At 38.6% G+C, this 115,343-nt stretch carries 96 protein-coding genes (1 of these 96 cut by a window edge); 47 read left to right on the top strand and 49 right to left on the bottom strand.

Features of this window, described 5'->3' with window-relative positions; all coding sequences use genetic code 11:
- Together pgi and WAA15_RS02920 are read left to right on the top strand one after the other, a co-directional pair.
- Positions 1-52: the 3' portion of a glucose-6-phosphate isomerase gene (gene pgi, locus WAA15_RS02925; RefSeq protein WP_337040915.1), read on the top strand. Its footprint begins 1,595 nt before the window's first position; the window shows 52 of its 1,647 coding nt (coding positions 1,596-1,647); the start codon falls outside the window, past its left edge; it ends in the stop codon at positions 50-52.
- Positions 53-363: 311 nt separating this feature from the next.
- On the top strand, positions 364-2,241 hold the full coding sequence (locus WAA15_RS02920) for a LysM peptidoglycan-binding domain-containing protein (protein ID WP_337040914.1): 1,878 nt from the start codon (positions 364-366) through the stop codon (positions 2,239-2,241).
- A gap of 59 nt (positions 2,242-2,300) precedes the next feature.
- On the opposite strand, the gene WAA15_RS02915 is transcribed toward WAA15_RS02920, so the two are convergent.
- Both WAA15_RS02915 and WAA15_RS02910 read right to left on the bottom strand, forming a co-directional pair.
- Positions 2,301-3,242 (bottom strand): formylglycine-generating enzyme family protein, encoded by a 942-nt coding sequence (locus tag WAA15_RS02915; protein ID WP_337040913.1) that lies wholly within the window; start codon positions 3,240-3,242, stop codon positions 2,301-2,303.
- 20 nt (positions 3,243-3,262) lie between these two features.
- Positions 3,263-4,624, bottom strand: coding sequence for a hypothetical protein (locus WAA15_RS02910; RefSeq protein WP_337040912.1), 1,362 nt, complete (start codon positions 4,622-4,624; stop codon positions 3,263-3,265).
- Positions 4,625-4,748: 124 nt separating this feature from the next.
- Between WAA15_RS02910 and WAA15_RS02905 the strand changes: the two genes are divergently transcribed.
- Together WAA15_RS02905 and WAA15_RS02900 are read left to right on the top strand one after the other, a co-directional pair.
- Entirely contained in the window at positions 4,749-5,894 is a 1,146-nt protein-coding gene (locus WAA15_RS02905) for a glycosyltransferase family 4 protein (RefSeq protein ID WP_337040911.1), read from the top strand.
- Positions 5,884-6,936 (top strand): acyltransferase family protein, encoded by a 1,053-nt coding sequence (locus WAA15_RS02900; protein WP_337040910.1) that lies wholly within the window; start codon positions 5,884-5,886, stop codon positions 6,934-6,936. The genes WAA15_RS02905 and WAA15_RS02900 overlap by 11 nt, the downstream gene beginning before the upstream one ends.
- Positions 6,937-7,131: 195 nt before the next feature.
- Here WAA15_RS02900 and hslV read toward each other — a convergent pair whose 3' ends face one another.
- The 5 genes from hslV to rfaD all read right to left on the bottom strand — a co-directional run bounded on the left by hslV (position 7,132) and on the right by rfaD (position 13,031).
- A complete protein-coding gene (gene hslV / locus WAA15_RS02895; protein WP_337040909.1) occupies positions 7,132-7,668 on the bottom strand; it encodes an ATP-dependent protease subunit HslV in 537 nt (178 codons plus the stop codon).
- A gap of 5 nt (positions 7,669-7,673) precedes the next feature.
- A complete protein-coding gene (locus WAA15_RS02890) occupies positions 7,674-8,207 on the bottom strand; it encodes a hypothetical protein (RefSeq protein WP_337040908.1) in 534 nt (177 codons plus the stop codon).
- Between the two features lie 24 nt (positions 8,208-8,231).
- Positions 8,232-9,854, bottom strand: coding sequence for a pyruvate dehydrogenase complex dihydrolipoamide acetyltransferase (locus WAA15_RS02885; RefSeq protein ID WP_337040907.1), 1,623 nt, complete (start codon positions 9,852-9,854; stop codon positions 8,232-8,234).
- A gap of 261 nt (positions 9,855-10,115) precedes the next feature.
- Entirely contained in the window at positions 10,116-11,903 is a 1,788-nt protein-coding gene (gene lepA / locus WAA15_RS02880; RefSeq protein ID WP_337040905.1) for a translation elongation factor 4, read from the bottom strand.
- 162 nt (positions 11,904-12,065) lie between these two features.
- Positions 12,066-13,031: an ADP-glyceromanno-heptose 6-epimerase gene (rfaD, locus tag WAA15_RS02875; RefSeq protein ID WP_337040903.1), complete on the bottom strand. Its 966-nt coding sequence runs from the start codon at positions 13,029-13,031 to the stop codon at positions 12,066-12,068.
- Between the two features lie 215 nt (positions 13,032-13,246).
- Here rfaD and WAA15_RS02870 point away from each other — a divergent pair, with 215 nt between their 5' ends.
- The 4 genes from WAA15_RS02870 (at position 13,247) to sufB (ending at position 16,903) form a co-directional block, all read left to right on the top strand.
- The gene (locus WAA15_RS02870) at positions 13,247-13,657 is read left to right on the top strand and encodes a 6-pyruvoyl trahydropterin synthase family protein (protein ID WP_337040901.1); all 411 of its coding nucleotides are present in this window, start codon (positions 13,247-13,249) and stop codon (positions 13,655-13,657) included.
- Positions 13,658-13,702: 45 nt separating this feature from the next.
- Positions 13,703-14,827: a lipid-A-disaccharide synthase gene (lpxB, locus tag WAA15_RS02865; RefSeq protein WP_337040899.1), complete on the top strand. Its 1,125-nt coding sequence runs from the start codon at positions 13,703-13,705 to the stop codon at positions 14,825-14,827.
- Between the two features lie 20 nt (positions 14,828-14,847).
- Positions 14,848-15,333 carry a hypothetical protein gene (locus WAA15_RS02860; RefSeq protein WP_337040898.1) on the top strand — a complete coding sequence of 162 codons (486 nt, stop codon included), beginning with the start codon at positions 14,848-14,850 and terminating at the stop codon, positions 15,331-15,333.
- A gap of 124 nt (positions 15,334-15,457) precedes the next feature.
- The gene (gene sufB, locus WAA15_RS02855) at positions 15,458-16,903 is read left to right on the top strand and encodes a Fe-S cluster assembly protein SufB (protein ID WP_337040897.1); all 1,446 of its coding nucleotides are present in this window, start codon (positions 15,458-15,460) and stop codon (positions 16,901-16,903) included.
- A 116-nt stretch (positions 16,904-17,019) separates the two neighbouring features.
- Here sufB and WAA15_RS02850 read toward each other — a convergent pair whose 3' ends face one another.
- Together WAA15_RS02850 and WAA15_RS02845 are read right to left on the bottom strand one after the other, a co-directional pair.
- The gene (locus WAA15_RS02850) at positions 17,020-17,901 is read right to left on the bottom strand and encodes a bifunctional 5,10-methylenetetrahydrofolate dehydrogenase/5,10-methenyltetrahydrofolate cyclohydrolase (RefSeq protein ID WP_337040896.1); all 882 of its coding nucleotides are present in this window, start codon (positions 17,899-17,901) and stop codon (positions 17,020-17,022) included.
- Positions 17,902-18,045: 144 nt separating this feature from the next.
- Positions 18,046-18,582, bottom strand: a complete 537-nt coding sequence (locus WAA15_RS02845; protein ID WP_337040895.1) for a uridine kinase family protein — start codon at positions 18,580-18,582, stop codon at positions 18,046-18,048.
- Positions 18,583-18,684: 102 nt separating this feature from the next.
- Here WAA15_RS02845 and WAA15_RS02840 point away from each other — a divergent pair, with 102 nt between their 5' ends.
- Positions 18,685-18,852: a hypothetical protein gene (locus tag WAA15_RS02840; RefSeq protein ID WP_337040894.1), complete on the top strand. Its 168-nt coding sequence runs from the start codon at positions 18,685-18,687 to the stop codon at positions 18,850-18,852.
- A 53-nt stretch (positions 18,853-18,905) separates the two neighbouring features.
- On the top strand, positions 18,906-20,189 hold the full coding sequence (locus tag WAA15_RS02835) for an amidohydrolase family protein (protein WP_442892745.1): 1,284 nt from the start codon (positions 18,906-18,908) through the stop codon (positions 20,187-20,189).
- 35 nt (positions 20,190-20,224) lie between these two features.
- On the opposite strand, the gene WAA15_RS02830 is transcribed toward WAA15_RS02835, so the two are convergent.
- The gene (locus WAA15_RS02830; protein WP_337040892.1) at positions 20,225-21,058 is read right to left on the bottom strand and encodes an N-acetylmuramoyl-L-alanine amidase-like domain-containing protein; all 834 of its coding nucleotides are present in this window, start codon (positions 21,056-21,058) and stop codon (positions 20,225-20,227) included.
- Positions 21,059-21,108: 50 nt separating this feature from the next.
- Positions 21,109-22,398 carry an aminopeptidase P family protein gene (locus WAA15_RS02825; protein ID WP_337040890.1) on the bottom strand — a complete coding sequence of 430 codons (1,290 nt, stop codon included), beginning with the start codon at positions 22,396-22,398 and terminating at the stop codon, positions 21,109-21,111.
- 156 nt (positions 22,399-22,554) lie between these two features.
- Here WAA15_RS02825 and WAA15_RS02820 point away from each other — a divergent pair, with 156 nt between their 5' ends.
- Both WAA15_RS02820 and WAA15_RS02815 read left to right on the top strand, forming a co-directional pair.
- Entirely contained in the window at positions 22,555-24,138 is a 1,584-nt protein-coding gene (locus tag WAA15_RS02820; protein WP_337040889.1) for a S8 family serine peptidase, read from the top strand.
- Between the two features lie 143 nt (positions 24,139-24,281).
- Positions 24,282-25,133, top strand: a complete 852-nt coding sequence (locus tag WAA15_RS02815) for a sugar phosphate isomerase/epimerase family protein (RefSeq protein WP_337040887.1) — start codon at positions 24,282-24,284, stop codon at positions 25,131-25,133.
- Positions 25,134-25,185: 52 nt separating this feature from the next.
- Here the strand turns inward: WAA15_RS02815 and WAA15_RS02810 are convergent, their stop codons facing one another.
- The 3 genes from WAA15_RS02810 to WAA15_RS02800 form a co-directional block, all read right to left on the bottom strand.
- On the bottom strand, positions 25,186-25,971 hold the full coding sequence (locus WAA15_RS02810; RefSeq protein WP_337040886.1) for an alpha/beta hydrolase: 786 nt from the start codon (positions 25,969-25,971) through the stop codon (positions 25,186-25,188).
- A gap of 158 nt (positions 25,972-26,129) precedes the next feature.
- The gene (locus WAA15_RS02805) at positions 26,130-26,717 is read right to left on the bottom strand and encodes a Crp/Fnr family transcriptional regulator (protein WP_337040885.1); all 588 of its coding nucleotides are present in this window, start codon (positions 26,715-26,717) and stop codon (positions 26,130-26,132) included.
- Between the two features lie 199 nt (positions 26,718-26,916).
- Positions 26,917-27,102 carry a T9SS type A sorting domain-containing protein gene (locus WAA15_RS02800; RefSeq protein ID WP_337040884.1) on the bottom strand — a complete coding sequence of 62 codons (186 nt, stop codon included), beginning with the start codon at positions 27,100-27,102 and terminating at the stop codon, positions 26,917-26,919.
- A 235-nt stretch (positions 27,103-27,337) separates the two neighbouring features.
- Between WAA15_RS02800 and WAA15_RS02795 the strand changes: the two genes are divergently transcribed.
- The 5 genes from WAA15_RS02795 (at position 27,338) to WAA15_RS02775 (ending at position 31,209) form a co-directional block, all read left to right on the top strand.
- Positions 27,338-28,444: a sensor histidine kinase gene (locus WAA15_RS02795; protein ID WP_337040883.1), complete on the top strand. Its 1,107-nt coding sequence runs from the start codon at positions 27,338-27,340 to the stop codon at positions 28,442-28,444.
- A gap of 1 nt (position 28,445) precedes the next feature.
- Entirely contained in the window at positions 28,446-29,147 is a 702-nt protein-coding gene (locus tag WAA15_RS02790; RefSeq protein WP_337040882.1) for a LytR/AlgR family response regulator transcription factor, read from the top strand.
- Positions 29,148-29,246: 99 nt separating this feature from the next.
- The gene (locus tag WAA15_RS02785) at positions 29,247-29,969 is read left to right on the top strand and encodes a dioxygenase family protein (RefSeq protein WP_337040881.1); all 723 of its coding nucleotides are present in this window, start codon (positions 29,247-29,249) and stop codon (positions 29,967-29,969) included.
- Between the two features lie 33 nt (positions 29,970-30,002).
- The gene (locus tag WAA15_RS02780) at positions 30,003-30,518 is read left to right on the top strand and encodes a hypothetical protein (RefSeq protein WP_337040879.1); all 516 of its coding nucleotides are present in this window, start codon (positions 30,003-30,005) and stop codon (positions 30,516-30,518) included.
- A 4-nt stretch (positions 30,519-30,522) separates the two neighbouring features.
- Positions 30,523-31,209 carry a pirin family protein gene (locus tag WAA15_RS02775; RefSeq protein ID WP_337040878.1) on the top strand — a complete coding sequence of 229 codons (687 nt, stop codon included), beginning with the start codon at positions 30,523-30,525 and terminating at the stop codon, positions 31,207-31,209.
- Positions 31,210-31,213: 4 nt separating this feature from the next.
- On the opposite strand, the gene WAA15_RS02770 is transcribed toward WAA15_RS02775, so the two are convergent.
- From WAA15_RS02770 to WAA15_RS02760, 3 genes are all read right to left on the bottom strand, one after another.
- Positions 31,214-32,416, bottom strand: coding sequence for a hypothetical protein (locus WAA15_RS02770; protein ID WP_337040877.1), 1,203 nt, complete (start codon positions 32,414-32,416; stop codon positions 31,214-31,216).
- Positions 32,417-32,418: 2 nt separating this feature from the next.
- Positions 32,419-32,937, bottom strand: a complete 519-nt coding sequence (locus WAA15_RS02765) for an RNA polymerase sigma factor (protein WP_337040876.1) — start codon at positions 32,935-32,937, stop codon at positions 32,419-32,421.
- A gap of 239 nt (positions 32,938-33,176) precedes the next feature.
- Entirely contained in the window at positions 33,177-33,578 is a 402-nt protein-coding gene (locus tag WAA15_RS02760; RefSeq protein ID WP_337040875.1) for a hypothetical protein, read from the bottom strand.
- Positions 33,579-33,707: 129 nt separating this feature from the next.
- Between WAA15_RS02760 and WAA15_RS02755 the strand changes: the two genes are divergently transcribed.
- Both WAA15_RS02755 and WAA15_RS02750 read left to right on the top strand, forming a co-directional pair.
- The gene (locus WAA15_RS02755) at positions 33,708-34,658 is read left to right on the top strand and encodes a ribose-phosphate pyrophosphokinase (RefSeq protein WP_337040873.1); all 951 of its coding nucleotides are present in this window, start codon (positions 33,708-33,710) and stop codon (positions 34,656-34,658) included.
- A gap of 41 nt (positions 34,659-34,699) precedes the next feature.
- Complete coding sequence (locus tag WAA15_RS02750; RefSeq protein ID WP_337040872.1) at positions 34,700-35,260, top strand: 50S ribosomal protein L25/general stress protein Ctc; 561 nt, start codon at positions 34,700-34,702, stop codon at positions 35,258-35,260.
- Between the two features lie 58 nt (positions 35,261-35,318).
- Here the strand turns inward: WAA15_RS02750 and WAA15_RS02745 are convergent, their stop codons facing one another.
- The 4 genes from WAA15_RS02745 to WAA15_RS02730 all read right to left on the bottom strand — a co-directional run bounded on the left by WAA15_RS02745 (position 35,319) and on the right by WAA15_RS02730 (position 38,099).
- Positions 35,319-36,839 (bottom strand): 3-coathanger stack domain-containing protein, encoded by a 1,521-nt coding sequence (locus tag WAA15_RS02745; RefSeq protein ID WP_337040871.1) that lies wholly within the window; start codon positions 36,837-36,839, stop codon positions 35,319-35,321.
- A 227-nt stretch (positions 36,840-37,066) separates the two neighbouring features.
- Positions 37,067-37,393 carry a DUF6686 family protein gene (locus tag WAA15_RS02740; protein WP_337040870.1) on the bottom strand — a complete coding sequence of 109 codons (327 nt, stop codon included), beginning with the start codon at positions 37,391-37,393 and terminating at the stop codon, positions 37,067-37,069.
- A complete protein-coding gene (locus tag WAA15_RS02735) occupies positions 37,386-37,586 on the bottom strand; it encodes a hypothetical protein (RefSeq protein WP_337040869.1) in 201 nt (66 codons plus the stop codon). Before WAA15_RS02735 ends, WAA15_RS02740 begins: the two co-directional genes overlap by 8 nt.
- A 45-nt stretch (positions 37,587-37,631) precedes the next feature.
- Positions 37,632-38,099: a Fur family transcriptional regulator gene (locus WAA15_RS02730; protein WP_337040868.1), complete on the bottom strand. Its 468-nt coding sequence runs from the start codon at positions 38,097-38,099 to the stop codon at positions 37,632-37,634.
- Between the two features lie 211 nt (positions 38,100-38,310).
- Here WAA15_RS02730 and WAA15_RS02725 point away from each other — a divergent pair, with 211 nt between their 5' ends.
- The 5 genes from WAA15_RS02725 to WAA15_RS02705 all read left to right on the top strand — a co-directional run bounded on the left by WAA15_RS02725 (position 38,311) and on the right by WAA15_RS02705 (position 43,824).
- The gene (locus tag WAA15_RS02725) at positions 38,311-40,653 is read left to right on the top strand and encodes a TonB-dependent receptor (RefSeq protein ID WP_337040867.1); all 2,343 of its coding nucleotides are present in this window, start codon (positions 38,311-38,313) and stop codon (positions 40,651-40,653) included.
- Positions 40,654-40,659: 6 nt separating this feature from the next.
- Positions 40,660-41,826, top strand: coding sequence for a PepSY-associated TM helix domain-containing protein (locus WAA15_RS02720; protein WP_337040866.1), 1,167 nt, complete (start codon positions 40,660-40,662; stop codon positions 41,824-41,826).
- Positions 41,827-41,881: 55 nt separating this feature from the next.
- A complete protein-coding gene (locus tag WAA15_RS02715) occupies positions 41,882-42,586 on the top strand; it encodes a nickel transport complex, NikM subunit,transmembrane (protein ID WP_337040865.1) in 705 nt (234 codons plus the stop codon).
- Positions 42,587-42,609: 23 nt separating this feature from the next.
- A complete protein-coding gene (locus WAA15_RS02710; protein WP_337040864.1) occupies positions 42,610-42,825 on the top strand; it encodes a hypothetical protein in 216 nt (71 codons plus the stop codon).
- A gap of 87 nt (positions 42,826-42,912) precedes the next feature.
- Complete coding sequence (locus tag WAA15_RS02705; RefSeq protein ID WP_337040863.1) at positions 42,913-43,824, top strand: DUF6607 family protein; 912 nt, start codon at positions 42,913-42,915, stop codon at positions 43,822-43,824.
- Positions 43,825-43,902: 78 nt separating this feature from the next.
- Here the strand turns inward: WAA15_RS02705 and WAA15_RS02700 are convergent, their stop codons facing one another.
- From WAA15_RS02700 to WAA15_RS02690, 3 genes are all read right to left on the bottom strand, one after another.
- Positions 43,903-46,515: a sodium-translocating pyrophosphatase gene (locus tag WAA15_RS02700; protein WP_337040862.1), complete on the bottom strand. Its 2,613-nt coding sequence runs from the start codon at positions 46,513-46,515 to the stop codon at positions 43,903-43,905.
- A gap of 198 nt (positions 46,516-46,713) precedes the next feature.
- Positions 46,714-50,010 (bottom strand): S8 family serine peptidase, encoded by a 3,297-nt coding sequence (locus WAA15_RS02695; RefSeq protein ID WP_337040861.1) that lies wholly within the window; start codon positions 50,008-50,010, stop codon positions 46,714-46,716.
- A gap of 128 nt (positions 50,011-50,138) precedes the next feature.
- A complete protein-coding gene (locus tag WAA15_RS02690; RefSeq protein ID WP_337040860.1) occupies positions 50,139-52,985 on the bottom strand; it encodes a S8 family serine peptidase in 2,847 nt (948 codons plus the stop codon).
- A 48-nt stretch (positions 52,986-53,033) separates the two neighbouring features.
- Between WAA15_RS02690 and WAA15_RS02685 the strand changes: the two genes are divergently transcribed.
- Positions 53,034-55,505 (top strand): PIG-L family deacetylase, encoded by a 2,472-nt coding sequence (locus tag WAA15_RS02685; RefSeq protein ID WP_337040859.1) that lies wholly within the window; start codon positions 53,034-53,036, stop codon positions 55,503-55,505.
- A gap of 128 nt (positions 55,506-55,633) precedes the next feature.
- Here WAA15_RS02685 and leuS read toward each other — a convergent pair whose 3' ends face one another.
- Positions 55,634-58,432: a leucine--tRNA ligase gene (leuS, locus tag WAA15_RS02680; protein WP_337040858.1), complete on the bottom strand. Its 2,799-nt coding sequence runs from the start codon at positions 58,430-58,432 to the stop codon at positions 55,634-55,636.
- A 157-nt stretch (positions 58,433-58,589) separates the two neighbouring features.
- Between leuS and WAA15_RS02675 the strand changes: the two genes are divergently transcribed.
- Entirely contained in the window at positions 58,590-59,495 is a 906-nt protein-coding gene (locus tag WAA15_RS02675; protein ID WP_337040857.1) for an SAM hydrolase/SAM-dependent halogenase family protein, read from the top strand.
- Between the two features lie 149 nt (positions 59,496-59,644).
- Here WAA15_RS02675 and infC read toward each other — a convergent pair whose 3' ends face one another.
- The 9 genes from infC to WAA15_RS02630 form a co-directional block, all read right to left on the bottom strand.
- Positions 59,645-60,208 carry a translation initiation factor IF-3 gene (gene infC / locus WAA15_RS02670; protein WP_337040856.1) on the bottom strand — a complete coding sequence of 188 codons (564 nt, stop codon included), beginning with the start codon at positions 60,206-60,208 and terminating at the stop codon, positions 59,645-59,647.
- 135 nt (positions 60,209-60,343) lie between these two features.
- On the bottom strand, positions 60,344-62,293 hold the full coding sequence (thrS, locus tag WAA15_RS02665; RefSeq protein ID WP_337040855.1) for a threonine--tRNA ligase: 1,950 nt from the start codon (positions 62,291-62,293) through the stop codon (positions 60,344-60,346).
- 56 nt (positions 62,294-62,349) lie between these two features.
- The gene (locus tag WAA15_RS02660; protein ID WP_337040854.1) at positions 62,350-63,576 is read right to left on the bottom strand and encodes a tetratricopeptide repeat protein; all 1,227 of its coding nucleotides are present in this window, start codon (positions 63,574-63,576) and stop codon (positions 62,350-62,352) included.
- A 143-nt stretch (positions 63,577-63,719) separates the two neighbouring features.
- Positions 63,720-64,619: a class I SAM-dependent methyltransferase gene (locus tag WAA15_RS02655; RefSeq protein WP_337040853.1), complete on the bottom strand. Its 900-nt coding sequence runs from the start codon at positions 64,617-64,619 to the stop codon at positions 63,720-63,722.
- Between the two features lie 35 nt (positions 64,620-64,654).
- The gene (locus WAA15_RS02650; protein WP_337040852.1) at positions 64,655-66,193 is read right to left on the bottom strand and encodes a hypothetical protein; all 1,539 of its coding nucleotides are present in this window, start codon (positions 66,191-66,193) and stop codon (positions 64,655-64,657) included.
- Positions 66,194-66,255: 62 nt separating this feature from the next.
- Positions 66,256-67,896, bottom strand: a complete 1,641-nt coding sequence (locus tag WAA15_RS02645; RefSeq protein ID WP_337040851.1) for a hypothetical protein — start codon at positions 67,894-67,896, stop codon at positions 66,256-66,258.
- Positions 67,889-68,296 (bottom strand): EVE domain-containing protein, encoded by a 408-nt coding sequence (locus tag WAA15_RS02640; protein WP_337040850.1) that lies wholly within the window; start codon positions 68,294-68,296, stop codon positions 67,889-67,891. Before WAA15_RS02640 ends, WAA15_RS02645 begins: the two co-directional genes overlap by 8 nt.
- Positions 68,297-68,385: 89 nt before the next feature.
- Positions 68,386-69,198 carry a 1,4-dihydroxy-2-naphthoyl-CoA synthase gene (gene menB, locus WAA15_RS02635; protein ID WP_337040849.1) on the bottom strand — a complete coding sequence of 271 codons (813 nt, stop codon included), beginning with the start codon at positions 69,196-69,198 and terminating at the stop codon, positions 68,386-68,388.
- Positions 69,199-69,285: 87 nt separating this feature from the next.
- Positions 69,286-69,756: a DUF2452 domain-containing protein gene (locus WAA15_RS02630; RefSeq protein WP_337040847.1), complete on the bottom strand. Its 471-nt coding sequence runs from the start codon at positions 69,754-69,756 to the stop codon at positions 69,286-69,288.
- Between the two features lie 388 nt (positions 69,757-70,144).
- On the opposite strand from WAA15_RS02630, the gene WAA15_RS02625 reads away from it, so the two are divergent.
- The 3 genes from WAA15_RS02625 (at position 70,145) to WAA15_RS02615 (ending at position 72,477) form a co-directional block, all read left to right on the top strand.
- The gene (locus WAA15_RS02625) at positions 70,145-70,618 is read left to right on the top strand and encodes a QcrA and Rieske domain-containing protein (RefSeq protein ID WP_337040845.1); all 474 of its coding nucleotides are present in this window, start codon (positions 70,145-70,147) and stop codon (positions 70,616-70,618) included.
- Between the two features lie 67 nt (positions 70,619-70,685).
- On the top strand, positions 70,686-71,786 hold the full coding sequence (locus WAA15_RS02620; protein ID WP_337040844.1) for an AMP-binding protein: 1,101 nt from the start codon (positions 70,686-70,688) through the stop codon (positions 71,784-71,786).
- A complete protein-coding gene (locus WAA15_RS02615) occupies positions 71,752-72,477 on the top strand; it encodes a hypothetical protein (protein ID WP_337040843.1) in 726 nt (241 codons plus the stop codon). Before WAA15_RS02620 ends, WAA15_RS02615 begins: the two co-directional genes overlap by 35 nt.
- A 58-nt stretch (positions 72,478-72,535) precedes the next feature.
- Here WAA15_RS02615 and WAA15_RS02610 read toward each other — a convergent pair whose 3' ends face one another.
- Genes WAA15_RS02610 through WAA15_RS02600 form a run of 3 tightly spaced genes read right to left on the bottom strand, consistent with a single transcriptional unit; the run spans position 72,536 to position 77,735 of the window.
- Positions 72,536-73,009 carry a hypothetical protein gene (locus tag WAA15_RS02610; protein ID WP_337040842.1) on the bottom strand — a complete coding sequence of 158 codons (474 nt, stop codon included), beginning with the start codon at positions 73,007-73,009 and terminating at the stop codon, positions 72,536-72,538.
- Positions 73,010-73,050: 41 nt separating this feature from the next.
- A complete protein-coding gene (locus tag WAA15_RS02605) occupies positions 73,051-74,520 on the bottom strand; it encodes a SusD/RagB family nutrient-binding outer membrane lipoprotein (protein WP_337040841.1) in 1,470 nt (489 codons plus the stop codon).
- A 44-nt stretch (positions 74,521-74,564) separates the two neighbouring features.
- The gene (locus WAA15_RS02600) at positions 74,565-77,735 is read right to left on the bottom strand and encodes a SusC/RagA family TonB-linked outer membrane protein (RefSeq protein ID WP_337040840.1); all 3,171 of its coding nucleotides are present in this window, start codon (positions 77,733-77,735) and stop codon (positions 74,565-74,567) included.
- A gap of 940 nt (positions 77,736-78,675) precedes the next feature.
- Here WAA15_RS02600 and WAA15_RS02595 point away from each other — a divergent pair.
- Both WAA15_RS02595 and WAA15_RS02590 read left to right on the top strand, forming a co-directional pair.
- Complete coding sequence (locus tag WAA15_RS02595) at positions 78,676-79,869, top strand: pyridoxal phosphate-dependent aminotransferase (RefSeq protein ID WP_337040839.1); 1,194 nt, start codon at positions 78,676-78,678, stop codon at positions 79,867-79,869.
- 109 nt (positions 79,870-79,978) lie between these two features.
- Positions 79,979-81,079: a hypothetical protein gene (locus tag WAA15_RS02590; protein ID WP_337040838.1), complete on the top strand. Its 1,101-nt coding sequence runs from the start codon at positions 79,979-79,981 to the stop codon at positions 81,077-81,079.
- A gap of 50 nt (positions 81,080-81,129) precedes the next feature.
- Here the strand turns inward: WAA15_RS02590 and WAA15_RS02585 are convergent, their stop codons facing one another.
- Together WAA15_RS02585 and WAA15_RS02580 are read right to left on the bottom strand one after the other, a co-directional pair.
- Complete coding sequence (locus WAA15_RS02585; protein ID WP_337040837.1) at positions 81,130-82,275, bottom strand: methionine aminotransferase; 1,146 nt, start codon at positions 82,273-82,275, stop codon at positions 81,130-81,132.
- Positions 82,276-82,401: 126 nt separating this feature from the next.
- The gene (locus WAA15_RS02580; protein ID WP_337040836.1) at positions 82,402-83,388 is read right to left on the bottom strand and encodes a helix-turn-helix transcriptional regulator; all 987 of its coding nucleotides are present in this window, start codon (positions 83,386-83,388) and stop codon (positions 82,402-82,404) included.
- 174 nt (positions 83,389-83,562) lie between these two features.
- On the opposite strand from WAA15_RS02580, the gene WAA15_RS02575 reads away from it, so the two are divergent.
- Both WAA15_RS02575 and WAA15_RS02570 read left to right on the top strand, forming a co-directional pair.
- On the top strand, positions 83,563-84,978 hold the full coding sequence (locus WAA15_RS02575; RefSeq protein WP_337040835.1) for an aldehyde dehydrogenase family protein: 1,416 nt from the start codon (positions 83,563-83,565) through the stop codon (positions 84,976-84,978).
- Positions 84,979-85,065: 87 nt separating this feature from the next.
- Positions 85,066-86,097: an MBL fold metallo-hydrolase gene (locus WAA15_RS02570; protein ID WP_337040833.1), complete on the top strand. Its 1,032-nt coding sequence runs from the start codon at positions 85,066-85,068 to the stop codon at positions 86,095-86,097.
- Between the two features lie 92 nt (positions 86,098-86,189).
- Here WAA15_RS02570 and WAA15_RS02565 read toward each other — a convergent pair whose 3' ends face one another.
- The 4 genes from WAA15_RS02565 to WAA15_RS02550 form a co-directional block, all read right to left on the bottom strand.
- Positions 86,190-86,951: a ferritin-like domain-containing protein gene (locus WAA15_RS02565; RefSeq protein ID WP_337040832.1), complete on the bottom strand. Its 762-nt coding sequence runs from the start codon at positions 86,949-86,951 to the stop codon at positions 86,190-86,192.
- Positions 86,952-86,998: 47 nt separating this feature from the next.
- Entirely contained in the window at positions 86,999-87,715 is a 717-nt protein-coding gene (locus WAA15_RS02560; protein WP_337040831.1) for a ferritin-like domain-containing protein, read from the bottom strand.
- A gap of 337 nt (positions 87,716-88,052) precedes the next feature.
- The gene (locus WAA15_RS02555; RefSeq protein WP_337040829.1) at positions 88,053-90,926 is read right to left on the bottom strand and encodes a reprolysin-like metallopeptidase; all 2,874 of its coding nucleotides are present in this window, start codon (positions 90,924-90,926) and stop codon (positions 88,053-88,055) included.
- Positions 90,927-91,032: 106 nt separating this feature from the next.
- Positions 91,033-92,637 carry an acyl-CoA carboxylase subunit beta gene (locus WAA15_RS02550; protein WP_337040828.1) on the bottom strand — a complete coding sequence of 535 codons (1,605 nt, stop codon included), beginning with the start codon at positions 92,635-92,637 and terminating at the stop codon, positions 91,033-91,035.
- Between the two features lie 140 nt (positions 92,638-92,777).
- Here WAA15_RS02550 and WAA15_RS02545 point away from each other — a divergent pair, with 140 nt between their 5' ends.
- The 6 genes from WAA15_RS02545 to WAA15_RS02520 all read left to right on the top strand — a co-directional run bounded on the left by WAA15_RS02545 (position 92,778) and on the right by WAA15_RS02520 (position 97,617).
- Positions 92,778-93,929, top strand: a complete 1,152-nt coding sequence (locus tag WAA15_RS02545) for an acyl-CoA dehydrogenase family protein (RefSeq protein ID WP_337040827.1) — start codon at positions 92,778-92,780, stop codon at positions 93,927-93,929.
- Between the two features lie 21 nt (positions 93,930-93,950).
- Positions 93,951-94,781 carry a hydroxymethylglutaryl-CoA lyase gene (locus WAA15_RS02540; RefSeq protein WP_337040826.1) on the top strand — a complete coding sequence of 277 codons (831 nt, stop codon included), beginning with the start codon at positions 93,951-93,953 and terminating at the stop codon, positions 94,779-94,781.
- Positions 94,781-95,605 carry an enoyl-CoA hydratase/isomerase family protein gene (locus tag WAA15_RS02535; RefSeq protein WP_337040825.1) on the top strand — a complete coding sequence of 275 codons (825 nt, stop codon included), beginning with the start codon at positions 94,781-94,783 and terminating at the stop codon, positions 95,603-95,605. Before WAA15_RS02540 ends, WAA15_RS02535 begins: the two co-directional genes overlap by 1 nt.
- Before the next feature lie 131 nt (positions 95,606-95,736).
- The gene (locus WAA15_RS02530; RefSeq protein ID WP_337040823.1) at positions 95,737-96,201 is read left to right on the top strand and encodes a DinB family protein; all 465 of its coding nucleotides are present in this window, start codon (positions 95,737-95,739) and stop codon (positions 96,199-96,201) included.
- A gap of 42 nt (positions 96,202-96,243) precedes the next feature.
- Entirely contained in the window at positions 96,244-96,798 is a 555-nt protein-coding gene (locus WAA15_RS02525) for a DinB family protein (RefSeq protein WP_337040822.1), read from the top strand.
- A gap of 93 nt (positions 96,799-96,891) precedes the next feature.
- A complete protein-coding gene (locus tag WAA15_RS02520) occupies positions 96,892-97,617 on the top strand; it encodes a hypothetical protein (protein ID WP_337040820.1) in 726 nt (241 codons plus the stop codon).
- A gap of 32 nt (positions 97,618-97,649) precedes the next feature.
- Here the strand turns inward: WAA15_RS02520 and WAA15_RS02515 are convergent, their stop codons facing one another.
- The 4 genes from WAA15_RS02515 to WAA15_RS02500 form a co-directional block, all read right to left on the bottom strand.
- The gene (locus WAA15_RS02515) at positions 97,650-98,315 is read right to left on the bottom strand and encodes a hypothetical protein (RefSeq protein ID WP_337040819.1); all 666 of its coding nucleotides are present in this window, start codon (positions 98,313-98,315) and stop codon (positions 97,650-97,652) included.
- A 1-nt stretch (position 98,316) separates the two neighbouring features.
- Positions 98,317-100,638 carry a family 65 glycosyl hydrolase domain-containing protein gene (locus WAA15_RS02510; RefSeq protein WP_337040818.1) on the bottom strand — a complete coding sequence of 774 codons (2,322 nt, stop codon included), beginning with the start codon at positions 100,636-100,638 and terminating at the stop codon, positions 98,317-98,319.
- A 129-nt stretch (positions 100,639-100,767) separates the two neighbouring features.
- Positions 100,768-101,418 carry a beta-phosphoglucomutase gene (gene pgmB, locus WAA15_RS02505; protein WP_337040817.1) on the bottom strand — a complete coding sequence of 217 codons (651 nt, stop codon included), beginning with the start codon at positions 101,416-101,418 and terminating at the stop codon, positions 100,768-100,770.
- A 126-nt stretch (positions 101,419-101,544) separates the two neighbouring features.
- Positions 101,545-103,422 (bottom strand): glycoside hydrolase family 13 protein, encoded by a 1,878-nt coding sequence (locus tag WAA15_RS02500; protein WP_337040816.1) that lies wholly within the window; start codon positions 103,420-103,422, stop codon positions 101,545-101,547.
- Between the two features lie 170 nt (positions 103,423-103,592).
- On the opposite strand from WAA15_RS02500, the gene WAA15_RS02495 reads away from it, so the two are divergent.
- The 5 genes from WAA15_RS02495 to WAA15_RS02475 all read left to right on the top strand — a co-directional run bounded on the left by WAA15_RS02495 (position 103,593) and on the right by WAA15_RS02475 (position 110,598).
- Entirely contained in the window at positions 103,593-105,326 is a 1,734-nt protein-coding gene (locus WAA15_RS02495) for an alpha-amylase family protein (RefSeq protein ID WP_337041319.1), read from the top strand.
- A 32-nt stretch (positions 105,327-105,358) separates the two neighbouring features.
- Positions 105,359-106,903 (top strand): MFS transporter, encoded by a 1,545-nt coding sequence (locus WAA15_RS02490; RefSeq protein ID WP_337040815.1) that lies wholly within the window; start codon positions 105,359-105,361, stop codon positions 106,901-106,903.
- A gap of 259 nt (positions 106,904-107,162) precedes the next feature.
- Entirely contained in the window at positions 107,163-108,188 is a 1,026-nt protein-coding gene (locus WAA15_RS02485; protein ID WP_337040814.1) for a sensor histidine kinase, read from the top strand.
- Positions 108,189-108,281: 93 nt separating this feature from the next.
- Positions 108,282-109,004 carry a LytR/AlgR family response regulator transcription factor gene (locus WAA15_RS02480; protein WP_337040813.1) on the top strand — a complete coding sequence of 241 codons (723 nt, stop codon included), beginning with the start codon at positions 108,282-108,284 and terminating at the stop codon, positions 109,002-109,004.
- A 403-nt stretch (positions 109,005-109,407) separates the two neighbouring features.
- A complete protein-coding gene (locus WAA15_RS02475; RefSeq protein ID WP_337040812.1) occupies positions 109,408-110,598 on the top strand; it encodes an aspartate aminotransferase family protein in 1,191 nt (396 codons plus the stop codon).
- On the opposite strand, the gene WAA15_RS02470 is transcribed toward WAA15_RS02475, so the two are convergent.
- Positions 110,595-111,263 carry a DUF2461 domain-containing protein gene (locus WAA15_RS02470; RefSeq protein WP_337040811.1) on the bottom strand — a complete coding sequence of 223 codons (669 nt, stop codon included), beginning with the start codon at positions 111,261-111,263 and terminating at the stop codon, positions 110,595-110,597. The two genes, WAA15_RS02475 and WAA15_RS02470, sit on opposite strands and share 4 nt — an antisense overlap.
- A gap of 59 nt (positions 111,264-111,322) precedes the next feature.
- Between WAA15_RS02470 and trpS the strand changes: the two genes are divergently transcribed.
- Genes trpS through WAA15_RS02455 form a run of 3 tightly spaced genes read left to right on the top strand, consistent with a single transcriptional unit; the run spans position 111,323 to position 113,311 of the window.
- On the top strand, positions 111,323-112,297 hold the full coding sequence (gene trpS, locus WAA15_RS02465; protein ID WP_337040810.1) for a tryptophan--tRNA ligase: 975 nt from the start codon (positions 111,323-111,325) through the stop codon (positions 112,295-112,297).
- Position 112,298: 1 nt separating this feature from the next.
- Positions 112,299-112,883, top strand: coding sequence for a phosphatase PAP2 family protein (locus tag WAA15_RS02460; protein WP_337040809.1), 585 nt, complete (start codon positions 112,299-112,301; stop codon positions 112,881-112,883).
- A gap of 2 nt (positions 112,884-112,885) precedes the next feature.
- Positions 112,886-113,311 (top strand): DUF2147 domain-containing protein, encoded by a 426-nt coding sequence (locus WAA15_RS02455; protein ID WP_337040808.1) that lies wholly within the window; start codon positions 112,886-112,888, stop codon positions 113,309-113,311.
- An 80-nt stretch (positions 113,312-113,391) separates the two neighbouring features.
- On the opposite strand, the gene dnaK is transcribed toward WAA15_RS02455, so the two are convergent.
- Complete coding sequence (gene dnaK, locus WAA15_RS02450) at positions 113,392-115,287, bottom strand: molecular chaperone DnaK (RefSeq protein WP_337040807.1); 1,896 nt, start codon at positions 115,285-115,287, stop codon at positions 113,392-113,394.
- Between the last annotated feature and the right edge of the window lie 56 nt (positions 115,288-115,343).

Here is a 115,343-nt window from a genome sequence, read left to right as displayed (position 1 = left end):
TGACAGTTCAACCAATGGTTTAATAAACCAATATAAAAAGTGGAGAAAATAAAGTTTTTTTATTAACCTGTTGATAACCAACAGGTTAATTTTTTGTTATTAGTTTTCATTTTTTATTGAAAAAACAATTTTTATCGAAATTATAAAAAAAATTAGCGTTTACATTTGGAAATCTCAAACGTGTATTTTACTTTAGCATCAGAATTAAAAATAAGCTTTCCTAATTAATAAAAAATGGTTAACTCACACAAGAAGTAGGCCATAGCGAGAACGCAAGTTCAAACTCAAACCCAACGTAAAGTTATCAACTGTAATGGGAGATGCGCCGCGTCTCCCGTTTACAGTAGCAATAGAATCTAAATAATGGACTTACGTGCTTTTAGAAATATTGTTTGCTTGTGTTTACTACTGGGTTGTTGGATAAACAATTGTTCTTTTGCATTTACACCAGACAGCCCATTAGTACCTAGCGAAATTAAATTTGCAAACGTTGTTTTTCAACTCAATGATGTAACCCGTTACATTGTTCAGAATGAAATGAAAAACATTCAGTCTAATCGTCAGGTGCTTTTAAATCGATTAGAAAAAGTAGCCTTGTTCTTTCCCATAGTTGAACCCATCCTTAAAGAAAAGGGAGTTCCAGAAGATTTCAAATTTCTGGTTAATTATGACAAATATCAGACCTCTGTCGAGCGTATTGGACTTTCCGATGCCGGTGTTTTCTGGTGTCTTGACCGACAAAAAGCTGAAGAGGTAGACCTACAAATAAATACACTGGTTGATGAACGGAAACACCTCGTTGTGGCTACAAAAGGTGCTGCCCTTTGTTTAAAAAGAAATTACGTACTATACAATAACTGGGGTGCAACTTTGTACTCATTACTTGCCCATAAAAAAATTATCAACCAACTGGAAGTAAACCGGAAATGGGCAAATACAGTTAAAAATGAAAACGAGTATATTTTGCTTGATAGCCCTGCTTACACGGCTCTTTTGCAATTTTTAGCTTATAAATTAGCCATTGAGCAAGAGTTTCCGGCTTTTAAGCCACAAGTAGCAAAAACCGTATATGAATACCCGTATAGCAGAGGAAAAAGCCTGAACAGGATTTCGGCTGAACTAAAAGTTGAGCCATCTGTGCTATACGAATATAATGCATGGTTAATTGCTAAAAATGTACCAGAAACCAATTGCCAGGTTTTAGTGGTTATACCTGCCGAAAGACTTTACGAAATAAAAGTACTGGCTGAGTTGTCTCGTAAATCAGGTTTGCCAACCAAAGATTTAGGTTTTCCTTTATTGAAGAAAGACCCGATATTAGCAAAAAGCATTGGCAGAGGAGGGGTATTTTATAAAATAAACAATCTGTCGGGCATACAAGCCGAAATGTGTGATACCCCCGTTACATTAGCCTATAAGGCAGATATATCAGTTAAAAAATTTGTTGAGTACAACGATATTAAGGAAAACGACTTATTGCAGGTTGGGCAAATCTACTATCTTGAAAGCAAGGACTCAAAAGCAAGTGTTCCGTTTCATGTAGTAAGGGAAGCTGAAACACTTTGGAGTATTTCACAAATCTATGGTGTAAAGTTGGAAAATCTCTTAAAATACAATAGATTTGAGACAGTTCAGCGGCTTCAAAAGGGAAGAATAATATGGCTTCAAACGACCAGACCTAAAAACAAGCCTGTTGAATATATTAATATTCCTGACGAGCTTACAGTTATTGACGAAATAGTAAATGCAGAAGGAGAAAAAAATATCTTCTCAGATACCATTCCGAACGAGTCAATGTCAGTAGATACTATTGTGCTTGTTGATAACAATAAACCACAATTAAACGATAATATAACCAAGAAAGATACAGTAACAGCGGGTGTTTCAGGGCAGAAAGAAAAAAAAGTAAATTCAACACCTTTGGTACAAGAAATTAGGAAAGAAGAAACAAAGAACTTAAATTTGCCGAAAAGTGTTGATACTAAAGACCTTACTCCACCTCTGAAAAAAGAGGAACAAGAGCGTAAAAATACACCTCCCGCTGAGCCACAACACACAGAAACTTTAAAAGATAAAACCTCTGAGCAAGATAAATTTCTGTTCCATACAGTAAAAAAAGATGAAACTTTGTTCAGAATTTCGGTTAACTACCAAGTGTCGGTAGAGACCTTATGGAAATTGAATAACTTAACCAGCAATATAATTAAAGTAGGCACGGTGCTGAAAGTTAAAAGATTGTAAATAGTATAGATTCACTCAATAGCTCAGATTAGCCTCTGCCACTGGTGGGGGCTAATTTTTTATTGAATGTCTTTCACACACCTGAAACCCACGTGCATCAGGCTTGTTTCGGGTGTTGTAAAAGAACGTCCTGATACTCGGTAACCATGGCACCACGAGGGTTCACATAAAAATGAACCACCTCTTTGCACTTTCTCTTTTGGTTCTTCTGAGGAATCTCTTTTATTATCGAGAATATCCTGATAGTTGGTTTTCCAGTCTTCGCACCATTCCCATACATTGCCAGATAAATCATAAATACCAAGAGGAGACTTAGCAAAAGAACCCACAGGAGCCGCGAAATGAAAGCCATCAAGAGTTTTATCGAATGACGGAAATGTACCATTCCAAGTATTAGCCAGATACTGCCCATTAGCTACAATCTCATTTCCGAATGGATACAACAAATTTGAATTGATACCATTTCTGGCAGCGTGTTCCCATTCAATTTCATAGGGTAGGCGTTTGCCTGCCCATTTGGCATAGGCTTTGGCATCGTTCCATGAGACCTGTGTAACAGGGTAGTTATCAGGCGCTTTAGCCGCCTTTTTGCCATAAGGATATTCCCAGTTAGCCCCTTTTTCTAAAATCCATTGTTTGTTGGTTTCATCTAAAATGCCACCATCGCCAAACTTCTCTGCCTCGGTCTGGTAATGAGTGGCAGCAACAAATTGTCTGAATTCCCCAACAGTTACTTCGTGGGCATCCATCAAAAACGGTTTTACCTTTACCCAGAAAGTAGGCTTTTCCCACTCAACACCATCTTCTGCACCTATCCTGCTCACGCCGCCCGGCACATAAACCATTCCATCAGGTAGGTTCCGAGGCGAAGAATTAATTGCTTGTTTTTCATGAGGTTCGGCCTTGAAAATAGTAATTCCTTCGGTGAACTGATAAGAATCCACCTCTTTTTTACATGAAAATAAGATAAGGGTAAATAAAGTAATAACACAAAGCCTCATAGGCAGAAATCTTATTAAGGTCAGGAACTAGCAAGAACAGGCTCTGATTGTGGTGTTTTAGGTATTTTTTTATAATTCAACGCAAATCGGGCTACAAAAATCATTACTGTCCATCGCGGATAATCATAAGGCATACCCATTGTAAAATTCTGTATGACTGTTACCAGAAAAGTATAAGCTACAAAGAGCGTAAAGTTACAAGTAGGATTAAATGCTTCTTTCCATACCCATAGTAGCAGCACTATATGCAGAACTGTAAAAATCACAAAACCCATTATTCCTAAATCGTTAAGGGTCTGAAAAATAGGGGAGTCGATGTACTTATGATGATACCCATTCCCAAATATTACCGAGAACCACTCTCCATCTTCTATGCGTTCATTAATGTTTTTAAATAAATCTGTAATATTTGTAACCCGTGTAGAAGCCGATTCGTCGCCAGCTAGCCGTACAGTAGATGCCGTTTCAGTATCGAACAAAGAAGTAACAATTCTTTCCAGACGTTCTGTAATAATGGTTGAAACGTTAATGAAATACTCATCAAAACGGGTGTTTTCCCAAAGATAGTAAATCCCATAGCTAACCAAAAGGAACAAAAGAATGCCCTGCCACCCAAATATCCATTTAAGTGCTTTATAAATATTATGCGCTTTAAAGTTGGCAATGTTATAGATAAAAAAGAATATTCCGGTTACTAATATAATAGCCATAGCCTGACACAGAGCTACTACCAGAAGCATAATGGCTACACTTCCCAGATAAAATAAACGCCATAAGGGTCGCGTTTCGGTTTTCAGAAGAATCATGCCAGCTACTACCCCTGCATAAGCACTTTTAGCATAAATATGAGGGTTACCCATTGATGAAACGGCATCATCACCACTAAAGCTGATAGATGCCCTCATGCCAATTACATACAAAGGGTTACGGGCAATATAATAAATAAGGCTCAGGCCCCCAATCAGGCAAATGATGAGCGAAAACTGTAAGAAATTATCTTTAAGCGCATTAATTGAAGTGCCTGCAAATATAAACATCGAAAGCAGAATCACGATTTGATAAACCGCTTCAACGGTTGTATTGGTAAACCAACCACGGTTGGGCGCGTAAAAAGCCAGGTAAAAAATGGCCAGAATGGCGTATCCGATGCACAATAAATAGCCAAATGTATTAGTCTGATATAACTTCTTGAAGTTAAAAGGAAATGCAATTAACAAGCTACCAATGGTTAATGCAGCAGTAAAAGCAGTACTATTGGGTGCTAGTTTAAGACCATCTCTTAAAAAATAGATGATAGGTGCCCCAAAAAAGAAAAAACTAAGCCCCAGACTTTGACGATACTTAAATAATTTATTGAGTAATAAGTCTATGTAGATTATCATCTTTATTTTTTTTACAAATATACTTTACTATACCCAATTGTCATTTATTCTCATTGAAATTTCTACTTTGCGGTGGAAAATTTCTTAATTTTGGGCAGTTAATTTAAAGAAACCCCCAAGCCGAATGAGGATACTTGTGATTCATCAATACCTTTGGTCGCATTATAAAGGCAAAATTTATTCAGAACTTCAGAAAATAGTTGATAAGCATAAGCAAGATGAGTTATTAGTGCTTCAAACATCCATTAATGAACTTACCCGAGCTAAACTAGGACCAGCCGACAGAAGTATTCACCAATATAATTATCAGGTTCTGGTTGAGGATTATTATGAAAATATCCCTAACTGGAAAAGAGCCCAAAAAATGTTATATTGGGTTCGTAAGTTTAAACCAGATGTCGTAAATGTATCAGGCTATTACGAAGTAGCCATGAATCTAGTCGTTTTTTATTGCCGTCTAGTTGGTATTAAGGTGATTATCTCGGTCGATTCAACAGAAGATGATAACCCTAATATCTGGTGGAAAGAAGCCATCAAGCGATTTGTGGTAAATCGGGCGCATGGTTTCTTCAACTATGGTTCAAAGGCTACCGAGTATATGATAAAATTTGGTGCCAAGCCTGAGCAAATCCTTCTGGAAAATAACGCTGTTGATAATCAGAAAATTTTATCTATCTACAAAGAAGCCTTGCCTGACAGAGAAAAAAAGAAAGAAGAGCTTGGTTTACGGCCTTTCAATTTTATTTATGCCGGACGTTTGATGGCTATAAAAAATGTGGCTAACCTACTTATTTCGTTTAAAAGTCTGGGTAATAAAGATTGGGGACTTATTATTTTGGGCGATGGTGCCGAGGAGCAAAAATTAAAGCAATATGTTGCTGATAATCAGGTTGAAGGGGTGAAGTTTATTGAAGGTCAAGCATGGTATAATGTGCCTAAGTATACGGCTTTAGCCGATGTTTTCATTTTACCGAGCTATTCGGAGCCATGGGGGCTGGTTGTGAACGAAGCAATGGTTTGTAGTATGCCCGTTATTGTGTCAAACAAATGCGGCTCTGCCCACGATTTAGTAAAACAAGGAGAAAATGGTTATACTTTTAATCCTTACGATACGAATGAATTAACTGAAGTATTAAGAAAATTTGTTGAAAAACCCGAACAGATTAAAACCTTTGGGCAAGCATCAAAAGAAATAATAAAAAAATATTCTCCCGAGCAGGTAGCACAGGAAATGTATGACGGTTTTAAAAAAGTAACACATGAAAATTAGTAGAGAAAATAATTTTGACCTGATTCGTCTGATAGCTGCCTTTCAGGTATTAATCTGGCATGGTGCCGAGCATTTTGGTGTGTTTAATAAAATGTATGGTTTTTTGGCAGTACTTTTTCATTTTCCGGGTGTACCTGTTTTTTTTACAATCAGCGGCTTTCTGATTAGCCATTCACTTGAAAGAAACAATTTTGATTTAAAGAAATATTTCCGCAATCGTGCTTTACGCATTTATCCAGCTCTTTGGGTTTGTACCATTATTACAGCTTTATTATTACTATATTTCCTGAAAGAAATTGTTGTTAAAGAGTTTATGGTGTGGTTTTTAGCACAAATTTCCTTTTTGCAATTTTATGCTCCCGCTTCATTAAAAACATGGGGTGTTGGGCACCCTAATGGCAGTTTATGGAGCGTAGCAGTAGAATTACAGTTTTATTTAGTGTTGCCATTGCTATTATATTTTATTAACAAAACAAAAAAACTACTCTATACAAATTTGTTGCTTGGGGTACTTTTTGCTCTAGCCGTTGGAGTTAATTACTTTATTAACCATAATACTTTTTTGCCGCATGAGGGGCTTTTGTCGAAGTTCTTGGGAAATACCGTATTTTATTATCTGTATTTCTTTTTAACGGGTATTACAATTTATAAAAACTTTTCATGGATAGAATACTACCTTAGAAATAAAGTTTTTATCTGGCTACTTATTTATTTTGTATACGTAATGGTTTTTAAAGTATGGCTCGGATATTACATCAACCCTTATGATATTAACATAGCTGGTATTGTAGCAAATACTTTACTTTCGCTGTTGAGCCTGTCTTTTGCTTTTTCTTATGTACACCTGAGTAAGAAACTACTTCATGAAAACGACATATCTTACGGCATTTATATTTATCATATACCAGTTATTAATACAATGATAAGCCTCGGATTTACAGGCGAAATAAAATACCTGATTATAATGGCATTTATTGTATCGCTTATTGCATTTGCATCATGGAAACTAATCGAGCAAAGGGCTTTAAGAGCTAAGTTCTAGTAAAAGAATTTGCCTTTTTTTATAACTTGGGAAATATCATTTTCAGGCCTTGCACAGAAATCTGTCAGATTAATGATATTATACCCAAATGCAAACATTTAATCTGAAAAAACAAACACTCCGGCTAATAAAAGGCCGGAGTGTTTGTGTATATGATATTTCTGAACCAATCTTGTAGTGCTTGCTAAAATCCCCCTAAAGGGTTTCGATGATTATATTATGATTGGTATAGATACATATATCAGCCGCTATATTTAAGCCCTCTTGTACCATCTCATGGGCTGATAACTGTGAGGCGTGTCTCTTCAAGGCAATAGCTGCCGACTGTGCATACATACTGCCTGACCCTATGGCTGCTATCTGATTATCTGGCTCAAGTACATCACCAGTACCAGAAATAACTAGCATTTCGGTTTCATTGGCTACAATGAGCATAGCTTCAAGTTTGCGTAAGTATCTATCCATTCGCCAGTCTTTTGCTAGTTCAATAGCTGCCCGTTTCATATTTCCGCCGTAGCTGTTTAGTTTTTCTTCAAAACGTTCAATTAAAGTAAAAGCATCGGCGGTTGAGCCGGCGAAGCCGGCAAGAATTTTACCTCCAAATAATTTTCTTACTTTCCTGACATTGCTTTTGGCAACAGTATTGCCCATTGTGGCTTGACCGTCGGCACCCAAAGCTACTTTACCATTATGAATAATGCCAAGAACTGTTGTTGAGTGTATTTTTTCCATTGTGTTTATTGAGGTGATTCAATAGAAGAAATTTTCCAGATGTTTTCTTCTAAGTCAAAGTTGTAAATCAGGATTTGTTTATAAGGCTTTTTTATATTAACTGTAACCTTTGCTTTATTAGCTTCAATTTTACTGGTAGAACTTGTTTTTAGGGCATAGAGCAACTGCACCATTGTAGGAGGGTCTTGCGATAACAGATAGCGGTCCGCTTCCCGACTCTGGGCCATGCCTTCTTTCTTAAGGGTAGCTTTCATTGTAGTAAATTCTGCTTTCAGGTTTTTCATGTAGATACTCGAGAAAAATCCTGTTTTCTGAATGTTGGCCAAATACTTCTGTAAGCATTTGTCGTCAATTTTAGAGATGTCATAGCCATCCATTTCAAAGCAGTCATTTTCTTCGGGTACTTGCTCTGTTTTGCTCACCCATGTGAAAAACTGACCTAGCCTTTGTTGAGGCGTTTGCTGGGCATAGGCTTGTGTAGCCACCAGTATAAAGAAATAAATCCTCCATGTTTTCAATGAAGGATTTATTTTTATCATGAATTTATTTTGTTTCGAAATCACTTACACTAATAATTTATAAGGTTCTTCCAATAATTGTTTAAGCGTTACCAAGAATGCCGCCCCCGTAGCACCATCAACAACGCGGTGGTCACAAGTAAGGGTTAACTTCATGATATTGGTTGCAAAGAACTGTCCATCTTTTACACCTACGGTTTCTTTAATGGCACCAACTGCCAGAATACATGATTCTGGTGGGTTAATAATAGAGGTAAACTGGTCAATACCAAACATACCCAAGTTACTAACGGTAAAGGTATTGCCTTCCCAGTCTTTAGGCTGTAATTGTTTGTTTTTAGCTTTACCGCCTAAGTCTTTTGTTTCGGCTGCAATCTGAGAAAGGGTTTTCGTATTGGCAAAACGAATTACCGGTACTAATAAACCTTCTTCTACTGCCACGGCCATACCAATATGCACATGGTGGTTTTTGCGGATTTTGTCGCCCAACCATGAAGCATTTACCATTGGGTGTTTTGTTAATGCAACAGCAACGGCTTTAATTACAATATCATTAAATGAAATCTTAACCGGCGATACCTCGTTCATCATTTCTCTTGCCTTGATGGTTTTATCCATCGTGATTTCCATTGTTAGATAAAACTCAGGTGCCGAGAATTTAGATTCTGATAAACGACGGGCGATGGTTTTACGCATCTGCGATAATGGAATATCTTCGTAGCTTTCCTGACCAGCCGGAGCTGCGGCCACTGCCGGAGCCTGACTTGTAGCAGGAGCCGCTGGTTTAGCTTTCGGTGTAAAGTTATCAACGTCGTTTTTGATAATTCTACCACCTTCACCTGAACCGTTTACATCGGCAAGGTTAATACCTTTTTCTTCTGCAAGGCGTTTGGCAAGTGGCGAAGCCAGAATACGACCATTATTGGCAGCGGTGGTTTGTGCTGGTTCGGCTGGAGCCTGAGTGCTTGGGGCTGGGGCTGCCTGTTCAGATTTAGTTTCTGCCGGAGCCGCTGGCGCACTTGCACCTGTATTATTTAATAATGCCTGATAATCGGCACCTTCTTCGCCGATAACTGCAATTACCTCATTAACTTTGGCTGCTTTGCCTGCTTCTACACCAATGTATAATAAAGTGCCGTCTTCATAGGCTTCTAGTTCCATTGTAGCTTTATCTGTTTCGATTTCAGCCAGAATGTCACCTGATTTTACTTTATCACCTACTTTTTTAAGCCAAGTGTGAATGACCCCTTCAGTCATGGTATCACTCAAAAGAGGCATCTGAACGGTTTTAGCTTTAATATTTGAAGTATCTACCGCAGGGGCAGTTGGAGTAGCTTTTGTTTCAGGTTGTGCTGCTGGCGCACTTTCCTTAGGGGTTTCAGTTGCTGGGGCAGAGCTTCCTCCGCTTAATAGGCTTTGATAATCTTCTCCTGGCTTTCCAATTACTGCCATGATAGCATCAACAGGAACTGACTGCCCTTTTTCTACGCCAATATATAGCAAAGTACCATCATAATAAGACTCCATATCCATTGTAGCCTTATCTGTTTCTACTTCTGCTAAAATATCGCCTGATTTTACAGTGTCTCCAACTTTTTTATGCCATGCAGCTATTACACCTTCGGTCATGGTGTCGCTCATTTTGGGCATTCGGATTACTTCTGCCATTTTAAAAATTTGCTTGGTTTTGGATTAACGATTTACTGCGTGAAGGTTTAAATAACTTCTACTAGAACATCATAGCTTGATAAAAAGTTACTTTTACATTCAGCATTTTATTTATTTTACTTAGAATCATTATTCAGTTGCCCAAAATTATAATAAAGTCTGCTAATGTCATTAACATTCTACTAAAAACTTTGTATAATTCTGGAAATATATTGCAATAAAAAGCCCTTCCTGAAATTATAAACGGAAGGGCTTTGTATACTAGCTAATCTTTAATACAGCCATGAATGCTTCTTGTGGCACTTCTACTGTTCCGATTTGGCGCATCCGTTTTTTACCCTTTTTCTGTTTTTCGAGTAGTTTCCGTTTACGCGAAATATCTCCTCCATAACACTTGGCAATTACGTCTTTTCGGAGTGCCTTTACTGTTTCGCGGGCAATAATTTTGGCACCGATAGCCGCCTGTATAGCAATTTCGAACTGCTGGCGTGGCAAGAGTTCGCGTAGTTTTTCGCATAGTTTCTTGCCCCATTCGTAGGCTTTGTCGCGGTGTACGATGGCCGAAAGTGCATCAACGGGGTCTCCATTGAGCAGAATATCCAGTTTCACCAGATTTGATTCGCGGTAACCTATTAAGTGGTAATCAAGAGAGGCGTACCCTCTTGAAATTGTTTTTAGTTTGTCGAAGAAGTCAAAAACTACCTCTGACAGAGGCATATCGAATGTTAACTCTACGCGGGTAGAGGTTAAATAAACCTGATTTTTCAGAATACCTCGTTTTTCCATACATAGGCCCATGATTGCACCTACGTAATCGGCGGCTGTAATAATCTGCGCACTGATGAAAGGTTCTTCAATCCAGTTAATAGTATTTGGGTCAGGCATTTCGGAAGGAGCCGAAACCTCAATAATAGCTTCTCTTTTATCAACTACATGGAAACGAACCGAAGGCACGGTGGTAAGCACCGTCATGTCAAATTCACGTTCTAGGCGTTCCTGAACAATTTCCATGTGTAGCATACCTAAAAAGCCACATCTAAAACCAAAACCGAGGGCTGCCGACGTTTCAGGTTCCCATATAAGGGCTGCATCGTTGAGTTGCAGCTTTTCCATGGCTTCTCTCAGGTCTTCAAATTCCGACGTATCAACCGGATATATTCCGGCAAATACCATTGGCTTAACCTCTTCAAAACCTTTAATAGCTTCTTTGGCGGGTTTATCAGAGTGGGTAATGGTGTCGCCCACTTTTACTTCTTTAGCTACCTTTATACCCGAAATAATATAGCCCACATCGCCACAATCTACAAAATCACGGGGTTCTTTCTGTAATCTTAAAATACCTACTTCATCGGCAATGTATTCTTTGCCTGTGGCCATAAATTTTACTTTATCTCCTTTCGAGATACGGCCATTTTTAACTCGGAAAATTACTTCAATACCGCGGTAAGAGTTAAACTGCGAGTCGAAAATCAGGGCTTGTAAATCTGCTTGCGGATTCCCTTTTGGGGCATTTATGCGCTGTATAATTGCCGCCAGAATTTCGTTAATACCTATACCTTCTTTAGCACTTGCCGGAATAATACTATCTCTGTCGCAGCCAATCAAGTCAACAATCTGGTCTTTAACTTCTTCCGGCATTGCCCCGGGCAAGTCTATTTTATTTAATACCGGAATTATTTCAAGGTCGTGGTCTAAAGCCAGAAAAAGGTTACTGATTGTTTGGGCTTCAATTCCCTGTGAGGCATCTACAACTAGCAATGCGCCTTCACAAGCGGCAATCGAACGTGATACTTCATAACTGAAATCGACGTGGCCGGGGGTATCAATCAGGTTTAATATATATTCCTGCCCTTCAAATGTATAATTCATCTGAATGGCATGGCTTTTAATAGTAATGCCTCTTTCTCTCTCTAAATCCATGTCGTCAAGCACCTGCGCTTGCATTTCACGGTCCGAAATAGTATTGGTAAATTGTAAAAGGCGGTCGGCAAGTGTACTTTTGCCGTGGTCAATGTGTGCAATAATGCAGAAATTGCGAATATTTTTCATTTAATGTTTGATTCCGAGTATGCGTAACCGACAATTAAAAATGCTTATGCCGGCTTTTATTCGTAACAAAAGTATCTGGTTTTAACTTTACTCTAACAGAAAATTGTTGTGCAAAACAATTATTTGCAAAAATAGTAAGAAAAGGAGGATAAAATGAAGATTTTAAAGATAATTATCTCCAACTAAATAATTGCTTACGTAATCCTGAACCGAATCTTCTAATGAAGTAAATGGTTTTTTGTATCCTATCGAGCGCAGTTTACTCATATTGGCTTGGGTAAAGTACTGATATTTATCGCGGATATCGGCAGGAGTATCAACAAAATCAATTTGTGGCGTAAGATTCAGAGCCGCAAATGTCGAATTGGCTAAATCCAGAAAAGTACGTGCTTTGCCTGTGCCTAAGTTATAAATACCTGAGTTTCGGCGAGAGTGCATTAAATGAATACAAACTTCAATTAAATCTTTTACATACACAAAATCACGCATTTGTTCGCCGTCTTTGAAATCAGGGCGATGCGATTTGAAAAGTTTGATTCTGCCTGTTGATTTTATCTGATTATAGGCATGAAAAATAACCGAAGCCATTCTCCCTTTGTGGTATTCGTTCGGGCCAAAAACATTGAAAAATTTAAGACCTGCCCAGAAAAAAGGAGCATCTTTTTGCACTAAAGCCCATTTGTCGAATTCATTTTTTGATTCACCGTAGGGGTTTAACGGCTTAAGCTGCGGAATAAGTAACTCGTTGTCGTCATACCCGAATTCACCGTTACCATAAGTTGCCGCAGAAGAGGCATAAATGAGCGGAATCTGATAAAGATGGCACTTTTTCCAGATTTGTTTCGAATAATTAAGATTTAATCGGTTAAAAACCTCTTGGTCAAATTCAGTAGTATCGGTTCTTGCGCCAATATGGAAGCAAAACTCAACTTCAGCCTGATTTTTATCAAGCCAGTCAAAAAAAACGTCACGATTTACATATTCCTGAATTTTCTTATCCGCTAAATTCTTCATTTTCAGCGGGTTAGAAAAGTCATCAACCGCAATGATAAAATTAAAGCCATCTTGATTTAGGCGTTGTATCAAACAGCTTCCAATAAAACCAGCGGCACCCGTAACAATTATCATAAACCTTTAGTAGTGTTATAAGTTTGCAAATTTAGTACATTCCTGAACGTAAATCCATAGATTTAACTTTGATTAAATTGTACTTTTTAAAGAATATCTCCGTAAATTATATAAGTATTCGTAGGTTAATGCTTTTTTGATGGTAATTTTGTGAACTTTTTAAATATGTTTAGCTCATAAGAGGCTAATAAAAACGAAACTACAATTTTAATATTATGATTTATATTACAAGGCGGGAAAGATTCAATGCCGCCCATAGGTTATGGAATGCGAAGTGGTCTGAAGAAAAAAACAGAGAAGTGTTTGGCTTGTGTTCAAATATACATGGGCATAATTGGGAATTGATTGTAACAGTAAAAGGAGAAATTGACCCCGATACAGGTTTCGTGATGGATTTGAAACAACTGAGTAAACTCATGAAACAAGAAATAATTGATAAAGTTGACCATACTTTCCTGAATGAAGATGTGCCTTTTCTGAAAGGTAAATTTCCTAGTACAGAGGTCTTTGCTGTTGAAATCTGGAACATACTTGCTCCGGTTATTAAAAACCAGTATGGAGCTACGCTTCATTGCATTAAATTGATAGAAACGCCGAACCATTACGTCGAATACTTTGGCGAATAGCTGTTTTTTTCAGCACATTATGATTCACAACTCACTGTTAGACGTATGAAATATTTTATTATTGCCGGAGAGCGTTCTGGAGATTTGCATGGTTCAAACCTGATTAATGCTATAAAAAAGGAAGACAAAGAGGCTGTTATTGTTGCTTGGGGGGGCAATTATATGCAAGCCGCAGGTGCTACTATTTTAAAGCATTACAATGATTTGGCTTTTATGGGTTTCTTCGAGGTGATACGTAATCTGGGTAAAATTCTGGGTTTCTTTCGTGAGTGTAAAGCTCAAATTGCAGAGTTCAAGCCGGATGCTATCATCCTGATAGATTATGCAGGTTTTAATATGCGTTTGGCTAAATGGGCTAAACCACAAGGATATACCGTATTTTATTATATATCACCTAAAGTTTGGGCGTGGAATCAGAATAGGGCATGGCAACTGAAACGTAATATCGACAAACTGTTTGTAATTTTTCCATTCGAGGTCGACTTCTTTAAAAAATACGATTTTGAGGTCGAATTTGTGGGGAATCCATTATTTGACGCTATTGCAGCATTTCAGCCCAATCTGTCTTTTATTGAGCAAAATCAATTAGAAAACCGCAAGATTATTGCCCTTTTACCGGGTAGCCGTAAGCAAGAAGTTGAGCAGATGCTCGAACTCATGGTGGCTACAAAAGAGCAATTTCCTGAGTATCTGTTCGTTATTGCAGGAGTAAGTAACTTGCCCAAAGAGTTTTATCAGAAATTTGTATCTGAAAACGTGCGGGTAGTTTTTGACCAAGCCTACGATTTATTAAACCATTCAGAAGCCGCCATGGTTACCTCTGGCACAGCTACCTTAGAAACCGCCCTGTTGGGTGTTCCGCAGGTAGTTTGTTATAAAACCAGTAAGGTCTCTTATGCAATCGCAAAGCGGCTTATAAGGGTTCCTTTTATTTCGTTGGTTAACTTAATAGCGCAGAAAGAAGCCGTAAGGGAACTTATTCAGAATGAACTGACTGTGCAAAATCTGGCTAGTGAAATTAAAAAAGTATTAAATGATTCTGATGACAGACAACAACAGATTGCTGATTATAAGCATATTAAGTATTCTCTGGGGAGTGTAGGAGCTTCGGCTAAAACCGGACAGAGAATTGTAGAAATACTCAAAAGCAATAACTTAGCAAATCATTGAATTATATAAATTGTTTAAAAATGAGAGTAATCAAAACCCTGGTTTTTCTGGCTTTTACTAGCTTAATTTTGTTTTCTTGCAAAGAAAAAACCGTCATAAACAAGTCCAAAACTGAGCTTTTGGCCGGAACTGTATCCAAAACATGGAAGAATACTAAAGCGGAAGCATCACAACCCGGCGGGCTTAAAATTGATTTAGTAATTACACAACCTACTTGTATTACTGATAATCTGCTGACCTTCTACCCCAATAATACGTATGAGTTCAGAGAAGGGGCTACAAAGTGTAATGCAACAGACCCAGACCTTTTGTTAAAAGCCAACTGGAGTTTTACTGAAAATGAGACCAAATTCAAAATTGATAAAATCATTTTTCAGGGTAGAGAGGTAAACGACACCGTGTTTGATATAGTTGAACTTACTGATAATATTTTTACAGGAAGCACAACACTGACTTTGAATGGGGTTACCTATGGATTTGTAGCAACATTTCAGGCTGTGAAATAAAGCCAATCTTGAATTAACAGAATAAATTCGATAAAATAGTTAATCATATACGGATTAAGTCTAAATTTGCGAACAAATATTACTTAACTGGTGTTTAAGTATAAGAGTATAAAGCAAAATATACATGAGTAAAGACTTAGAATTACTAGAAGAATTAACCACTTCTGAATACAAATACGGATTTTATACTGACATTGAAGCAGACGAAGTGCCTGCGGGCTTGAGCGAAGATGTAGTGCGTTTAATATCAGAGAAAAAAAATGAGCCGGAATGGATGCTGCAGTGGCGTTTGAACGCATTCAGGGTGTGGCAAAATATGGTTGAGCCTAAGTGGCCTAACGTAAAATATGAACCTGTAAATTTTCAGAGTATAAAATATTATTCTGCTCCTAAGCAGAAAAAGGTTGTAAATAGCCTTGATGAAATCGACCCTGAATTGCGTCGTACTTTTGAGCGGCTGGGTATTTCATTGAAGGAGCAAGAGCGTTTATCGGGCGTAGCTGTCGATGCAGTCATTGATTCGGTTTCGGTAGCAACAACCTTCAAGACCAAGCTCAAAGAGTTGGGTATTATTTTCTGCTCAATGTCGGAGGCAATACAAGAATACCCCGAGTTAGTGAAAAAATACCTCGGTTCAGTTGTGCCTGTTAAAGACAATTTCTATTCGGCACTGAATGCGGCTGTTTTTTCTGACGGTTCTTTCTGTTACATTCCGAAAGGTGTTCGCTGCCCGATGGAACTTTCAACGTACTTCCGTATTAATGCCGCTGGTACAGGGCAGTTTGAGCGTACCTTAATTGTAGCCGACGAAGGAGCTTATGTAAGTTACCTAGAAGGCTGTACCGCACCGCAGCGTGACGAAAACCAACTACATGCTGCTGTTGTTGAAATATTTGCTCATAAAGACAGTGAAGTAAAATATTCAACAGTTCAGAACTGGTATCCTGGCGATAAAGAAGGTAGAGGTGGAATTTATAACTTTGTAACCAAAAGAGGTTTATGCTTTGGTGAAAGGTCGAAGATTTCATGGACACAGGTAGAAACCGGTTCGGCCATTACTTGGAAATATCCTTCGGTTATTTTAAGAGGCGATAACTCAATCGGTGAGTTCTACTCAGTAGCTGTTACCAATAATATGCAACAAGCCGACACCGGAACCAAAATGATTCATATCGGCAAAAATACCAAGAGTCGTATTGTATCAAAGGGGATTTCGGCAGGTAAAAGCCAGAACTCTTACCGTGGATTGGTAGATATTTCAAAAAGAGCAGAAAACGCCAGAAATTTCTCACAATGTGATTCATTACTATTGGGCGACAGATGCGGCGCGCACACTTTCCCATACATTGAGGTCAATAACTCATCGGCTACGGTTGAGCACGAAGCAACTACTTCTAAAATCGGAGAAGACCAGTTATTCTATTGTAACCAACGCGGTATTCCAACCGAACAAGCCGTTGCTTTAATTGTAAACGGATACGTTAAAGAGGTTTTAAACCAGCTTCCTATGGAGTTTGCCGTAGAAGCACAGAAGCTACTCGAAATCTCGCTTGAAGGTAGTGTCGGATAATACTGATTTACTGATTAAAAATACAAAGCATCTCGTTTCTGAAAGGTGCTTTTACCCATAAAAAAAACAGGTATCAACTACCTGTTTTTTTTATGTTATATATGTGTCAGAACATTTTATTGATAAATCTCTCTTCTTGCAGATAACAATGTATTGTGCATTAATGCGGCAACTGTCATAAGCCCTACACCCCCAGGAACTGGCGTAATATAACTTGCTTTGGGGGCTACCTCATCGAACTTGACATCGCCTTTTAGCGCAAACCCACTTTTTTTGGAGGCATCGGCAACACGTGTTAAACCTACATCTATAACCACAGCACCATCTTTTACCATATCGGCCGTAATAAATTCAGGTTTACCTAAAGCTGCAATCAAAATATCAGCCTGACGTGTAATTGCTGCCAGATTTTGTGTTCTGCTATGTACTAACGAAACCGTACAGTTACCCGGATACGTATTTCTTTGCATCAGTATACTCATAGGCAAGCCCACAATCTGGCTGCGCCCAACCACAACACAATGTTTGCCGGCGGTTTCAATTTTATATCTTTTAATTAACTCAAGTACGCCAAAAGGTGTGGCCGAAATGTAAGCTGGCAAGCCTTTAGCCATACGGCCGATGTTTATCGGATGAAAACCGTCTACATCTTTTCTTGGCTCAATCGATTCAATTACTTTTTCAACGTTGATGTGTTCAGGGAGTGGCAATTGCACAATAAAGCCATCTACATCGTCATCGTTATTAAGTTGGGTAATTACTTCCAGTAATTCTTCTTCTGTAATGCTAGGGTCACGACGAATCAGGGTTGATTTAAAGCCTATTTCTTCGCATGAGCGTATTTTACTAGCTACGTAGGTTTCGCTAGCACCATTATTACCAACCAAAATAGCAGCCAGATGCGGTATTTTACCACCGTTTGCTTTTTGTTTTTCTACTTCTTCTTTTAATTCTTGTTTTACCTGAGCCGAAATTAACTTGCCGTCGATAAGTTCCATTGAGCTGATTTTTGATGAAAGTGCAAAGGTCTGTTAAAACCTACAAATTCAAAAATTAATTGTGCAGATTTTTATTGCCAAAGTTCTGTATAAGATACTGTTATAAAATGGTCAGAGGCAACGGCCGACTCGTCAACTAGTAGGCTAATGTATAGGGTTTTCGGTATTCGGATTACTTTTATTCAGATATTTGATAACCTTCTCCATATTAAATTCGTCTTCGCCGCTTACCTGAAGTATATGCTTTATATTGCTTTGTGGCTTTCCATATTTCTGAAAAGAGTGCCAGATATGGTCAATAAACCATGTTGGCTCATAGCCCCATCGGGTATCCATTGCTTTTCTAATCAGAAATGTACGTTTGGAAATTTTTACATAAAGTTTTTTATCGAAAAGCTGATTCGTTGGCTCATCATAAAAAGCAAAAAGTCCTTCCGCAATTACAACGTCGAACTTTTCGCGGAACAGGATCAAAACTTCTCTGAACAAGTCAAAGTCAATCGACCGCGGAGATTCCCAATCAGTTCGGTTTTTTATTTTAGGAATTTGTGTTTCAGGAAAAACAAAATCGTCCTGATGGAAAATAATTGTTTTTTTGCCATTCTTCCGAAAATGTGTAACCAAAAGGTTAGCCAGCGTGCTTTTACCAGAACGACTAACCCCGCCAATACCAATAAGCATACGTTTTTGATTTGTTACGTAAAAATGATAATTTTAGATAAAAGAATTAAATAAAATTCTATTTTTGAAGAAAAATAAAAATTCCCCTAACCAAATATACTAATGGATAAGAACAAATTATCTTACTACTCTAGCTATGTAGCTATTATATGCGGCATCTTACTTGTTGTTTTGCGGTTCTTCACTCCTGAGGTAACCAACGCAAAAGTAGCAATGGGGCTTCTTTTTATTACCATTGGTTTCATAGGTCTTCGTCGGTTCCGACAATAATTATTCTTCTCCATTTCTGTGACTACATTATTTATAAACTAAACAACTTTACCATGAAAACCACTATACGAGTAAAATTAAGTGTATTACTAATGTTATTGATTTGGGTTAATACCCTGCATGGACAGACAACTATTTACTTAAAACCTGCCAGAGTTTTTGATGGTGAAAAAATTTATGAAAACTATGGCGTCTTGGTGAAAGATAATAAAATTGAAAGAGTAGGAGCGCAGGCAGACATCGAGAAAAGTCTCGGTAAAGATACTAAAACGATTGTTTATAAAAATGGTACATTACTACCGGGCCTGATTGAAGGGCATACGCATTTGTTTTTGCACCCTTATAATGAAACACCGTGGGACGACCAAGTTTTGAAAGAGGCACGTTCGTACCGAACGGCACGGGCGGTTACGCATGCCGAACGTACTTTAAAGGCTGGCTTCACAACTGCCAGAGACTTGGGTACAGAAGGGGCCGAATTTGATGATGTGGGTTTAAAAAGAGCTATTAACGAAGGTATAATTCCTGGCCCGAGGCTGTTAATTGCCACAAAAGCACTTGTAGCCACTGGTAGCTATGCTCCAAAAGGTTTTTCGTCTGAAATTGATGTGCCTCAGGGAGCTGAAGAAGCCGACGGACACGATGACCTGATAAAAAAAGTTAGAAACCAGATTGGAAAAGGGGCTGACTTAATTAAAATATATGCCGATTATCGATGGGGATTGCGAGGCGAAGCCGCACCTACTTTTTCGTTAGATGAAATAAAACTGATTGTCGAAACCGCTAAAAGTGCCGGCCGCCCTACGGTAGCACATGCCTCAACTGCCGAAGGAATGCGCAGGGCAATTATGGGTGGTGTTGAAACTATTGAGCACGGCGATAACGGAACTCCAGAAATATGGAAATTAATGGTTGAAAAAAATGTGTATTTATGCCCAACACTGGCCGCAGGCGATGCCATTATGCAGTATAGAGGCTGGGCAAAAGGCAGTGGACCTGACCCCGACCGTATTCAAAAGAAAAAAGAGGCATTTAAAGAGATACTAGCTTCAGGTGTTAAAATTTGTATGGGGGGTGATGTTGGCGTATTTGCTCATGGTGATAATGCCCGTGAAATTGAAATGCTGGTTGAATACGGCATGAAACCTATTGATGCCCTGAAAGCTGCTACCAGTACCAATGCCGATGCTTTTCATCTGGAAAAACAGGTTGGCAGAATAAAAACTGGCCTATTAGCTGATATTCTGGTTGTTAAGGGGAATCCAACAGAAAATATAAAGGCAATACGGGACATCCGTCTTGTAATGAAAGATGGCAAAACGATTGTAGAAAAATAATTAACAATGCCTCGGACCACCCGAGGCATTGTTAATTATAGTAACCTGACAACAGCTATGCCTGAGTGTTTCTTGAAACGATTCAGGTAGTCGGCCAGTGGTTCTGTTGAAATAATTACTTTTTTCATCTCTAAAGAAGCATGTAGCAGATGGATGCGCCCGTTCTGGCGAATGGCGAATCCTTCATGATTAAAGTCAAGTCCTTCGATATTAGATGTAATAGCAATAATATCTCCGTCCTGAATCTGGCTTTCCAGCTTCTTTACGTTTGCTTTAGGAATATAATAAAACTCGTGTTTATTTAACTTACGCTCATGCTTTTCAATCAGATTATAAGTGTCGTTATCTTGCAAATGAGCATATAAGTCCCGATGGCGAGTCATGAAGTTTATTTCTTTATTGGCAGGTATGCCGCCTATCATTTCGGTAATATCCTGTGCAACTTTATTCTGTTCAGCCCTGATAGCCCACTCTTTAAAATAATGCAAGCGTGAAGCATAGCCGTTAACCTCTCCATCCCGATACCTCAGCTTTTTGAGGTTATTCATAAATGTGCTAAAATTAGCCTGTGCCGAATGCTTGGTTAAAGACATAGCCGTAACAGTTTCTACGAAAGTCCAGCAATCAAAATCTTTTAAATTGCATACAAGTTGCTCTTTGTCTGAAGCATCGAGCGTACCAGCTTTATAAGGCTGGCCTAAAAACGATTTAGCAATGGTAAGAGCCGTTTCGGCGGTACTGTTACCTTTAGCTAACTTCATTTTCTGGTTAAAAATGGCTTCTTCGGTACTTTGAGCCAACAGAATAAAGCTAAGTAAAAATAATAGTGTTGTATAACTGAATTTCGGATGAAGCACGGTCGTAAACATTCTTTTTATGATTGAAAGGAAACAGTAATTTTAAGCAATAGGTAAGTATATTATGAATTCATGAGGTCTTCTATTTCTTCAATTTCGATAGGAATATTCTCCATTAAATCGATATTGCCTTTTTTGGTGATAAGAATATCGTTTTCGAGACGAATCCCAATTTTTTCTTCTGGAATGTAAATACCCGGTTCACAGGTAAAAATCATACCCTGTTTAAAAGTTTCGTATCGACTGCCTACATCGTGCACATCCAGACCCAGATGGTGCGAAATACCATGCGGAAAATATTTTCTATACAAAGGTGCATCAGGGTCTTGTCGTTCAACCTCAGTTTTGCTCAATAAGCCCAAACCTATTAGTTCCGACTCAACTACTTTGCCTATGTCTTTCCGAAGTTTATCCATCGTATTACCTGCAACAATCATGTTTCGGGCAATTTTCATGATACGTAAAACAGCCTGATAAACTTCTTTCTGGCGTTTCGAGAATCGGCCATTTACAGGCAAACAGCGGGTGATATCGGCATTATAATTGGCATATTCTGCCCCAAAATCCATTAATATAACCTCGCCATCATTACAAATATTGTTGTTAGTTACATAATGTAATACACAGGCACTTGCTCCTGAAGCCAGAATCGGATGAAAGGCGTGCCCACGAGAACGATTCATCAGAAATTCATGGGTTAACTCTGCTTCCAATTCATATTCAAATACCCCTGATTTCAGAAATTTAGCCATTCGGTAAAAGCCCTTTTTTGAAATTTCGATGGCTTTCTGAATAAGGCTTATTTCGAGGGGTTGCTTGATAACCCTCAGCTGACGCATCAGTGGTGCAAGCCTTTCGGTTTTATGTAGAGGAAATTTCTGTTTAAAATCATTGATAAACCTTCTTTCACGGGTCTGAAAACTCCAGTCACCACCATCATGTTCATTCAGGTTCAGATAGACCTGTTCAGCTTCAAAAATGAATTTTCTCAGAATTGATTCAAAGCTATTAACCCAAAGTACTTTGGTAATGCCTGAGATATTAGCCGCCTGAACTTTACTTAGTTTTTCACCTTCCCAGATTCTGATATGGTCGCTTGTTTCGCGGATTAATAATATTTCACGGAAATTTTCGTCAGGAAAATCAGGAAACAACACCAGAATGCTTTCTTCTTGGTCAATACCAGTCAGATAAAAAAAATCGTTATTTTGTCTGAAACCCAAAGTGCCATCAGCATTCGACGGAATCACGTCGTTTGACAAAACAATTGCCATCGATTTGGGTTTTAGAAGTGTTATCAGACGCTTGCGGTTATTTATAAAAAGCCCTGAATCAATAGCCTCGTAGCGCATATCAGTATTAATTATTGGTGGTTTAGCCCAATTAGATTTATTTTGTGAAGAATTTCTTCTAAATTTATTAAACTAAATTTAATGGAGCTATATTTTATAAAGTATGGTATATTAAAAATAGAGTGCTGCTGGTGCTTCTATTGATTGCTTAAAATTATGAATTATCGTATTGGAATGACTCGAATCGGACAAATTATCATAAACTTTTTTTTACTGGTTTTATTTTCTTTTCAAAGTTATGCGCAACAAAAGTACTGGATTCTTTTTAAAGATAAAGAACTAAATGCGCAGGCCGCCATCTCTGACAAATGTAAAGAAAATAGGAGGAATCTGGGCATTGCAGAAACACAATTTACAGATTTGCCCGTTAGTAACCAGTATATCAGCACACTTCAGAATAGCGGAGTCTCGGCTGTTCGGCAGTCGAAATGGCTTAATGGTGTGTCTGCCTTTCTTACGCATCAACAAATATCTGCTGTAAAAGGGTTTACGTTTGTGAAAGAAATTATACCCATAGAAACAAAAGCTATTCTGGCAAAAACAAACAGATATGTTGCTAATAATGATGATGATTTAAGGGTAGACTATGTTATGAAACAGGTAGGTATTGAAGGTTTCCTGCAAGCCGATTTAAATGGCAAAGGGGTAACCATTGGTGTGATTGATGCAGGATACTACGGTGTGAGCGATTCGCCTGCCTTAGGCCATTTGCTATCTGAAAACCGGATTCTGGGAATAAAAGACTATATTAACCCCAAGAAAACCAACCATTTTGATGAACGAGAAACTTCTTCTGATTTTCATGGAACCGAAGTACTGACAGCCATTACAGGTAAATCGCACGATGATAAATTGCAATTTGGCCTAGCTACCCAAGCACAGTTTTATCTGGCTCGAACAGATACGGGCGGGCGTGAGTTCAGAGGAGAAGAAGATAACTGGGTGTCGGCTATGGAATGGATGGATAGTTTAGGTGTGAGGCTTATTAACACTTCGTTGGGTTATGCCAAAGGGTTTTCAAATCCTAAAGAAGACTATAAGCCCGAGCAAATGAATGGCAATACAAGTGTTGTGGCCAAAGCTGCCAAAATAGCTACCGAAGAAAAAGGAATGGTTGTAGTGGTATCGGCAGGAAACGAAGGCGATGACCGCGATTGGCGCATTATTTCAACACCAGCCGATGTTGAAGGTGTAATTGCCGTTGGCGCTACTAATGATATTGGTCTTAAAATGGGGTACAGTAGTATAGGACCCGATTTTCTGGATTACCTTAAACCTAACGTTTCTTGTTTTTCGTTGTACGGTACTTCGTTGGCTGCTCCGGTTATCACGGGTTTTGTGGCTTGTATGTTGCAAGCCAATCCAAAGCTCACTAATCAGGAAGTTAAAAGCTATCTGCAGAAATCGTCAAGTTTGTACCCTTTTGGTAATAACTTTATTGGTTTTGGCGTACCCAATGCAAATAAAGTTCTTGACCTGATTCAGAACCCCAATAGGGTGCCTTTAGAATCTCGCAATAATGTAAGAACCATTGACGTACCCGAAAACGAGCGTATGGTAGAAATTGGTGTAAAAGAAGGCGAAGTTGTGATGGTATTTCACAAAAAAACACCTTTCCATGTGCTTTCTCAGGATGCCCATAAAGTCAGAAATAGTTCTATCTCTTTGAAACGGAATTCGCAGGTGAAACGTACAACAGTAGTTACCAGAGAAGAAGTTATTGAAGTAATATGGAAATAAGTACGCCATTTACGATTCCGGTAGTTTAAGAGGCCGTTCTAAAAAGTACTTACAATAAAACCAACCATTGAGGTTTCTGATGAGCTTAAAAGAAAACTTGTAATTTAACTATAATCAACCGTGGCGGCGAACCGCCCCTTCCTATGAAAAGAATATTTTTTTATGCTATTTTAAGCCTGTTATTAGTACAGGAAACCACAGCCCAAAAGAAAAAACCTTTATACACTGCTGCTTTTGGAGTACAAGCCTACACATATCGGAACACTTTTCCTAAAGGTGTTGCTGCTACGCTCGATACCATTAAAATGCTTGGTATAACCGAGTTAGAAGGAGGTGGAGCCAAGGGAGTATCTTTAGAAGAGTTTAAAAAAATGTGTGATGAACGAGGAATAAAAATTCCATCGACGGGGGCTGGTTATGAAGAATTAAGAAAACCGGAGGAAATAGTAAAAAGAGCTAAAATTCTGGGAGCAACTTACGTAATGTGCGCATGGATACCACATAAAGGAGATAACTTTACAATTGATGATGCAAAAAAAGCCGTAGAAGATTTTAACTATGCAGGTAAAGTTCTAAAAGAAAATGGCATTACATTCTGTTATCATGACCACGGCTATGAGTTCAGACCTTATGAAGATGGTACATTGATGGATTATATAATTAAAAATACAAATCCTGAATATGTATCATTCGAGATGGATGTTTTATGGACGATTCATGGGGGAGGTGATCCCGTAGCTTTACTAAAAAAATACGGTAACCGCTGGAAACTGATGCATATAAAAGACCTGAAAAAAGGTATTAAGGGAGATTTTTCAGGACATACACCTGCCGAAAACGACGTTGTACTAGGAACCGGACAGGCTGATTTCCCGAATATCTTTAAAGAAGCTAAAAAAATTGGCATTAAACACTTTTTTATTGAGGACGAAAGTAATCAGGAAAGCGTAAATGTACCTAAGAGTATTGCTTATCTCAAAAGCCTTAAACAGTAAATAACATGAATCGGAGAAGCCCATAGGTTTCTCCGATTCATGTTTTAGCTTCTTATTTTTGTAGCCAGTCCAGAATATAATCTGCATCTTCTTTCCAGCTAGGTTGGCCCAGTACAAAGTGGTTTCTGCCTTTAAACTCTTTATAGTCCAGTACCGAACCCGATTGTTTATAACGTTTGTAGTTACGTTGGTTCAGATGTGCAGGAATAATGGTGTCTAAATCGCCAGCTGTAATAAGCAACGGAGCATGCGGTTTTTCAAAATCGACCTTAGCAGCGCTTGTCAGACCTCCTCTAGCCACTGTTTTCGATTCAGGAATCGTATATTTCTCATAAGCCTCTCGCTGTGCCTCTAATGGCATCTCATTCACAAAAGCATATTGCCAGTCTTTGAAAGACATCAGATAAGTTTTTTTGAGAGAGGTAAATAAGCCCAGAGCTTTCCAGCCTGCTTTTAGAAACGAAAATTCATAAGGAAATACACCTAGCGGCGGTACGGGGTGTATGGCAATTCCTGCTGCAGCGAGGTCGCGGTTTACCAGAATCTGTGTAATTAATCCCCCTAATGAGTGTCCGATGATAATGGGTTTTTCGGGAAACTGGCTAACAATATTTGCATAATGGTTTACCAATTCATCAAGAGTCAGTGCTGCTAAATCAGTATCATTGGGCTGGCGATTACGTAAGGCTTCAGCACTTGGAGCATCTTTAAAAGGCCATGCCGGAGCAATGGTATTGTATCCTTTGCTTTCAAAGTATTTTTGCCACTCTTCCCATGAACTGTTATGAACAAATGCGCCTGTGATAAAAACGATGTTTTTGGTTGTAATATTTTTCATTGCCGTATTAATTAAAGTGTTTAAAATCTGTGCTTTGTAATTGTTTGATTGATGATACAAAGGTCACAGATAACCATGAGAATAATTTTAACCTAAGTTAAAATCGCTCTGGTAGCTACACTTTTTTTTCAGGACAATGGTGTTAGTTTTATAAGTTATTATTTGCCAATAATACGCTTGCGAATGCGGCTCAGTGATGGCCCTTGAATACCCAGGTAGGAAGAAATCTGATACAACGGTATTGTATTAAAAATATCGGGGTGGTCTTCAATTAATTGTAGGTATCGTTGTTCAGGCGTTTGAAACAAAAAACTTTCAGTTCGATTCATCGAAACAGTAAAAGCCATTTCTGCAATAAGCCTACCCAGATGCTCCCATTGATGCGATTGCTTATAAAGTTTGTTCAGGTCATCAATATGAATATACAGAATCTTTGAATCGACCATCGATTGGGTATAATAATTACAAGGTGATTGGGTTATAAAACTTTTGAAAGAAACAACAACCTGATTTTTAGAGAAAAAGAAAACATTTTTTTCTTCGCCAGAAGCATCATCTACATAATAAGTTCTGAATACCCCCTCAATAATAAACCCTAAGTATTTGCATACGTTTCGATACTCGTTATAATACTCGCCCTTTTTATAGTTTTTTTTATGCCAGTAAGGGGCAGAAAGCTTAAAATCATCGGCATCGATATTGGCTAATGAATGTAAGGCATGAGCCAGCGTATCCAGTTCGTTCATTGCAGAAGATAGGTTATTTATCAAAACTAATGATTCCTTAGGTTTATCACAAGCTTTTATGATAACTAATCAATGCCTGTACTTCTTTTATAATAAGTAAACTGACTTGCCTCGTGTAGAAAAGCAAAGGGGGGGGTAAACAAGCCATTCTGTATTTTTTGAGTTTCCTTTAATACAGAATGGCTTAATTTTGAATCATTTAATGATTAATGTAAAATTGATGTGTGATGGATTGACCTTTAGAGGTTTTTAACTCTACAAAATATACGCCGTCTTTTAGTTTATCAACATTGAACTCATGTTGATTACCCGACTGGATATTTTGTCTTTCTAATACTCTTCCTTGAGCATCTTTCAGAAATGCGGTGGTTTTCGTACTTATCATATTCTGGTTTAATTTGAAATAGAAAAAGCAAAAACTTTGCCGTTTAGCTATATAGACGAATATTGGATGTAAATTTGTTGCATAGGTTTAAAAGGTTCCTGCTAAATTGATTTAAAGGTACCTTCTTATATAAACGCTTTAATGGTTGAGATGTTGAAATTAACCGATACTTTCTTTTAAATAACCGATATTGTGAGAGTTATTCCTAGCAGATGTTTTATCTTGTACAATGTTTATGCAAAAAAATGCTTCGGTTATTATTCATGTATTTGGCTGGACAATCGTTTTCAGTTTGACGGTACTATTTCTGGCCGAAAATCAACATATAGCTACTGCCTTGTTTAACCCTTATTTATGGTTATTTTTCTTGATTTATATTGCACTTTTCTATCTTAATACACATTGGCTTATTCCGAAACTTTACTTCAGAAAAAAATACCTGCTTTATTTTGGGCTTATATTTCTTGTCTTGATAAGTATAGCAGCTATTCAGCCATTCGATAAATTGGTTTTTGAAAGAAGTCATCCGCAGGTATTTCGTCCATATAAGCCTCCGCATCCACGCAAATTTGGTTTTCCACCCCCACAACATAGGAATCCACCTCCAAACGAAGCAGACAACAGTGGTAATAACCGCCCAGAGCCTCGTTCTAAAATAGATGTCATAAGTATTTTTTTCTTTGGGTTAATCTGGGCTTTGGGTATGGCACTTAAAATAACCGAACGTTGGCGTGAAACCGAACAAAGGGCTATACAAGCCGAGGCCGATAAAGCGAATGCTGAATTGTCGTTCTTAAAGGCTCAAATAAACCCACATTTTCTATTCAATACACTTAATAATATTTATTCGCTGGCAGTAATTAATAGTAAACATACGGCCGACAGTATCATGAAATTGTCTCAGATAATGCGGTATGTAACCGATGAAGTTTCAGAAGACTTTGTGCCTCTTACCAGTGAAATTGAATGTATAGGCAACTATATTGATTTACAAAAGCTTAGGTTGAGCAAAAAAACAGAAGTTCTGTTTACTGTTGAAGGAATAGCCGATTTTAAAAATATAGTTCCTTTGTCGCTTATGACATTTGTCGAAAATGCTTTTAAGCATGGCATAAGTAACCATGAAAACTCACAAATCAGTATCAATATTGTACTTAATGAGAAGTACATTAAGTTTTATTGTAAAAATACTTTGTTTCAGGCATCAAGAAAAGTAGAACGCACGGGGATAGGACTGGCCAATACTCAGCAGAGGCTGAAACATTTATATAAAAATAGACATATACTGGTTATTAAGGAAGAAGACAGATTGTATCAGGTTGAATTAATAATTGAGACTTAAAATGCGTATCAGGTGTGTTGCCATTGATGATGAACCTCTTGCATTAGAGCTAGTCAAAGAGTATGTTTCTAGATTTCCAGAATTAACATTAATACAAGTTTTTGACGATGCTATTCTGGGAAAGGATTTTTTAATAGAACAAGACATTGACTTATTGTTTGTTGATATTAATATGCCCGACATTACGGGTCTTGAACTGGTAGCTGGGCTTGAAAAGAAGCCTATGGTGATTTTTACCACAGCACACCGGAAATTTGCATTGGAAGGTTTTGAACTTGATGCCATCGATTATTTGCTTAAGCCTATTGATTTCGAAAGATTTAGTAAAGCAATCCGAAAAGCCATTGATTATTTTGGTTTCAGAACTAAACCTGTTACCCAAAATCAAGAATATATTTTTGTTCGTTCTGAATACAGAATGGTAAAAATCGACTTAAAAACGATTGAATATATTGAAGGACTTGAAGACTACATAAAAATCCATTTGACAGATGTTCCTCATCCGGTGTTGACTCTTCTTTCGTTAAAAGGGATACTCGAGCAACTGCCCGCTGGCCAGTTTAGCCGTATACATCGGAGTTACATTGTTTCTGATACCAAAGTAAAATCAATATTGAAGAAAAATGTTCTTCTGCAATCAGGCGTAACCTTGCCTGTAAGTAATACTTATCAGGATTTTATTGATAAATGGCAGCCAGATTGAACTATTAACCGATAGAAACCTCAAATTGACCGATACATTTTATATCGATGCAATTAAAAAAGAATCTTGTACGTCTATAAGATTATAAAACAAAAACTTATGGACAGAAAAGATTTTTTAAAAAGAGGGCTTGGCTCATTGGCAATTGTGCCTTTTTTTACCGCCTGCAAAGATGCGGAAGATGTAAGCCCAGATACTTCAACTACAACTGGTTCAACCAATACAAGTAATACTTCGGGTTCTTGTACCATTACAGCCACTGAAACAGAAGGCCCTTTCCCGACAAAAGTACCGGGTTCTTTAGTGCAGAATGATATAACCTCTGACAGAACCGGCACTAAATTAACTGTAAAAATTACAATTCAGAATAAAAACAATAGTTGTGCAGCCCTCGCCAACGCATTGGTTGATATATGGCACTGCGATGCCAACGGCAATTACTCTGAATACGGTGGTACAGGTATGCAAAGTACTAATTACACGAGTGTACATTTTTTAAGAGGCAGGCAAACGACTGATGCCAACGGGCTGGTAACTTTTACAACAATTTATCCGGGTTGGTACTCAGGGCGGGCAACACACATTCATGTGCATGTTTATAATAGCAGCGGAAAATCTTTACTGGTAACACAAATTGCATTTCCTGAAGATACCAGCAAGGTAGTTTATGCACAAGGAGTTTATGCCAGCCATGGGCAAGCTGATACGACTAATGCCAGAGATAATGTTTTTGGTGATGGCGTAGGCACCGAGATGTCGACCATTACAGGAAGCGTATCGGCAGGATATGTGCTTGCACATACGATTGTAGTAAGCGCCTAAAAGGAAAACGTTATTCTGAAACTAATTATAATTATGGCAAAAGGGCTTCTAAAGCTATGTTATCTGAAAATAATTGATGAGAACTCGCAAGGGTTATGGGAGAAAAGTGTATTCGATGATACCTATATGGAGTTTTTCATGCAGGCACAATTCTATAATCAGGACGGTAAATATCAGACTTTTCAGGAACTTGTCAGGCATATTCCGGCTGCCGAAAAACTACATTATCTGGTAAGCACAGCAGCAATTAATTATATCAGACAACTGAACGGACAGATACCTGATATTACCAATGGCTTAGGAAAACTGTGCTTGCCATTTCAGCATTTCCGTTTTGAAATATTACAGTCACATATACACCACAAAAAGCACCATAAAGTGGCTGTTTATTTTTACAGTGAGCCATTAATCTGGCTAGATACTATTCATGAGCAATTACTTATTACGCATTTGCATCAAAAAGAAGCCCTTTTTAATGACAATGAGGTAATAACTGAAATGGTTCATTTAGAAGCAAATCTTACCATTTCATCTTTTCAAAATCTTTAAAATTATGTTGAGTGTTACTGAAGCACAAATTTATCTGGCCTATAAACGAGGTATTACCATCGATAACATTTGCCGGAGTTTTCATACTTTCAATTCGGGAAAGTATCAGGATGAGACAAGGTACGCTCAGGGAAACCTGATTATCTGTAATGACGATACCCTTAAACCCAATAGTAAAGTTGTATGCAAAGCTGAAACCAATATGGATGTAATTATCATTCCGATTGTTGGGGGCATTGAAATTAAGAATAGTAAGGCTAACAGGCAACTAACTATTGCAGGGCAAGCAACAATACTGCCGGTTTCAGGAGGAGACCATTACTACATTAAGAATCCATTAGCAAAAGAGATGGTGAACTTTTTGCAGATAGGAATAGCCCGTACCAGAATGAGTATGGAAAATAGCAAGCGTGTCTCGTTTAATCTGGATAGTCAGAAGAACGAACTACTGGCTTTGAGCGATAATTGTTATATAGGCAAGTTTGAAGGTAGGGAAGAAGGCTCTTTTACCGTCAGGAATACCGGAAGTGGCGTATTTGCCTTTGTGATTGAAGGCGCATTTGAATTTGAAAACCGCTTGATAGAAAGCCGTGATGGAATCGTAATCTGGAATAAGCCAGTACATAAAAAACTAAGCATAGCCTTTGAAGCACTGTCGAATGATGCTATTATTCTAGTGGTAGAAATATAGCAGACTAAGGCCGGAAAATAAGTTTGGTAGTATAAAACTTACCTTTCTGAAAACGGAAATAGATATGGCCTACTCTTATAACAGTCATTTCTTTGATATTGGAAGGGTTTTCAATATCATCTTCAAACGTATGAATGGTTCCATGTGTTTTCTTGGCAATCTGTACGTAGTCAGATTGGAAAGCTAAATCGCGTTCGTATGTTTCACCACATAAAATAATGTGTGTTTTTTTCTTGACCTTCGACAAGTTCTTCATGTCCTTAACGGGGCTGCTGTTGTCAGCTATCATTACTATTTCGTCAGCTTCAGGAAAATTCTTTTCTGCAAATAATAAAGCCTCAATGTTATTTTCAGCGCGGTCTTTATTATTTTCAGTATTATTAATTGCGGTAAACATAGTATCCCAGAGAGTGAGTTCATCTCTGGTTTTGACCATAAACATTTTGCCTGGAAGTTTTCCTCTGGTCTGATTCCCCAGACTGTCACAATCTGTAAAGAAAACAATACCTTTAATACTGGTGTTGTCAAGGTTTTCGCTCATCCAGTCAAAAACCTGCGTTGTATATGGAAACATACTTGAGGTAATATCACAAACAACTACCACGTTTTTCCATTTTTCAATATTGCGGTCAAGTGCCTGATAGGAGGTAAGCTCGAACGTGCGGCCTAGCTGGCGCACGCGTGAAATTTTATCGCTCATTGAAACAGCCGAAGACGATAAGAACAAAATTTCTTTGTCAGATAAATCAGCATGTTTTTCAGCAGGGTAGGCTATTTTCCTTGAAGCGAGTTTGTTTATTTTCAGATTTGCCAGTGGTTCACTCGTATTTGACGATGCCTCATTATATAACTCAGGAAAAACTGGTTCTTTGGCTTTTAAGGCTACCGGAGTTGATTTCTTTTCTTGTATGATTTCAGTTTTTGTTGAAGTGCTGTCAATCGCAACTTTATCTTTTGGAGCTTGTGTCTTTACCGAAACTGGTTTGGTTGGGACTACAACGGGCTGGCTGGCCGTAGTTTCATTGGGTGAGTACCAGTAGAAGCCTAACCCGATTATTAAAATAGCTACACTCGGAAGAGCAAAACGTAAAAGATTACTAATCATTATTTTGCGCTTCATTTTTTTCCAGTCATCAGGCGAATATCTGGGATGATAATCATCCAGCTTTTCCCTAATGATTCTATAAAATTTTTCTTGTTCTTGCATGACTACAATCTTTTTGTTAATTTTTGTCGGAGTAGCCCATTAGCCAGCGATAAATTGGCTCTTGAGGTACTCTCTGCAATATTTAACATTTCTCCAATTTCTTTATGTGAATAACCCTCAATGGCATAAAGGTTAAAAACAACGCGGTAGTTAGCCGGCAAGCTTTGAATGGCACTCATGATGTCTTCTGATGACAGCTTTGCGTATACCGATTCATCGCCATAATTTGATTCTGCAATATTTTCTGATAATTCAGTTGATTGTTTATGTATATTTTTTCTGTAATGGTCAATCGCACCATTAATCATGATTCGCCTCAACCACGGTTTAATGCTGTCGATATTATCGATTTTATCAAGGTTTTTGAAGACTTTTAAGAAACCATCGTTCATTATTTCAAGCGCATCCTCACGGTTTTCACAATAACTCATACAAGCAGATAAAGCAAACCCATGAAAATGCTCATAAAAAATTTTCATGGCCTTTTCATTGCCCTTCAGGCAGTCTTTGACAACCTCCATCAAACTATTCGAGGTCAATAGCTTTTTGCGGGTTAAGGGTTTTAAGTAAATTTCTGCTGTTTGTGTTATCACGGGAAATTTACGATTGAATAGTGAACTATTATACAATAGACGTAAATAACCAGTTAAAACGCTGTGAAAATAATTAGTTTCCTTTAAAAATAGCGTATACTACTTGAAAATACGCATGAAATGCTTAAAAGAAGAAAAATTATTAATCATACAAAATAGATCTGTGTTCAGACGGCCTTTGCCGATTTGATAACGCTTTTATGCTTTTTGGGCATCACGTAATCGAAGCCATTCTGAACTTTCAGATTATAATCAAAGAACTCTAATGCTCTTTGCATATTGTTTCGGTTAATAGCAATAAAATAAGGATTTTTGCCTTCTCCTTTTCTGACAAGGCGGGCATCCAGTTTAAAGATAGTACCCTCGGGGTAGCGGGTAAGCAGCCGTGAGGGGCAGCTAACTTTAATGTCGCAGGGTACTTGCTGGCCATTGATAGTGTTTAGTCGCATACGTTTTTTGCTGGTGTCGTAGTATGACTCAGCAAAAACATCCAGAAAAAATATTTTGTTTAATTCAGGAACTTCGTCCAGTAGCGACAATTGCATCAGTTTCAAGTGTTTATTTGTCATGGTACGTTTCCACTTTATTCCATGAATATTGCAAATCTATACAAAAAGCATAAAATATTCTAAAGGGGGGTATGTTTTTTTAAGCAAAAAGCGTACCTTTGCGAATCTTTTTTCAGAGGCAAAAAAAATATGGCAGAAGTTAAGATTTTTTCAGGTACTTCATCAAGGTATTTAGCAAGTCGGGTTGCAGATTATTATGGCAAAGACTTGGGCGGTGTAAGCATTAACCGTTTTGCAGATAGTGAAATTTCAGTAAGTTTTGATGAATCTGTAAGAGGTTGTGATGTTTTTTTAATTCAATCAACGTTTCCTCCAAGTGATAATATCATGGAGTTGTTAATGATGATTGATGCCGCCAGACGAGCTTCTGCTCACTATGTATGTGCGGTTATACCTTATTTCGGGTATGCCCGACAAGACCGTAAAGACAAACCACGGGTAGGTATTACAGCAAAACTTATTGCTAATATGCTTACAGCCGCTGGTGCAGACCGTGTAATGACGATGGACCTGCACGCTGGTCAGATTCAGGGATTCTTTGATATTCCGGTTGACCATCTGGAGGGTATTTCGGTATTTGTTCCGTATTTGAAGGCACAAAACCTATCAAATATCAAATTTGCTTCTCCTGACGTAGGCGGGGTGGCACGTTGCCGTAAGTTTGCTTCTTATTTTGATGCCGACATTGTTATTTGTGACAAGCATCGGAAAAAAGCCAACGAAATTGCTTCAATGCAGTTGATTGGCGATGTAGAAGGTTCTGATGTAATTCTGGTTGATGACCTTATTGATACCGGAGGAACCATCTGCAAAGCGGCAGAACTTATCCTGTCAAAAGGCGCAAAATCTGTAAGAGCGTTCTGTACGCATCCGGTTCTTTCAGGAAAAGCCAACGACAACATAAGCAATTCGGTTTTAACCGAGTTGGTTGTAACTGATTCGATTCCGTTACGCTACGATAACCCTAAGATTAAAGCGTTATCAGTAGCAGAATTATTCGGAAAGGCTATTGGCCGAATCAGAGATAATGGGTCTATTAGCACATTATTTATAAATTATCAACAGAGCTTAGGGTTTTAATTAATTTTAAAACTGAGTTCATTACTTTAAATTTTAGAAAAATGAAAAAAACTGAGATTGTAGGGTATAACAGAGCGAATCTCGGACGCCAAGCTTCACAGGAGCTACGTAATCAGGGTATGATTCCTTGCGTATTGTATGGTGGTGCCGATCAAGTATCATTCTATGCCCCAGCTTACTTGTTCCGTGATTTGCTTTTCACGCCTGATGTGTATGAAGTAACCATCAATATTGAAGGTAAAATTTATACAGGTATTTTACAGGATTCACAGTATCATCCGGTAAATGACCAAATTATCCATGCGGATTTCCTTGAAATTACTCCAGATAAAGTAATTAAAGTAGCCGTTCCAATTAAATTACACGGTCCGTCAGAAGGACAAAAGAAAGGGGGTAAATTAGTTCAGAAAATGCAAAAACTTCGTTTGCAAGGTCCTGCTAAAAATATTCCTGATTATGTAAACGTTGACATCAAAGACCTGGACTTAGGTAAATCAATCAAGGTTGGCGCAATCAAAGAAATTGATGGCGTTAAAATTCTTGATGCTAACAGCAACCCAGTTGCAGTTATTACAATTCCTCGTTCTTTGCGTCAGTCATAAGATTGAACAAACAATAGCTAATAGATTTGTAACGGGCTGCCAACAGCCCGTTATTTTTTTAATCAACACAGCCATCCATTTTTGCTTCAAAGGTAGCTCCTGCCTGTGTCTGAAATCCGCTCATGAGCATAATACTTTTATTTGCATGTAGTTTTATGTTAGATGAGCTATCGAGTACTTTGCCATTGAAAATTATTTTTTCGGCAGCACTGTAACTATAACTACCATTCGGAATATTTTTGGTAAGCGTCAGATTTTTCTGGCATTCATTGTTTTTTAGTTTTAAAATCCAGAAATCATCATCGCCACGCCAGCCCGATACGTCGCCGTCACTGGGGGAGGCCGTATTACCAACAATCAGATACCCGTTGTCGAAAGTATTGAGCATGCAATTGGGCTCGTCATGCCCGCTGCCACCATAAGTTTTGTGCCAAAGCATATCGCCGTTTGCCGGATTTAGTTTAATAAGCCAGAAGTCAGCACTGCCATGATTCCCGACGGGGTCTCCCTCGCCATTTGCCGAGTAAGATTCACCCACTACTATATATTGCCCGTCAAATGCCTGTAATACCGAACGAGCATATTCATTTTTAACCCCTCCATAGCACCTGCTCCAGATTTTCTGCCCGAGGCTGTCAACTTTCACAATCAGGTAGTCCCTATTGTCAGGATTATCATAATTTGCATGGTTTTCAATTGCGTCATAATCGTGCGAATATGTTTCGCCCGCTATAACAAAACTTCCATCTGTGCATTCAACAACCGACTTGGCATATTCGTCCAGAGAGCCACCAAATGTATTTTGCCATTGAATTTCTCCGTTTTTGTCAAGTTTTACAATCCAGAAATCCAGACCGCCTTTGTTGCTTAAACCCGGCAAGTCTTGTGACGATGAATAACCCACAAAAACAAAACCACCGTTTTTTGTTTTAATAATCGAGTGGGCATGGTCCTGACCGGTTGCTCCGTAAGCCTTTTGCCATAAAATATTCCCGTTATCATCTATCTTCAAGAGCCAAGCATCATACATACCATGATGCCCCTGTATGTGTTCATCCTGTGATTCAGAATAGCCTGCAATCATGTAGGTATTTTCTTCGGCCTTGCAAATAGAATAACCATAGTCGTTAGAGTTACCTCCAAGATTTTTTTTCCACTCTATTTCGCCATTATTACCAAATTTCATGAGCCAGTAGTCATAATGCCCATAATTTTCAGTGATGTCATAATTGGTTGAGTTTGTGTACCCAACACATATATATTTATGGTCAGGGGTTTCAATAACAGAATTTATGTAGTCTTCACCGCTCCCACCAAGCGATTTCTTCCATTGTAGCTCACCTGCATGGTTTAGTTTAATAACCCAGCCATCAAAAAAACCGTAATGTCTTTCTAAGTCATAATTGTCTGATTGTGAATGCCCTCCAATAAAATAGCCACCGTCGGTTGTTTCAACTACTGACACAGCTTTGTCATAAAAACTACCTCCATACGTTTTTTGCCACTCAATTACAGGTTGTTGTGCTGAAATAATAAAGGAAATAAAAAAGGAAAATATTAGTAAGAAAATGGATTTCATTCGTATTTTAGAGTTGGTGTTGGTGCCACGTTAAAAAGCTAAGCAGTTCAAATATAAATTGATTCTTATTATAATTTAGATTAATTCTACGCTATTTATTGAGCGGTTATGTTCTCATGGCTGCTAGATAGAAAAAAAATCTTGCCACCCAATTCGTTGACAAGATTATTTACTACGACAGTTATTTACGACTTAAATATAAACTTCATAAAATTGATGCAGGATATTTAATACTGCAAAACCTTGCTAACTTCAATCATGACGAATGTATCGTCTAACATATTTTTCAAGTTTTCTAGTTCTTTAGGGGTAAACATGATAAAAAAGTTGTTCAATGGTGTTTTTAGCCCGATTGTTCTTCCATTGCCACATAAATTGCCTGCTTCAAATACAGTGGTTTCGTCTTCTAGCATACGCCTGAAATACCTCAAATCTTCTTCTGAAAATATAAAAAGCTGGTTATTGAAAACCAGATTATATTTTTCACAGCAATTACATTTTCCAACATACCCATAGGCGCAGGAAGCTAAAAGAACGAGGCTATGATTAGTCATTTTTTTTGCTGATTTTATTTTTTAATATGTCATGGTATGGCACCTCATCGTAGCCACAAATCAGATAATTGAATAAATTAATTGTGGGTTTTCCTACCAGAAAAATACGTTGGTTATTAACATATTCGAGAATTTCGATGGCTTCGTTTATCAACGATTCATCGGCTTTACCGGTTTTTAATGGCTTTTTCATACGTATAGATGAAGTATGATAGGAGGATTACACATCTTATCTTAATTAGTTATTGAGAGCTTTTTTATGTTCACAATCACCTTTTTCACAATGCCCGTATAATAATAAATCATGTTGGGTGATATCAAATTGCATCATTTCACCAATCATTTTCTGAATTTGTTGGAGGCGTGGGTCGCAGAATTCTTTTACTTGTTGGCAATCCAGACAAATGAGGTGGTCATGTTGCCTGAAATTCGCAGCCTTTTCATATTTGGTAACATTATTGCCAAATTGGTTTTTACGAATCAACCCACACTCAAGCAACACTTCAAGATTATTATAAATAGTTGCTCTGCTTACATATTGCTTTTTGCTCACCATTGTCATATAAAGGTCTTCAGCATCAAAGTGGTCATTTCTTGAATATATCTCTTCTAGCATCATCATGCGCTCAGTGGTTTTTCTTAAACCTTTTTCTTCCAGAAAAATCAGAAATTTTACCACGGCTTTCTCGTAATTCAGGTCTTTCATTATTTCTTTCTACGATTTTGCTTCGCTAAAAGCAGTTTAGGTTAATTGTAAGCCTCCGTACCTTATTCTTACTATACAAAGGTAATATGTTATTTAGAATTATTCCAAATAATTTCTGTTTTTATTTTTATTTAGTCTAAATAAGATATACATTTGCAGCATCAAATAAACATAAGGTAATTTTTAAGATAACTAAACACCACTTGGTATAATGAAATCAGTCTTTACAGCTTTGTTGCTAATAGGTAGTGTGTGGGTAATGGCGCAGACCGGTACCCTGAAAGGAAAAGTAACAACCATCGATGGAAAACCTGCCGAATTTGTAAATGTTGTATTAAAAGGGGCCAGTAAAGGCACTAACACCGACGCAGAGGGAAACTACCAGTTTCAGAACCTGAAAACAGGGGAATATAACGTGCAGGCGAGTTTTATTGGTTTAAAAGCCGAAACAAAAAAGGTAAGTATCGGGGCCAATGAAACCATAACGCTTGATTTCGTGATGGATGTAAGTGCTAATCAGTTACAAGAAGTTGTGGTATCGGCAAACCCTAGTAAATATGTAACCGATTACCCTTCCATTTCTCTTCGTTTGAAAACTCCACTGCTTGAGGTGCCACAGAATATTCAGGTAATTACTAAACAGGTTATACAAGACCAGCAAATTTTTGATATGCTTGAAGGAGTAACCCGAAATGTAAGTGGTGCTACACGAGTAGAACACTGGGATACCTACGCTCAGATTAACATGAGAGGCTCACAGATTGCAGCTTTCAGAAATGGGATGAATGTTCAGTCTACATGGGGGCCATTGGTTGAAGACATGAGTATGGTTGAAAGAATTGAGTTTGTGAAAGGGCCAGCCGGATTTATGCTAGCTAATGGTGAACCGAGTGGCTTTTACAATATTGTTACTAAAAAACCTACCGGAATCAATAAAGGTGAAGCCTCAATGACGGTTGGTAGTTTCAATACTTATCGCTCCACACTCGATTTTGATGGAAAACTAAGTGAAGATGGTAAAGTATTGTATCGTTTAAACCTGATGGGGCAACTAAAAGGCTCACATCGTGACTACGAATTCAATAATCGTGTGTCAATAGCTCCGGTATTGAAATTCCAGTTTACTCCTAATACCTCCCTAACAGCCGAATACACTTATCAATACAACCAAATGTCTGTTATAGGCTCTAACTACGTTTTTTCTAAAAAAGGCATGGGCGAGCTACCTGTAAACGCTACCACTGCCGAGCCAAACATGGACCCTTCAAATATCAATGATAACACCTTTTTTCTGACACTGGCTCATAGCATTAATAATAATTGGAAGTTTACGGGGCAGTTAGCATATATGAGCTATAAACAGATAGGGCAGTCGTTATGGCCAACTGGTTTTTCTGCCAATGGCGATACCCTCATCAGGGGTGCATCTATCTGGGATGTACTGGGTATTACGAAGGTAGGGCAGTTTTTTGTGAATGGTGATGTGAAAACAGGACCAGTAAACCATCGGATTTTAGCTGGTTTGGATATGGGTCAGAAAGATTTCTTCCACGACTGGTCACAAGGGGGTACGTTCTCAGGGCCACAAGGTTTTAATATTTATCATCCGGTGTATGGGCAGGTGCCTGTGTCGGCTTATCCGAAATATGACAGAAGCCTGAGTCTACGCCAACGTGGGGTATATTATGCACAAAGTTATTCGGCCATTTATGTGCAGGACGAAATACGTTTCTTACAGGACAAACTCAGATTAACGCTTGCCGGAAGATATACCAACGCCAGAGATACCGACCCGTATTCGGGTATTGGCAAAGCCGAGAAGTTTACACCACGTGTAGGGCTAAGCTATTCAATCGATAAAAATACCAGTGCCTATGCTGTGTTCGACCAAGCATTTGTGCCACAAGCCGGAGCCGATGCACAAGGCAAGGGTTTTGACCCCATTACAGGTAATAATAAAGAAATTGGTCTCAAACGTGAATGGTTAGGTGGTTTATGGTCAACATCAATAGCTGCATATAACATAACAAAAAACAACGTTTTAACAGCCGACCCTAACAATCAGTTTTTCTCTGTTCAGTTAGGACAAACACAGGTAAAAGGTATTGAATTTGACCTTCGTGGGCAAATTGTACATGGTCTTGATTTAACGCTTAACTACGCTTATACCGATGGTAAAGTAACTAAAGATACCGAGAAAAAAAACGTAGGCGTGCAAATTCCGGGTACTTCAAAAAATGTGGCTAATGCTTGGTTGAGTTATAAATCAACAACTGGCAACCTGCAAGGCTTAGGGGTTTCGCTTGGTGGGCAATTTATTGGTGGTCGGTCTTCATGGTACGTATTTGACGGCTCAAAACAATCATTACCTAACTATTTCAGAATGGATGGGGCAATCTCTTACCAGTCGAACAAATTCGCTATTGCCCTTAATGTAAATAATGTGCTTAATGCCTACCTCTACATGGGTGCTTATTACAATTGGAGTGATTTTTATTACTGGCAGGCAGAAGCGAAACGAAACCTTCGTCTTTCTATCAACTATAAATTCTAATCAAACGTGAGTTTTAAAAAAGCAATAAACAAAATACACCTCTGGCTCGGGCTTAGCTCTGGGCTGGTGGTGTTCATTGTAAGCATTACAGGTTGTATTTATGCTTTTCAGGTCGAAATTCAGGATTTAACCCAGCCTTACAGATACATTGAGGTAGAAAACAAACCTATGTTGCCGCCTTCAACCCTGAAAGCTATTGTTGAAAAAGAAGTACCCAATAAATTTATTCATAGCATTACTTATGAGCGTCCAGGGCGTGCGGCTATCGCTACCATTTATCATTACGAGCCAACCTATTATTATCTGGTATATATAAATCCTTATAACGGTAATGTACTGAAAGTTAAAAATATGGACAATGATTTTTTCCGTATTATTCTTAATGGTCATTTTTACTTGTGGCTTCCCGAAAAAATCGGTCAACCAGTAGTGGCTTCTGCCACACTCATTTTTTTGTTATTAATGATTTCGGGCCTCATACTCTGGTGGCCTAAAAATAAATCGGCAGCCAAACAGCGTTTTTCTATAAAATGGAATGCTAAATGGCGTCGGGTGAATTATGACCTTCATAATGTATTAGGTTTCTATATGACTTGGGTAGCTATTATTATCGCTATTACTGGTCTGGTTTGGGGCTTTCAGTGGTTTTCAAAAGCCTATTATTTTACTCTGTCAGGAGGTAAACAGCAAATTGATTATTACGAGCCTGAGTCGGCTAAGCCCGTTGCTGCATCCACACAAAACAATATACCCGCTATTGACAGAATATGGAACAAAATAAAGGTTGAAACCCCTGAAGCCCAAACCATTGAAGTGCATCCTCCAGAAACACCTCAATCAACTATCGCAACGGCTACCACTACTGACACAGATGTATACTGGAAACATGATTACAGGTATTTCGACCAGTACACATTAAAGGAGGTGTCTGTAAAACATGCCTATGGGCGTTTACAAGATATATCAACGGCTGATAAAATCCTGCGTATGAATTATGATATTCATGTTGGGGCAGCATTTGGTTTTTCAGGCAAGTTACTGGCTTTTTTCGCCAGCCTCATTGCTGCCAGTTTACCCATAACAGGAGCATATATCTGGTGGGGGAGAAGGAAGAAAGCCCCAAAAACACTTTCCAAAAAAGTGAATCAAATGGAGGTACTAAACCCAAGATAACAATGGGGTATTTATCAACCATAGATGTTTCAAACACTTAAAAATAACCTGCAATATGAAAAATAAATTAGTTGTTCTTGCGCTCATGTTATTACCATTTGTATCGTTGGCACATGGTTATTGGCTCGAAGTAAAAGGTTCTGGTAAGGTAGGTGAGCCAGCTAAAATTCAGATATTTTATGGCGAGTATGTAAATCAAGGCCGGATGAAAGGAAAGTTTTTAGATAAAATGAATGAAATAAAAATTTTTGTCATCGATGAAGCTGGAAATCGCACTGAAATTCCTACCACACAGACCGAAACGCATTGGGAGGGGACTTTTACTCCTAAAAATGAAGGGCTTTATCAGGTTCTTGGTGTGAACGAAACACGTGAGGTTCAAGACTGGACCAAGCATAACCTCGGTATTGTGCGCCCTATGCAGTATCTGCGTACCCACTATGTGGCTGGTAAAGCTAATACAACACCCAAGCCCACAAATTTTTTTGATATAGTTGCTACTGAAACCGAGAGCGGTGTTAACCTCAGTGTATTCAAAAATAACTTGCCTGCCGATAAAGCCAAGCTGACAGTTATTAGCCCTGACGGATGGGAAAAAGTGAAAATTACCAGCGATAGAGGTAGAACTTCATTTGTTCCGGTATCGAAAGGTATTTATCTGGTTGAGGCAGAATGGATTGATAAAACGCTCGGTACGTACAAAGATAAAGCCTATGAGTCGGTCCGTTATCATACTGAAACAACAATCGAAGTGAAATAACGTGTACTTTAACCCTTCTTGGCATGCAATTCATAACCAATATTAAAGATGCTGATGGCTTACAGAATCTAAGCGATGAATTAAAGAAGGTGGGCGTTTCTTCATTTAGAATAGATTTCGGTGTAAGGCACATTCTGACAATTAAAGATAACTTAGTTAATGAAACAACGATTGAATGTGCTGTTCGGAAAGCGGGCTTTACCTGTACTTGTTTTAAAAAATGTAATCATACAAGCTAATACTTTTATTGAGCAAATCCACACAACAACTTTTTAAACCAAACACCTTTTAAATTAACTAATCATTCAAAATTCAAGATAAGTAAAATGAAAAAAACATTTCTATTGTTAATGGCAGGCTTTGGAGCTTTTGCTCAGAAATCGGCTGATATAGCAGCTATAAAAGGGCAATGTGGTTGTCATGATGTAAAATTCGATTATGCAGAAACCTTCACACCCAATAAGGAATATAAACTTAAAGACCAGTATCATGCCAAAGGGACTGAGTATGTTTTTGTAGTTGAAGAATCGAAAGATAAAATAGTTATTCAACATTTATTAGCAATCGGTGATACCATGGTAGTGAAACACTGGCGTGAAGATTGGACCTACGAAGACCCGACTTTGTTTAGTTTTTATAAAGAAGGAGTCTGGAAATACAGTCAGTTTGATAAAGCACAGGTGAAAAAAGGCTGGACACAGAAAGTTTATGAAGTAGAAGATGGCCCACGTTATGAAGGTTTTGCCCAATGGTCGCACGCAAATGGGAAACATCTTTGGGAAAGCAAAGTGGATGCCCCGCTACCCAGACGTGAATATACCAAAAGAAAAGACTACAACGTATTGAAACGTGGTAACCGTATTTATGTAACAGACTATGGTTATTTGCATGAGCAAGATAACGACAAAATCCTGAGAAAAGAAGGCACAGACGTGTTAATTGTACAGGAAAAAGGTATTAACGATTACCGTCGTACGGATGAAAAAAAATGTGAAGTAACTAAAAAGTGGTGGGCTGAACACGGAGCTTTCTGGGCTGATGTACGTGCAGGATGGCAAGATGTTTTCGACCAACATAAGAGCTTTACTTTAAAACAATTTGTTAGAAGCAAAATGCTTAATGAATACTTTGAAGCTATTGAGAAAGAGAAAAACGATTCTGCTACAAACCGCAAAAAGATAAAAGATGTTTTAACGCAGTTTGTGGTTTTTAATGATGAAGTTTTAGGAAAAAACTAAGGGATTCATCACTGCAACTTTATAAACAAAAAACTCCAATGGATAATCATTGGAGTTTTTTGTTGTTCTGTACCGAACTTATTTTTTGCTTACACTCAAAGCAATAGCTTCTGGTGTTTCATTTGAAGCAACTAAGTCAGAAGTTTCAGAAGCCAGACGGGCATCGCTGATACCTAAGCCTACTAAAGCAGTTTTTACAGCCGCAGCGCGGTCGCTTGATAGCTGAGCGTTAGAAGCATCACTGGCACCTACTTTAATATTTACTTCAGGATAAGCCTTCAGGATTTCGGCTACATTCTGAATTTCATTCATTGAGTTCGCATTGATAGTGGCACTACCAGCAGCAAAATTCAAAGTATTGAAATTAAACCAGTTTTCTGTATCAGATTTTCTGTTATCGCTTTCAATAAAAGTTATCAGTTGGTCTTCCACACCACCTTCAAGGTAGTTTAAAAGTACACCTGTTGATAATTGCTTGTTAATGCTCGATGGTAAATTGGCTTGAGTTATTTGAGTACCATTGGCGTTATTGTTGTTCGCCTGATTTTTTGGCACGCTTATATAAGGAGCAATAACCAAAGACACAATTGACATCAATTTAATAAGGATGTTCATTGAAGGCCCAGAGGTATCTTTGAATGGGTCGCCAACGGTGTCACCAGTTACAGAAGCCTTGTGCGGCTCAGATTTTTTGTAATAAATTTCACCATTGATATTTACTCCTTTTTCGAACGATTTTTTAGCGTTATCCCATGCACCACCTGCATTTGACTGGAACATCCCCATCAATACACCTGATACTGTTACACCAGCTAATAAACCTCCAAGAATTTCGGCAGAGGAAGTATCGGCAAAAACATTTTTAAATCCAAAACCTACAAGTACTGGTACTATGAGGGCAATTGCCCCCGGTAAAATCATTTGTTTGATTGATGCTTGAGTAGAAATTGCGACACATTTTTCATATTCTGGTTCTGCTTTATATTCCATGATACCCGGAATTTCACGGAACTGGCGACGAACTTCGTTTACCATTTCCATTGCAGCTTTACCAACGGCAGAGATACATAAGGCACTAAAAATAAACGGAATCATCCCTCCGATGAATAATCCGGCCAGAACAGGTGCTTTGTAAATATCAATTGCCTGAATGCCCGCAATACCCACAAAAGCGGCAAATAACGCTAATGAAGTTAAAGCTGCCGAAGCAATAGCAAAACCTTTACCTGTTGCAGCAGTAGTGTTACCTACGGCATCAAGATTATCGGTACGTCCGCGTACTTCTGACGGTAGTTGTGACATCTCAGCAATACCACCAGCATTATCAGCAATCGGGCCAAAGGCATCAATTGCTAATTGCATAGCAGTTGTTGCCATCATACCTGCCGCCGCAATAGATACCCCATAAAGACCTGCAAAATAATATGATAAAATAATACCAGCCGCTAAAACAATGATAGGTAATACTGTTGATTCCATACCTACTGCCAAACCACCAATGATATTAGTAGCATGACCAGTACCAGATTTCTGTACAATTGACAATACAGGACGTTTACCCATTGCTGTGTAATACTCGGTAATGATTGACATCAACGCACCCACAACTAAACCCACTACAATAGCCATAAATACGCCATTAGAGGTAAACTCATGACCGCGCAGAATAAGGGTTTCTGGTAAAATATTTTTAACAAGGAAATAAGATGCAATAAAGGTGATAATAATTGAAGCCCAGTTTCCGATATTCAGTGCATTTTGTACAGATGATTCTTCACTGCTGATACGAACAAAGAAAGTTGAAACCAACGAAGCCAACAGACCTACACCTGCAATAAGCATAGGTAATAAAACAGGCGAATAACCACCAAAGCTATCGCTCACACTTATTTCTTGCCCTAATACCATAGTAGCCAGAATTGTTGCTACATAAGAGCCAAATAAGTCGGCACCCATACCAGCCACATCACCCACGTTATCACCTACGTTATCGGCAATAGTAGCAGGGTTACGAACATCATCTTCAGGAATACCTGCTTCTACTTTTCCTACAAGGTCGGCACCTACGTCGGCCGCTTTGGTATAAATACCACCACCTACACGTGCAAATAGCGCAATTGATTCAGCACCTAATGAAAACCCAGCTAATACTTCAATGGCTGTTTTCATGTTGTCAGAGGTAAGGTCGGCCCCTTTTGCAAAAATGTTGTAGAACAAAATGAAAAGACCACCAAGCCCTAAAACCGCCAAACCTGCAACACCCATACCCATAACAGAACCTCCTGTAAACGATACTTGAAGAGCTTTGGCTAACGATGTACGAGCGGCCTGAGCTGTGCGTACGTTAGCTTTAGTAGCTACTTTCATTCCGATGTAACCTGCGGTAGCTGAAAAAATAGCTCCAATCAGGAAAGCAACTGCAATAATAGGTGAAGAATGAATAGGGGATTCGAGAGTGCCTTTGCTTGAACCTAGCCATGCTAATATAATTGCTGTCGGAATAGCAAAATAGGCTAGAATTTTCCATTCTGCTTTTAAAAATGCAATGGCTCCGTCGGCAATATAGCCTGAGAGCTTCTGCATGTTTTCGTCTCCGGCTGGTTGACCAGACACCCAACTGAATCGCCAAGCAGTGTAAAGTAATCCGATTATTCCAAAAACAGGAACAAGGTAGACAATCATTGAATCCATAATGAATTATTTTGAGTTTAGTAAGTATTTTTTTGTAAAGTTTGCAAATTTACAATAAGAACTTGAAATTGAAAATCGCTTATTTTGAAAATTCAAGCTCTTGAAAGTAATTTGTTCATTTTCAGTTACTTATAAAAGTATCTTTTTGCTTTTTGCTTAAAAATTATTACTTATTAAAGTTTTTCTTGCACTTTATTTTTATTCGTTGCTACAAATATTCTCAATTTTTGCTGTAAAAGTACTATTCTGGTCGCTTGAAAAACCCGGCAAAAACAGTATCGACTTACTGGCTTTAAGTTGTGTTTTTGATGCCCCGTTAACGTTACTACTGGTAATAATTTTATCGGCTATAAAGGTCTGGCTTCCTTTTTCCGGTATCGAATTATTCACTGATATTTCGCTTGGAGCAATATGTATGTTTCTACTATCGGAAACAGGGCTCAGGCATCCTGAAAGTTGTTCCTTACATCGAACAGTATAAGTATTTGTAACAACAGAAGTTTCAATAATGCCTGTTCCGGTTTTATTGTTCGACCATTGTAGCACACCATCACAGCCCATTCCTAATAAAAGAATTATGTTACCATTGCAAATCGTAATAGGGTCAATTAAAGGGGAGCGGTCTGAAATAACAGTGCTTTGGTTTCCATAGTTAAGGCGAGTGTTTTCCTGCATAATTAAGGTCGCAGTAGGTAAATTGTCTTTTATGGTGTTAGCAAGCTCGGTATTTATCTGATAGGCAATAATAGTTGGTTTAGCAATAGAAGCCGTTTGTATATTTAAATTTACAGCCACTCGTTCGCTGTTACAAGTTCCGGTGCATTCATTTTGAACATAATAAGTATAAGTCCCTACCAGACTATCTCTGGCTATATATTCGTTCCCTGAATTTAACTGTGTGCCACCCGACTGTGCCGACCACCACGAAAGCGTATTCGGGAAAGTCACATTGGCTACACTTATTTCAATACTAAAAGCAGATACACACAAAGGGTCGCCTTCTGAGTTGTCTTTGGGCAAGAGTGTCCATACTCCATTGGCTGTTTGCCCGTTAAAAGTGGCTAGTGCCTCCTGTGGAGAAAAACTACCCGATACAGGTGCTGATTCTGGTACAATAGCCGGCAGGCCATCTTCAAAATTAAGTGTAATAGGCCCATTATAAGCATAATAATTATAGGTATTATTAGCCAATAAAGTAATGATGGTTCCATTAGGTGATTTTAATTTAAAAGATATTTCATCAGTATATGGAAAACTACCCGCATGAGGTGCATCGCAAGTGTAAGCACTAATCTGGTCTTTTTTTTCAAAATGAATACTGACCTTGACTTTGTTTACTACATAAGTGCCTAAATCGGTGATATTTACAGAAGGATTATCACCTGTTTGTACATCGCCATCATAGCCAATAGTGTTTCCTGTGTAGCTATAATTTTTAGTTAAAGTGCCTGTGCAGGTAGTAGCAACGGCTTGTAAGCTATTGGCCGCATTAAGTTTCTGTCCTTCGCAGATGGTACGATTGGTAACCGTTGGCGCAGGTGCACGTAATGTGGTAATTGTTACGGCAATGCTATTTGACTTAGCCACACATTGCCCTAATTTGTGTTCAATAGTGTAATTGCCGCCGTCACTAGTAGTTAAACTTAAGGTAGTCGCATTGGCAATAAGCTCATTGTTTTTCCTCCATTGATAAGTGGCCGATGATGTGTTTGTGCTACCAAGTGTTACATTTTGTCCTTGACAAAGAAGAGTATTGCTATTGGCTGTAATTACTGGATTTAACGTTACGAACGACAATCGAACAGTTGAAGAACTATTCTGACAATTTCCACCTGATAACTCAACTGTATAGTTTCCGTTTTGTCTGGCATAGAACTGATAAGTATTTGTTCCGGTATTGATACCTTCTTTTTTCCATTGATAATTTACTCCCGATAATAAAGGAGCTTGAAGCAAAATAGAATCGCCATTGCAGGCAATTGTATCAGTAACAGCTATGGTAATACTGGCAGGTATAACACTCACATTGACGGGCGCAGCCATAATTGCACAGTTCCCTTTCGATACCACCACGCTATATTGTCCTGTGGCAGAAGCGTTCAGTGTAGGTAGATTATCTCCAATATTGACACCGTTTTTCTTCCATTGATAAGTGGCCCCTTCAATGCTTGTACAATTTAATTGAACTGCACCATTAGTACAAACAACGCTGGGGGTACTGGGGCTTATAGCAGGAGAGATATTATTTTGCAAACACGAAACGGCCTTTAGGGCATTTACACGGCCGCTACCTATCAGACCTACATAGGTAGGGTTCTGTGTATCAATATTATCTGATGTATTTTTAATCAGGTTTTCGAGTTGAATCTGAGTTAAGTCGTTTTTTACTGACCAGATGTAAGCAAAAAGGCTACTTACTAAAGGAGCAGCCATTGATGTACCACTTGAAGAGGCATAAGCATTATAAGGAATTGTACTTAAAATGTTGCTTCCGGGTGCGCTTAAATCGATGCTTGTGTCATAGTTAGAGAAAAAACTTTTTTCGTCGGTTGATGTTACACTTCCTACCGAAATAACATGATTATAAGAAGCAGGGTAATACGGGGCATTTTTGCCTTCGTTACCTGCGGCTGCTATAATAAGTACTCCGGCAGCATAAGCATTATTGATAACAGTTTGCTCGGTAACCGAATAGCTATTGCTTCCCCATGAGGTATTAATAATTTTGGCTCCATGCTCAACAGCCCATGCAATTCCTTCAAATCCATTATAGATGTTTTCTTGAGAGCCATTATCAGGAGTAGCTTTTATGGGCATTATCTTTATGTGATTGAAACCCATAGAGGCAATGCCAATCTGATTGTTGCTTACAGCACCGATGATTCCGGCCACGTGCGTACCATGCGAAAAATTGGTATTCGGCGGATTAGGGTCGTTATCATTATCTGATACGTCTCTCCCTGCAATCATATTTGCAGCTAAATCTTCATGGTTGGTCTGAATAGCATCGTCTATTACCGCTACTATTATATCTGTGTTACCTTTTGAAACATCCCACGCTTCAAAGGCTTTTATCTTGCTAAGGTATTGCTGATTGCCAACGTTTGCATCATTTGGCGTATCGGTAGTTTTGTGCAGTGGTATGGGTTCGACATATTCTATGGAAGCATCTTTACGAATGGATGCCATGTATTGCTCAATCTGTTTGGGCTTGGCTATTTTAACCCGATAGACCCTTTGTAAATCGCTCGAATTAGAAAAATAGAAACTTCGTCGGGCTTCAAGTACATTACTGATACCGTTAGCATTGAGTAAAAAAGGTAGTTCGGCCGCTATATTAACCCCTCCATTGGCTAAGGTTGGCGTATTTTGCGGTATTTGTTTGAGTTTAATATATACTTCGCCATCAATATAGTTTTTATTGATAGTTTGAGCATAAGTAAATTTTCCTGACAAAAATAGTAGTACTGAAAACAGAAATAAGGGTGTTTTCATTCACTCGGATTTTAAGTTTGGCCAATAATTTGCACGATTCAGGCAGTCAAAAGTTGACAGGGTTACTATTTTTCGTGCATTTTTCGTGCCATGTTTATTATACTTAAAACCAGTAACTATCTTATTGGTTAATTACCACAGCCATCTTTTATTTGGGCAGTAAAAACGCTATTAGCATTAACAGTAAAGCCAGCATTGAGCATGATATATTTTTTAGCCTGATAGGTGGTTTGTGCAGGTGTTTGAATTTCATTACTGGCCGAAATACTTGTTCCTGTGAACTTTTGTATCGAATTTGTATAGACTTTATTACTGATAGAGACGTTGTCGAGCGGTGAAATGAACAGAATATTATTTGATGATATAGGTATACAGGGCGACCATTCTTTATGACAGTAAGCATTATAGCCAATAGGGTTGTCAGGCGTAACTATTAATGATTGTCCGTTTAGTCCATTATTCCATGTAATTACATTTGTTGGGCAATCAACAGCAAGTAACAAGTAAGATTCACTTTTGCTGCAAAGTGTAATAGGACTGGTAAGTGGGGGAGTATTGCTAACAACAATATTGGTAGTTTTTGGGTTGGCTGCATCAAAAATTATATAACTATTATCGGTAGTTTTTGTAAGTTGAACTGTTTGCTTTTGAATAAGGGTCTTGAAATCCAGATTATTCGATAACGTGTTTGAAATAGGAAAGACAAATACCTGAGGTACTGTTACGACACTGAACCTGACAGGTACTCTGGCACTGGGGCAAAAACCATTACAAAGTGCTTGTACATAAAAAGTTTTTTCGCCTATAATTTCTGTGGAAGGGCGATACTCTGTTCCGGTAGCTAGTTGAGTACCATCGGTAGGGCTTGTCCACCAGCTAACAACGGGGGGTTGCGATGCAGCATTAGTACTGATAGTAACCGAAAAACCACTCACACACAAAGGGTCAAGAGGGTTATCGTCTTCAGGTAGTAGTGTCCAGACACCCGTAGCTGTTTCATTATTGAAAGTTGAGAGCGGGTCAGCAGGAGCAAAAGTACCAGAAACAGGTATTGAATATTGTACAATAGTGCTACCGCCATCAACAAAAGTAGTGGTAACTATGCCAGAGGTAGTAGTTCCAACACCGTAGGTTCCGTTCTTTACTAATGTAATAATGGTGCCTTTCGGAGATTTTAATTTAAAAGATACTTCGTCGTTGTAAGGGCTTAGTCCCCAATCAGGCATATCGCAAGCATCAAGGAAACCCTGATCTTTTTTTTGCCATGTAATAGAAACCTTAACGGCAGTAATAGTTCCTTCCAGACCTATTACATTAACAGAGGGGTCGTCGCCAGTTTTTGCTAGCCCATCATAGCCAATGCTTGGGCCATAATAGCTAAAGGTAGTTGGCCCGCTATAATTACAAATAGCAACTGCGGCTTTTAATCCTTCTCCGGTTGTGAGTGGGGTACAGTACGCAACTTCTTTGCTTAGAACCTCAGGCGATGGCGTAATATAAGTATTATAGCCAACTTTTGTTATTGCTGAGACAATACGGCAAGTGCCTTTATTGACAATTACCTGATAATTGCCTTCATTATTAACATTTAATGTTTGTGTCTGAACCTGAATAGGTAGTCCGTTTTTAATCCATTCATAGGTCAGACCTGCATCAGTGTTTGCTGTTAGCGCAACAGACTGCCCTTGACAGATATAAGTAGATGCACTTGGCGTAATAGTAGCCTCTGGAATACCGAAAGTAGGGCAGGAGACAGCCTTGAGCAGATTAATTCTTCCGGCTCCTAATAAACCCTTTTTTGATGGGTTAGCGGTATCGATATTATCAGCCGTATTCATTAAAAGACTTTCGAGTTGTGAAGGGCTAAGAGAAGGGAAACACGACCATATATAACCCAACGTGCTTGCTACTAGTGGAGTAGCCATTGAAGTACCATTCAAGCTGGCATAAGTATTGAACGGATAAGTGCTGAGGATATTCCGGCCCGGTGCCGAAATATCAACCCATTCACCAAAGTTAGAAAAAGAACTCCGTTTGTCATCATCGTCGAGACTAGCTACTGCAATTACATGATTATAGGCTGCCGGGTAGCTCTGTGTTGATGTGTCTTCATTGCCCGCAGCAGCTACAATAACAATTCCTTTATTATAGGCATAGTCTATTACTTCTTGTTCGGCCTGAGAATAGCCAACGCCCCCCCAAGATAAACTAATAATTTGTGCGCCGTGGTCTGCCGCCCATAGAATGCCCTCAAAACCATAATAAATACTTCTGGGGTCGCCATAGTCGGGTGTTGCTTTGACAGGTAGAATTTTGATACGGTTATTACTGGCAGAAGCTACCCCAAGGTTATTATTAGAAACGGCACTCACAATACCCGCTACATGGGTGCCGTGGCTAAACGAAACATCAATAGGGTTGGGGTTATTATCATTGTCGCCTAAATCCCATCCTGATAACATATTTACTTGTAAATCAGGGTGGTTGGTCTGTATGGCATTATCTACGATAGCTACTACAATATTGGCATTACCGGCATTTACACTCCACGCTTCAAAAGCTTTTATTTTGCTCAGGTGCCATTGCGAACCAGCATCGGGGTCATTGGGCGTAGCTATGATTTTACGAAGAGGAACCCGCTCGGCATATTCTACGGATGATTGTTTCCGTAATAATGCCAGTACAGAGTCAGTTTTGGAAGTATCTTTAACCGAAATGCGATATAGCTTCTGCAAGTTAGATGCACTATTACTGAAAAATGGTTTGGTTGATTTAGGTAGAATTAAATCTGATGAAAATTTTTGTAAAAACAGTAGTTCTGTATTTAGATTTACAGTATTGGAAATAGAACCTAAGGGCTTTTCACGAACTTTTAAATAAATTTCTCCAGCAATAAAATCTTTATTAACTTTCTGAGCAAAAGACGAAAAATAAATCAAGAAAAGTAAACCTGACAACTTAAATAGCTTATTCATAAAAAAGTTTTAAAAACGAAATCCAATATTGCATAAAATTTAACAACAATGAAGAAAACCCTAATTTTTTTACTAATTTTTTACTCAATAGCAGGGCAGGCTCAAACGAGGCAATTAAGTACCGGTGAGATTATTCATGCCATGAAACGCCTTAACGTAGTAGGTAATGTTTTATACGTGGCCGCTCACCCCGATGACGAAAATACCCTTTTTATCACATGGCTTTCAAAAGAAAGAATGGTTCGTGCCGGATATATTGCCATGACGCGTGGCGATGGCGGGCAAAACCTTATTGGTTCAGAACAAGGCGAATACGTGGGGTATCTGCGTACACATGAGCTATTAGGAGCCAGAAGTATAGATGGTGGCGAGCAATATTTTACTCGTGCAAACGATTTCGGATTTACTAAGACTACCGATGAAGCCCTAAGTACATGGGGTAAAGAACAAATACTTTCAGATTTGGTTTGGCGAATCCGTAATTTTCAGCCTGATGTAATGGTAAACCGATTTCCGCCTGATGCACGTGCTGGGCATGGGCACCACTCTGCATCAGCAGTTTTGTCAGAAGAAGCATATAAGGCCGCAGCTGACCCAACCCGTTTTCCTGAACAACTAGCCTATGTAAAACCATGGCAGGTAAAACGGGTAGTTTGGAATTCGTTTTCACCTAATTTCCAGAATAATGTTCCCGATGATGGAAGTTATATAAAAATCGAACTTGGAAACTATAACCCGTTGCTTGGAAAATCATACACTGAAATTGCTGCCGAAGCACGCAGTATGCACAAAAGTCAGGGCTTTGGTTCTGCAAAAACTCGTGGGCAACGTACCGACTATGCCCTACATAAAGTAGGTGAGCCTGCTCAGAAAGATTTGTTTGATGGAATTGATATGACTTGGAAAAGAGTAAAAGGAGGAGAAAAAGTGGAAACACTGGTTAACCAGTTGATAGCTGACTTCAAAGCCGAAAAGCCGTCTGCTTCTATTCCAGCATTAATTGCTATCTATGATGCCATGAATAGTCTGGAAGAAAACGTCTGGACAACCTATAAAAAGAACGAGGTAAAAGACCTTATTCTTGCTTGTGCAGGACTTTGGTTTGAAGCTAATCCGACCGATTATTCAGTAGCAGGGGGTGATAAAATAAAAGTAAATCTGAATGTAATTGCCCGCTCTAATGCTAATATCATACTCGAAAAGGTCACTTTTAAAGGTACAGGTAAGGACTCAGCCATGAATTTGAAACTAGCCTATAATGTGCCAGTTAACCAGAATTTCGATTTACAGATACCTGCTTCTACACCTATTACACAGCCTTATTGGCTGATGCAAGAAAAAGAAAAAGGATTCTATAAAGTTGATAATCAGTTATTAAGAGGCTTACCCATTAAACCTGCTGATTTGGTTTGTGAGTATAATTTTCAGATAGAAGGTAAACCTTTTACATTCCAGACCCCACTCACATACAAATATGTTGAGCCTTCTATTGGCGAAATATACCGTTATTTTGAAGTAAGACCCGAAGTAATGGCTACTATTGCCGAAAAAGTATATGCCTTTGCAGATAACACGCCAAAAGATGTGCATGTAACCTTAAAAGCTGGAAAGAAAAACGTATCTGGTACGGTTTCTTTAACGGCTCCTGCCGGCTGGAAAATCGAACCTGCTTCGATTAATTTTGACCTCAAAGATAAATACGAAGAAAAAAATGTCGTATTTAAAGTTTACCCTTCTGCTACTGCTTCGGAAATTAGCTTGAAAACGATTGTAAAAACGGCTAATGGTACTTATAATCGTGGAATAGCCTCTATTGATTATAAGCACATTCCAACTTTGACGTTATATCCGGTTTCTGAAGCTAAGGCCATCAGAATTGACCTCAAGAAAAAAGGAACCAGAATTGGATATATTGCTGGTGCTGGCGATGAAGTACCTGCTGCTTTAACGCAAATAGGGTATCAGGTAACTATGCTTACACCTATTGAACTTGGAAAAGATCTATCAGGCTATGATGCCATCATTGTTGGTGTTCGGGCCTATAATACGGAAGAGCATTTGAAGTTTTTCCAAGATAAACTTATGGATTACGTAAAAAACGGAGGAAACGTTGTAACGCAGTACCAGACTAATGCCTTCTATGGTGTATCAAAAGTAAAAGAAATGGGGCCTTATAATTTTGGCATTGGCCGAGGGCGTGTTACGGACGAAAACGCACAGGTAACTTTTCTGAACCCTGCTCATCCGTTGTTGAATACCCCTAATAAAATTACACAGAAAGATTTTGATGGTTGGATTCAGGAAAGAGGTTTGTATTTTGCCGATAAATGGAGCAAAGAATATGAGACTATTTTCTCGATGCACGATGCAAACGAAAGAGAAGAGGAGGGAAGCGTATTATATACCAAATACGGCAAAGGAAATTTTGTATTCACAGGGTTAGCCTTTTTCAGAGAATTACCTGCTGGTGTTCCCGGAGCGTATCGGCTGTTTGCAAATATGATTTCAGTAGGCAAATAAATAGCTAATACTAATCAAATATACTTAGCCTTATTTTAAAATTCCTTTTAATGTAAACAGGCTTTAAACAAAAAACTCTTCTGATTTTCAGAAGAGTTTTTTGTTATGTATACTTTATAACCGAAGTCTTAAATAACTACGTTTACAATTCTTTTAGGTACTACAATTAGTTTTTTAGGGGCATTTCCTTCAAGCCATTTCAGTACATTTTCGTTACTTAAAACGGCTTTCTCGATATCTTCTTTGCTCATGTTGGCAGGGAAAGAAATCGAAGTACGTACCTTTCCGTTAATCTGAATCGGGTACTCGAAAGAATCTTCTACCAGATATTTTGCTTCAAATACAGGATAAGCCTGTTTGGTAATTGTGCCTTTTTCATGGCCTAGTATCTCCCACAATTCTTCTGAAATATGAGGTGTATAAGGCGATAAAATAATTACTAGTTGTTCAAGAATCGCTTTTTTAGAGCATTTCAAGTCAGATAATTCGTTCACACAAATCATAAAGGTACTTACAGAAGTGTTAAAAGAGAAGTTCTCTACATCTTCTGATACCTTCTTGATGGCCTTATGCAATGCTTTTAGTTCAGCTTTATCAGGTTCTGCCTCTGTCACAATCGACTTGCCATTCTGGTCGAAGAATAAACGCCACAGTTTACGAATAAAACGGTAGGTTCCTTCAATACCACGTGTATCCCACGGTTTACTTTCGGTCAAAGGCCCCAGAAACATCTCATAAAGTCTGAAGGTGTCGGCTCCATATCGTTCAACAATATCATCAGGATTTACGACATTGAATTTAGATTTCGACATCTTCTCTACTTCTGAGCCACAACGATACACACCATCTTCTAAAATAAATTGTGGGTCATCACCAATATCGTTACGAGTTGCTTTAAATTTCTCGATGTCAAGAATATCGTTTTCTACTATATTTACATCTACGTGTAATTTAGTAACGTCGTATTGGTCTTTTAGTCCGTGCGAAACAAACGTAATTTTATCTGCCTCTTTCAAGCGATACACAAAACTCGAACGCCCCTGTATCATCCCTTGATTTATCAGTTTCAATGCATATTCTTCATGAGGCACATGCCCTCTGTCTTTCAGGAATTTGTTCCAGAAACGGCTATACAAGAGATGTCCGGTTGCGTGTTCGGTACCACCCAGATATAAGTCTACATTCTGCCAATAATCAATAGCTTCTTTTGAAGCAAAGGCGTTTTCGTTGTGGGCATCCATATACCTGTACCAATACCAGCTACTACCAGCCCAACCGGGCATGGTACTTAACTCATAAGGATTTCCGTTATAATTCCAGCCTTCGGCACGCCCTAGAGGTGGTTCGCCGTCGGCTGTTGGTAGGTATTTATCAATTTCTGGTAATACCAGAGGTAAGTCTTTATCATCAATCAGGTAAGGAAGTGGTTCTTCGCCAGCTTCGGCTTTAAAATATACCGGAACGGGTTCGCCCCAGTATCGTTGGCGGGCAAATACTGCATCGCGCAAACGATAATTAACTTTGCCTTTGCCAATCCCTTTTTCCTCGAGTACATCAATTAATTTCTGAGTAGCTTCTTTATAAGCCAATCCATTGATAATCCCTGAGTTAATATATTTTCCTTCTTTGGTGGCATCGGCCTGTTTGTCAATATCTTGTTGTGAGTCAAGAATCTGCACAATTGGCAAACTGAAATGAGTAGCAAAATTCCAGTCGCGTTGGTCACCTGAAGGCACACCCATGACGGCACCAGTTCCATAACCAGCCAGCACATAATCGGCAATCCAGATAGGTACTTTTTCGCCGCTAAATGGGTTAATACAGTAGCTGCCTGTAAATGCTCCTGAAACCTTCTTTACATCCGACATACGGTCAAGTTCCGAACGTTTCTGTGTTTCAGTAATATAGTTATCAATACTTTCCTTTTGCTCTGGGGTAGTTAGTTGCGCTACTAATTCGTGTTCAGGAGCCAGCACCATGAAAGAAACTCCGTAAATAGTATCAACACGTGTGGTAAATACCTCTATGAGTGTTTCTGGTTTATTTTCTACGGCAAATTTAACCATAGCGCCAACCGAACGGCCAATCCAGTTACGTTGCTGTTCTTTAAGGGAGTCTGACCAGTCAATAGTGTCCAGACCAGTAATCAGACGGTCAGCATAGGCTGTAATACGCATCATCCATTGCTGCATTTTTTTCTGTATTACCGGATACCCCCCTCGTTCTGATACTCCATCTTTTACTTCATCGTTCGACAACACCATTCCTAAGGCAGGACAAAAATTCACGATTGCCTCAGAAAGGTAAGTTAGCCTATATTTTAATGAGATACGATATTTCTCTGTTTCGCTGAATGCCTTCCATTCGTCAGTCGAGAATGAAATTACATCTTCATCGCAGGCAGCATTAATACCTTTTGTACCATTTTGAGCAAACTTTTCGTAAAGTGTTTCAATGGGTTCTGCTTTGTCGGCATCTTTATTGTACCAGCTTCTGAAAAGCTCCATAAAAATCCACTGGGTCCATTTATAATATTTTGGGTCAGAAGTACGCACTTCTCGGCTCCAATCATAACTAAACCCTATTTTCTTTAACTGGCTGATATATGTTTTTATATTAGCTTCAGTAGTAATGGCAGGATGCTGCCCTGTCTGAATTGCATACTGTTCGGCAGGTAAACCGAAAGAGTCAAATCCCATCGGATGAAGAACATTATACCCTTTGAGTCTTTTGTATCTTGAATAGATGTCGCTGGCAATATAGCCGAGCGGATGCCCCACATGCAAACCTGCGCCCGAAGGGTAAGGAAACATGTCTAATACATAAAACTTAGGCTTTGAATGGTCAATTTCTACCTGATAAGTTTTGTTTTCTTCCCAGAATTGTTGCCATTTCTTGTCTATCTCCCGATGATTAAACTCCGACATAAAATATTTTGATAAGTATGTTATTATGTGATTGAGTGAAAATTTTTGCAAAAATAGTATTTTAAGCCCGTAAAATTATTAATCTTGCCAAAGATTATCCCTAAAACTTATCCTTTTGGTTCAATAACTTTTAAGATACCTTAACTATCTGTCTGTTATGTTACGCAAAAAAATATATCATCTGTTATTAGCTGCCTCTTTGTCAGTATTTTATGTGTCGTGTCATAAACCAAAATCTGCTTTAGTTCTGATAACCGACTTTGGTATGAAAGATGGTGCAGTTGCAGCCATGAAAGGCGTTGCCTTAAAACTTGCGCCTGAGTTACAAGTGCATGACCTGACCCACGAAATACCTGCCTATAATATATGGGAAGGGGCTTATCGTTTACAACAAACGGCCCCTTACTGGGCCGAAGGGACTGTATTTGTGTGTGTAATAGACCCTGGCGTTGGTACTGAACGAAAATCAATAGTATTAAAAACAAAAGCTAATCATTATTATGTTGGCCCTGATAATGGTTTATTTACGCTCGTAGCTGAAAGCGAAGGGGTAGACGAAGTAAGAGAGATTTCAGGGGCAAATCGCCTGCCTAATTCACAGGGTTCTTACACTTTTCATGGGCGTGATGTATTTGCTTATTCAGGGGCTAAACTAGCCTCAGGTATGATTACTTTTGATGAAGTAGGGAGTAAAATACCCAATAATCAGTTAGTCATGCTGAGCTACCCAAAGGCTAAATATGAGAATAATCAGGTGGTAGGAGGAATTCCTATTCTGGATATTCAGTATGGTAATGTCTGGACAAATATTGATAATAAGACATTTGAAGGCCTTGGAGCTAAATTCGGTGATAAGCTAAACGTTAAAATATTTAACAAAGAAACTTTGGTTTTTGAAGGTACAATGCCTTATGAACACACTTTCGGAGATGTAAAGGAGGGTGAAAACTTGCTATACCTGAATAGTTTAATGAACGTATCGTTAGGCATTAATATGGGTAGTTTTGCTGATTCATATAAAATTGCCAGCGGTACTGACTGGCGTATTCAGATAAGTAAATAAAGCCTGATGAGTGGCTATGGAACCCATAAAAGTTATTACATGAAATTGACAAAAGAAACATAACCTTGATAACTTTCAGGATAAGCTATAACAAAAAAGATGTATCAATTTACTTGATACATCTTCCTCATTAATATGATAACAGAAAGTTATTTCTTTTGAGAAGTTTTAGGAGCAATGAAAACAATCATACGTTTGCCCTCAAGTTTTAATTCTCCTTCTGGTTTGCCATACTCATCAAGGCCAGCAATAAAACGTTTTAGAAGTTCGGCTCCTTGGTCTTTGAATACAATCTGACGACCTACGAAATGCACATAGGCTTTCACTTTGGCATTTTCTTTTAAGAAACTGATTGCATGTTTCAATTTGAAATTAAAGTCATGGTCATCAGTTTGTGGACCGAAACGAATTTCTTTAATGACCGTTTTGGCAGCTTTAGCTTTAATTTCTTTCTGCTTTTTCTTCTGGTCATACTTGAACTTAGAATAGTCTACAATTCTACAAACTGGTGGATTAGCAGTCGGTACAATCTCAACAAGGTCGAGACTTTGTGCTTGTGCCATAGCAAGTGCCTGAGAAGTTTCATATATGCCTTGCTCAATGTTGTCTCCTACTAACCTTACTTGCGGTACACGTATCCTTTGGTTGATACGATGCTCGTCTTCTTTCTGTACTGGTCTTTTGAAATTACGATTTAATGGTTGTTGTGCCATTTAACGATTTTAAGGTTGCTAATAATTGAATTTTACGAAATTATGAATAAAAATAATAAAAACAAATAATAAGTTAGTTTTTAAATGATTTAGTAACGATTATCATTTGTTTTTATTATCAGGAACTACTATATCTTACTTTTGACCAAACTGAGGGATATTTTTATTTATCTCAGCCTTTGCATAGGTAATAAACTCCTCGATGCTCATAGAGCCTAAATCGCCTTCACCTTTTCTGCGAACAGATACCTGCCCTTCTTGCGCTTCTTTGTCGCCTACAATAAGCATTAGGGGTAATTTATGTACTTCCGCATCTCGAATTTTACGTCCTATTTTTTCATCTCGGTGGTCAACATAGCCTCTGATGTCATGCTCTTGCAGTGTCAGGAAAACATCGTTGGCGTAGTCTTCATATTTTTCTGAGATAGGTAAAATAGCTATCTGGTCTGGTGAAAGCCACAGAGGGAAATTACCAGCCGTATTTTCTATCAGAATTGCAATGAAGCGTTCGAGCGAGCCAAATGGTGCGCGGTGAATCATCACAGGGCGGTGCTTCTGGTTGTCAGAGCCTACATATTCCAATTCAAATCTTTGTGGTAACTGATAATCAACCTGAATAGTTCCTAGCTGCCACTTACGGCCTAGCGCATCTTTCACCATGAAATCAAGTTTTGGGCCATAGAAAGCTGCTTCTCCAAGTTCTTCAACGGTTGTAAGCCCTTTTTCGGCAGCAGCACGGCGGATTGCGTTTTCTGCATTATCCCATGCTTCGTCAGTACCAAAGTATTTAGTCTTATTTTCGGGGTCTCTTAACGATACCTGAGCCGAATAATTATCAAACCCTAAAGCCTTGAAAACATATAAAACAAGGTCGATTACCTTCTTAAACTCATCTTCAACTTGGTCTTCACGACAGAAAATATGTGCGTCGTCCTGAGTAAAACCGCGAACACGTGTTAAACCATGTAATTCACCACTTTGTTCGTAACGGTATACCGTACCGAACTCTGCCAGACGTAAAGGTAACTCGCGGTAACTTCTAGGGCGCGAGCGGTATATTTCGCAGTGGTGAGGGCAATTCATAGGTTTAAGCATGAATTCTTCACCTTCTTCTGGGGTTGTAATTGGCTGGAAAGAATCTTTGCCGTATTTTTCCCAGTGACCTGAAGTAATATAAAGTTGTTTACCTCCGATATGTGGTGTAACTACTTGCTGATACCCTGCTTTCACTTGTGCTCTACGCAAAAAGTTTTCCAGTCTTTCACGAAGCATAGCACCTTTGGGTAACCATAATGGCAAACCTTTGCCTACTTTCTCCGAGAAAGTAAATAGCTCAAGTTCCTGACCTAATTTACGGTGGTCACGGCGTTTAGCTTCTTCCAGAAATTGCAGGTATTCGTCCAGTTCTTTTTGTTTCGGGAAAGTAACCCCATAAATACGGGTTAACATTTTGTTGTTCTGGTCTCCCTTGAAATAGGCACCAGCCACATTCATGATTTTAGCGGCTTTGATGAAACCCGTATTAGGAATATGTGGCCCGCGGCATAAATCAGTGAAGTTTCCCTGACGATAGAAGGTAATAGTACCGTCTTCTAGCCCTTCAAGAAGGTCGAGTTTGTATTCATCTCCTTTTTCTTCAAAATATTTGATGGCATCAGCTTTCGACATCGGAATGCGTTCGTAGTCGTTTTTCTGACGAGCCAACTCCAACATTTTATCTTCTATTTTCTTGAAATCATCGTTCGAGATGCTTACACCGTTGGTGTCGACATCATAGTAAAACCCATTTTCCACAGGAGGCCCAACCCAGAATTTAACACCCGGATAAAGTGCTTCGAGTGCCTCGGCCATCAAGTGCGCCGATGAGTGCCAGAATGTCGATTTACCGTCCGTATCCGTCCACGTCAAAAGTTGCAAGGTTGAGTCTTCTTCAATGGGTAAATTGGCATCCTGAACTTTTCCGTTCACTTTTGCGGCCAATACGTTTCTTGCCAAACCCTCGCTGATGGATAAGGCGACATCATAACTCGAGCTTCCTTTGGGATACTCTCTTACGCTTCCGTCCGGTAATGTAATTTTAATCATAACAACTGGGTAAACTATTCTTAATTAATAATCAATATTTTTGAACTTAAATTCCATTAAAACCTGATTTTTCTTATCGAATCGGTTTTAATATTTACTTTTTCTTTCGGTTTTATGGTATTTACCCTTACTCTTGAGGTATCGAGTAGTTTTCGAGGCTCTTCTGGGGCAACGGCTGGTTTGGTAGTAGCAGGGGTTTTACGGGCCGGAGTAGCAGGCGGCGTATAGTTGCCCATGCCTGAGTTGATTCGTCCTGATACCCTGTTTAGTGCCAAAATAGCCTGTGTATCATTTGGATTCTTCTCAACAGCTTCTTTTAATGCTTCTTCTGCCTTTTCCATCTGGTTAAGCTGTTCGTAGGTCAGCCCCATAAAATAGTTGATTTTAGGGGTTTCTGGCTTAATTTCCAGCACCTTTTCATAATTTTCAATGGCCTTTTCGTAACTCTTCCAACGAAAATAAATAGCTGCTGAATATAGAAGTACATCCGTTCTGTTGGCATCAACCTGCGCGGCTTTTTCATAATTAACCAGTGCGCTATCCAGACGGCCAAATTTGTAAAATACCAGACCTCTTTCAACCCAAAATTCGGCATCGCTAGGAAACTGAGCAATAGCACTCCGGTTAACTACAAGGGCTGAGTCATACATACGGTAATTTTTCAGTACATCTGTAAGGGTAGAATATCCATCTTTAAACGATGGCTTTATTTCTATTGCCTTGTTCATCAGAGAAATAGCCGAGAGGGTATCTCCTTTTCGGGCGGCTAAAGTACCTCTGTAAAAAAAGGTTTCCCCATCAAAAGGGGCAATTTGTAAAGATTTTGCCAGATATTTCTCTGCACTAGCCAAGTCATTTCTCTTTTGTGAGAGGTCTCCTAATAGCGTATAAAGTTCAGGGGTATCGACGTTTAATATCTCGGCACTTTGGGCGAATGAAAACGCTTCGTTGTATTTTTTCATTTTCCGAAGCACCAATGCCTTTACAAATAAATACTTACCTGTGTTTTGTTTGAGCTGGTCGGCTCGGTTAATATCTTCCAATGCCCGTTCGGTGTTATCCATTTTTAAAAAAATAAGGGCACGTTTAAAGTAGTTTTCGGGTACGCTAGGGTTACTTCTGATAGCATCAGAAAGCGCATCGATAGCAGCAGTGTTCATTACGCTTTCGACCTGAAAAGGCGAAGGCGGAATTTTAGAACGCACACGGTTATCTTGCCCACAAGCAGCCATCAACAAACTCAGAAACAGGAAATAATAAATATATTTTTTGCTTTGCTCCATTTTTCTATCACGATTACAGAATCGTGGTTCAATAATTTTTCACAAAAATCTGAAAATTTTCTAACAATAAAAACCTTTGCCCTGAATATAGAAGTATTCGGACTACATTTTTGAAGAACTAAGCGTAAAATTAATCATGAGGCTTATTTCACAGAAGCAAAGCGATAAAACACGCCCAAAGGTAAACGTTTTTGAAATGAATCCTGCAACACAAGCTCGCCCATTTCGGCATTGTTTATTGCCGGAAAATTCTGTTTAATAATGGTTTCTGCAATTACTGCCGAAAAGCCCATTGAGTAGAGGTTTAATATAAAAAAGAAATTTTGCTCATCTATGAGTTGCAAACAACATTTTATTAATTCATTTATGCCCTCTTCAAGCACCCATTTTTCGCCATCGGGGCCTCTGCCATAAGCAGGTGGGTCAAGTATAATACCGTTGTATTTTTTGCCTCTTTTTACTTCCCTTTTGACAAACTTAAGGGCATCTTCAACCACCCATCTGATGTCGGTAAGCTGGCTTATCTCCATGTTTTCTCTGGCCCATGAAATAGTCTGCTTAATTGAATCAACGTGTGTTACATCGGCTCCGTTTGCTTTGGCAATAAGAGATGCTCCGCCTGTGTAAGCAAACAGATTCAACACCCGTGGCTGTTCTATGGCCATTTTATTGAGTTTATCTTCAATATACTGCCAATTTTCGGCCTGTTCAGGGAAAATCCCTACGTGTTTGAATGAAGAAAGCGAGAGCTTGAATTTGTATTTTCTGGCCCCTTGCTGGTAAGGCATATACCACTTTTCGGGTACTTTTTTCAGGTTATGCCATTCGCCTCGTTCATCAGGGCTTAGCTGGTCTTTGCCTTTTGTTTTTTTGAAGATGGCCGAAGCCTTTTTTTCCCATGTTTCGTCGCTTAACGATTTATCCCAGACGGCTTGTGGTTCGGGGCGCGCCAGAACGTACTCGCCGAAACGTTCAAGTTTCTCAAAATTTCCCGAATCAATTAATTCGTATGAATCTATTTTTGGCGTAAGAAGCTGATACAATGCTTATATCTTTAGGTTTAGAAATACTGTGCAAGTTACTGAACTTTGCTCAGATAAATTATTTTTTTTATGTTAGTCTGTGGAAGTGACTGCTGCCCTTTTTTACGTTTATTAGGCTTTTCTTTCGGTGCATCAAGGTCTTTTATGGCTTCAAATTTAATACGACTTCCGTCAGCAATAAAATAATTTTCGTACCAATTTCTGACACCATGGTAGCTCGGAACAAATTGTACATTTTTAATATCAATAGGTTCCTGCGAAAGTTTATAGGTAGATGGACGTGCAAATTCGGATAAATTGCTGACTGATAAAGCCCCTTTTACAATTACTGCCGTAGACTTATCGGCCGAAACAGCCAGTGCTTCTTCTATTTGTGGCGAAATCTGATTCATTTCTACACGGCTTTGCGAAATCAGGTTTCCGTCTAAATCAAAACTGGCAACAAACCCATTCAGAAAATTATAGCCTTTAAAAACCTGCTTCGATTGCGTGCGCGGATAATTATAATTAGAACTACTGTAACGCCCGTAACTAGGGTAGGGGTCATAGCCATTATAATAAGGAGTGCTGGTTGTAACGGTCTGGAAATTTGGCTGAAAAAATGTGCCGCCTAGCGTAAGAGTATTATGGCTAAAGACAGGCTTTGCAGGTAATAAAACAAAATTATCGGTTATTTTTTTTGCAGTGGCGTCATCAATGGCGGGGATACCCTTTAACAATTGTCTGTAATCGAAAAATTTGGTAATTGTTGTTTTTCCGTCTTCAATCTTTGAAATGTAAATACCTTTCGCACCTGAATTAGACTGATACGTACCCGAAATAATTTTAACATTAGGGGTTATTTCAGTGAGCTGGGCTGTTAGTGGGAAATTGCCCGCATTTGATGGAATTGTATTTTTAATGATAAGCTTGCCAGTGGTGTCATATCGGGCATATACAACGTAGGCATCTCTGATAAACTCACCCTTTTTTTTCTTTTCGTTGGTATAGGCCGATTCTTTAATGGCCCATAAACTTTCAATGATATTTTTCTGGGTGTCGTAATTAAAGAATTGTACCTGTGCTTTACCTGCAAGTTCGGCTGATACAAATTCGCCAGCTCCTTCATCAAAATCATATTTGTAAAAAGCAGCTCCTTTTTCGTTAACGCCTGCCATCAGAATACTATTTTTCAAAAAAACGTAATCTTGGTCTTGAAAAAATTCACGTAGTTCGAATCCGCGGTTATCAAACTTTCCATCTTTAAGCGCAATACTGAAAACCTGATAATACATCCCTTGATTTTCGCTGAACATGAACGTAATGTTGTCTTTATCGACAGTATATGAAGAAGGCTTTTTTTCTGCATCCAGAAATATTTCAGACTCCCAGACTTTGTTCAAATCAGTATCGAAGCGGGCTATAACAGCTTTAGTTATGTCTTTTTTAGCAAATACAACGAGACCATCCTGCCCCAGTGGAATAATTTGTTGCCAAGTAGGCCGCCCATTAAGTTCAAACTCGACTGTTTTTAAAACTTGTGCAGAAACATTAAAGTAGCCAATTAAAAAAATCACTATGAATGCCTTTCTCATCAATAATAGACTTTGCTTTAATAATTAAAGTTTAAGTTGTTATATTTTACTGATTGCTGCATTTAAAAAGCAATCTTGTTCAGATAAAATACTTTTCTTGAACCTCCGCTTTTATTAGATATTTTCTGATAACCCCATGCCAGATAATAATCGCCATACCAATACTCAATGTCATCGGTAGCGGTATCACGAACCTTGTCACCTTCTTGGTCTGTGCTAACTTCAATTACTTTGTTGCCTTCTACAACGTTGCTGCCTTTTACTATTTTACTAGCCAGTTTACCTTTATTGCTGTAAACAAGTGTGATGTCGTCGTTATCGAGTTTGATTTTGACTTTTTCCTTCAATTCATTGCTTTTTACGTTATCGAAGCTGAAACTGTTATCCCAGATTAAATTTCCTTTCTGGTCAAATCCGGCCACCACAGCGTGAGTGTATTTAAAGCCATCAAACTGCTGATTATCAAACGACCTGCTTCCTGACCATAGCCATGGGTTCCATGCCCATGAATTCATACCAAAATAGCGCGAATAACGCAAAGCATTTAAACCACTCGAGTAACCATAGGGGCTCCAGAATGGGCTGTTGTATAAACCAGGGCCATAAAAATTGTTATTGTTTCTGAATTCAGGATAAAATACTTCAGCTACCAGTATATACTGGTTATCTTTCTGAATAATATCATGTACCAGAACCCTGTAATTAAGCCGGAGGTCGCTGCCTTTGTCACGTTTTTTTGAAATCTGCCTTTCAATCTTTTCTTGTTGCTTTTGTGACATAAACTTGAAAAAATTCTTGAACTCAGTAAAGCTATGCAGTTTTACGTATTCGGGGTTTTCTTCGTCAACTTTGCTGATATATAAACCCTGCGACATAGGCACGCCATTACTCTGATACCCTTTATACCCGAAATTGCCAATCATCAGTTGAGTGCCATCCTGTAACGAAAACAATTTACCTGTAAGTAAACCGTAGTCATCTTCTGGTTCAACGCTAAGTTGTTCAACTATTTTTCCGTTTTCGTTGATTCTTTTCACAACCATATAACTCGAACGGCCTTTCTTTACTGAATAAGAAACAACCAGAAGGTTGTTTTCATCGTCGAAATCTAATGAAGAAATACTAGCTACACCTTTCAGACCACCTGCAAGTATACGGGGTTGCAATTTAAAAAGGTTCACACTCATTAGCACGGGTTCTTCCTTCACCATTCCGGCCATATACGCAAAATCATTATGCACTTTAAATTCAGATATTTCAAAGTGTGAAATATTCTCAAAAGCAAATTTCTGCATAAGGCCTATACCTGTTGATACCTTGATAATCTGGTAGAGGTCGCTGTTATACCTGCTGAATAAAAAATATACATTCCGGCCATCGCGGTAGAAATCTACATAAGATTGGTTTTCTTCCAAATCACCGTCAACCGACCATGTTTGTTGAAGCTCAGCATCAAACTTGGTAATGTTAAATGTTTTTTTCGATGTTTTAGATAATAGCAAAATACCTTCATCGCCTATGCCTATGACCTGAAATCTGTTTTCATCGCCATTGCTCGGAATCTCAATGCGTTTAACACTTTGGGCTATTGTATTGAAGGCAGAAAAAAGAACCAGTGTTAACAATAAACTTATTTTGGTAAGGCTGTTTATTGTATATCTAATAGTGGTTTTGCCATTGGCGTGTTTATAGGTGTTATTCATAACTTTTAGAAACGATAATATCGAATTCTTCTTTTAAAACTGGTTGTACTGAAAGTCTGGACAGGCGTATCAGGGCCATTTGTTGCAATCGTTCGTCGGCCTTGATAGCTTGCAGACTTACGCCTTTAGGTAATTTTTCAACAGGCGATAAATCTACTGCTACCCAGCGAGGGTCATCAACGGTTGGGTCAGGGTAGGCCTCTCTTACAACTTTGGCAATGCCTACTACTTCAACGCCCTCATTTGAGTGATAGAAAAGCACTAGGTCGCCGAGTTTCATGGCAGCCAAATTATTGCGAGCCTGATAATTTCGTACACCGTCCCACATCCCTACGCCTTGATTAACGAAATCGTCCCAAGAATATTTGAATGGTTCTGATTTTACAAGCCAATAGTTCATTTATCGATAGAGTTTAGAATACTAAAAAAGTAATAGTAAGGATAAAAAAAGCCCCAAATAATTTGGGGCATGTAATTAAATATTCTGAATTAAGGGAATTTCGGAAATTTCTTGAAGTCTGGCTTACGCTTCTCAAGAAACGAACGGAATCCTTCTTTCGCTTCATCTGAAAGATAATAGAGCAAAGTTGCATTTCCTGCTAGCTCCTGAATACCTGCCTGACCATCAAGTTCAGCATTAAACGATGATTTCAGCATTCTGATAGCTAACGGCGACTTCTCCTGTATTTTTCTGCACCACTCAACCGTTACTTCTTCCAGTTGCTCTAATGGAACTACCTTGTTTACCAAACCCATCTCGAGTGCTTCCTGCGCATTGTACTGGTCGCACAGGTACCATATTTCACGCGCTTTTTTCTGCCCTACAATTCGAGCCAGATAACTTGCGCCAAAGCCGCCATCAAAACTACCCACTTTAGGGCCTGTCTGGCCGAAACGTGCATTTTCAGCAGCAATGGTTAAATCACAAACTACGTGCAACACATGCCCGCCACCAATAGCCCAGCCCGCTACCGAAGCAATAACTACTTTAGGGATTGAGCGAATCATTTTTTGTAAGTCAAGTACATTCAGACGCGGAATGTGGTCGTCGCCAATATAACCTCCATGTCCACGAACCGACTGGTCGCCACCACTGCAAAAGGCTTTGCCACCTTCACCCGTTAGTATAATCACCTCAATTGATGGTTCTTCACGGCAGAAGGCCATGGCATCAATCATTTCTTTGACCGTTTGCGGACGAAAAGCATTATGTTTTTCTGGACGATTAATACTAATTTTTGCAATTCCCTCGAAGAAACTAAACTTTATATCTTCGTACTCTTTAATTGTTTCCCAAGTCATAAATATGTAGAATATGGTTGTAAATAATGTATTGCAGCACAAAAAACACTGGCTTAACTATAAAACCGAAAAAAAAGATAATTGTTCTTATTCAATTTCCTCAATGTTAATGGTATCAGAGCGGTCGTCTTCCTGAAAAAACTCAACTTTCCAAGTGTGGTCGGCCAATAAAAAAACCTTTGCCAGAAACTGATTGAAAGGAAACGAACGACCCCACTCTGACGGTGCAACCATCGATAAAATATCTGAACCGTCCTTTTTTTCATACAAATAATAAGTATGGTTAATAATGGGTTCAAACCCTATGGCTGCATCATAAATTCTTTCCGAAATATCAATCCTGTTTTTTATCTCCTTTGCCTGCTGAGCCAGCAACTCCATTTGTCGGTAAATTTTGTTTAACTGCTCGTTGGTTTGCTGGCGCATAGCTAATTGCGCTTTGCCTTTCACTTTGCCAATATCTTCGGGGCGAATAACCGCACTACCCGAAGTATGCGCATACTCCATTAAACCCGGATTTTCGGCAACTTTGATTTTGTCAATAGGATTCTTTTCCATGCTGCAAATTTATTTTGAAAACTTTGTTTCTGAACTAAATATTTAAAAAATAATGATTATTATGTGCCTTTTACCCAAAATGCCATTCCAAAACTTCTACTAACTTTAAGGCTTGGGTTGGTATTTGTAATTATTGTGTAAATAAATATTCTGCAAATTTATTTATTTTCAGATAAAAAAAATAAATTGTGTTTTGTTTTTAGATATATAATCTTTGAAAAATCTTTTCAGAAGATTATATAACTTTTTAAATGGCTATTTTGTTACATTTGATAAAAAGAATCCGTCTTATAGGTAAAGAGTTTCTCCTTAAAACAAATTAACTAGCTTTTTATAAACTAAATCAAGAAGCATTAACGGCAATTCATCTAAAACTGATAATAATTTTATGACCTCAGCTAACGAAAGCAAAACCATTGACAGAAAAGAATTTATGAAACAAGTAGGTATTAGTTTCGGTGCAATTATGCTTATGAACTGTCTTCAGTCGTGTGATGCAGGCGGTGAAATACCTGACCCAAACAATGGAAATAACTCTGGCAATGTAGATTTTACCTTAGACCTGAATAATGCCTCTTACAGTACCCTTAAAAACAAAGGTGGTTATGTAGTGGTTAAGCCTCAAAATATTATAGTAGCACGTACAACCGCTGATACATGGATAGCCGTTAGCGCAATATGTACGCACGAACAAACAACTACTGTAAATTACAGGGCTGCTACCAATGATTTTCTGTGCCCAAACCACCAGTCAGAATTTAAAGCCGATGGGAGTGTACAAAAGGGGCCAGCTACTGCGGCTTTAAAAAAATATTCGGTTTCTGCCGATTTGACCAATAACACTGTTCGTGTTTTTGAATAAATTTGTCGACAAAACTTTTTTGCACCCTTCTTATGTTATAGTAAGAAGGGCTTTTTATTATTAAAATATGATTTTTTTAGAGAGAGACGGAACACTAATTAATACTGCACCGGGTAATATATATTATAGTAAAGTGCTGAATTTTAAAGAAGCTTGGGAAGCCGGAGAACAGCATTTTACGATTCATACGTCAGGCTCAACGGGTATACCTAAACCTGTTACGTTTACGCGTGAGCAACTGCTTGAGTCGGCTCGGCTGACAGCCAGAACTTTTAATCTTCAGGAGGGAGACACCGCTTTTTGTTGCTTAAGTGTTGATTACATTGCAGGCATGATGATGCTCGTGAGGGCTTTTGAAACAGGAATGGATTTGATGGTGGTAGAACCAGGCTCAAGCCCATTTAAGGGCATCGAAAAGCACATGTATCTGCTGAATGCTAACAGAGGAAAGAATTTTTTTGCTTTTGTGCCTTTACAAATACAAACCATGCTCGAAAAGCCTGAGTTATTTCTGGAAACCCTTAATTCGGCCAAGAGTATAATTATTGGTGGGGCAGGGGTGAGCGAAACTGTTCAGGAAAAAATACAACAAATTCATGCACCGGTTTATGCTACTTATGGCATGACCGAAACACTTAGCCATATTGCTGTGAGGCGCTTGAATGGAGCCGATAAGGAGGATTTTTTTACTGTACTTGATGGCGTTGAGATTGGACAAGATGAGCGCGAGTGCCTGAAAATAAGGTCGAAAGTAACAGACGCGCAGTGGGTTATTACGAACGATATAGTAGAAATGATTAGCCCAACACAGTTCAGACTGATTGGGAGAATCGACAATATTATTAATAGCGGTGGGGTAAAAATACAACTGGAAAAAATTGAATCCATAGTTGAGGATATTTTCGGTAAAATGGACTTTTACGGCCGTTTTTTTGCCTATGGTATACCCGACGAAAAATTAGGACAAAAGCTGGTTCTGGTAGTTGAAAGTGAATTGCCTTTCTCTGACGGAAATGCACTTGGAAGAAGTTTTTCAGAAAAATTGTCTAAATTTGAAATTCCAAAAGAAATCTTTTTTGTTGAAAAACTAATCGAAACACCTACCGGAAAAATCGATAAAATTAAAACTGTCAATGCCTACGTTTTCCCTCAAATATCAAACCTCTGAAAATATACCTGCGCCTTTTGCTCATGCCATTGAGGTGTCAGGCGAAATTGAACAAAACAAAGAATTAACACTTTCTTTTGAACTAACTTATCTGGGCCGTGAAGAGCTTTCAGAAGAAGAAATTCTGGATGAAGGTTTCTCCGAAAATGATGATTTTAGCTGGAAAGGTAGCTTGCCGGATGTCTGGCGAGATATTATTTATGGTAATCTTAAATCGGCTAAGCCACTCAAAATCAAAGATTTAGAGCCTCATCAGGATTTCTGGCAAATCGATTTCGAGGGAGCTACTTTTTATCCTGCAAATGCCGAAAAATTATCGTATCTGCTGGAAGAAGTTCAACAAGCCATTTTTGAAAAAGCTAAGAGAGAGCTTCCGTTGAATCTGATTTTTTATAAAAACCAAGCAGGAGAAATAAAAGAAATTACTATTAAGGCTTCGTTTGTTGAAAGGAAAGTTGAAATAGTAAAAAAAGAAAATAATCTGGAGGTAAGAAACACCAAAATAGCTTGGGAGGAGTTAAATTTTATACTGAAAAATACTTTCTCGGGTGAATTTATTGTTGATTTAGCCTTTGCTCAGCGTCCTGTGCATAAAGGTATATTCGTTAATATTGGCGATGGTTACTGGTATGAAGTAGGAAAATCGTTATTGATAGAATCGCACAAGGTTCAGAAAATATTTAAGCTATAAAAAAACTCATCCCAGAGCCTGAGATGAGTTTAAGCATTATCTATTCAACCTATGATTATTAATTCGTACCTTGTATACGGGTATATTTCGTAAAGGTTATATCTTTATATTTCCCTGTCCAGCTTAATAAAAGAGTTGTGCCCGATTTTGGGCTGGCAATTCCTAATTCGGCCCAACTCTTGGTTAATTTAGCAATCCCTTTATCGTCAGTAGTGAGTTCGCCTATTTTTGCCCCATTGCGGATTGATAACTGAATAGGCAATGATTTTACAGCAATTGAATCAATCCCCTTGGTATGGTCAAGAATATTGGTTTTGTCTAGCTCAACCAGTTTTATTGAGAAAGTTACGTCTTTACTTACTTTGGTCATGACAGTTGGCTCGGTAGTTAAGCCCGACGATGCCACACCGTTGTCGTCAATTACTAAGAATAACAAGGGAGAAACCACTCTGTCAACAAATGGGTCTTTTTTCTCGCAAGCACTTATTACTAATATAATGCCAAATAGAAGAATATATGCGGTCTTTTTCATGTTGCTGAATGTTAAGATTTTTAAATCATTTTCTAGGGTAATTACTTCTCGGCCCACCAGAGTTTGGTTTTCATATTATCTACGCCGCCGTTAATAGTTATCCCTTTGTCCAGATTAATTCTGTTAAGCGAATATTCAGTAGTTGGATACGGTAAACGTGTAGGTAAAATACCATCATTTTCAAAAACGGCCCGAGGGTCTTTGGCAGGCATTACAGGGTAACCCGTGCGGCGGTATTCCGTCCAGGCTTCAACTGCATTTCCGAACAGAGCTATCCACTTCTGGTCGAGTATTTTTTCACGGCTAACAGTGCCTACTGTTGCAAAATAATTTACGGGTACAGTTACTTTGTATTGGTCGAACGAAGCCGCAATGCCTTTCTGGAAATATGTGTTTGCATCCCCGCTGATGTCGCCGTCAATGGCTGCCTCAGCCAGAATCAACTGTAATTCGCTGTAAGTCATAATTACGCTTGGCGTAGTTGCTTGCATAAAATAACTGCCCAAAGTTGAGGCCGAACTCAGATAAGTAGTTGCAATGGCATCGGGTAGGCCGTTAGGAATACCTTCGTATTTGCCTGCTGAATTCTGATTAGCAAAAACAGATAAGCGTGTGTCGCCCAGCCCTGTCAGTTTATCAACAAATGTTTTACTCATGCTCCAGTCGGTGCGGCTACCCATTACCATTACTTCGTGCCATTCGTTGTTACTTGGGCGTGTAGCTGTATTTTTGAGCAACGCGTTATCATCATTACTACTAAAAATTGGATATTTGGTAGGGTCACCCAGAATTTCAGCCATTATTGCCTTTGATTCAGCCGATTTTTTGGCAGCCTGACGGTTAGCCAATCGTAGTCTTAATGAATTGGCAAACTTCTTCCATTTCAGAATATTACCTTCGTAAAGGATATCTCCTGAAATAGCTGGCCCGCCTACAACTAGTTTTTCGTTAGCTGTTTTTAAATCGTTCAACAATCCGGCATAAACTTTATCCATTGCGTCGTATTCGGGTGTATAAACCGGCGTCCCATCTGTACCTTTCAGTGCCTGCGTGTACGGAATAGCTCCGTAAAGGTCGGTCAATACTGAGAAAACCCAAGTACGCATCACAAGTGCAACACCTTCATAGTTAGTATTTGGCGTTTTACCGCTAGTACCCGCTTGTTTAATAATACTCTGGAAGTTAACAAGGCCATCGTTGAAAAACGATTTCCATGTATTATTATAAAAAGTTGGTGTAATACCGTAGTTATCTCCTTCATTTGAATAAATATTCCTTGAAAGATATTGGATCCATAACATGGCCCCATCCAGATTTAAACGCTCAAAGCGGATATTACTACCCCAGTATCGGTCGACTGATTTTTCGATAGCATAGGGCAATAGGTATTGAGGACTAATACTGGTGGGGTTGTTAGGGTCGGTATTCATTTTATCGAATTCGTCGGTACACGAGTTCATTGAAAGACCTAACAGAATAGCTATTACTGCAATTATTTTATATGATTTCATAGAGATTTCAAATTTAGGTAATGAAAAAAACTAGCCATATCTGCTTAGAAGCCGAGCGATAAGTTAAAGCCCAGACTTCTGGAAGATGGTAATTCTCCATAAGCAAAACCTTGTGAATTACCACCAAAACGGTCAACTTCGGGGTCGATATGTGGTGAGTTTTTAAATAAAATAGCCAGATTTCTGCCCACTAATGAAAGTTTAGCGTTTTGTATTCTGGCTTTCTTTAATAGTGCCTCAGGCAAACGGATACCTAGAGAAACCTCACGAAGTTTAATGTAACTACCGTCAAAAATGGCGGCTTCGTGGTATCTTCTTGGGTTGTTGTACCCGTAAAACTGGTTAGCCGCAACCATTACGTCGTTAGGTACATACTGTGGGTTGTCGGATGTTCCGATATTTTTTACCCCTTTGCCTATTACGCCTTCTTCACGGCCTAGTGCAGTTTCAGCATACTGACCTGTCCAGCGGGCTGTTCCGGTGCCTTCATCAAAGAAGTCGCCACCTTTTTTCACGTCTACAAGAAAGGCCAAGCTCAAACGTTTATAGGTAAGTGTGTTTGATATACCGCCCGTCCAGTCAGGTTGTATATTACCTAATACTCTTGGGGTAGTTTCAACCACGGGTAAGCCATCGTTATAAACAATTTGGCCATCAGGTGCATGTTTGAAACCAATTCCATACAAAGCTCCATAAGGTTGACCAACTTGCGCAATCGAAATCAGACCACGGCGTTCTTGTAATGTGTAGGTAGTTAGACCTTCGGCAAGTTCAACCACGAGGTTGCGATTTCTGGCAAAGTTGAGGGCAACTTCCCACTTGAAGCCGTTAGGAGTCTCGAAAGGTGTACCCGATAAAGTAATTTCCAGACCTTTGTTGTTAATCTGCCCAGCATTCAGAATACGTTTATCGTAGCCACTTGCTTTTGAAATTTCAACACCCAGAATCTGATTTTTGGTTGTCTGGTCGTAGTAAGTAAAATCCAGACCTATCTTGTTTTTAAGAAAACGGAGGTCAAGCCCGAACTCGATTCCGGTGGTTATTTCAGGTTTCAGGGTTGAATTAGAGATGGTAATGTTTTCGTAATATTCAGGAATTGAGCCATTCCATGAACCACTCGGACGGAACGTCTGTGTTAGTTGGTAAGGGTCGGCATCGTTTCCTACTTGTGCCCAGCTAGCTCTTACTTTTCCGAAAGATAAAATGCTTTTTGGTATGTTTATCAAGTCTGTAATTACAGCACTAGCAGACACAGAAGGGTAGAAATAAGAACGAGCGTTGGCTGGTAAGGTACTCGACCAATCGTTACGAGCTGTCACATCTAAAAACAAGGCATTCATATAGCCAAACTGAGCAGAGCCATATAAACTCTGAACATTTGTTTCTTCGATACGGCTGGCCACTGAATTCTGGCTTGGATTTGAGTTAGCTAGGTTATATACGCCATCTACAACAAGCTCACCTACATTGGTAAAGTTTCTTTTATAATAGTTTGTTCTGATAGCGCCACCGGCCTGTGCAACTATCGAAAAGTTCTTATTGAAGGTTTTATCAAAACTTAACAGAAAATCATGATTACTTTCCTGACGACGCAAAACCTCTTCTGAATAGGTTCCGGGTGTTTTATTGCCATTACGTACACGTTCAAAGTTAGCAATGTTAATTCTGGTATCGGTCCACATATCTGTTCCTGTTCTTAGCATTAATTTAAGAAAAGGCAGGAGCTTGGCATTGATTGATATATTCCCGATAAGGCGGTCTTTATCGTTTGTGTTAGGCAAATACTCATTGGTATAGAAAGGGTTGGTAAAATAGGTATGTTGCCAGTTGGGTGGGTCGTTGTCGGGAAGTTTTCCGGCAACAGCCCTCTGGATATGCACGGCAGCATAATCTTTGTAATTAGCGAGTTGGTCCCACGATACATGCCTATGTGACCAGATAAAAGTATCGCCATTCTGATAAGTCCGATTACCACCTGATTTGATATATTCTCCCGATACAGTAGCCGAAAGGAATTTATTGAGCTTATAATTTGAATTTATTTTAAAATTACTTCTTTCAAAACCATTTTTATAGGCTAGCCCTTTCTGGTTCAGTCTGTCGAAGCTCAAACGGAAATTGCCACGCTCATTGGCTCCCGATAATGCTATGTGGTTTGTAAAGGAAGTGCCCGTTTCCCAGAATTCATCCCAGTTGTTTGGCTGCGGCGTTAATGGGGCTACATCTTTTCCGGTAAACCATTGGCGTACCAAACGGCCGTCCATAGGAGCTCCCCAGCTTTCATCGGTTCCATCGGTACCCGTAGTTTTTCCGGGCGAAACAAAACCATAGGCAGCTTTATACTGGTCGTAAGCATCGGGTTGAATGGTGCCACTCCACCCATCCGAATACCAAGTGGTATAACCGTTTCCGCCACCATAAGTGTTCTGAAAATTAGGTTTTACCAATGGGCGTTCGGCTGTAAAGTTTGCATTGTATTCAATACCTAGCCCTTTGCTTCCTGCACCATCTTTGGAGGTAATCAGAATAACCCCGTTGGCTGCTCGTGAGCCATATAGGGCAGCGGCATTAGGGCCTTTCAGTACCGAAATATCTTTTATGTTATCGGGGTTAATTTCAGAGATTCCACCTCCAAACTGTTTATCATATTGTTGTTGAAGTGGAACGCCATCAAGAACAATCAGGGGCTGGTTATTACCTGATACGGATGATGAGCCACGAATCTGAATGGTTGAGCCACTACCGGGCCCGCCATTACTACTAATTCTGACTCCTGCAATACGACCTGCCAAAGAGTTTACTACGTTGGTCGAACGGGCCTCAACAATACTTTCACCTTTTACTTCCTGCTGTGAGAAACCCAACGATTTCTTTTCACGCGAAATACCCAATGCTGTAACTACCACTTCATTGAGTGTTTTGGTGTCGCTTGTGAGCGTAATCTCATAGGTTGTTCTGTTATCTATTTTTTCTTCTATGGTTTTATAACCAATAGCACTGAAAACCAAAATACCATTAGCAGAAGGAACTTTAATAGAAAACTTGCCATTTGCGTCGGTCATAGTGCCGATACTGGCGCCCTTCAATGCAATCGAAACCCCCGGCAACGCACCTTCCTCAGCCGAATTTACTACACCTGTCAGGAGTTTCTCCTGAGCAAAAAGTGTAAGGGGCAAAAGAAAAATAACTGTGAAGTAGTATAAGTGTTTTTTCATACGTGTAAGGTGTTTAGTAAAGGTTTAGTTAAGCTAATAGGAAGTTTAACTTACGAAGCCGTCCGACTCAACCAATCGCTCGAAATTCCGACCGCTCAGCTTCGAGTGATGATTGAAGTCGGGAGCTACGTCAGCAAGAGAGGTGCAAGCCTGTCTCTTCTTAATCTTTAAGGCGTTAATACGTTCGATTTTTTAGGCAAAAGCATTCGCTAAACATACCGGTTAGAGTATGAAAATGCCTTTAATGGGAAAATTTTTAATTAAGTTATTCGATGTTCAGCAATTGAAATTAGTCGTTTCAGAGGTAGACTAATAACCCCGCAACTTCGCTAATTGTGAAGTTTCCTTAATAAAATGTCAGATACTCGGCTTTTGCGGTCGGAAGAGAGTTTCTGATGAAGTATATTGTACTTTTCTAATAATTTCTAATGCAATATAATATGTTAAAAAAAATACTTGCAAATTATTTTAATAAAAATTTAACTTAATATTAAAAATAGTTTAAATTTTTAAATATTTACTTGTAAATGTGCAATTATTAGAAATTATTTACTGCAAAATCTGTAAAATGTAAAATATTATATATGTTTAAAAAAAATGTTATTTTTGAATAAAAATTAAAAATAAATAAAATATAAGTGTATAAATAAAGTATAATTGAATTTGAAATTAATATTTTAAAAAAAATATGTTAAAATTTAATAATAAAAAATATTGTCAATTTGTTGTATTATAATTACATTTGCTATCAATAATACTTTTCTACAATTTCTAATTATTTTCATTGAAACACTTCAGCAATGTTTCAATACCATCGCAAGCCAGAATCTTCTGAATTTATCGATTCAGCTAAATATCACTACTGTCTGTATCAGGTAATATATTATATCAGAGTAACTTAAAGCTAAACAATTTTATACTCTTTAAACATTTGAAGAAAATGACTCAAAAAATCGACAGACGTAAACTTTTAAAGTCAAGCCTGACGGCACTCGGAGGTATGGTAATTGCCCCACAACTAAGTATGGGTGCATTTCCTAATACTCCTGTTAAAATAGATTCTAAAAACAGGCTTTATTATACCCCTTTAATGCGTGAGCATTTTATCAGCAATCCACCTGATGTAACAAAATTGAAAGCGCGTCTGAATGCAAACGAGAACCCGTACGGACCACCAGCAAGTGCCAAACAAGCAGTTGTTGATTCAGTTTCTTTGGGGAATCGTTACGCATGGAAAGAATTAAGTGATTTAGTAGGTAAGATTGTTAAGAAAGAAGGACCGGGAGTTACACCAAACCACATTATGATGGGGCCGGGTTCATCTGATTTATTAGAAAAAGTAGCTATTGTACAATTCATGAATGGAGGTAATATTGTTTCGGCCGACCCATGTTATATGTCATTAGTAAATGTGGCCAAAGCAACTGGAGCCAAATGGAAGGCCGTTCCTTGTAGAAGTGACTGGTCGCACGACCTCCCAGCAATGGAAGCAGCAATTGATGCCGATACCAAATTAGTGTATATCTGTAATCCGAATAATCCTACGGGTAGTATTACTTCAGGTAAGGAACTACTTGATTTCTGTTCACGTGTGTCAGAAAAAGTGCCTGTTTTTATTGATGAAGCCTATCTTGAATTGGCTGAAGGAACAGGTACTGAAAGTATGGTTTCGTTGTTAGGGCAAAACAAAAATGTAATTATAGCCCGTACATTCTCAAAAATTATGGGAATGGCAGGTCTACGCGTTGGTTATATCGCAGCTTTGCCATCGTTTCTGGATAAAATACAGAATATTACCAGAGGCGGTATGGGTATTTCTTACACTTCTGTATTGGCGGCATCGGCAAGTATCGAAGATATGGAGTTTCAGGCTAGCACGAAAAAACTAAATTCGGAGGTAAAAGCATATCTTTATGCTAATCTGGATAAAATGAACTACAAATATATTCCGTCATATACAAACTTTGTCATTTTCCCGATTACGATGGATGGCAAGGACTTTTTGGCTAAAATGTATGCCAAAGGCATAGGAATCCGAACTTTCGATATTCAGAAAAAAACATGGTGTCGGGTAAGTATGGGGACAATGGACGAAGTTAAACTTTTCGTAAAAGCTCTGGAAGAAATCAGCTAGTCTTAGTAAATCTATTTAATCATAAATTAAATGTTTGGGTAAGAAAACCTCATGCGTTTTCTTACTCAGGCATTGCAGGAAACTTATTTTCCAAAATTTCCTAATTCTTATGGCAGTAGCACTTCAAAAAACATTTATATTAATTCTTCTGATTGTGATTGGGTTGGCATTAAGGTCAAAAATCAAAAATAGAACAGAATTGAATGGCATTAAAGAAATGATTCTTTCTGTGGCGCTGCCTTCAACAGTTTTTGTGGCTTTAATGGGTGTTAAAATAGATTCAACCCTGTTAATATATCCACTCATCACGCTGGCATTTAATTTCTTTATTTATTTGTCGATGCCGTACATTCTGCTTCTTTTTAAGATTGAAGCCGATAGTTCAACGGGTAGAACCCTCACCATGCTTATGCCCTCGCTGGCACCGGGTTTATCGAGTTTTCCTTTTATTCATGAATTTCTTGGAAAAGAATCGTTGGCAAAAGCTGCTATGGCCGATGTTGGCAATAAGTTTTTTGCACTCAATTTTCTGTACTTTGTGGCAATGAATATGTACCTCAAAAACAATAAAGCCAACGAAGTAAAAGAAGAAGGAAAACTGAAAAGTTTGTTATTGAGCCTCGTAAAAGAGCCTATCAATATTGTAATGTTACTGGCAATTGGTTTTTTAAGTTTTGGTATCAGTTTTGAAGATTTACCGCCAATTATTTCAGAAATATTTAACCGAACCAGTATGCTCATGACCCCAATGGTATTGATATACATTGGTTTGGCTGTACAACTAAAAGAAGGCAAAATCAGGCTTGTAAGTTCAATACTATTGTTCAGGGCAGGCATAACCATCCTTTTTAGTGTGCTTATTATTACAATATTTCAGATTTCATCTCCGGTACTTGTGCTGTTGGCTGTTGTAGTACCTTTGAGTTCGTGTAGTTTCTGGCCATTTGCGCACATGTCGGCCATAGCCTTGCGTGAAGAAACAAGCCATTTGCCTAAGGAAAAACGAACTTTTAATATTGAATTGGCAGTGCTGGTATTAGCTTTTTCATTACCATTTTCTACTATTTTAGTGATGGGTATTTTATCGGCAGGTACTTTTTTTGCTCATACAGAAGTACTACTGCTTACAGGCTTGGGTTTAATAGGTATCAGTTTTATACCTAAATTTATTACTAAAACAATCGTGAGGGTTTCTAAAGCTCATGGTTGAGCAAGTATTGTCAGGAATGGTAATAGGAGAGGGTTTTTACCCTCTCTATACTATAATTTACAAAGCCGCTCAGCAGCTTTTTCTAACATTTCGTCATCTTTCGCAAAACAGAATCTTAAAATCTTGTTATCGTTCTTATTCTGATAAAAAACCGATACAGGAATAGAAGCAACCCCAATTTCTTTTGTCCATCTGACAGCAAGGTCATAATCAGGCTCGTCGGTAATATTGCTATAAGAGAGCATTTGAAAGAAACTGCCTTCGGCTGGTTTCAGTGTAAACCTTGAGCTACTCAGCCATTTGATAAACTTATTACGTTTGTCTTCATAGAAACTACGTACTGACAAGTAATTGTCAGGATTTTTCATGAAATCTGCAAAGGCATATTGCATAGGTGTAGGCGATGCAAAGGTTATCCACTGGTGTGTCTTCCTGAACTCAACACTTAGTTCTCTGGGAGCCATACAATAGCCTAATTTCCAGCCAGTAGTATGGAAAGTTTTGCCAAAAGAGCCACATAAAAACGTTCGTTCCTTTAATTCGGGGTGCATGGCAGGCGAAAGATGCTTTCTTTCATCAAAAATAATATGTTCATACACTTCGTCTGATATGATAAATACATTTGTACCCTTTACGGCATCGGCTAACTTGTTCAAGTCTTCTTGGGTTAGGCACTTTCCTGTCGGGTTATGCGGAGTTGTTAATATAAGTGCTTTGGTACGTTCATTAATCTTACTTTTTACTAATGACCAGTCTATCGAAAAATCATTTTCTGGGCTAAGTGTAATATACACAGGTTTACCGCCATTAAGTTCAATAGAAGGAACATAACTATCATAAGCCGGTTCAAATACAATTACCTCATCGCCTGATTGAACAATGGCAGCCATAGTTGCATAGATTGCCTCCGTACAGCCTGAAACGATGGTGATTTCATCAGCAGGATGGTAGTTTAATTGATACAAATCAGCGGTTTTCTGTGCTAGTATTTCCCTTAATGGCAAAATACCAGCCATAGGCGCGTACTGATTCATGCCTTTTTGCATATAATGATTAACCAGTTCGATTAATTGCGGAGAACAGTTATAATTTGGAAAGCCCTGCGATAAATTTAGAGCCCCAGTTTCGGCAGCTAACTGCGACATAACCGTAAAAATGGTGGTTCCTACATGAGGTTGTTTAGAATGAATAAGCATTTATATGATAAAATAATAGAAACTTTTAGGGCAAATTTATAACTAAGGGCCAATGTAGGGCTAGTACATGAAATATCTAGGCATTTAAAACTCAGTAATCTATATTTCTTGAATTTTAAAATAGGTTTATTTTTTTAATCGGTCCAGTTCAAATTTCATTTCACCTACCAGATTGCTCAATTTATCGAAACTAATACTTGGTTCTGGCAACGAATAGCTTAAGAACGCTTTTACTTCCCAGATTTCAATAACATCATTAATTGATATTTCAGTACTAGGAAACCGATGGTTATCTGAGCTTAGTAGAAGTGTCCCCTTTATTTTGACCTGATTGTATACACGTCTGTAAATAATACCCTGTGGTTTGGTAACCAATACATAGTTCTTACTATCAGTAATATCAAACCAGTCTTTTATCAAAGAACCAATTAATAAGGCCCCCTCAAAGGCAAAATCTTCTGTTGCTTCAAAGGCTCTGTAATCGCCTGGCGGCAGCGTAGGCAAATGAAACTCTGTGAGTGTTCTCAGAAAACTAAATTCTTTATTTTTCATCAGGTAGTCGTTAAACTGAAATCGGCGTACTATCTGAATGGTATTTTTATGTGCCGAGCTTTCGCTTACATACCGAGGTGCTGGCTCGATATACTCAGGTTTAGGCACGGGTTTAGGAGCTTGTATCGGAAGTTCAGGCTCAAAACTTATTTTCTCAGTAGGCTTTAGCGTAACTTTCTGGGCTATCATTTCAGCGGGTTTTTCCTGAGGAGTTGGCTCATTGCCTAAGAATTTATGCATTAAATCGCCAATAGAGGGCGGAAAATCAAATGGGTCTTCGTTCGTTTCCGGTTCGTCCTGACTGTAAGCAGGTTTCGAGTCAAAACCAAAGGTAAGGTCAGGGGTTTCGCGTAGTTTTCTTATATCTTTTTTTACGAAATCATCAACACTGATACCAAAAGTATTGGCTATAATTTTAAGCGTATCTACTGGCGGAACAGCCCTTGCTTCTTCATAAGCCCCTACATTGGCTCTTTTGGTACCAATCCGGCGAGCAAACTGCTCCTGAGTTAGTCCATTGATTCGTCGCAGGTATTTTAAATTATTACTAATTAATGACATCTTGCCTTCTATTAAGGTGTGAATATGAACGAAAAGGCTTTTAGACCCTTAAATACCTCCCGAATATCTAAAAATTTTAGTAATTCACCAAATGTGTTTTGTTTTTGAAAGTTTTTTGTATAATTAAAAGAAATTTTGTGAATTTTGTTGCATAACTCTAAAATCAGCAGGCCAATGACCAAGACCATATCTACCAGCGAAACAGAAATAAACGCGCTGTTCCAATTACAAAAAACAAATCTGCTTCAGCTTGCCAGTACAACAGCCAAAGAGCGTATCAAAAAAATAAAAAAGATAATGGATTGGGTACTTGCCAACGAAGAGCGCATTAATGCGTCATTGTATGCCGATTCAAAAAAACGCCCTTCTGAGGTCAAAATAAGTGAAATAATGCCCATTATTGCTGAGGCTAAATATATAATGAAGCATCTAGGAGAATGGATGCGGCCAGAGGAAGTAGAAACCCCACTCAGAATGATGGGTACCGTAAGCAAAATTATACACGAACCCAAAGGTAACTGCCTGATTATAAGCCCCTGGAATTACCCATTTAACCTTACACTAAAGCCTTTGCTGCAAGCTGTTGCCGCCGGAAATGCAGTCATTATAAAGCCTTCTGAAATATCTGTAAACGCCTCACATTTGTTATCAGACATGATAAACGAATTATTTGATAAAAATGAGGTAGCAGTTGTAGAAGGAGACGTGGAGGTATCAACTATTCTGTTAGGTTTGCCATTCAACCACATATTCTTTACTGGTAGTCCGGCTATCGGAAAAGTAGTGATGCAGGCAGCTTCAAAATATCTGGCTTCAGTTACACTGGAATTGGGCGGGAAATCACCCACCATTATTGATGAAACCGCCAATATTATGCAGGCAGCTCATGCTATTACAGCCGAAAAGTTTCTGAATAACGGCCAAACCTGTATTGCACCCGATTACGTGTATATTCATAGGTCAAAAACGAAGGCTTTTGTTGAGGAGGTAGGGCGTTACCTTAAAAAAATGTATGGAGAAGACGCCTCAAAAGCCGAAGATTATTGCAGAATCATTAACCGGAACCATTTTAACAGGGTTAAGGGTTTAATAGATGAAGCAATTGGCAAAGGTGCTGAAATAGCTGTTGGTGGCAAAACAAAGGCTGATGAAAATTACATTGAACCAACCGTAATAACCAATGTGAACGATGATATGCAAATTATGCAACACGAAATATTTGGCCCTGTATTGCCAGTTATGGAGTTTGATACGCACCAAGAAGTAATCTCTTATATAAATGCGCGTGAAAAACCTTTGGCTTTGTATATTTTCAGTAAAAAACGCCAGAATATCGATTACTTTACGTTGAATACGTCTTCGGGGTCGGTGGTTGTGAATGAAACCTCTATCCATTATCTGCAAGACTACCTTCCTTTTGGTGGTGTAAATAATTCGGGTATCGGTAAATCGTTCGGAAGATTTGGTTTTGAAGAGTTTTCCAATAAAAAAGGTGTAGTAGAAAATAAGTTTTCAGCATTCAGTTTGTTTCATCCACCAGCTACAAACCTGAAACTGAAAATGCTTGACTTTATCATCAGGTGGTTTTAATAATAAGTAAGAATGAAATTAACCCGAAGGACATTCATTGTCTTTTCAACGTTTATAACGCTGTCAGCAGTTAGTGCGATAATATTTATGAGACAAAAGTTTTTTGGTAAGAATCCATGGGGAGCGCGTTTGAAAAGAGTGCTGAAGTCGTCTAATTACAAAAATGATTCATTTCAAAATCTTTCTCCCACAGAAGTAACATTGAAAGATGCCTCTTACCTGAAAATGCTTAAAGATTTCTTTAATCGACCAAAAGATGCGGCTCCCGCTAAAATAATACCGTCGGTTAGAACAAATTTGCATACGTTGAAAGCCGATAAACCAACTATTGTGTGGTTTGGACACTCGACATATTTTATCAAATCAAAAGATACTACAATTTTGATTGACCCAGTCATGAGCGGTTCGGTTTCTCCAATTGGTGCTTTTGGCAGAGCTTTTAAAGGTACAGATATTTATTCGGTAAGTGACCTGCCTGAGATTGATATGCTTTTTTTGTCGCATGACCATTATGACCATCTCGACTATAAAACCATTGAAGAACTAAAACCTAAAGTGAAAAAATTTTGTGTGGCACTCGGGATTGGCTCCCATCTGGAGTTCTGGGGTGTGCCTCCAGAAAAAATAATTGAATTTGATTGGTGGGACAACCATAAACACTCGTCAGATATTGAGGTAATAGCTGCTCCGGCTCGCCATTTTTCTGGACGTGCATTAACAAGGGGCAAAACACTATGGACAGCCTTCATTGTAAATATACACGGCTATAAGCTATTTCTTGGCGGAGACTCCGGTTATGATACACATTTCAAAGAAATAGGGGATAAATATGGCCCGTTTGACATAGCAATGGTAGAAAATGGTCAGTATGGAGAAGAATGGCCATATATACACATGTTTCCTGAGCAAACCGCCCAAGCCGCCAAAGATTTACAAGCCAATGTGTTATTACCCGTGCATTGGGGTAAATTTATACTGGCAAATCATTCATGGAATGAACCCATTAAAAGACTAAAAGTAGCTGCCGATAAAACTAATCTGGCTATAACAACCCCCATGATTGGTGAACCTGTAATAATAGATGAAAACCTCCCTGATAAAGTCTGGTGGGAAATCTAAATCTTTCATGCGCTAGTAAGTAATATAAACAAACGGGTTTTGTTTCAATCATGAAACAAAACCCGTTTAGTTATAAACAATACTTTATTTTATTAGGCTGTAATAAATAAAGAAGCTATGGCTAATACTTGTTCTTTAGTTAGTGGTTCGTCAAAAGCTTCGGTTACTGCCTGTTTTGATTTACCTGCAATCCCTTCCAGATTTACACCTCCTTGAGTAGTATTGTCTTCACCAGCATAAACTGCTGCCGGAGAGCCTTCATTCAATGTAATCCAGCCTTTGGCACCTGTAACAAACGCATTTTTATTAAGTAGGCGTCTCACCACAGAAGCATGGCGTGCTTCAACCGAGTGTATTTGCAACGCGTACTCTAACAAAGGTTTGTCTTCGGCTGTCATCAGATTCCCTGCTTGCCCTTTGTAGGCTCTTACGCCTGTGTCTTCTAAAGCGTGCGAAACAATAGCAAATGTTTTATAGCTTGTAAATACATCGGCGAATGCTCCTTTTCCTGTAAAATCAAATTTCGGTTTAGCTACTGCTTTAGTTCCAAGCGCAGCTTGTAAAAATGCTACGTGTTGTGACTCATGTTTACCAATTTGCGTAAAAATTGGTTTTTCTGCAGCCGGAATCAATCCTGAGGCGTTATTGCCCATCATATAAAAATCATTTTCCAAATATTCAAGCGTAAGGGCATAGTTTAATACATCAATTGCGCCTGAAGTAGTTGCATAAGCCTTTTGTAGCGAAGTTGCCAGCAAAGCAGGAATAGCTAATGCTGAAACTTTTTTGCCTAGCGTGTTAAATAGACTACGGCGTGAAAAGAAATCCAGTTTCTCGTGAACATCTGCGTCCACTTTTTCTAGTTCTGAAATTATATTGAAAATATTCATTGTCGGATTTTTTATGCAGTTGGAAGATTAGAACCATTAATTGAATTTTTTACAAAGCCTTTTACAGCCATAAGAATATCAGCTGGTTTCACGGCTTTGTCAAGACCATTGTTATCAATGATGTCATCACCGGCAAAAGAAGCCGAATTCGGCGATAACAAATCTCTGATGGCGGCTGCGTGGCGGGCTTCAACAGATACAATTTTACCTGCAAGTAACAAATAAGTAGCATTCTGAATGAGCTTGCCTGCACCATTGTAGGCTTGTACACCTGTATCTTCAAATAATTTTGCGGCACCTAATACACTGGCTCTGTTACTAAAATCAATTGAAGAAAAATCTACCTCTAGGTTTGGAATGGCTTTATCTGCCAAAGCTGCTTTGAAAAAATCACGGTGAATAATTTCGTGGTCACGAATTTCGGTAAGTAAGGTTTTTTCGGCATCGGTAATTCCTGAATATGGCGATGCCACCACTTGTGTGTAAAAGGCAGCTTCCAGTTGTTCAAGGGCGTAAGCATAATTAAGGATACCAACATCACCAGACCCTAAATCTACGGCAGTAGCACTTGGTGTCATGGTATCGTCCTTATCACAACCTGCTAAAAAAACGGCTCCGGCTACAGTAGTAAGCCCTGCATTTCTTAAAAAATTACGTCTGTCAACGGATTTAACTGATTCATCTTTTACGCGGGCAACAGGCGATGAATCGAAACGAGGTGTTTCCATGGGCATGAATTGTTTTTAAATGAAAGTAACTTTTGAGAGTTACAGATGGATTTATTTTTATTGTAATACTTGATTGCACTTACGGAGTAATAATAGATCTGGATTTCAATAAGAGAAAAAAAAATACGCTTATATCTGACAGATTAGTATTATTTCGTGAAAAGTTATATTAATGTCAGACAATATTAAATAATTATGCCATCTATAATTTAATATTGATTACGGGAGTATCGCGGAATAAAATCTCCTTTCCGATTGTATTGTGTAGATTATTTGCCCATATAAAAGAAAATCCCATATCGTGCCAGATATAGGATTTTTCATAGATAAAAAAAAATTAATTGCAGCCGCCAGTCTCAGCTTTAAAAACTGTTCCACTCTCAGCTTTAAAACCTGCATTAAGTTCAATAGCCTTTGCCTGATAATTAGCCCTAGTGCCTGAACCTGTTACATAGTTAGTGGCAATTATTTTACCACTACCTGCCGAGGCTTGTCTGGTAATATCTCCTGAACTGATATTATCGTTCGGATTGATAAGTGTAAGCGTAGTAGGGCAGGGGAGCGCAGCAATATTTAACTGTTTGCTATTGTTACTGAAAAGAATACAACTTCCAAGCGAATAGGCTTGTTCGAGCGTTTTATTTAGTAAACTACTGGTGTCAAATCCGTTTTCATACGATAGCCCATAAACCGTGAAAGTGCCGCTTGACAGCGAACTGAAATTGGAAGAAGCCGATAAGCTGGTAATCTGATTATTACTTTGATTAATGGCAGCATAGGTGTAACCGAAGCCGGGTGTATCAGGTTTTACTTCAACTACATCGCCTGTGCCGTTAATCGTTAAGGTAATATTTAGTGGGCTAAAAGCAGTATAAATTAATATATAGTAAGTTGTACATTCATTGAGGGCGATAGTGCGGCCTGATTGCCAACTCATATACTGATAAGCATTAGAACCCACTAAGGTAGAACAATTGAATGTGTTTGAAGAGAATACGCTAAAAGCCTGAAAATCAGCTCCATTATCACCTACCGGATTTATTGCATAATTGCCTGTTTTGCTTACGCGAAAACTTACCATAACGGATGTCCAATTCCCCGGATTCTGGCAAGTAGTAAACGTGTTATTTGTATAATTAATCAGTGGTCTGGATACCGCACCAGTAACACTAAATGTTTTGCTTTTATTCTGAAACAAATTGCCTGTAACTTTCGATAACCCAAGGTTAAATACATCACTGCCTTCATCGCCTGAAACTGTTTCTTCTGAGCAGATAAAGGTAGTGCTGGCGTTACAAGCAGATGTTATAGTGAAATTGGCATTACTTATATCAAAAAACTCGGCGGTTACGCTATTAGTACTTACTATTTTTACTCTGCCTAATGAAGTACTCACAATGTTGGCTGGTATCAAGAGGGTTTCCTGCCCGTCGTTAGGCGTTGACCCTGCTAACACAAAAGGAAAAGAGAAACCGCCGTCTATTGATAATAAAATTTTTACATTGGCACTTAGTAAGTCTGTGTTGTTTACTTGCCAGTTAATAGTGGTTGATGTACCCGCAGTTAGGCTTTCTGCACCGTTCGGGGCTGAAACAGTCAGAGGGCCTTTGTCGCCAGCTACCGTAATAGTAACAGAACTCATACCCACCCCCCCACCACCCGAGCGGTTATCTCTGGCTGTAAGTCTGAAAACCATAGTTCGGGCAACATTGGGTAAATCCTCCCCTTCACGGTCATTAGGGTTATTTGCATTATTTAAAACAAAGGCTATATTGGGGAAAGTTCTTACAGGAGAAGCAGCTTGCCGGCTACGGAATAAAGGGGCAGTTGTACTACTAACGGCATCAGTAGTGCCATTACTGGTATTACCCAAAGCCCCTGAGTCACGAGCCATTGGCACATCGTACTCTTCCCATGTATAGTTAAGTATATCTCCGTTTGCATCAGTACCCGAACCTACAAGTGTAAAAGGTGTATTTTTAGGGATTGTATAGGCAGACCCCGCCACAACTACCGGAGCCATATTTCCGGTTGAAGTTGGTGTGCCGCAGGTATTTCCGGTACCTGTCTGAATATAGTAAATCATGTTGTCTAATGAATTGGTATGGAAATAAGATTCCTTCGAGCCAGTCAGGTTTTGTGAAGCTGGGCAAGTACCAAAATAAGACATAATAGTGCTACCGCTACCCGGTTCAAACGCTGTTGCGGTATTTCTGTTTGAAATACTACAATTGGCGTTTCCGTTTCCGTTAAAAGTATGCGGAGCTGTAAACTGATGTCCTACTTCATGAGCCATTAATAAAACACTCGATGGAGTAGTGCTACCTGACCACCCACCACCTTTATAACTATTATTACATACACCATAATACGCAACGCCACCGCCAGTAGTATGTAGCGTATGGCCTAAATCATAATTAGCTGTGCCGTAAATGGTATTCATTTCGGTTCGTAAGGCATTTATATTTTGATAATAAGTGTTTATATCTGAAGTTTTGCGGTAAAAAACATTGCTACTTGCAGAATTAGTAGGCGAAACCAGCGTAAACCTAACAGCTATTTCTCTTTCATACAAACCATTAAGGCTATTTATAATAGCAGCTATTTCAGTATTAATAGCGGTATCGGTATTGCCACGATTCACATAAAATTCATTAGTCACGATAATAGCCATCCGGTATGTTCTTAAACTACTCCCGTTCGTATAAGTCTGGGTAGCTTGTATATTTTTGATACGATTATTATTAGGCAAGTTATCTTTAAAACTACATTCAAACGATTCACTTGTTTGTGTATAAACCTCATAGGCATTACTGAGAACTGATAATTTGTCTCTTTCAATAACAATAATCTGACCATTGCTCTGAATGGTAGCAATCATTTTATCTTTTGTCAGCGTAATTCGGCAACCAACGGCTGTGTTGCCGACTTGTTCGCCTAAATAGGTTTTTACATCACTGTTGACACCTTTCGGTAAAATAGAGTATTCAACGACCTTGAATTTTGCTGACGAACCGTCAGGAAGCGGGAGCGAAACAATAGTTTCAGACTTTTGTGCATTGCCAATACCCAAACTGGTTTCTGTTTTAGCAGTGCTAAGTTGCTGGCGATAAGCTCCTACGTCGATACTGACTTTTCGGACATTTTCCTGAGCCAGAATTTGATGCGAGATACAGAGCAAGAAAGTTAAAAAGAGTACATTAGTTTTCATGGAGGCTATTACAAGAAGATTTAAAAAAAGGCTGATATGATAATATCAGCCTTGCGAAATTACAATTAAAAAATATGATGTCTTATCTTTCAGAAAGGATTTTATTCTATGTTTGAATTACTCCAACATTATAGCGTTTGGTAATCGGAGCATGATTGGCCGCTTCAATACCCATAGAAATTATTTTTCGGGTCTGTAATGGGTCAATTACGCCATCGACCCACAAATTGGCTGCCGCATAATAGGGGCTTAGCTGTGAGTTATACTTGTCTGTAATTGTATTGAGTAATTCTTTTTGTTTTTCTTCGGTTATTTCAATTCCTTTAGCCTTTAAAGTGGCTTCCTGTATCTGTACTAAAGTTTTTGCAGCCGAAGCTCCGCTCATTACAGCCATTTGGCCTGTAACCCATGAGTAAATCAGCCGAGGGTCGTAGGCTTTACCACACATGGCATAGTTGCCAGCTCCGTAAGAGTTACCAACGATAAAAGTAAATTTAGGCACAACCGAATTAGCCATTGCATTTACCATTTTGGCACCATCTTTAATAATACCTCCATGTTCAGAGCGGCTGCCAACCATAAAGCCTGTTACATCCTGAAGAAAAACCAAAGGAATTTTTTGTTGATTACAATTCATAATGAAGCGTGCAGCTTTATCGGCCGAATCAGAATAGATAACTCCCCCCATTTGCATTTCGCCTTTTTTAGATTTAACAATTTTACGTTGGTTGGCCACAATGCCTACTGCCCACCCATCAATTCTGGCTAAGCCACATAAGAGCGTCTGTCCATATCCTTTTTTGTATTGGTCAAATTCAGAGTTATCAACGATACGCTCAATAATTTCGAGCATATCATAAGGTTTTGTTCTGTCGTCGGGTAAGATAGTGTAAATTTCTTCCTGATTTTTTAGTGGAGGTAATGGTGTTTTTCTATCAAATCCGGCTTTGGTATTATGCCCCATTTTATCAAAAATCTTTCTGATTTCATCAAGGCAGGCTTCATCATTCGGGAATTTATTATCAGTCACCCCCGAAATCTCACAATGAGTTGTAGCACCTCCCAGCGTTTCATTGTCGATATCTTCACCTATTGATGATTTTACCAGATAAGAACCCGCCAGAAATACCGAACCTGTGCCTTCCACAATCAGGGCGTAGTCAGACATAATCGGCAAATAGGCTCCGCCAGCCACACAGCTACCCATAATAGCTGCTACCTGCGGAATCCCCATTGACGACATCTGAGCATTGTTTCTGAATATTCGTCCAAAATGTTCTTTATCAGGAAAAACTTCTGCTTGCATAGGCAGAAAAACCCCTGCCGAATCGACCAGATAAATAATAGGTAGCTGGTTTTCCATAGCTATTTCCTGAGCGCGCAGGTTTTTCTTAGCAGTAATCGGAAACCAAGCACCAGCTTTTACCGTTGCATCGTTCGAAACTATCACGCACATACGGCCACTTACATAGCCAATACCACAAATTACACCTCCGTTGGGGCAGCCTCCTTCGTCCTCGTACATCCCTTCACCAGCAAACACACCGAACTCAGTAAAACTACTGTCTTTATCAATTAAGTACTCAATACGTTCCCACGCCGTTAGCTTTCCTTTCGCCTTGTGGGCCTGAATTTTTTTTAAACCTCCACCCAATTTTATTTGTTTAGTTTTCAGGTTCAGTTCTTCAATCAATGAGCTTATACTTGCCATAATTGTCTATAAATTTCGTTGTTGAAGCAAAATAATGATATAAATTCTTAATATTGAACAATTTTTTTGTAAAGATGATAAATAATTGTCAAAAAAATAATTAGTATTGCAACTAATTATCTATAACCAAAAATAAAGATATGACAGTTTTTGCAATTGATGCCGATGAGCAGTTAGAAATGATTCGCCAAAGTGCTAAAGACTTTGCCGAAAACTATATAAAGCCCTATGTAATGGAATGGGACGAAGCCCAGAAGTTTCCGGTTGACCTCTTTCATAAAATGGGAGAGTACGGGTTTATGGGGGTTCTTGTACCTGAGGGTTATGGTGGCTCAGGGTTGGGGTATCAGGAATACATTACTATTATTGATGAAATTTCGCAGGTTTGTGGAGCTATTGGTCTATCTTTGGCCGCTCATAATTCACTTTGTACTAACCATATTCTGACTTTTGCCAACGAAGAACAAAAACACAAATACCTGCCAAAACTTGCTAGTGGCGAATGGATAGGTGCATGGGGGCTTACTGAAACAGGTACGGGGTCGGATGCAGGCGGAATGACTACAACGGCCGTTGAAGATGGAGAATTTTTTGTATTAAATGGCTCTAAAAATTTTATTACTCATGCTATTAGCTCGGACGTAGCCGTAGTAATAGCCCGCACTGGCGAAAAAGGAGATTCGCACGGAATGACGGCCTTTGTTATTGAAAAAGGAACTCCGGGGTTTACTGCTGGTAAAAAAGAGAATAAACTAGGAATGCGCGCCAGCGAAACAGCCTGTTTGTTTTTTGATAATTGCCGTGTACCTAAAGCCAATGTTCTTGGAAATGTTGGAGAAGGATTTGTTCAATCTTTAAAGATTCTTGATGGTGGGCGTATCTCTATTGCTGCGCTTTCGCTTGGTATTGCTAAGGGGGCATTAAACGCAGCTTTAAAATATGCTCAGCAAAGAGAGCAATTCGGCAAAGCCATTATTAATTTTCAGGGAATCAGCTTTAAATTGGCCGATATGGCAACAAAAGTTGAAGCCTCAGAACTCTTAACCAGAAAAGCTGGTTTTCTAAAAGATAACGGGCAGAAAGTAACAAAAGCCTCGGCAATGGCTAAACTTTACGCTTCTGAAACGGCCGTTGAAGTAGCCAACGAAGGGGTACAGGTACACGGAGGGTATGGCTATACAAAAGATTTCCCTGCCGAAAAATATTATCGTGATGCCAAACTATGTACGATAGGCGAGGGAACCTCAGAAATCCAGAAGTTGGTTATATCTCGTGAAATTGCCCGAAAATAAAGCCATTAATGTAAGTTCTCTATGAAAATAATTGAGTGCCCACGAGATGCTATTCAGGGTTTGCATAACTTTATTGCTACTGAAAAAAAAGTGGCATATATAAACCAGTTATTGGCAAGTAACCTGTTTGATACGATTGATTTCGGTAGTTTTGTGTCGGCTAAAGCTATACCACAGATGGCTGATACCTCAGCTGTAATTGAGCAACTGGATACGGCATCGACACAAAGTAAATTACTGGCAATTATAGCCAATGAACGTGGAGCCACTGAAGCAGCAACCTACACTCAAATTACATATCTGGGTTATCCTTTTTCTGTGTCAGAGACATTTCAACAGCGAAATACAAATGCCAGTATCGCTCAGTCGCTCGAACGTGTTAAGGCCATTCAGGATATATGCCTGAAACACAATAAGCAACTGGTGATTTATATTTCAATGGGGTTTGGAAACCCATACGGTGATATATGGAATGCTGAAATTGTACTGGACTGGATAGATAAGTTGAAGGCTTTAGACATAAAAATTTTCTCTTTGTCTGATACAGTCGGGGTGGCTACACCCGAAAATATTTCCTATTTGTTTAATAACCTGATTCCTGCACACCCTGAACTGGAGTTTGGCGCACACTTGCATACAACACCCGACACATGGCAACAAAAAATTGAAAGTGCGTATAATGCTGGATGCCGGCGTTTCGACGGAGCTATTATGGGCTATGGTGGTTGCCCCATGGCTGCCGACGAACTGGTAGGTAATATGCCTACTGAAAATCTGTTGCTATTTTTACAAAATAAAGAATACGATAAAGTAAATGCACTAAAAATAGCATTTCAAAACCTGATAAGCTAATGTACTTTACTGAAATAGCCATTGCTTCTTTTGATAATGTATCGTTCAAATTTATTAAAACTTCCCTTAATGGAAATGTTTTCAGAATTACATTGAACAGACCTGAAAAAAGAAATGCTTTTACGCCCACTATGGTGCAGGAAATAGCCTTTGCTTTAGCTTATGCACACTATAACAAACAAATATGGTGCGTAGTTATTGAAGCCGAAGGGCCTGTTTTTTGTGCTGGTATGGACCTTAATGTGTTTCAGAATCCCGCTTTAGATACACCTAATAATCAGTTACCTGTATCTAATAAAGAAATAACGCTGGGCGATGCCTTCAAGAATCTGCTAAAACCATGTATTGCGAAAATAAATGGCGATGTGCTAGCCGGAGGTTTTTTAATTATTGGCGGTTGTACTTTTGTTGTTGCAACAGAATCGGCAGGTTTTAGCTTGCCAGAAGTCAGGCGAGGGATATTTCCGATGCAGGTAATGGCCACACTACTTAAAATTATGCCTCAGCGCAAAGTATTAGAAATGTGTATTCTTGGTAAAAGATATACTGCTCAGGAGGCATTCGAGCTTGGTTTAGTAACACATTTGTCAACCAACGAAACGCTTGAAAACGATACCGCTCAAATTATAAATATTATTTTGCAAGGAGCTCCTTTAGCCATCAGTAAAGGATTAGAAGCATTGAATACATTAAGTGATTTACCTGACAATGAACAGCACCATTATTTAATAAATACTCTTCAGGAAATAAGAAATTCTTCGGATGCACAGGAGGGGATACAGGCTTTTAAAGAAAAAAGAACCCCTGTCTGGACAAATCAATAACGCTATAAACTTTCTTTACATAAAATTAAGGAATATTTTTTGCTAGAAAGTATTCCAATTACTAGCTTTTTCAGCAAATTTGCAGTCCGAAATTTTAATGTTATTTTTGGCTAAAATTAAGAGGTGTGCTTATGAATCGTAATGAGCTTGAGAAAATCGTCGACAATCTGGATACAGTATTTAGAGGAGATGCCTGGCATGGGCCATCGGTCATGGAATTTATCAATTCAATGCCTCTAAATGTAGTAGATGTCAGAAAGCCGTATTCAAAGTATACTATTTGCCAGTTAGTTTATCATTTGGGTATCTGGCGTAAATTTGTGCTGGAAAAACTGGCAGGCAATATCAGGTACGATTTAGTTAGCGAAGAAGAAAATTATGGGTCGGAAGAAGATATTCAGAAAGCAAACTGGCCTAATCTGGTAGAACAATTAAAGAACTTTCAGGCTGACCTTCTGGATAAACTGGAAGAATTTGACGATACTTTGCTGGCTAAGCTGGTACCGGGTCAGGATTATGATTATTATAAATTATTAACCGGACTGATTCAGCATGATACTTATCATTTAGGAATGATTTGGGTAATGTGGGAATAAAATTAAAAATTTTACGTTGTAGCAAAATAGATTATTAAAATAATGGAAGAATTACAAACGACAGAGCTAGACAGAATTAAAACTTTACTTAATGCTGCTTTTCATGGTGGCTCATGGCATGGCCCATCTGTGCTTGAAAATGTTAAAGATATTAGACCTAAAACTGCCGGAGCTCGTCAGAAAGGAATTCACACAATTGCAGAATTGGTGTATCACATGACAACCTGGAGAATTTTTGCACTTAAAAAAATTCAGGGTGATGCCGATTTTGATATTAAAACAGAAAAACAAAACTGGGGAAATCTGAAAGAGATTGACGACTTTGAGTGGGAAACTCTCCAGATGGAACTTACTTTGAGCCATGATGAACTTATTAGTAGTCTGGCTGAAAAAGATGATAGTTTTCTGAATGAGATAGTTCCGGGTAGTGAGTATGATTTTTATACACTTCTGCACGGCATCATCAGCCATGATTTGTACCATAACGGGCAAATCGGAATCCTTAAAAAGATGGCCCCTAAAAGCAGTAAATTTAATGATGACGAAGATTTATCAAGCAGCCGTTACTTCAACGATGGCTTTGATGATGAATACTAGTCTTTCATAGAAACAAAAACATGAATCTTCTGATTTTTTAAACATATCGTATGACTTTTGAGTTAAATTCACATTAACTTAATTCATACGACTATGTTTAAAATTACTAAATGGGCTGGGAAGCACCCAACGTTAGTTCGCTTTGTTATTCTTCCTGTTTTATTTTATGTGCAGTGCCGTATGGCTTTTGTATTAGGGGCAGAAATGTTCTTTCAAGGTCAGTCTCTATCCGTCAGTTTCCTATTAATTGCCTTTACTATTCATATTCTTGTAGCATTGGTGTATCCATACAATGCGAAAGAGCTCATCCATAAGTTTTATTACCGATTAAAAACCATGCAACTGGTGGCTTGTGTTTCGGCCGCAGCCATGTGGGGTTTTATCGGGAATCAAACCGCTGCTTATTTTGAAAATGTAAGAATAGCTGAATTAGAATTACACCCGAATGTAGGTTATCCATTTTCGGCCGTTGCTGTAACCGTAACCAGTAATACTGTCGGGGAATCGCAAAGTTCAATGCTAACTACCAAAACGTATTTCAAAAAATACTTTAAGAATGTAATAGTGAAAATAAAAAAATCAGTTCTCAATAAACCCAAAACCAGCGATTCGGCCAAGGCTTTACTAGTAATTCTGGGTATTATCCTGATGGCATTTGGTATTGTAGTGCTTGTCTGCGGGATTCAGTGTGGTGGGGCTGCTGGTGCAGTGGCTTTAGGAGTACTAGGCGGATTAGCGTTATTAGGTTTAGGAATCTGGGCATTAGTCGGTGGATTCAGAAGGGCAATAAAAATGATGCGCAGAGAAGCTGTTCACTAAAAACTAAGGCTTGCCACTGGCAAGCCTTAATATTAACTATTGGTTTCAGTTGTTAAGCTAGTAATTAATTCCAGAACTATTTCCTGTTCAGAATCGGGAAGGCACCTGCTAGCACTTAAATAGCCTAGAGCACTTACAAGTTTTCCCTTGTCGAGCGGTGTGTTTAAACTGTTAACATAAGTAGGTAAAACAAACGACAATGGTTTTAAATCACGTCTTTCACACCAATTGTCAATAAGTTTTTCCAATACTGTAATTTCTCCGGCTGGCTTATTCATTCGTTTTAAGCCAGCAACAATACCTGATTTTATCATATTGCTATATGGATTTTCAGGGAGGTTCTGCGCATAATCGGCCGCTTGCTGATAATAACTAAGGGCTTTATCGTTTTGCGCTAGCTCCTCGTAAGATTTACCGACGTTAAGGCATAGCGAAGGCAAATACTTCTTCATGCTTTTATCGGTAATCTTACCAGCCAATTGGAGTGATTCAAGATTCCACCTTAATTTCTCAGACAAATCATTCTGGCAACGCGCCATGTAATGGGCTGCAATAAAGGCTTCAAAATCATTGCTTGACTCTTGCCACGCCTGTTTGAAAAAACTACTTGCTTTGGCAGTATTCCCTTCAAATTCGGCGTTCATCCCTTCTGTACATAACTGTACAATCTTATTGGCTGGGTCAATCTCGAAATCCATTTTAATGAGGAATATTAACAGTTTCCAAGCCTTTTACCTCTACCTTATTGTCTTCAACCAGAATACTGATAGGCGTTTCTGAAAGGTTTTCAATAGATATATGTTCCTGATAAACTGCTACTTTCAGAATATTCTGTCTGAACCCAACTCTAAATGAAAAACTTTGCCATTGTTCGGGTAAAAGCGGGCTGAACGAAAGCATATTGTTGCTGACACGCATACCACCAAAGCCTTTTACTACCGACATCCAAGTACCTGCCATTGAGGTAATGTGTAAACCATCTTCGGTATCGTTGTTATAATCGTCGAGGTCAAGTCGTGACGTACGCACATACATTTCATAAGCCTTTTCTTTCTTGCCAAGTTTAGCCGCCTGAATTACATGTACACAAGGTGACAACGAAGACTCATGCACCGTCATTGGCTCATAAAAATCAAAGTTTCTTCGAAGCTCTTCAAGTGTAAAGTCTTCTTCAAAAAAGTATAAGCCTTGCAAAACATCGGCTTGTTTAATAAAGCAGGAACGAAGAATTCTATCCCACGACCATTTCTGATTAATAGGCCGATGTTCTGTAATATCGTTAACTGTTAATAATTCTTTGTCAAGAAATCCATCCTGTTGTAAAAATACCTGACGTTCAGAGTCATACGGGAAGTGCATATTCTTGATGATATTTTTCCAGCGCGATAGCTCTCCAATTTCATCAAAGCTGGTAATCTGAAAAATATCAGCCAGTTTTGTTGGATTGGGTCTTACCTTTTCGATGGCTTCAAGTGTGTATTTTAAACACCATACTGCCAGATAATTTGTATACCAGTTATTATTGACGTTGTTTTCGTACTCGTTTGGCCCTGTAACACCTAGCATTACATATTTTTGTAGTGATGAAGACCAGTTAACGCGTTGCGCCCAGAAACGGGCAATGCCAATTAGCACTTCAAGCCCATATTCACTCAGATAGCCTTCGTCGCCTGTGTACCTGATATAATCAAAGATAGCATAGGCAATAGCCCCGTTTCTATGGATTTCTTCAAAGGTGATTTCCCATTCGTTATGGCATTCTTCACCGTTCATTGTTACCATCGGGTAAAGAGCGGCACCGTTAGTAAAGCCTAGTTTCTGAGCATTTTCAATAGCTTTTTTCAGGTGCTTATAACGGTAAACCAACAAATTTCGTGCAACTTTCTGCTCAGAAGTAGAAAGATAAAAAGGCAAGCAGTAAGCCTCGGTATCCCAGTAGGTAGAACCACCGTATTTTTCGCCGGTGAAGCCTTTAGGGCCTATGTTCAGGCGCGCGTCTTGGCCTGTATATGTTTGTTGTAAATGGAAAATATTGAACCTGATACCCTGTTGGGCTGCAATGTCGCCATTGATTTGAATATCATTACCTTCCCATTTGGTTTTCCATGCGTCTTTTTGTTCTGCAAGCATTAGGTCGAACCCTTTGGCTGAAATCCTTTCCAGATATTTTTTAGCTTCGCTTAAAAGATTTTCAGGAGTATAGTTCTCGGACGATAAGTTAACCGCATATTTATAAATAACAGTTTCTTCTTGCTCTTTCAGATGAACTCTGACTTCGTTGGCTACATACTTGTCTTTTTTGATAGGCAATGTTTGCCAGTCAACCTGTTCGCCTTTTTGATAACACTCAAATTTCATACCTGTACAAACCTGAAAGGTTGGCACTGACTCCCACTGCGACTTCCGTGTTTCCATGATAAGGTAACCTTCGCCATGAGCCGTTTCTTTTAAAATTTCATTCCAGAATTTTTCGCCGTGGTTTGAGTCTTTATTAGAAATGTCTCCATCAAGAGAGATAATTACTTTTGCATGAGAAGAAAAATTCAGAGGACGAACGGAGTAACGAATCACACCCGATTCATCATCTTTAAGGCTACAAAAACGTAAACTATTAATTTGAAGTGTTTTGCCTGAAGGGAGTTTTGCCATGAACGAACGCTCAAGTGTACCCTCAAGCATATTTAGAACACGTCTGAACTCATGAACTTGGCAAGTGGCTAAATCTAGTTTTTCGCCCTCAATATCAAGGTCTATGCTTGTCCAGTTACAAGCGTTCAGCACTTTGGCAAAATAGTTCGGATAACCGTTTTTCCACCAGCCTACACGTGTTTTGTCAGGAAACCACACACCGGCAACATAATTACCTTGCAGTGTTTTACCAGAATAATGTTCTTCAAAATTACCACGGCCACCCATTCGGCCATTACCTAAACTCATTAAACTTTCGGTGATTTCATTATATTCAGGGTGAAACCCATCTTCAATGACACACCATTCATCATGGACAATATAATTTTTCATACAATTATATAAAGCGAAATATCTCGCCTGCTTTAAGGTTAAAGTACGTGTTTTACTGTTTTAATTCCAATAATTTTCTTTGTAAAGACTGTTGTTTATGCAAGCACAAGGTAGTGAACCAATACTATTTTACTGAAGTTCGGCGAGTAGATTTTTCAAATCAACGCCCGATAAATTTTCAAATACTAAATCGGCTTGGGTAAGTACCTGTTTGCTACCTATGCCAATGGCTTTCATGCCACCTCTTTTGGCTGCCTCAATACCAGCAACTGCATCTTCAAAAACAAGGCATTCGGTTGGTAAAACGCCTAATTCTTCGGCTCCTTTCAAAAAAACTTCGGGGTCTGGTTTACCCTTTGCTATTTTTGTGCCATCAATAATAGCATCAAAATCATTGAGCATACCAATGCGTTCGAGAATTAATCTGGCATTTTTGCTAACAGAACCCAGAGCGGTCTTGATAGATGTTTGTTTTAGCTGAGCAAAAAAATCACTCACGCCGGGTAGTATATCAGCAGGAGTCATTTTGCTGACTAGTTTCAGGTAATTTTCGTTTTTTTCGGTCGCAAGTATCTGCTTTTGTTCGTCGGTAAGTTCAACTTTGCCTTCTGCCAGAATAATATCTAACGATTCCATTCGGCTTACTCCTTTCAAACGCTCGTTAAATTCTTCCGAAATATCGAACCCAAGCCCATTGGCCATTTGTCTCCATGCCTGATAATGGTAAATAGCTGTATCAACAATAACTCCGTCTAAATCAAATAAAAATGCTTTTATCATTGTTTTTCTTTGGTTGTTTCATGTAAAATGCCACATAAAACTATGTGGCATAGTAATTCAAATATTTATTTTAATAACAAAATACGTAGCTTCAAGAAATTCATAATTACCGCAGCGTGAAAAAAATTACTGACCAATTTCAAGAATAAAGGAAGTCATAGGCGGCACCTTTATGATTGAAATATCATTTAACACTTCTCCGGTCATGATATTTTTAGCTGACTTTGATTTTTTTAGTATTTCGGCAAATATATCTGTTTTTACGTCTTTTTCTGTATTATTGGTGTTACTTATAACCATTACCCGTTGGTTATCGGTATACCTGAAATATACATAAATGCCATCAAAAGGTAAAAACTGCATCATTTTTCCTTTGGTAATTGCCTCAGAGCTTTTGCGGTAATTTAACAGTTTTTTATTCCAGTCAAATGCTTCGTTTTCTTTAGCGTTTCGGCCACTGGCTAAAAATTTATTTTCTTTGTCTTCTTTCCAGCCACCCGGAAAATCCTTTCTTACCTCGGCATCAGTTGGGTTCTTGAAATTCTTCATTAGTATTTCAGTGCCATAATACATTTGAGGAATCCCACGGATAGTATACAGCCATGTGAGCCCCATTTTGTATTTATTAAAGTCTTCACCTATTACTGAAAAGAATCTGTCACTGTCGTGGTTTTCTACAAATGGTACTAATCTTTCAGGATTCTGATAAACTAGGTCTTGCGCTAAAGTCTGGTATAAACGATTTACGCCCTCGTTCCATCCGAATTTTTCATTTAAAGCAGTATTGATAGCTGATTGAACCTGAAAATCGCAACTTGAGGGAAGGTTACACTTAAACGGAATATTAAAATTATTTTTGGTAAAATAGGCCTGACTTACAACGGTTCCCACGGCAGACTCCCCAAATAATAACATAGCAGGGTGTTCGTCCAGAATAGCTTTGTTGCATTTATTCATAAACTCCATATCATTGTAGATATAAGTATCAATTCGCCAGGCATCAATATTAAAATATTCGATAGTCCACAAAGCATGCTGTATCAGATAATTAGCCAGTAACGGATTCTTCTGATTCAAGTCAGGGAGGAAAGGCACAAACCAGCCATTAGCCGTCACTTTTTTGTCATGTACAGACCCATGTATGTCAAATAAGGGTTGGTCTTTATAAGAAGTATTAGTGTAGGTGTCCCATTGATTAAGCCAATCTTTTGAAGGCATATCTTTCAGAAACCAATGGTTAATACCTGCATGATTATAAACGGCATCCTGAACTATTTTAATGCCTTTTTCATGCGCGGCCTTTACCAGTTTCAGATAAGCCTCATTGCCGCCCAGACGTTTATCTACCTGATAGTGGTCAGTAAAACCATAGCCATGGTAAGCACTTCTCATTGAGCCACCTTCATTAGTTAGTGGCTGGTTGTTTTCAATTACCGGAGTCATCCAGAGGGCTGTAACACCTAACTCTTTGAAATAATCCAGATGATTCATAACACCCTGTAAATCTCCGCCATGACGCAACCACGGATTCTGCCTGTTAGAGCTGCTGTCAATCATGTCAGAAAACTTATCGTTCGATACATCTCCGTTCGAAAAGCGGTCGGGCATTAACAGATAAACCACATCGGCCTGTGTAAGCGGCTGGGGTTTTGCATATCTGCTTTTTAGTTCGTAGCTGATTTTTGTTGCAAGGTTGCCAGTGCCTAAAGTAAATTCAAGATTGCCAGCTTTAGCTGCTGAGCCTATCTCTAAATCAACAAACAGATAATTAGGGTTTTCAACTGTTTGAATTTTCTTGATTTTTACACCCGCATAAGGTTTCAGACTTATTTTATGGTTAGCTATTTTGTTTCCATAAAGCAAGATTTGCAATGCTGGGTTTTTCATACCAACCCACCAGTTGGTAGGGTTGATTCTCTGAATATCGGGTTTCTGTCCAATAACTTCTATGCATAACAATAATTGTACAAAAACAAGAAGTGTCAGGCTCTTATGTATTTTCATGAGGTTAAAGTGGTTCGTTTAACAGGCAAAATAACACAAACAAAGTTTTTTTTCATAAAAAAATAGTCATTAGATTTGGAAAACACTTTAACCTTAAAAAAATGTACAAAAAAATATGCTTGGTTGTAATGCTTGCTTCTCATTGGGCCATAGCACAAACCCCTATAAAAATGACCAAAGAAAAAACTAAACTTACAAAACATGCCGATAAACTGGTAGTTTATCAGATTTACACAAGATTATTCGGGAATACAAAAACCACTAACAAATTTAATGGAACTATTGAAGAAAACGGCTGCGGGAAATTTAATGATATAAATGATTCAGCGTTAAAGGCACTTAAAAACTTTGGTGTTTCGCACGTTTGGTTTACAGGAGTGATTGAACACGCAACAATGACTGATTACTCAAAATATGGTATTCCGAAGGATAACCCGCTGGTAGTAAAAGGCATTGCGGGGTCGCCGTATGCGGTAAAAGACTATTATGATGTTGACCCCGACTTGGCTGTAAATGTGAAAAACCGTATGCAAGAGTTTGAAGCACTGGTTGAACGCACCCATAAAAATGGTTTGAAAGCCATTATTGATTTTGTTCCTAACCATGTTGCCAGAAATTACCATTCAGATGTAAGACCCACAGGCGTAAAAGACTTTGGTGAAGACGATGACAAAACAAAGAATTTTGCAGTAAATAATAACTTTTATTACGTTGTAGGGCAGGAGTTTAAAGTGCCTGATAATGTTCAGCCGCCTGTGAAAGTAACCGAACCTTATGTCGAGAATCCGGCTAAAGCAACCGGAAACGATGTGTTTATGGCAAATCCAAGTATAAACGACTGGTTTGAAACCGTGAAACTTAATTATGGGGTCGATTATCTGGAAAACCGAACTACTTATTTTGACCCTGTTCCGAATACATGGCTTAAAATGCGTGATATTCTGCTTTTCTGGGCATCGAAAGGGGTAGACGGTTTCCGATGCGATATGGCTGAGATGGTTCCGAAAGAGTTTTGGGGCTGGGTTATACCTGAAGTAAAAAAAGTGAATCCGGCAGTTATTTTCATAGCTGAAATTTATAGCCCTCCGGCATATAGGTCTTATATTTTTGAGGGTAAATTCGATTATCTGTATGATAAAGTGGGCTTATATGACGGCTTAAGAAGGCTAATGCAAGGTGGTGGAGATGCCAACGATATTACTCGTGTGTGGCAAAATGAATCAGGGGATTTCTCGAATCGTATGATTCGCTTTCTGGAAAACCACGATGAACACCGAATTTGTTCTAAATTTTTTGTGGGCGATGCCTTTAAAGCAGTGCCATCCATGATAGTAAGTGCTACCTTACATTCAGGGCCGGTAATGTTGTATTTCGGGCAGGAAGTAGGAGTGAACCCTAATGTGGCAGAAGGTTTTAGTGGAGACGATGGCCGTACAACTATTTTTGATTATTGGGGTGTGCCTGAATTTCAGAACTGGGTAAATAACCATAAATATGATGGAGCTAAACTTACCCCAGAGCAGAAAAAAATAAGGAAGTTCTATGCCGATTTACTAAAATTCGTCAATACGAGCGATGCCGTACAGACCGGGCATTTCTTCGATTTGCAGTATGTTAATAACAACGGCCAGTCGGTGGGTTATAACGATAAAAAAAATTATAGCTATTTAAGATTTACAGAAAATCAAAAATTGTTGTTTATTTGCAACTTTGACTTGGAAAATTCATATTCAACCGAAGTCAAAATTCCTCAGGGTGCATGGGATATGATGCAGCTAAGTGTTTCTGGCAAGCATCAGTTTAAGGGTGTGTTTGGTAATAAACTTACAGCATCAACCACTGACACAGAGCCTTTGAAAGTTGAAATCCCTAAAAATAGTGTCCTGATTTTTGAAATAAAATAGCAGCATAACCCTTTAACCTAAACAAACACCTGATGGCAACAAATGTCAATAAAGGCAAGCCACTACTTTCGTTCTGGCAAATCTGGAACATGAGTTTTGGATTTTTTGGTATTCAGTTCGGATTTGAATTACAAAACTCAAATGTTAGCCGGATTTTTGAAACACTTGGCGCAAACAAAGACGAAATTCCGTTGCTTTGGATAGCCGCTCCGGTAACAGGACTAATAGTGCAGCCTATTATTGGCTATTTAAGTGACCGTACGTGGCACCCTTTCTGGGGCCGACGCAGGCCTTTTTTCTTTGTAGGGGCAATTCTGGCTACTGTTGCTTTATTTGTAATGCCTAATTCGTCGGCTTTGTGGGTTGCCGGTGGTATGCTCTGGATTCTGGATGCTTCAATAAATATCTCGATGGAGCCATTCAGGGCTTTTGTAGGCGACAAACTCAACTCCCAACAAAGAACTACTGGTTTTGCGATGCAAAGTTTTTTTATTGGTGTAGGTTCGGTTATTGCAGCATTATTACCATGGATATTTACTAACTGGTTTCATTTCAGCAACACTGCATCGGCAGGTGAAATTCCTGATTCGGTTAAATATAGCTTTTATATAGGAGGTTTTGCATTTTTACTGGCGGTGTTATATACTGTTTTCACAACAGACGAGTTTCCACCTGAAAACATGGAGGAGTTCAGAAATGAGGTGAAAAATGCGAGTTTTCTTGATGGCTTCAAAGAAACATTTGTGGGTATTTTCAAAATGCCTAAAACAATGGCACAGTTGGCTTTTGTTCAGTTTTTTACATGGTTTGGCCTTTTTGCTATGTGGATTTACAGCACAAACGCTGTTACAAGTAATAAGTACAACATGAAAGTTGATAAAGCACTGGTTACCAAAATGGAAACTATGCTCCAAAGTAAATTACAGCTACCTACCTTAGAAGCAAAAGAGAGCAAGATTTTCAAATCATTGCAGGCAGATATTAACGAGATTAACGAGTACCGAGCCAACCAGAACCCCGTGGCAATTTCTATTAATCTGGCAAATTATTTTGAAGAAAATAAAGAAGGGCAACTGACAGCTACTGAACTGACTGAGCTAAAGAGAGTAAAACAAGAATATAATGATGGAGCCGACTGGCTGAATGTATGTTCGAGTGTGCGTAACGGCGTTGCGGCTTTGTTTGCATTTATTATTCCTCTCATAGCTTTGCGGACAAATCGTAAAATAACTCACATGATATGCCTACTGATAGGTGGTTTGGGCTTGATTTCTATTGCATTTGTCACAGACCCCAAACTCATTATTTTATCTATGAGCATGGTAGGTATTGCGTGGGCAAGTATTCTTTCAATGCCTTATGCCATTCTTTCAGGCGCGCTACCAGCCAATAAAATGGGCTATTATATGGGGGTATTTAACTTTTTTATTGTAATACCTCAGATTGTAGCAGCAACTATTCTTGGCTTTTTTACCATGAAAATATTTAATGCAAACACACTTTATACAATTGTTTTGGGTGGTGTTTCGATGATAATTGCAGGTTTACTGGCGTTAAGGGTTGAAGACAAAGATTGAGTTCTGCACGTATGTTTTACTCATAGCTTAAAATTGCCCTGATATGCTATGTATATAGGGCAATTTTTAACACCTGAATTAATAAAAAATGAATAATTATTCTTGAATTATGTCAATTTTTATTCTTTTGATACTCCTACCACACGAAAGAAATTTTAGTCTATACAATTATTAAAATGGTCTTATTCCACTACGGCTTTATCTTAAATGTATTTTCTTATTAGAAAATAGTCATAAATTGGATTGAAAACCGTTGAAAATGTTTAAAAACAGATATCTCTATATATTTCTTCATGTCATTATGTGGTTGGGCTATACCGCCCTTCCTGTACTTAATGCTTTTCAAAGAGATACCTCAAAGCCGCAGGTAAACCCCTACACAAACCCATATTATTGGGCTTATGTGTCTTTGTCATCTGTATTTTTGTTTTACTTACATTCAGAATACTTGTTCCCGAAAGTATATAAACAGAGACCAATCCGCTATTTTTTGTATCTGATATCAATTATATCGGCTCTTTTGGTAGGACGTTTCCTTGCAAGGGTTTACTTCGTTGGGAACGATATTAATCAAACATTGTTTTATGTAAACGGTTTTATACAGTATCTTTATATCTTTGGCATTAGTGCTTCGTACAGTTTCTTTACCGACTATCAGAAACAACAAAGTACAAAGCGTGATAACGAACATGAAAGGCTAAAATCTGAGCTTTCTTTTTTACGTTCACAGATTTCGCCTCATTTTATGTTCAATTTGCTGAACAGCCTTGTAGCATTGAACCGGAAAAAATCTGATTTGGTAGAACCTGTTTTACTTAAGATGTCGGATTTATTACGTTATATGCTTTATGAAAAAGATGATAAACAAATTACTCTCGACAACGAGATAAAGTATTTGCAAAATTACATTGATTTACAAAAACTAAGGTTTGGCGATTACGTTGATATAAACTTTAGTGTTAATACCACCGAATTCAGTAAAAATATTGAGCCAATGCTATTAATACCTTTCGTCGAGAATGCGTTTAAACATGGTGTTGGTATGATAGAGAAACCTATTATAAGGGTAGAATTGCAAACCATTTCGAACCAATTATTATTTAAAGTAACCAACAAGTTCAGCAATGATACGCAGGAAGTGAAAGATGGAGCCTCAGGCATTGGCCTGACAAACGTGAGGCGTAGGCTTGAATTACTTTACCCTGAACAACATTCTTTGAAAATAGAAGAAAAAAATAATTTCTATACTACTGAATTGAAATTGAATTTACGCCAGATTAACTAACTATTTTGCTGGAAGCTCTTTTTTATTTATATTCATTAATATTGCGGCCCTTTGCCCGTTTATATTTCATTAACAGTCGAAAATTCCAAAATTATGCGTTGTATAGCCATTGATGATGAACCTCTTGCATTAGACTTGCTGGAAGATAATATACGCCAAGTTCCTTACCTAGAACTAGTTGGGCGGTGCCGGAATGCCTTTGAGGCAATCCAATTGATTCAGAAAGAAAAGTCAGAATCACGCCAGATTGATTTATTGTTTCTTGATATTCAGATGCCGGGTATAACAGGAGTTCAGTTTTTAAAAAGCCTTGTAACAAATCCTATGGTTATTTTCATAACGGCTTATGAACAATATGCCCTCGAAGGCTTTGAACTGAATGTAATTGATTATTTATTAAAACCTGTTTCGTTTGAACGTTTCCTGAAAGCGTGTAATAGGGCTCATGAATTATATCAGTTAAAGAATGTGCCTCAGGTAGCACCTACTGTCAATCTGGAAGAACATTTTTTTGTAAATGCCGAGTATTCGCTCGTAAAAATACGATATAACGATATTTTGTATATAGAAGGCTTAAAAGACTACATTAAAATATATTTGTCAACTCAAAGCCGTCCTGTTATTACACGTATGACGATGAAAGGCATTGAGGAAAAACTTTCATCATTGCCATTTATGCGGGTACACAAATCATTTATTGTATCACTCAATAAAATTGAATCAATACGAAATCTCAAAATCAGTATAGGCGCGCATCAGATACCAGTAAGTGAGCAGTTCTCTGAGGAACTAATGCGTAGAATCGGAGGTAAATAAACGTCGCAAAAATCGGGTGTTTTGTCGAAAGTATTTTAAATAAGGTATAGTTATGCTTAATATTGTGCATCGAAATGCTAAGAAAACAACGTCTTATATAAAAACAATAAGGCAAAGCAGAATAAGTAAAACACCCTCTACGCAGTGTAGGAAAAGATTCACAAACAACAAGTGATTCGGAGGTTGAGGAAAAAGAAAAAATCAATGAGTATCAAAGGTAAGGGATAAGAAGAGAAAGGATTTGCCAGACCTAAAAACTAATTGATTAAACTGTGTAGAAGTATTAAAATAATGGAGTAAATATCTACTCATAAATAATAGGTTAGTACGTAAAACTCGCGAGCTTTGCTTGCGAGTTTTTTTGTTTCTATTTTGCATCAAAAATAAATAGCAATCAATACAAATGAATATCCGACAAATTTTCTTGCAAAATGTTGCACAAACCTCTGATTTTCCACTTGCACTTGAAATTGAACGCGCAGAAGGTGTGTATTTGTATGGAAAAAACAATGAAAAATATATCGACCTCATTGCAGGTATTGCCGTTAGTAATGTAGGGCATAGGCATCCGAATGTGGTAAATGCTATCAAAAATCAGGTAGATAAATATATGCACCTGATGGTTTATGGCGAGTATATACAACAGCCACAGGTAGCTTTAGCAAAGGCTATAGCTAACACCCTTGCTTCGTTTCAAACGCCCAAAGGACTTGTACTTGATAATGTTTACTTTACTAATTCTGGAACGGAAGCCGTTGAGGGTGCTATGAAACTGGCCAAACGTTTTACCAACCGTCACGAAATTATTGCGTGCCATAACTCCTATCATGGGTCAACTCAAGGTGCTTTATCGCTAGGTGAAGAGCATTTCAGAAGAAATTTCCGGCCTTTGCTACCTGCTATTTCAAAAATTGAACGCAATAAACTCACTGACTTAGAAAGGATTACTGCGCAAACCGCAGCAGTTTTTTTTGAACCCATAGGAGGGGAGTCAGGGGTGCGCCCAGCAGATACTGATTATTTAAAGGCACTTCGGGCAAGATGCAATGAGGTGGGTACATTATTGGTTTTTGATGAAGTACAATCAGGGTTTGGCAGAACAGGCAAATTCTGGGCTTTTGAGCATTATGGTGTAGTACCAGACATCTTGCTTTGTGCCAAAGGAATGGGGGGCGGAATGCCCATCGGAGCTTTTATTGCCCCTGCTGAAATAATGTCAGTTTTTAAAGAAAACCCTATTTTGGGGCATATTAGTACTTTTGGAGGCCACCCCGTAAGTTGTGCTGCTTCGTTGGCGACCCTCCAAACTATTTTTCAGGAAAACCTTCTTTCGCAGGTTGAGGCCAAAGCGCAACTTTTTAAAGACTTACTGGTGCATCCTGCAATTACAGAAATCAGAAATAAAGGATTAATGATAGCCGTCGAATTTAAAGATTTTAATACTTTAAAACCAATTATCGACAAGGCTATCAGTAAAGGTGTAATTACAGACTGGTTTCTGTATTGTGATAACTCCATGCGCATAGCTCCGCCGCTAGTTATTTCTGCTACCGAAATCAGGCAGGCTTGTAAAATTATACTTGAAAGTATTTAAAAATTTTCAAAGAATAAGTTGTTCAGATAATCAAGATACGGTTTTAAGATAAGACAACCATCAATTAATTTTTGTGGAAAATCTTCTGCCAATACCTCTTCGTCGCTGAATTTATGGTAAAAAAACATTTGTTTATACTTTAATAACTCAATGTCAGGATGATTACTGGCGTAGCCTTTTGGCATAAGTTTTACGCGTTCCCCCCAGATTTTATCATAGTAATGCCTGAAAGCAGTATTTTCAATGATGCCTTTCAGGTGGTCAGGATTATAATCTATTTCTTGTCTGAATGCAGCTAATTGGGAAGCAGTAGGCTCCCACATTCCGCCTCCAATAAAAGTCTCATCATTGGCTTGAAGTTGAAAATAAAAATCAATTCGGCCTGATTGACGGCCCCCTGGCCCAAAAGCTGCCGAGAAATATTTTTTATAAGGAGTTTTATCTTTTGAAAACCTGATGTCACGGTTAATTCTGAAAATACAATCTTTCACTTTTGTATTGTGCAGGTCATGCTGAAAAGCTGATAAACCTGTCAATATTTGCTGGCAAAACTTTTCGAATGCAGCTTTTGCTATGTCATAATCCTGCCTGTGTGCCTGAAACCATTCACGATTGTTGTTTTCTTCCAGATTTTTTAAAAATTGGAGCGTATGTTGAGTAAGCATTAGTAAATTATCTATTTTTGCTACAAATTACATTTTATTATCGAAATAATTTAAACTTTATGACAAGAATTCTGACAGGTATACAAGCCAGTGGCCGCCCACATCTGGGCAATATTTTAGGAGCTATTTTACCTGCAATTAAACTTTCACAAAAACCAGATACAGAATCGTTTCTGTTTATTGCAGACCTCCACTCAATGACAACCATCAAAGATGCACAAACATTGGTTGATAATACGCGTGCAGTGGCTTCTGCGTGGCTGGCTTGTGGATTCGATGCCGACAAAAACTTTTTTTATAGACAATCCCGACTGGCCGGTTATCATACCGAATTATTATGGTATTTAAGTTGCCAGACACCATATCCGATGCTTGCTAATGCTCATTCATTCAAAGATAAGTCAGACCGGCTGTCAGACGTGAATGCAGGTTTATTTACATATCCGGTGCTTCAAGCGGCTGATATAGTTCTCTACAAAGCTAATTTTGTGCCTGTGGGGAAAGATCAGAAACAGCATCTGGAAATGTCGAAAGACATAGCTGCGTCTTTTAACCGGACCTACGGAGAAGTGCTAGTGCTGCCCGAACCGCTGATTGACGAAAGCGTAATGGTGATTCCGGGTACTGATGGTACAAAAATGAGTAAGTCTTACAAAAACTATATTGATATTTTTCTGCCAGAAAAACCTTTGCAGAAAGTAATCAAATCTATTCTTTCAGATAGTACGCCACTTGAAGAACCTAAAAACCCCGATACTGACATTACTTTTAAATTATATTCATTAATTGCCGATGAAGCCGATATTGAAACCATGCGCCAGAATTATTTGCGTGGCGGGTATGGTTACGGGCATGCTAAACAGGCGTTGTTTGAACTAATCTGGAAAAAGTTTGAAAAAGAAAGAGAAATCTTCAACTACTACATGGAGAATACGGAGGCATTAGAGAAAAAACTGAGAGAAGGTGAAGAAAAGGTACGAGAAATTGCAAAGAAAACAATTGAAGAGGTAAGAATCGTTCTAGGCTTCAACTAATATGATTGACACTATCAAATACGCCGAATACGAGTGGTTTTTGTGGCTCAATAGCTTTCACTCGCCTACATTGGATGTAATTATGTACTGGGTAACACATCGTTTTACTTGGATACCCCTGTATCTATACCTTATTTATTACATTTTTGTAGTTATTAAAAAGAAACCGTGGCATAACCTCGTATTTGTACTTGTTTCAGTTGGGTTAGCCGACAGAATTACTTCTGGCCTCATGAAGCCCTACTTTCAGCGGTTCAGGCCCTGCCATGACCCTGCAATCGAAAACCTTGTTCATGTTGTAGGGGGGTGTGGCGGGCAGTATGGTTTTGCTTCGAGCCATGCTGCTAATAGTTTTGCATTGGCTATGGCTTTTGCTTTAATAGCCAATAAAGATAGCAACCTGAAATATTTTCTGTTTTTATGGGCAATTTTAGTTTCGTATAGTCGTATATATGTAGGAGTCCATTATCCGACCGACTTACTTACCGGAGCCGTTGTGGGCATACTTATTACATTACTTGTGTATTTCATAACTTTTAAATACATTAATTTCACTAACTTAAAAATGAGGAGTATCTCACAGTAAACATGAAAAAACTTTATTCATTTGTTATGTTGCTTATGATGGCCAAAGTTGCCTTAGCACAAGACATTACACAAGGCACGTGGTATAATCAGGAAAAAACTGCGAAAATTCAATTTTTTAAACAGGGAGACAAGTTTTTTGGTAAAGTTGTCTGGCTTAAAGAGCCAAATGAAAATGGGAAACCCCGAACCGACAAAGAAAACCCAGATGCTAAATTGAAAACCCGCCCTATACTAGGATTAGTAAATCTGAAAAATTTTGTTCAGGATGGGAAAGGCGCATGGGTAGATGGTGAAGTGTATGACCCAAAAAACGGGAAAACTTATTCTTGTAAAATGAGCCTTGTTAGTCCTGTTAAATTAGATATCAGAGGCTATATCGGTATCTCGTTAATAGGCCGAACCGAACATTTTACAAAGGCTGATTAATATAACTGACAATCGAAACGGTCATAAAAAAAACTCCCTCAGAAAAATCTAAGGGAGTTTTTTATTATTACAATAACCAATTATTTTACTTCTTCGTAGTTAACGTCGGTTACTTCTTCATCTTTGCCACCATTGGCTGCGCCTCCGGTTTGAGTTGGGTCTCCTGTTGGGGCAGCACCCGCAGCATAGATATCCTGAGAAGCAGCCTGCCATGCGTTATTCAATTTTTCAATAGAAGCATCAATTGCGGCAACATCTTTGGTGCCATGAGCTGCTCTTAGTTCAGCCAATGCACCTTCAATGGCTGACTTATTACCTGCTGAAAGTTTATCACCGTATTCTTTCAATTGTTTTTCAGTCGAGAAAATCATATTATCAGCAGCATTTAGCTTTTCAATTTTTTCTCTTTCTGCTTTATCAGCCTCTTCATTAGCTTTGGCCTCATCACGCATTCTCTTGATTTCATCTTCCGATAAACCAGACGATGCCTCAATACGTATCTTTTGCTCTTTACCTGTACCTTTATCTTTGGCAGTTACATTCAGAATACCATTGGCATCAACGTCGAATGTAACTTCGATTTGCGGAACGCCACGTGGTGCTGGTGGAATACCATCCAGATGGAATTTGCCTAAAGTACGGTTTTGGCTAGCCATTGGGCGTTCGCCTTGCAAGATATGTAATTCAACCGAAGGCTGATTGTCAGCGGCTGTTGAGAATGTTTCATTCTTTTTGGTTGGAATAGTAGTATTAGCTTCAATCATTTTTGTGAATACACCACCCATTGTTTCGATACCTAACGAAAGCGGAATAACATCAAGTAAAAGAATGTCTTTTACTTCACCTGTTAACACACCTCCCTGAATGGCAGCACCAATAGCTACGGCTTCGTCAGGGTTAACATTTTTAGAAGGTTTTTTGCCAAAAAACTTCTCAACTTCTTCTTGTACACGCGGAATCCGTGTTGAACCACCTACAAGAATCACTTCGTCAATATCACTGTTGCTCATGCCTGCATTTTTCATAGCTCTACGGCAAGGCTCCATTGCTCTCTGAATTAGCGAGTCGGCCAGTTGTTCAAATTTGGCACGGCTTAAACTTCTTACCAAGTGTTTTGGAATACCATTAACCGGGAATATGTATGGCAGGTTAATTTCTGTTTGAGAAGAGCTTGATAACTCAATTTTTGCTCTTTCAGCAGCTTCTTTCAAACGTTGAAGTGCCATGGCATCCTGACGTAAGTCAATACCTTCATCTTTCTTGAATTCGTCAGCAAGCCATTCAATAATCACTTGGTCGAAGTCGTCACCACCTAAGTGGGTGTCACCGTCAGTTGCTTTTACTTCAAATACACCATCGCCCAACTCAAGAATCGATACGTCGAAGGTACCACCACCCAAGTCAAAAACGGCTACGGTCATGTCTTTCCCTTGTTTGTCAAGGCCATAAGCCAAAGCAGCAGCAGTTGGCTCATTTATAATGCGTTTCACGTCCAGACCTGCAATGGCACCTGCTTCTTTTGTTGCCTGACGTTCAGCGTCATTAAAATAGGCAGGAACTGTAATTACAGCCTCTGTAACGGTGGTTCCGAGGTAGTCTTCGGCAGTTTGCTTCATTTTTTGAAGAATGAAAGCCGAAATTTCCTGTGGAGTATATTGGCGGTCTCCTATGCGTACACGAGGCGTATTATTTGGGCCTTGTTCTACATCATAAGAAATCGTTTTCATTTCTGCACTTACTTCATTGAAACGTTTTCCCATGAAACGTTTAATAGATTGAATCGTATTTTTAGGATTGGTGATAGCCTGACGTTTGGCAGGGGCACCTACTTTTTTCTCACCATTTTCTAAAAATGCTACGATTGAAGGAGTTGTGCGGGCACCTTCGCTGTTAGCAATAACAACGGGTTCGTTACCTTCCATAACGGCAACGCATGAGTTTGTTGTTCCTAAGTCAATTCCAATGATTTTTCCCATATTTTTTATTTCAGTAAATTAATTCAGATTGATTTATCTGTATTTCATCAATGGAC

Origin of the sequence: Emticicia sp. 17c (assembly GCF_037153985.1) — a bacterium.
GTDB lineage: Bacteria > Bacteroidota > Bacteroidia > Cytophagales > Spirosomataceae > Emticicia.
This window is presented reverse-complemented; position numbering and strand designations above follow the sequence as displayed.

Excerpts from the sequence above, each read along its gene's own strand:
- WAA15_RS02920 (WP_337040914.1), top strand. The coding sequence starts at position 364 with ATGGACTTACGTGCTTTTAGAAATATTGTTTGCTTGTGTTTACTACTG.
- WAA15_RS02915 (WP_337040913.1), bottom strand. The coding sequence starts at position 3,242 with ATGAGGCTTTGTGTTATTACTTTATTTACCCTTATCTTATTTTCATGT.
- WAA15_RS02910 (WP_337040912.1), bottom strand. The coding sequence starts at position 4,624 with ATGATAATCTACATAGACTTATTACTCAATAAATTATTTAAGTATCGT.
- WAA15_RS02905 (WP_337040911.1), top strand. The coding sequence starts at position 4,749 with ATGAGGATACTTGTGATTCATCAATACCTTTGGTCGCATTATAAAGGC.
- WAA15_RS02900 (WP_337040910.1), top strand. The coding sequence starts at position 5,884 with ATGAAAATTAGTAGAGAAAATAATTTTGACCTGATTCGTCTGATAGCT.
- hslV (WP_337040909.1), bottom strand. The coding sequence starts at position 7,668 with ATGGAAAAAATACACTCAACAACAGTTCTTGGCATTATTCATAATGGT.
- WAA15_RS02890 (WP_337040908.1), bottom strand. The coding sequence starts at position 8,207 with ATGATAAAAATAAATCCTTCATTGAAAACATGGAGGATTTATTTCTTT.
- WAA15_RS02885 (WP_337040907.1), bottom strand. The coding sequence starts at position 9,854 with ATGGCAGAAGTAATCCGAATGCCCAAAATGAGCGACACCATGACCGAA.
- lepA (WP_337040905.1), bottom strand. The coding sequence starts at position 11,903 with ATGAAAAATATTCGCAATTTCTGCATTATTGCACACATTGACCACGGC.
- rfaD (WP_337040903.1), bottom strand. The coding sequence starts at position 13,031 with ATGATAATTGTTACGGGTGCCGCTGGTTTTATTGGAAGCTGTTTGATA.
- WAA15_RS02870 (WP_337040901.1), top strand. The coding sequence starts at position 13,247 with ATGATTTATATTACAAGGCGGGAAAGATTCAATGCCGCCCATAGGTTA.
- lpxB (WP_337040899.1), top strand. The coding sequence starts at position 13,703 with ATGAAATATTTTATTATTGCCGGAGAGCGTTCTGGAGATTTGCATGGT.
- WAA15_RS02860 (WP_337040898.1), top strand. The coding sequence starts at position 14,848 with ATGAGAGTAATCAAAACCCTGGTTTTTCTGGCTTTTACTAGCTTAATT.
- sufB (WP_337040897.1), top strand. The coding sequence starts at position 15,458 with ATGAGTAAAGACTTAGAATTACTAGAAGAATTAACCACTTCTGAATAC.
- WAA15_RS02850 (WP_337040896.1), bottom strand. The coding sequence starts at position 17,901 with ATGGAACTTATCGACGGCAAGTTAATTTCGGCTCAGGTAAAACAAGAA.
- WAA15_RS02845 (WP_337040895.1), bottom strand. The coding sequence starts at position 18,582 with ATGCTTATTGGTATTGGCGGGGTTAGTCGTTCTGGTAAAAGCACGCTG.
- WAA15_RS02840 (WP_337040894.1), top strand. The coding sequence starts at position 18,685 with ATGGATAAGAACAAATTATCTTACTACTCTAGCTATGTAGCTATTATA.
- WAA15_RS02835 (WP_442892745.1), top strand. The coding sequence starts at position 18,906 with ATGAAAACCACTATACGAGTAAAATTAAGTGTATTACTAATGTTATTG.
- WAA15_RS02830 (WP_337040892.1), bottom strand. The coding sequence starts at position 21,058 with ATGTTTACGACCGTGCTTCATCCGAAATTCAGTTATACAACACTATTA.
- WAA15_RS02825 (WP_337040890.1), bottom strand. The coding sequence starts at position 22,398 with ATGCGCTACGAGGCTATTGATTCAGGGCTTTTTATAAATAACCGCAAG.
- WAA15_RS02820 (WP_337040889.1), top strand. The coding sequence starts at position 22,555 with ATGAATTATCGTATTGGAATGACTCGAATCGGACAAATTATCATAAAC.
- WAA15_RS02815 (WP_337040887.1), top strand. The coding sequence starts at position 24,282 with ATGAAAAGAATATTTTTTTATGCTATTTTAAGCCTGTTATTAGTACAG.
- WAA15_RS02810 (WP_337040886.1), bottom strand. The coding sequence starts at position 25,971 with ATGAAAAATATTACAACCAAAAACATCGTTTTTATCACAGGCGCATTT.
- WAA15_RS02805 (WP_337040885.1), bottom strand. The coding sequence starts at position 26,717 with ATGAACGAACTGGATACGCTGGCTCATGCCTTACATTCATTAGCCAAT.
- WAA15_RS02800 (WP_337040884.1), bottom strand. The coding sequence starts at position 27,102 with ATGATAAGTACGAAAACCACCGCATTTCTGAAAGATGCTCAAGGAAGA.
- WAA15_RS02795 (WP_337040883.1), top strand. The coding sequence starts at position 27,338 with ATGCAAAAAAATGCTTCGGTTATTATTCATGTATTTGGCTGGACAATC.
- WAA15_RS02790 (WP_337040882.1), top strand. The coding sequence starts at position 28,446 with ATGCGTATCAGGTGTGTTGCCATTGATGATGAACCTCTTGCATTAGAG.
- WAA15_RS02785 (WP_337040881.1), top strand. The coding sequence starts at position 29,247 with ATGGACAGAAAAGATTTTTTAAAAAGAGGGCTTGGCTCATTGGCAATT.
- WAA15_RS02780 (WP_337040879.1), top strand. The coding sequence starts at position 30,003 with ATGGCAAAAGGGCTTCTAAAGCTATGTTATCTGAAAATAATTGATGAG.
- WAA15_RS02775 (WP_337040878.1), top strand. The coding sequence starts at position 30,523 with ATGTTGAGTGTTACTGAAGCACAAATTTATCTGGCCTATAAACGAGGT.
- WAA15_RS02770 (WP_337040877.1), bottom strand. The coding sequence starts at position 32,416 with ATGCAAGAACAAGAAAAATTTTATAGAATCATTAGGGAAAAGCTGGAT.
- WAA15_RS02765 (WP_337040876.1), bottom strand. The coding sequence starts at position 32,937 with ATGGAGGTTGTCAAAGACTGCCTGAAGGGCAATGAAAAGGCCATGAAA.
- WAA15_RS02760 (WP_337040875.1), bottom strand. The coding sequence starts at position 33,578 with ATGACAAATAAACACTTGAAACTGATGCAATTGTCGCTACTGGACGAA.
- WAA15_RS02755 (WP_337040873.1), top strand. The coding sequence starts at position 33,708 with ATGGCAGAAGTTAAGATTTTTTCAGGTACTTCATCAAGGTATTTAGCA.
- WAA15_RS02750 (WP_337040872.1), top strand. The coding sequence starts at position 34,700 with ATGAAAAAAACTGAGATTGTAGGGTATAACAGAGCGAATCTCGGACGC.
- WAA15_RS02745 (WP_337040871.1), bottom strand. The coding sequence starts at position 36,839 with ATGAAATCCATTTTCTTACTAATATTTTCCTTTTTTATTTCCTTTATT.
- WAA15_RS02740 (WP_337040870.1), bottom strand. The coding sequence starts at position 37,393 with ATGACTAATCATAGCCTCGTTCTTTTAGCTTCCTGCGCCTATGGGTAT.
- WAA15_RS02735 (WP_337040869.1), bottom strand. The coding sequence starts at position 37,586 with ATGAAAAAGCCATTAAAAACCGGTAAAGCCGATGAATCGTTGATAAAC.
- WAA15_RS02730 (WP_337040868.1), bottom strand. The coding sequence starts at position 38,099 with ATGAAAGACCTGAATTACGAGAAAGCCGTGGTAAAATTTCTGATTTTT.
- WAA15_RS02725 (WP_337040867.1), top strand. The coding sequence starts at position 38,311 with ATGAAATCAGTCTTTACAGCTTTGTTGCTAATAGGTAGTGTGTGGGTA.
- WAA15_RS02715 (WP_337040865.1), top strand. The coding sequence starts at position 41,882 with ATGAAAAATAAATTAGTTGTTCTTGCGCTCATGTTATTACCATTTGTA.
- WAA15_RS02710 (WP_337040864.1), top strand. The coding sequence starts at position 42,610 with ATGCAATTCATAACCAATATTAAAGATGCTGATGGCTTACAGAATCTA.
- WAA15_RS02705 (WP_337040863.1), top strand. The coding sequence starts at position 42,913 with ATGAAAAAAACATTTCTATTGTTAATGGCAGGCTTTGGAGCTTTTGCT.
- WAA15_RS02700 (WP_337040862.1), bottom strand. The coding sequence starts at position 46,515 with ATGGATTCAATGATTGTCTACCTTGTTCCTGTTTTTGGAATAATCGGA.
- WAA15_RS02695 (WP_337040861.1), bottom strand. The coding sequence starts at position 50,010 with ATGAAAACACCCTTATTTCTGTTTTCAGTACTACTATTTTTGTCAGGA.
- WAA15_RS02690 (WP_337040860.1), bottom strand. The coding sequence starts at position 52,985 with ATGAATAAGCTATTTAAGTTGTCAGGTTTACTTTTCTTGATTTATTTT.
- WAA15_RS02685 (WP_337040859.1), top strand. The coding sequence starts at position 53,034 with ATGAAGAAAACCCTAATTTTTTTACTAATTTTTTACTCAATAGCAGGG.
- leuS (WP_337040858.1), bottom strand. The coding sequence starts at position 58,432 with ATGTCGGAGTTTAATCATCGGGAGATAGACAAGAAATGGCAACAATTC.
- WAA15_RS02675 (WP_337040857.1), top strand. The coding sequence starts at position 58,590 with ATGTTACGCAAAAAAATATATCATCTGTTATTAGCTGCCTCTTTGTCA.
- infC (WP_337040856.1), bottom strand. The coding sequence starts at position 60,208 with ATGGCACAACAACCATTAAATCGTAATTTCAAAAGACCAGTACAGAAA.
- thrS (WP_337040855.1), bottom strand. The coding sequence starts at position 62,293 with ATGATTAAAATTACATTACCGGACGGAAGCGTAAGAGAGTATCCCAAA.
- WAA15_RS02660 (WP_337040854.1), bottom strand. The coding sequence starts at position 63,576 with ATGGAGCAAAGCAAAAAATATATTTATTATTTCCTGTTTCTGAGTTTG.
- WAA15_RS02650 (WP_337040852.1), bottom strand. The coding sequence starts at position 66,193 with ATGAGAAAGGCATTCATAGTGATTTTTTTAATTGGCTACTTTAATGTT.
- WAA15_RS02645 (WP_337040851.1), bottom strand. The coding sequence starts at position 67,896 with ATGAATAACACCTATAAACACGCCAATGGCAAAACCACTATTAGATAT.
- WAA15_RS02640 (WP_337040850.1), bottom strand. The coding sequence starts at position 68,296 with ATGAACTATTGGCTTGTAAAATCAGAACCATTCAAATATTCTTGGGAC.
- menB (WP_337040849.1), bottom strand. The coding sequence starts at position 69,198 with ATGACTTGGGAAACAATTAAAGAGTACGAAGATATAAAGTTTAGTTTC.
- WAA15_RS02630 (WP_337040847.1), bottom strand. The coding sequence starts at position 69,756 with ATGGAAAAGAATCCTATTGACAAAATCAAAGTTGCCGAAAATCCGGGT.
- WAA15_RS02625 (WP_337040845.1), top strand. The coding sequence starts at position 70,145 with ATGACCTCAGCTAACGAAAGCAAAACCATTGACAGAAAAGAATTTATG.
- WAA15_RS02620 (WP_337040844.1), top strand. The coding sequence starts at position 70,686 with ATGATTTTTTTAGAGAGAGACGGAACACTAATTAATACTGCACCGGGT.
- WAA15_RS02615 (WP_337040843.1), top strand. The coding sequence starts at position 71,752 with ATGCCTACGTTTTCCCTCAAATATCAAACCTCTGAAAATATACCTGCG.
- WAA15_RS02610 (WP_337040842.1), bottom strand. The coding sequence starts at position 73,009 with ATGAAAAAGACCGCATATATTCTTCTATTTGGCATTATATTAGTAATA.
- WAA15_RS02605 (WP_337040841.1), bottom strand. The coding sequence starts at position 74,520 with ATGAAATCATATAAAATAATTGCAGTAATAGCTATTCTGTTAGGTCTT.
- WAA15_RS02600 (WP_337040840.1), bottom strand. The coding sequence starts at position 77,735 with ATGAAAAAACACTTATACTACTTCACAGTTATTTTTCTTTTGCCCCTT.
- WAA15_RS02595 (WP_337040839.1), top strand. The coding sequence starts at position 78,676 with ATGACTCAAAAAATCGACAGACGTAAACTTTTAAAGTCAAGCCTGACG.
- WAA15_RS02590 (WP_337040838.1), top strand. The coding sequence starts at position 79,979 with ATGGCAGTAGCACTTCAAAAAACATTTATATTAATTCTTCTGATTGTG.
- WAA15_RS02585 (WP_337040837.1), bottom strand. The coding sequence starts at position 82,275 with ATGCTTATTCATTCTAAACAACCTCATGTAGGAACCACCATTTTTACG.
- WAA15_RS02580 (WP_337040836.1), bottom strand. The coding sequence starts at position 83,388 with ATGTCATTAATTAGTAATAATTTAAAATACCTGCGACGAATCAATGGA.
- WAA15_RS02575 (WP_337040835.1), top strand. The coding sequence starts at position 83,563 with ATGACCAAGACCATATCTACCAGCGAAACAGAAATAAACGCGCTGTTC.
- WAA15_RS02570 (WP_337040833.1), top strand. The coding sequence starts at position 85,066 with ATGAGACAAAAGTTTTTTGGTAAGAATCCATGGGGAGCGCGTTTGAAA.
- WAA15_RS02560 (WP_337040831.1), bottom strand. The coding sequence starts at position 87,715 with ATGGAAACACCTCGTTTCGATTCATCGCCTGTTGCCCGCGTAAAAGAT.
- WAA15_RS02555 (WP_337040829.1), bottom strand. The coding sequence starts at position 90,926 with ATGAAAACTAATGTACTCTTTTTAACTTTCTTGCTCTGTATCTCGCAT.
- WAA15_RS02550 (WP_337040828.1), bottom strand. The coding sequence starts at position 92,637 with ATGGCAAGTATAAGCTCATTGATTGAAGAACTGAACCTGAAAACTAAA.
- WAA15_RS02545 (WP_337040827.1), top strand. The coding sequence starts at position 92,778 with ATGACAGTTTTTGCAATTGATGCCGATGAGCAGTTAGAAATGATTCGC.
- WAA15_RS02540 (WP_337040826.1), top strand. The coding sequence starts at position 93,951 with ATGAAAATAATTGAGTGCCCACGAGATGCTATTCAGGGTTTGCATAAC.
- WAA15_RS02535 (WP_337040825.1), top strand. The coding sequence starts at position 94,781 with ATGTACTTTACTGAAATAGCCATTGCTTCTTTTGATAATGTATCGTTC.
- WAA15_RS02530 (WP_337040823.1), top strand. The coding sequence starts at position 95,737 with ATGAATCGTAATGAGCTTGAGAAAATCGTCGACAATCTGGATACAGTA.
- WAA15_RS02525 (WP_337040822.1), top strand. The coding sequence starts at position 96,244 with ATGGAAGAATTACAAACGACAGAGCTAGACAGAATTAAAACTTTACTT.
- WAA15_RS02520 (WP_337040820.1), top strand. The coding sequence starts at position 96,892 with ATGTTTAAAATTACTAAATGGGCTGGGAAGCACCCAACGTTAGTTCGC.
- WAA15_RS02515 (WP_337040819.1), bottom strand. The coding sequence starts at position 98,315 with ATGGATTTCGAGATTGACCCAGCCAATAAGATTGTACAGTTATGTACA.
- WAA15_RS02510 (WP_337040818.1), bottom strand. The coding sequence starts at position 100,638 with ATGAAAAATTATATTGTCCATGATGAATGGTGTGTCATTGAAGATGGG.
- pgmB (WP_337040817.1), bottom strand. The coding sequence starts at position 101,418 with ATGATAAAAGCATTTTTATTTGATTTAGACGGAGTTATTGTTGATACA.
- WAA15_RS02500 (WP_337040816.1), bottom strand. The coding sequence starts at position 103,422 with ATGAAAATACATAAGAGCCTGACACTTCTTGTTTTTGTACAATTATTG.
- WAA15_RS02495 (WP_337041319.1), top strand. The coding sequence starts at position 103,593 with ATGACCAAAGAAAAAACTAAACTTACAAAACATGCCGATAAACTGGTA.
- WAA15_RS02490 (WP_337040815.1), top strand. The coding sequence starts at position 105,359 with ATGGCAACAAATGTCAATAAAGGCAAGCCACTACTTTCGTTCTGGCAA.
- WAA15_RS02485 (WP_337040814.1), top strand. The coding sequence starts at position 107,163 with ATGTTTAAAAACAGATATCTCTATATATTTCTTCATGTCATTATGTGG.
- WAA15_RS02480 (WP_337040813.1), top strand. The coding sequence starts at position 108,282 with ATGCGTTGTATAGCCATTGATGATGAACCTCTTGCATTAGACTTGCTG.
- WAA15_RS02475 (WP_337040812.1), top strand. The coding sequence starts at position 109,408 with ATGAATATCCGACAAATTTTCTTGCAAAATGTTGCACAAACCTCTGAT.
- WAA15_RS02470 (WP_337040811.1), bottom strand. The coding sequence starts at position 111,263 with ATGCTTACTCAACATACGCTCCAATTTTTAAAAAATCTGGAAGAAAAC.
- trpS (WP_337040810.1), top strand. The coding sequence starts at position 111,323 with ATGACAAGAATTCTGACAGGTATACAAGCCAGTGGCCGCCCACATCTG.
- WAA15_RS02460 (WP_337040809.1), top strand. The coding sequence starts at position 112,299 with ATGATTGACACTATCAAATACGCCGAATACGAGTGGTTTTTGTGGCTC.
- WAA15_RS02455 (WP_337040808.1), top strand. The coding sequence starts at position 112,886 with ATGAAAAAACTTTATTCATTTGTTATGTTGCTTATGATGGCCAAAGTT.
- dnaK (WP_337040807.1), bottom strand. The coding sequence starts at position 115,287 with ATGGGAAAAATCATTGGAATTGACTTAGGAACAACAAACTCATGCGTT.